The organism is Wolbachia endosymbiont of Trichogramma pretiosum, from assembly GCF_001439985.1.
Lineage (GTDB): Bacteria > Pseudomonadota > Alphaproteobacteria > Rickettsiales > Anaplasmataceae > Wolbachia.
In genome coordinates this window covers 314,598-429,940 of record NZ_CM003641.1, presented here as the reverse complement: position 1 = coordinate 429,940, position 115,343 = coordinate 314,598, and the positions used below count along the sequence as shown (strand labels likewise).

Here is a 115,343-nt window from a genome sequence, read left to right as displayed (position 1 = left end):
ATACTTTAAATTAAAGTCGCTGCTAAGGTTTGATATGATTAGAACAATTGCTGTCAAGATTAAAAGCCATTCTTCTTATTGGGATCGCAGCTTAATTAATGATTTATTAGATGATTTAAGCAATTATCATCATAAGCTAGCTGTTAAAGTTATAAAAGCTACTGATAATCATGTAGATAAGGTTCAAACTTGGGCTCTTAGTGATAAGGACTATATAGAGAGTTACAATAGATTTTTAGATGAGATGGTTGCTTCTAAACTTGATTTAAGTAAATTAATACTCATAATCAGGAGAGTTAAAGTACTTGCTTCATAGGAAAAATGTTTAATATAGGTCTTTCAGAAATTTTAGTTGTAGCTTTAGTGAGTATAATTGTTTTTGATAAAAGTAAAGTACCTGTATTTCTTAGTCTTATTAAAGATATATATCGGTATTTCTGGGTTGTAAAATCAAGAGTTAGGAAATTGTTGAAGGATACTGGAATTAAAGAATTATATGAAGGGCATAACGTTGAAAAAGTCAATTACATAATTGGTGAAGATGGTAAGCTTCATCCTACTTACAATGTAGATAGTACAAAAAATGACAGCAAAAATTCTAGTAGTAGATGATATACCATCTAATGTTAAGCTTTTGGAGGCTCAGCTAAAAGCAGAGTACTATACAGTTATTGTAGCTTATGATGGCGAGGAGGCGATAGATTTAGTAGCGGAACAGCAGCCAGATATTATCTTACTTGATGTAATGATGCCAAAAATGAGTGGTTTTGAGGTTTGTAAGAAGCTAAAGAATGATCCCTTAACGACTTATATTCCAATAATTATGGTAACTGCGCTGCATGACACTCATGATAGAGTGGAAGGAATTAATGCTGGTGCGGATGACTTTCTAACTAAGCCGATAGATGAAACTGCTTTATCTGCAAGAATTAAGTCTCTTGTGCGCTTAAAGATGATAATAGATGAGTTGTGCTTGAGAGGAGAAACTAATGCTGAGATTGGTGGAGTGGCAGAAAGCAGTATTATGGATTATTCTAATCAGATTTTTGATGCTAACATACTTGTTGTAGATGAGGACACCTTTCAAGCAGAGCAGATACACAATGTTCTAAAGCAACGCTTCAGATCAATTAAAATACTGCACGATCCAAAAGAAGCATTAAAGGTTGGTATTAAGGATAATTACGACCTGATTATTTCTGACATGCAGTTTTCAAAAACTGACGGCCTACGGTTGTGTTCTAATTTTCGTAGTAAAGTAGAAACACGTTATATACCAATTCTGATCCTTTCTGAAGATTATGATAAAAGCAATTTGGTAAAGGCACTTGATGTAGGTGCTAATGATTATTTAACAGTACCTTTAGATGAGAGTGAATTAATAGCTAGGGTTAATTTGCAAGTGAAACGCAAAAGGTATCAAGATGCCCTGAGAATGAATTTATTTAATAATGTAGAAATGTCTATAAAGGATCCATTAACTAACTGTTATAATAGAAGATATTTTGATGCACACTTAAGAAATATTGTTAAGGATTCTGTGGAAAAAGATAGAAGTTTATCTCTTATGATACTTGATATAGATTATTTTAAGATGGTGAATGATAACTTTGGGCATAATGCTGGAGATGAACTTTTAAAGGAAATACAGAAAAGAATTTCTGAAAATATCAGAGTGACAGATTTATTAGCTAGGTTTGGTGGTGAGGAATTTGTTGTTGTAATGCCAGATACCAATGTATCAGATGCGTATACTATTGCAGAGAGAATAAGGAAAATTATTGCCAAAGAACCTTTTATACTTGTGGGTAAAAATACAACCCATAATGTAACTGTGAGCATTGGAGTTTCAGCAATGCAAAGATCTGACCTTGATGATATTAAAAAATTTATAGTACGTGCTGACAAATATTTATATAAAGCAAAAAACAGTGGTAGAAATAGAGTGGTTGATGGTTGAAGTTCTTTCAAAGAAGTAGTAACTAAGATTCAAATGATAGCATAAAATTTCTCAATTCCGGAAATTTCTCATTTAACTGCAGAAATAGATATTTATTTAAAAAGTACCCTGTAATTCTTAACCCTAGTCTGAATTCTTGATATGAGTAGCTATTTTGTAGGTTGTTATTGTATACATCATGCAACATCTGTGGAAAAGGTAGTAATTTATTTGCATAACAGTCACCTACTTTTTTTGACACTGCTCTACCAGTTTTTGGAGAAATAAATTGTAGATTTTCTTTCACACCTGTTACAGCACATTTTGATAGGTCTAACTTAAATCCAAGTTGCGTAAGAAGCAGAAGCTCTAAGTTAAGGTAATGACTTCGCCAAAACTGGCTATTATGTTTTATTACATTGATGAAGTGTATAAAATTATCATACAACTTTATGCAGGATTCACTTTCTGGAAGCACTTTCTCTAACATAGACGAGAAAGAAACAATAGCAATGCTTTTTAACCTATCTTGAAAGAAATGATGAAATGGAGATTCAATCAATTCGCACTTTAAAAAACCTAGATTTTCAGGTAGCTTAGCACTCCATTCTGTATGTAATAGATTACTTATTTGAAACTTATAATTGCTATTGTTTGTTAACCTAGTTAATCCTCTGCACTTTCCATGATTTTTTGTAAATAGAGAAAGAATTAAATTTTTATCACCGTATTTTTTAACAGCTATAATAACACCTTCATCTTTCCATCTCATTTAGAGTATATTAACCATATGATATTATAGAGATAGTAAAATTAGTGTAGCAAATTTGAGTTTAAGTCAACTAAAATATATTGACTTTATGTGCAATATTAGCTTTAAACCAGTAAGATAAGCTGCTTAACATATGCGCCCTCTCTATTTTAATTATATTCTTCTTTTGTTTCTATATTGTTTTTTGCTTTTTTCAATGAAAGCCCAAACGGATGATTCGTCAGTTATTCCTATACCACAAAGAAAAAAAGAATTAGTTGAGTTAGTACAACCGAGGCAAATTATTGAAATACAGGAAATTGATGAGGATATTCCAATTCCCAAAAGAAAAAAGGGTGTAGAAAGAAAACTAAGAGAAGACATTAAAGAGGTGAAAAATAAAATAAGAGATAAGAAAAATATTGAGAACAAAGATGATGAATTGGCTGTAACAGAAATTATTAATTCTATCAGGGATAAACTGACAGAGTGTTGGAGAATTCCTGAGGGCATAGTTTATAAAGAAAGTTTTAGTATAAAAATTAACTTATTATTATCTAGTAAAGGCGAGATCATTGTAGCCAACGTAGCAGATATTAGTTCTTATCAAAATGATCCTCTTTTTAGATCAGCAGCAGATAATGCAATGCGTGCAGTATATAAATGTAGCCCGTTAATTGGCTTACCTGCTGAGCAGCATCACATTTGGCGCGAAGTCACGTTAGATTTTATTGTCCAAAATTTAGGAGAAAAACCCTGGACTTAAAGTCCATCCTTTTAAGGATATAATTTTAAGGTGAAAAATCTCAAATAATGTGGAATGTTATAGAAAAAGAAGTCACTATGTATATGTATCACATAGTGTGGATAACAAATATATCGATATCCAATATTAGTTGGAGATATTGGATAGAAAGCTAAAGAAGTTGTACAAGAAGTATGTGCAAATAATCAAGTAGAGAGGTTGAATTGCGTCAACATGTATATGTTTCTGTACCCATACTTAAGTATTAGTAAGTTAGTGGGGTTAATATGTACTAGACAAAAATTAATCTGACAGGTGAGAATTAACTTACAGAAGAATTCAAAACTAATATCAGTCTCTTGTTTAATGTTACTAATATTTTTCTAAAAAGCAATTTGTTTACTATCAAGACAAGTTTGCATAGGCATAGCAATATTTGCCTAAATGAGGCCTTGTCTCATTGTAAGAACGCAGCCAATGATCAACATCAATCTGCAAATCTTTCAAAGAGCTGTAGATTTTCTTTCTAAAGATAATATTGTAACACTCATCTTGCGTAGTTTTATGAAACCTCTTGCATATTACATTAGTTTGTGGAGAATTGGCCTTAGTTCTTGAATGATCAATGTTTTCAATTCCCAAATAAAGCTGATAAGAATGATTCTCTGTTTTGCCACAGTCCCTATCAGTCAAAATGCGTGATAATGACACATTTTATCCATCAAAGAATGGTATATTAAGAGGATCTACAGCAGTGATTGCAGTTTTGTCTATTTGCCATAGCAACCCTTGAATAGGTATCAATGAAAGTTTGCTGGTAGATCCTTCCTATACCTTTGATATTGCCTACATAATAAGTGTCTTGAGAACCCAAATAACCAGTATTTCAATTTCACCATCTTTATTCTTTCACTTTCTCTAAAGCTGCAAGTTGCTCTTCAGTTAAAATTATTCCATTGATTTTGTCTTTCAGAGTGCTCGAGCAGGTCTTACTTCGGTTAGCTATAGCAGCTATAATGTGCTTGCAACAACTAACTCACTACGGCAACTGCACCGTGACAGTGTTTGTATTTTTTTCCAGAGTTACAAGGACACTTGTCATTTCTTGAAACTTTTGGAAGTCTGCTATTTTTAGTAGAGCGTGACCTATTGCCTATTTCTTGATTGTCTAGTAACTTAAAGTGCGCTAGGCGGTGAATGGTAATCTCCCTCCACTTTTCAAGCATCGACTCAAACATTAAGAAAGCTTCGCGTTTAAATTCATTCAGTGGATCTTTTTGCCCCATGGCACGCAAATTTATGCTTTGTCTTAGGCTCTCTAAGACCGAAAGGTGCTCCCTCCATAAATGATCAAGTGTCATGATCATCACTTGTTTCACTATCGTATTCCACAAACCTGTAGTTTGTTGACTATTGAAATATTTTTCTTTCTCAGTAAAAAATTCTTGTATCTTGTCGTTTATATAATCCAAGGCTTCTTGTTTATTCAAAAATTCTTTTAGATTAAGCGTTATCCCGTATCTTATGTGGAATTCTTTTGCAATATCTTGAACATAATCTTCGTAATAACCACTTTGTACTATACCTTCTATTATATCCTCATTTACTTCGCTATATACTTCAACTAAATCATTGATTTCATTGTTTAAAATATGATTTCTCTGCTTAAAAATAACTTTACGTTGATTGTTGATTACATCATCAAACTTTAGCAAAGACTTCCGCACATCATAATTTCTAACTTCAACTTTTTTCTGTGCTTTTTCAAGTGCTTTATTAATCCATGGATGATGAATAGCCTCGTTGTTCTTTAGTCCCACTCTTTGCAAAAAATTCCTCATTCTATCAGAACCAAATATCCTCATTAAATCATCTTCAAGTGATAGAAAGAACTTAGAAAGCCCGGGGTCACCTTGGCGGCCAGAACGTCCACGTAATTGATCATCTATTCTCCTACTTTCATGCCTTTCGGTTCCAATAACACATAAGCCACCAGCTTTTATAGCAATTTCCTTATCTTTTTTTACTCTTTCGACTATTTCTTGATATTTTTTTTCTCTTTCATTAGCATTTTTTATTTTCTCGAGCTCTATTTTTGCAATCATTTCAACATTTCCACCAAGCTGAATATCAGTTCCACGTCCTGCCATGTTTGTTGCTATAGTAATGCTGCCTGGTATTCCAGCTTGCGCTATTATATACGCTTCTTGTTCATGATAACGAGCATTCAATACTGAATGCTTAAGGGAATGACTGTTCAAAAGATCGGAAAGTTTTTCAGAATTTTCAATACTCACAGTGCCAACAAGCACTGGTTGAAGACGTTTGTGACATTCTGCTATAAACTTCAATACAGCACTAAATTTTTCTTTTTCTGTGCCATAAATTTCATCATCAACATCTATTCTTTTAACAGACACATTAGTTGGAATTTTTACTACATTTAATCTATATATATCACGAAATTCTTCTGCCTCTGTTGCTGCTGTTCCTGTCATACCAGAAAGTTTGTTGTACATACGAAAGTAGTTCTGAAATGTGACTGATGCTAAAGTTTGACTTTCATGCTGAATTTCAAGATTCTCCTTTGCCTCCAGTGCCTGGTGAAGACCATCAGAATATCTCCTACCTTCCATCATGCGCCCAGTAAACTCATCAATAATTACCACCTTACCGTTTTTCACTATATAATCTTTATCAGCAGTAAACAGCTTATGTGCACGAAGTGCTTGATCTATGTAATGAGTCAGTATAATGTTGCCAGTATCATAGAGCGAGGAATTTCCAGGAATGAGGTTATACGATTTTAGTAATTCCTCCACTCGTGAAATGCCATTTTCAGTGAGGAACACTGCTCTACTCTTTTCATCGACTTCATAGTCAGAATCAACTAATTTGATTACTATTTTATTGATATGCTTATATATCTGATCATTTTCCTCAAGTGGGCCAGAAATAATGAGCGGAGTACGCGCTTCATCAATCAGTATTGAGTCTACTTCGTCTACTATTGCATAATTGAAGCCTCTCTGAACCATATCTTCTTGAGAAAATTTCATATTATCTCGTAGATAATCAAAGGCAAGTTCATTATTTGTTGAGTATACTATATCTGCTCTATAAGCCTTTTTTCTCTCGTCATCTTTCAAATTATTTGTAATAAATGCAACAGAAACTCCAAGAGAATTATATAATTTACTCATCCACTCTGTATCTCGTTTTGCAAGATAATCGTTAACAGTTACGACGTGCACACCTTTTCCTTCTAAAGAATTAAGGTATGCAGCTAAAGTTGCGACTAGTGTTTTTCCTTCTCCTGTTTTCATTTCTGATATCATGCCATTATGGAGAACCATGCCACCAATCAGCTGAACGTCGAAATGCCTCATGTTAAGGAATCTTCGTGATGCTTCTCGTACAACCGCAAATGCAGGTACGAGAAGGTCATTTAGTGTTTTTCCATTTTTCAGTTCTTGTTTTAATTCCGCAGTTTTACCAGCAAGATCCTCATCAGATAAGCTCTGCATTTCTTGCTCTAGCGCATTAATCTGCTGAGCAATTTTTCTGAAGGATTTTATTATCTTCTTATTCGTTGATCCAAATATCCTTTTTATAAAAAAAAGTGACGACGCAAAGATGAGGAATATAAGAATAGTTGTTAAAACTAACGTAGAGTCTGGCATAAACTTAGGTAAAGTTTTATTTAATATGAGATTATATTACTAAACGTAACCTGCGGCAATTAGATTCAGTAAATCTTTATTTACAAACTAAGGAAAAGATTCTTGCAGATGAAATGTAAAAGAGTCTATTCATTTTATTAAATACTATAATTAATAGTTAAACTTTCTTAATAAATTATTAAAATAGTGTTAAGCTACATGTATAAAACGGTTAGTGGAGTTACAATGTTAAGCAATATTATAAAAGTAAAATTAGAGAAAAATAGTTGTCCTTTTGAAGAATTAGAAGAATTTTTTGCTTCATTAAAATTTGGTACAAAAGGGTTTAAAGATTCTTCAATAAAATTAGTTTGCCAAGGATGGGGTGTGTCGTAGAGACACAAAAAAAAGATCAGAAACGAGCAAACTAAGTGATTAAGCTGCACAATAATAGATGACTGAGGTCCCTCACAGTCGGCTTGCAAGAGCAGGCTTTAAACAACTATAAGCTGCTTTAATAAAGAGTCAAGGTAGTGAGAGTTATGGAAAATGCGCAAATACGTGTCATGTACGAAATAGAGAGGCGAATGAAAATGAACCACTGATGAAGTGTCGAAAGAGCTGAAACGACTTCAAAACCAGGAGCTCCCATCTCTCCTGGGATAGATCTACAAGGAACTTGCTTACTGTGTGGGTGGCGTCCGGCATAAAGGTGGCGTGAAACTATTATAGGCTATTGTGTAGAACTGCTGCAACCTGTCGTTTCGATGAAAAGGGAGAAATCCAAGAAGCTAAACTTAAGGGATGAGGGTACCGATGCGAAGAACAGGGGGAGGATCAGCTTGTAGTAGTGAAGAAGTTTATGTAATGGGAATGGAGCGAAGGAGCTGAGTTATTCAGTTTTAATTATGTATCAACCGAAAGGGAGTAGTTAATGAATAAAACAAAGTCTTTTAATATACCAAAGCAACTTATTTGGAGGGCTTATAAACAAGTATCGAAGAATAGAGGTGCTGCTAGTGTGGATGAGGTATCGATAATAAAGTTTGAAGAAAATCCAAAAGATAATCTATACAAATTATTGAATCTAATGTCATCCGGAAGTTATTTTCCAGGGCCGGTAAAAGCTGTTGCAATACCGAAAGATACGGGAGTGGGACAAAGAATTTTAGGTGTTCCTTCAGTATTCGACAGGATAGGGTAGACGGCTGCTTCTATGTATCTTGAGCCGCTAGTAGAACCAAAATTCCATGAAGATTCATATGGTTATAGACCAAATAAATCAGCACTGGATGAGGTAGATAAGGCAAGGAAAAGATGCTGGAGGTATGATTGGACGATAGATCGAGATATATCCGGGTTTTTCGACAATTTGGATCACGAGTTGGCATTGCAATCTATCAAGAAGTATACAAACTGCAAATGGATCATAATGTATGTTGAAAGGTGGATGAAAGCCGCTATTCAGCTAGAAGATGGCAGTGAGGAAGTTAGGGAAAAGGGAGTTACGCAAGGAGATTCAGTTAGCACAATCATTTCGAATATATTCATGCATCACGCATTGATATATGGATGAAACAGAACTACCCTACAGTACCATTTGAGAGATATGTAGATGATGCGATAGTGGAATGCAAGACGCAAAAACGGGAAGAATTTATGAGAGTAGTGATCGAAGAAAGATTAGCCAAATATAAGCTAAAGTTACATCCTGATAAAACACAAATTATGTATTGTAAGGATGAGAACAGGAAGAATATGTTTCCTATACAAAGCTTTGATTACCTAGGATATACTTTTAGACCTAGAAAAGCAAAGAGCAAGATAGGGAAATATTTCGTTGCATTTCTTCCAGCAATTAGCAATAAGCTATAACAGTTTAGACCTGATCTAACAGCTTAATGAAGCAAGATAAAAATATAAATAAATTATAAATGAGTGTCAGAAATGAGTACAACACAAGAAAAACACTAGAACCAAAGTTGGGGTTACTAGAACTTGCAAAGCAATTAGGAGATGTATCCCAAGCGTGTAAAGTAATGGGGTATGCAAGGGATACATTTTACCGCTTCAAAGAGCTATATGAAACAGGAGGGGAAAAGCATTATATGAGATAAACAAAAGCAAACCATTACTTACCAATAGAGTACCAAAGGATACAGAAGAAGCAGTAGTTAAAATAGCAGTAGAGTTTCCAGCATATGGACAAGAAAGAGCAGCTAATGAATTAAAGAAAAAAGGAATTCTAATATCTGCTAGTGGTATAAGGTCAATATGGCAAAGAAACGATCTCGAAAATTTTAAAAAGAGATTGAAAGCCCTGGAAGCAAAGGTGGTCCAAGACGGTATAATTTTAACAGAGGAGCAAGTTGCTGCTTTAGAAAAAAAACTAAGGAACAAAAAGAAGCCAATGTTAGAAACAACACCCTGGATACTTAGGTAATCAAGATGCCTATTATGTAGGCAATATCAAAGGTATTGGAAGAATTTATCAACAAACTTTTATTGACACCTACTCTATAGTGGCCTTCGCTAAGCTTTATACGGAGAAAACTGCTATCACAGCTGCAGATCTTCTCAATGATAGAGTTATACCATTTTTTGATAAACAGAAAGTTCCATTGCTACGCATTTTAACTGATCTTGGTACATAGTATTGTGGTAAACTAGGGAATCATGCGTACCTGTTATGTTTGAGAGTAGAAAATATTGATCATTCTAGAACCAAAGCTTATTCTCCACAGACTAATGGTATATGTGAAAGGTTTCATAGAACTATGCAAGATGAATGTTACAATATTATCTTTAGGAAAAAGATTTATAGTACTTTGGAGGAGCTTCAATTAGATGTCGATCATTGGTTGCATTCTTATAACAGAGATAGACCTCATTCCAGTAAGTATTGCTATTCCTATGCAGACCTTTTTTGATAGTATTCATATTGCTTACCAAAAAAAAATATTGATAACATTAAAATAGATTCTGATGTCGGTTTTGACTTCTTCGATTCTTCTGTCAGGTCAAGTCTAAACTATTACAGAAAAATTTATTCTACTTGATAATTCAATAATTTCTTTTGAAGTGCAAAAAGGGAGAAAGTTTTATCTTAAGGCAGTTACTTACGGTGATTCATTAGATAATACGGAAACAAAAATTGTAAACTGAGAGAGCGTAAGTGAAATCTTAATGTCCACTTGCATTTTATTAAAAAATCCACTATATTATAAAAATAGCAATATACTAAGGTAAAATAATGATCGGTAATGTAAAAAAAATTATCAAATGAAGCGCTAATAATACTAACTTGGGTGCCAAGAGTACACGGTGCATCTTTACCAGATGGTAAAAACAGTGACCTTAATTACTTAGATATAATAAAAAATCATAAATTAATAAATAAAGAAGAGAGGGATATATATTTGATTATCAACGGTCCTGGATTCAAAGAAAATCAAATAGATGATTTAAAATGTAAACTGAAAGAATTTGAAGGAGTACATGTTATAGACTTGCATCAGTATGGCTGGAGCGAAATAGATCAAGGATGGGAGATAGATGGTGAAGATACTAGTATCAAGGGTTTCTTTAGAGATATGTATAACATGACAGGTGAATAAAGAACATACTTTGCTGTTGAAATAGATACTTTTAGATTGATTGCTCTTGCTCTTTCAGAAAAAATGACAGGAGAGAAAGGTGCAATATATATACTTTAATTCTTTAAAAGCTATTGACTCTCATATAGGGAAGGATATAACAATCCCTGAAAAATATTGTTAGGGAAGTAGTGGTAATGTTTGACCCTAATGGTAGAATGATTGCTCACAAAAACTTAAATAATGATCTAATTGCAATAAATGATTCAAGCGTGGCAGTTGATATCTTATCTAAATATAAAAGTAAAATACTAAGTCAAAAAGAAATGTGCGGTGAATTATTAAAGTATTTAACTTTAATAATAAGTGAACTAGGTAATTGTATCCCTCATATGCTAAAAGAAAAGGAAGAGATGACAGAGAAACAAGAGAAAAATAAAATAGAAAAGATGATGAAAGAAATGATTAACAAGAAAGAGGATGCAGAAAGTTATGTAAAAGATTTAAGAGATTATAGAATAGCGGTGTTGTATGAACGAGATTTTCTCCCCTTCCTTATCACACTTGGATTAAATTTAGGTAAATTCAATATTGTAAGGGTAGTTGATTGTAAATTAGTTGGTTAAGAAGAAAGTAGACGTGAGTCATTTGATTTTAGAGAGAACAATGGTAATTATGTTTCTAAGCAAGAGCGACCTATCCTGGATGAAGGGAAAAGATCTATACCATGAACGAGTAGATAACAAGCTGGAAGGAGCAGAAGTAGACAGGGTAGCAATGAAAAAGCTATCGCTTACATAACAGTTATTAAAGGACTTATCTATATTAAAAATAGAAAGTCCTTTAAAGCAAAGGTTCTAAATAATTGACAGTCAATAAAATATACTACTAGTATTAGTATATGTGATAGAGGGAATAATATGTTAAAAAAATAGTTAATGCACTGAAAGGTAAGGAGAGGGAGAGGAGATATGCTGATTTGAAGTCTACAGAAAATTCTGATTATAGAAAATATAAGGATTTGGATATGGACTTCGATAGTGAACATGAATTTGTTTGTGACTTTGTTATTAATGGGAGGGCAGTAACTAATGATTTCATTAAAATTTATATTTAAAACATGTAAATCTCATTACAAAGGATAAAAATAAGGAGTTATCGTCTGTTTCTTAAGCAAATCTTCACGGAACACGCCGGTGCAGCAGTTCCAAATAGCTCTATTATGGAAGAATTGATAACTTATTATAACAGGTCTGGGTACAAGCAATTCTTTTCTTCTCAAGGTCAAGCACTTCATTCTTTTGGATTGTGCATGTATTCATTCCACTATTTAATTCCTTCTTACAGAGAAAGGGCCTATATAAGTTGTGAAGATCGAAATTGTCTGAAGTTCAGTTTTAGCGTAAATGATGGCGTATATAACGATACTAAATTTAGTATGTAATTTACAAAACTTAGTGGAGTTTAAACTAAAATGTGAAGTATGAAGAAGGTAAGGTGTCTCTTGCTATATTCCTAAGGAGCAGAAGAACTACAAAGCAAATGATAAGAATTTGTTTAATGTTATTATTGAGTATTTTTAGAAATTTTGCGAAAAATTTGGATTTCACTTTTTTGAGGGAAAATTTGAGCTTAATCTGGATAAGACACTTGGAGAATTAAGTGATATAAACACATTCCAAGATAAGAATCTAAACTTGAAGAATTTAAAATAAGATACTGAAATCTCCGCTTTTTTTTAATAAGGCGAGTATAATAAAAAGTAAATCAAGTTTTACAGAAAACCTTTACTTATGATGAAAAGCACGTAATACGTATATAATATAAGATTGTGATATGTCAAAAAAAAATAGTTAATGCATTAAAATCTGAAGTAAAAAAGCTCAAATATGCTGATTTAAAGTCTATATCAATAAAATCAGATAGTTGGAACTTTAGTTGCAAAACATATATTGACCTTGGTAGGTCACACAACCTTACTATAATGAGAAAGAAGTGTCTAATGAGCTTATCTAGGAGCTATATTCAAAACATAAAGATCTCATTTTAGGGAATGAAAAAGGAAAAAGAAACTATTGTTTGTTTCTTAAAGTAGTCTTTATGGAAATATTTATACGTGTTGGTGCAATAGTTCCAAATGACCTTGTTATAGAAGAATTGATAACTAGTTATCCTCAAAAGGATATAATCATTTTTTGTTTTTGCATTTATTAAAGGCTCTTTTTCCACTTGGCTTGCTTGTGTTAGATTCTGATATAATACTAACTTATAGTATGGATTGCCATAGTCACAATTGTCTAAAAATAAGTTTTAGCATGGAATGTATAAGGGTACTTAGCAGTGATCTTGCTAATGATAGCAAAACACCAGGTTTTTACAGTTCAGTAGAATTTAAACTGAACTGTAAGGGTAGAAATGGAATATATGAAGATGGTAAGGTGCTTGTTAATATTCCGAAAGAGCTGAAAAATCATAAAGCAAGTGGTAGAAGTTTGTGTGACATTACTATTTAGTATTTTCAAGAATTTTTTGGAAATTTGGGATTTAAATTTGAGACAAAAGTGGAACATAGTCTAGGGGAGCCACTGAAGGTATTAAATTATGTAAGTGTGCTTTGCTCTCAGTTAGAATGTATCTGTTCAGCAGAGTGGTAAAATAAATTAGACGAAACTAATAAGTGGTTATCATGAAAATAGCTATCATTAAGTCTTTTCATGTAAAAAACAATGATGTCATTCCAGCACGTGACCAGTTCTGATTGCCTGGTTAATCTTCTTGATTTCAGTGTTAGGCTACTCGATAACAGGTGTTACTGAAATAACGCTGATGGGCTACTGGAAGGATAAGAAGCTACTTGAATAAAAAGAAAGGGAGCAATGGCTTGCACGTTTCCTTGAACAGATAGGTTAAATTAGGTTGAAGTTTTAGCAGCAGCAAGTCTGTTAAAATCTTCTTCAGCGTGGTACGATGACCGCGTTAATGGGCTTGATGCAACTACCAAAAAGCCTTTGGAATAAGCAATATATTTATAATGCTCAAACTCTTCTGGGGTAACATATCTATCAACCTTTACATGCTTTGGAGTTGGTTGCAAATATTGACCAATTGTAATGAAGTCAACTTCGGCGCTACGTAAATCATCCATAACCTGAAAGATTTCTTCTTTTGTTTCTCCAAGACCAACCATAAGACCTGACTTCGTAAAAAGTTTAGGATTAATCTGTTTTACCATCTTTAGCAAATATAGTGAATGAAAATAACGAGCTCTTGGTCTTATTTTTGCATACAGCCTTGGTACTGTTTCGATGTTGTGGTTATAAACATCAGGTGATGCAATAGCTATTGCTTCAAACGCTCCTTTCTTATTTAAAAAATCAGGAGTGAGGATCTCTATTGTTGTTTCCGAAGTTATCTTTCTAATTTCTTCTATACACCCTATAAACTGATTTGCACCACCATCTGGTAAATCGTCACGATCAACAGAGGTGATGACAACGTGCTTTAAATTTAACTTTTTTATTGCTTTTGCTAAATTTTCTGGTTCATGAGGATCGAGCTTATCAGGGGTGCCAGTTGTAACGTTGCAAAACGCACAAGCACGAGTACAAACAGAACCGAGAATCATCACAGTAGCATGACGTTTATTCCAACATTCACCAATATTTGGACACGCAGCTTCTTCGCATACTGTATGCAAGTTATGTAGCTTAACAGTGTTTAGGGTTTCATTGAATATTTTGCCAGCTGGAGCTTTTGCTCTGAGCCATATAGGCTTACTATGCATCTGAAACAGCTAATTCTACCTCTTGTTTTGCTAAAGCTTTCTTTAATCTTCTTTTTATCTTTTGTGCTTCTTTACTTAGTTTGATTGTTTTTGTATTGAGCAAGAAAGCATCAAGATCACCTTTATAGTCTATAGTTCTTAAAGTTCTTGTTGCTATACGAAAGCTAAGCTTTCTGTCTAATATATTACTCATCAATGTAACCTTATGTAAATTTAAGAGAAAGGTACGCTTTGTTTTACGATTTGAATGTGATACCTTATTACCAAAAGACTTTTTTCTATTTGTCAACTCACAAATTCTACTCACTTCGATATACCAATTTATCCTATGCGACTAGGTTAACCTGATATAGTTAAATAGTCAACTCCCTTGCTTGATTTTTATACCGTATACTGCTTTATAGCCAAAAAACACTGTAATTTTTTCTATTACAAGAGAAACCATATGCTGCATTTCTAATGCTTTACTGCCATTTGTTACTAACAGATACAGCACACCAGAGTTTACGTTTTGTGCGTATGAGATCTTGTGTGGTTTTGTACATTCTGCTAATTCCTCTCCAACTATACTTTTCCAGTTTAAAATAAGACGTATTTCATTTTTGCTGATCTTATTTTTCACGCATTTTAATGCATAGTTTTCTATTATAGATTTTAATTTCTTTGGTCCGCTATGTTTAAACATCTTTCCAGCGCTTAAAATTAAATTATATTGCAACTCTCTTATACAAAAAACTAACTTATTTTTTTCATGACCCTCGTCCTCACACATAAAAAGCAGTGTTTGTATATCTAGCATTTGCCAGAATTTTGTGTTTCCTACCTTGTAATCATTTTTAATTTTAATTTGTTAAATTATTATGAAGCTAAGTAAAATTCGAGTAAAGTATAGTCTTTCCAAGAAGATTATCTTTTTACTGTATGCTGTAATTTTCTTATAGCTATTGTTTTTTAAGATCTTTCTACAATCCAAGCTGCTTGAATGGCCTCTAATGTTTTTTCATTACAATGCTTTTCATCATCAAACTCTTCTAAGTCCAAGACTTTTCTTTTAAGTTCAGTGAATCTAATAGTAATTATATCTTCATCTGGAAATTTCTCTTCTAGAGCTTCTGCAATATCTTCTATATCAAACCATTTCATACTTCTTTAGTAAATTAAACTGGTGCCCATGGGGAGACTTGAACTCCCAAGGTCGCAAAACCCACGGATTTTAAGTCCGCTGCGTCTACCGATTCCGCCACACGGGCTTTATTTATCTAGAGTAAAATTCTACTACTAAATTGACTTCCATGTCTGTTGAATATGGGACCTCGGAATATTGAGGGGCTCTCAAATACTTCACTGAAAGTGCTTTGCTATTTGCCTCTAAATAATCTGGAGCCTTACGTTCTTGTTTTTGTTCAGCCTCTATTAATATAGGAATTTTTGCTGCTCTTTCCCTTATTTTTACTATATCACCAGGCTTCACTCTATAACTTGATACGTTAACTACCTTATCATTAACTGTAACATGTTTATGAGATATAAGCTGTTTTGCCGAGTAAATTGTTGGCACAAAACCAGAGTGATATAAAACAGAACTTAACCTCGATTCTAAGGCACCAATAAAATTATCAGCCGTATAACCTTTTCTTTTGTAAGCATCTAAAAATGTACGCCTAAGCTGTTTACTTGAAATTGCATAGTAGAACTTAAATTTTTTATGTGCAGCAAACTGCTTACCAAAGTCAGATAACTTCTTAAATCCAAGAATACCATGCTGACCTGGAGGGTATTTTCTTTTATTTACCGAATCTTTTGCTCTACCCCATAAGTTTACACCAAGCCTGCGACTGATTCTATACTTTCTATTGATAACAGTTGTCATATAAAAATTCTCACAATATAACTATAAATTGTTAATGATTTTAACATTAAGTGTCAACTTGTTTTTGCCACTATGATATAGTATACTTTACTTTTAAGTTTTCCTATTAACACATGAATCATCTACTGCTAAAATCCATGGCAAATGCTGTCCGCTTTTTATCAATTGATGCGGTACAAAAAGCAAATTCTGGACATCCAGGTATGCCACTTGGCATGGCAGATATTGCCACTGTATTATTTGCTAAATATCTAAACCATAACCCTGATGATTCTCAATGGATCAGTAGAGATCGTTTCGTCCTATCAAATGGTCATGGTTCGATGCTGCAATACTCCATATTATATCTGACAGGCTATATTAGTATAGATGAACTAAAAAACTTTAGGCAACTTACGTCAAAAACTCCAGGTCACCCAGAATTTGGCTTAACTTCCGGTATAGAAGCAACAACAGGCCCGCTTGGTCAGGGATTTGCCACTGCTGTTGGCATGGCACTTGCTGAATCGATTCTTGCAAAGCAGTTTGAAATCAGTCACTACACTTACGTAATGCTAGGAGATGGTTGTCTTATGGAAGGTATAAGCCATGAGGCAGCGTCCCTTGCTGGGCATCTTAAATTAAATAAGCTGATAGCACTTTTTGACGACAATGACATCTCTATAGACGGCTCTACTAGCCTCTCTTGCTCTGATGATGTAGAAAAGCGTTTTTCAGCGTATGGATGGAATGTTGACAAAATCGATGAGCATGACTTTGATGCTATATCCCTTTCAATAGAGCAGGCGCAAGAGTCTGATAAACCTACACTAATCTGTTGCAAAACTATTATCGGAAAATTTTCGAGCCGTGCTGGCACATCTTCTGCTCATAGTGGTGCTTTTACAGAGGAAGATGTAAAACAGATGAGAGAAAAATTGAATTGGAACTATGAACCATTTTATGTACCAGAAGATGTGAAAAACGCTTGGATGGAAACAGTTAAGAGGGCAAAACAAAACTATACATCCTTGATCAATGAAGAACTACAAAGAAGACTTGAGAAACGTTTGCAGAATAACATCGAGAGTGATTTGGCTAACCTGAAGAAAGAAATATGTGAGCTCATGCCAAACGAAGCTACTCGATCTTCTTTCGGCAGAGTAATGGAACTATTAACTAAGTCTATGCCAGAACTAATTGGTGGCTCTGCTGATCTTACCGGTTCAAATTGTACTAAATATAAGCACATGCAGGCAATAGATAGTGATAATTATGGTGGCTCTTATGTACACTATGGAGTGAGAGAGCACGCTATGGCAGCTTGTATGAATGGTATGGCTCTTCATGGTGGAATTATTCCTTATGGTGGAACTTTTTTAGTATTTTCCGATTACTGCCGACCTGCTATACGTCTTTCAGCTTTGATGAAACAGCAGGTTATATATGTAATGACTCATGACTCAATTGGAGTAGGGGAGGATGGTCCAACGCACCAGCCAATAGAGCATTTAGCTTCTCTGAGAGCTATACCAAATCTGTATGTTTTTAGGCCAGCAGATGCAATTGAAACTTTGGAGTGCATTAGCATTGCACTTAAGAAAAAAGAGTCACCTGCACTATTTGCGCTTTCAAGGCAAAATATTAATTACATGCACTCTTATACTGACCAATTGGCCAACCTATCAAGATTTGGTGCATATATACTATGCGAATATTCAGGGAAGCTAGAAGTGACGATATTTGCTACCGGGTCTGAAGTTGAAATTGCAGTTGAGGCAAGAGAAAAATTACAGGAAAAAGGTGTAGGTACAAGGGTCATTTCTATGCCGTGTTGGAGGCTTTTTGACGAGCAAAGTGATGAATATAAAGGGGTGGTATTAAATAATGACAGCATCAAAGTTGCAATTGAAGCTGGAAGTGAAGTGGGTTGGCATAAATATGTAGGCTCAAACGGTATATTTATTGGCATGAAAAATTTCGGAGAATCAGCACCTTATGAAGCTCTTTATAAGCATTTTAATATTAGCGCTGATTATGTAGTAAAATGTGTTTGTGAAAACGCTTTTTATCATTCCACTGCCCATAAAATTACTTAATGAACTCAGCCAGTACCGTTCTTATGCTAAGAAAGCTAGTGAAATGTTTCGAGTAACTTTTTTTCTGTGAGCTACTTGACGGCAAAAATAAAGTTTTAATCATTCCATGGTTTCTGTATAATTTCCGAAACTTAATTGATATATATGAAGATAATAATAGGTAGCGCTGGTAAACAATTAGGAGATTTAATAGCAATTGGGCTAAATGCTCAGCTATTTCCTACTCAGGTGTCAAGATTTGCTAATGGTGAGGTAAATGTAGAAGTAGCAAGTGATCTACGTGATCAAGAGGTATACGTAGTACAATCTATTTCTTCCCCTGTAAATGATAACCTTATGGAGCTTTTTCTTACAATTGATGCAGCGAAGAGATCAGGAGCCAAGAGAATAACAGCTATTATTCCTTATTACGCATACAGTAGGCAGGATAGGGTTATTAAAAATAATAATATGCGATCTGCTTTAAGTGCTAAATTAGTTGCAAATCTTATTCAAACTGCAGGTGCAAATAGCGTTGCTGCTATTGATTTGCATTCAAGTCAAATTGAAGGTTTTTTTGATATACCAGTTACTAATTTAAGCTGTTTTGAAGTATTTGTTAACTCTATATACAAGGAGAATTTGGCAGTAGTTGCGCCTGATGTTGGAGCAATTGGAAGGGCTCGTACTTTTGTAAAGATTTTAGAGGAAAAATACAAGTTAGATAATGATGTTGTTGTAGTAGATAAATATAGAGAAAAAGCAGGTGCGTCTGAGGTAATGAATGTAATCGGAGAAGTTGCAAACAAAAATTGCGTCATTGTTGATGATATAGTTGACTCTGGCGGAACATTATTTAATGCAGCTCTTGCTTTAAAAAACCGAGGAGCAAAGTCTGTAGTTTCGTGCATTACACATGGAATCCTTTCAGGAAATGCAGTTGAGAAAATCTCTTCCTCTTCTCTGGATAAATTAGTAATTACGGACACCGTATTTCACAAATTTGAAAAAAATGATAAGATAGAGGTTGTTTCAATTGCAAATATTTTAATTTCCTTTATGCAAGGAGGTAAAAGTGCCAGCTAGATCAACAGAAGATGTTATCACTTTGTTAAAAGAATTTGCAAATAAGAGAAAAATAACAATTACTAAAGAAGAAATTCTTAAAACTTCACAACTTGTGAGGATTAAGTTATCCGATGGTGAGATTAAATACTACTCAAAAGAACTGACAATGCTGGATTGGATACATGATACTTTGTCGAAAGTTAATACTGAAGGTATTTCTCCTATGCGTTATGGAACTATAGATAAGGATATCCATGTACGTGATGATATTATAAATTCTCAAAACATTAAAGAAGAAATATTATCCAATACAAAATCGGAGCATGGGTATTTCGTAGTACCGAAGGTTATAAACGATTAAGATAAAGCAATATTTATACCGATTTTATAGATCTACTTTCAAAAATAAGACCAATCTGGTAAAGAAGCATTCGTTGGAGTAAAAACCATTTTTTGATTTTTCTTTACTAAATCTACTAAATATAATTTAGAGTTGCTTGGTGATTCTGCATTAGTAAAGATAATTTTTCTGCCATTTGGTAGCCATGCCGGAGATTCAATTTTATGTCCCTCTGAAAGCAAGCGCTCTTCTTTGCCATCTGGCTTCATAACTCCTATGTAAAATTTTCCTGACTGAATTTTTGTAAAAGCTATCAGATCTCCTTTTGGCGACCAAACAGGTGTAGCATATCTCCCATTTCCAAAACTAATTCTCTTGGGTTTTTTGCTTTTTTTAGTGAAATCTATGATATATAGTTGCTGACTTCCACTTATATCAGAACTAAAAACCATGTACTTTTGATCTGGAGACAAAGAGGGAGAAGTACTTATAGCTGAACCTTTAGTAATTTTTTTTGTTCGTTTACTGCTTAAGTCTAGAGATAATATATTTGTTTCACCACTCAATGAGTGGGAAATAAAAAGAGATTTACCATCAGGAGAAAATCTTGGTGCAGAAATAACTCCTTCAAATGCGCTGATTATTGATTCAGTGTTATCTTTTAAATTTTTTAATATTATATAACTTTTACCATTTGTGTATGAGATATAAACAATACCCTTTCCATTTGGTGAAAATCTTGGTGTTGACACAAATTCCTCACCATTTGTTAAGTACTTTATATTACTTCCATCTTGATTCATCACAGCAATTTTACGGACGGATTTGTGATTGCTATCTTTTTCTTCAGCGATATATGTAATTTTTGTATTGAAATGTCCTTTCTCACCAATTAACCTGTCATATATCATATCTGAAACAAGATGACTAGTTTTCCTCCAGTCTTTTACTAGAAAAACAACCGACTGAGCAAGTAATTCTCTGTTTGTAAAGCTTTCAGATAAACGAAAAGATAGCTCTAAATTTCTGTTTGATACTTCACTTAAACTTACTGTGACTACAGTATCGCTTTTCCAGGACTCAACTTTCGTGTTACGTTTCACATTAAATAAGCCACTATTAGATAGATTTGTTTCAATTACTTTTGTGATTCTTTCACTTAGCTCACTTTCCACTTCTGTCTTGCATGCGCATTTAGATACAACAAGATCAATATTACCAATATTGCTTTTTCTTATTCTTATATCAACATATAAAACAGCTTTTGTGGAGTAAGGAATAAATAACGAAATAAATAACACCAGCTGAACGAATAGCTTCATTAGATTTCTCGCATTAACTCCTGTCATCTCAGCAAATAGCTTACTTTTGAAGTTAAACTGCATTACAGTAGAGTAAAGCAATTTCTGCAGTACTTGACACTGGAATCCAGAAATTTGACTGCAAGTAAGTGCACTGAGGTGGCAAGCATAAAAGTAGCTGTTTTATTCTAAAATAAACGTCTTTGACAAGGTTGCATAAAAAACTGGATTCCAGTGTCAGAGCATTGGGATGATACTCTACTGGTGGAGATTGCTCTAAAACTACAATGTTTGCCTGGGCGTTGAGATGGCACCCTTCTGGTAGATTCAAATCACAATGTTTGTATATTTGTGTGATCTGACACTGATTTTTTTTCACGGATTCCAGTATTGCATGCTGAAATAACATCAAAGAATACATTGTTAACTTCTTACTCAAATAATGGTTAATAAAAAGAGGTATATTTCTATACCCGTTCTATTTGGACTTCAATTATAGGTCTTTTTAGTAAATATTCCTTTAAGATACTAAATATTGAACTTTCAATCTTATTTCTTATTTTTTTTATCGGTTGTGGACTAAATGCTGACTCAACCTTCTCTGTGATCTTTTGCATAATGGCTGCATCTTCTTGCGCTTCGAAAACACCAGGTGCAAATACTTTTGGTTTAGCAAGCAATTTATTTTTCTTATTCACAATTGCTGTTACTACAATAACTCCAGTATCTCTCATTCTCTCACGCATCTTTATAACGCTGCATTCTGGATGGCGCAGCAACGTACCATTAATACCAAAGTAGTCAACATCAATTGAACTAACTTTTTCTCCATTCTCCAAATTAACAATATCACCTGGTGCAATCATTATTGCTTTTTTCACACCACACTCTTTAGCGAACTTTACATGTGCATCCGTATGAATATACTCACCATGAACTGGAATAGCTATCCTAGGTTTTATCAAAGAATACATTTCCCTTAGCTCTGCTTTTACTGGATGTCCGGAAGCATGAACATTCTCTGTTTTTTCAGTAATAACTTCCACTCCCATATCAATAAAGGCATTGAGCATGTTATGTGTACGAGTTTCATTGCCAGGAATGATTTTTGATGAAAAGATTATGGTATCACCTTGCTGCATTTTAAATGCTTGATGACTCTTATTAGCAAGCCTTGAGGTTGCTGCCAGTGGCTCACCTTGACAACCTGTGCAAAGTAGCACCAGCTTTTCCCTTGGAAAATTTACTGCCTCCTTTTCTTCTAGAAACTTAGGAGAATCAGTTAAATAACCACTATCCTGAGCAACTTTCACTATTCTCCATAAAGATCTGCCAAGTAAGGCTACTTTTCTATTTAGTGCTTGTGCAGCTTTAGCGATAGTCTCAATCCGCGCCACATTTGAGGCGAATAGCGATACAGCAATCAATTTTTTAGACCGCTTTATTATATTGTAAATATTATCATAAATTTCACTTTCTGATTCAGGGGCGTGCTTGCCCAGTATGTTTGTTGAATCACAAATTGCTGCAAGTAGATCACCTTTATCGCCAATTTCTTTTAAACGCTCTATATTAGAAATTAATCCAACAACAGGTTTTGGATCAAATTTCCAGTCCCCAGTATGAAGTGCACTACCTGCTTCAGTGCTAATTAATATTGAATTTGCCTCAGGAATTGAGTGAGTTACATTTATAAACTCAACGGTAAAAGGACCCAAATTTATGCTGCCATTTATGTCTACCTCTTTCACAGGTACCACACCTTCCAATCGAAACTCCTTTAATTTCTCCTTGAGAAAATTAACTGTAAACTTTGTTGTATATATGGGACATTGTAAATCTTCCCACAGATGAGGCACTGCACCACAGTGATCCTCATGTGCATGTGTAATTATTATTCCAAGCAAATCTTTTTTTCTTTGAGCAATAAAATCTACATTAGCAATGAGTAGCTCAACACCTGGCATAGTTTCATCTGCAAAACCGATACCAAGGTCGATCATAATCCACTTACCTTGATAATGATATAGGCTAACGTTCATTCCAATCCTTCCTACTCCTCCAAGAGGAAGAAATAAAAACTCATTTTTGTTTATGTTCATTAATTTTAAATTATTAAAATGCGAGGATAGCAAAGCTTCGACTTTAAATAAAGGAATTTATCACTTTTGCATAACTTAAAAAAATCTTTTCACTAAAAGAGAAGGATTTCAAGTTGGTAAAAAGAATTAAGTGTAGACAGCTACCTCTTTATATCATTTAGCAAATTTCTCATTTTTTTTTTACTTTTCCAAAGAATCCTTCATATTTCTGCTCTACACTTTCATGTTTCTCTTCCTCAAGCGCTTTCAATAGCTCAATCTGCTTTTGGGTTAAATTCTTTGGATTTAAAGTCTCAACTATTACCTGTACGTATAAATCACCACGAGCATGTGAGTTCATATATGGCATACCCTTTTCCCTACAACGTAGTTTGGTACCAGTTTGAGTACCTTCAGGGACTTTTACTTTTATTTTAGCTCCATCAATTGACTGAATATCTATTTCACCACCAAGTACTGCTAGTGTCATTCTTATAGGCACTTTACAGTGTAAATCCGCTCTATTGCGAGTGAAGATCTGATGAGTAGCTATTTTTACACATACGTATAAATCTCCGCTTTTTCCGTTTCTTGCTCCAGCTTCTCCTTTACCAATGACCCTTACCTTAGCTCCTTCTTCTATGCCTTTTGGAATTGAAACGGAGATATTTACTTCATCTCTTTTACGCCCACTTCCACCGCATTTCTTACATTTATTTTGTATTATTTCTCCTTCCCCATAGCATGTAGTACACGTTCTTTCAATGGTAAAAAAGCCCTGTTGAGTTCTAACTCTACCGCTTCCCTGGCATGTGTTGCACTGAACCGGTTTGATTGAACCTTCGCTACCTGTGCCTTGGCATGTATTACATTTTATATTTGTCACATAATGTATAGGTGCTTGTATTCCTTTAAATGCATCTTCTAAGGTAATTGTAAGATCGTAGCGCAGATCTGATCCAGATACTCCTGTTGTACTTCTTTTTGTCCTTGACCTACTTGTACTGCCGCCGAATCCTCCACTAAAAAAATCGTTAAATATATCGCTAAAATCCCCTCCAGCTTGGCTGAAATCAAATCCAACGGAAGCACCATCGTGACCATAACGATCATAACCCGCTCTTTTTTCAGAGTCAGATAGAACTTCATATGCAGCTGTTACTTCTTTAAATTTTTCCTCTGCTTCCTTATTACCAGGGTTTCTGTCAGGATGATATTTTAATGCTAGTTTTTTATATGCTTTTTTTATCTCATCAGCACTAGCATTTCTACTCACTCCTAGCAGATCATAATAGTCTTTTTTATTCATACATAATAGCTCAGTATTTCACCTTTAAAGATAGGTATTACACATATGAATTTCAAGCATGACCTCTATTTTCTACAAAACATGGTGCACCCTGAGCGACTTGAACGCCCGACCTTTTGATCCGTAGTCAAATGCTCTAATCCAACTGAGCTAAGGGTGCTTGCACAAAGTTGACTTTAACAGATTTTATAGTTTATTTCAATTGGTTTAGCTAAAAATAAAACTCTTATCATGTATAAAACCTGTAAGAAATTGTACTAGCTCTCTTAAAGGATAACTTAAGTTAACAGTTTCCAATTACTTTGATTTTAGAAGCGCTATCCGAATAAGAGCTTTTTACATTATACTGCCAAGCTGCTAACAAATAGCGGAATGACGGTTATAGTTAAATCTAAGCTATTTTGGCTATATCAGAAGACGGGTTATGCAGAAACCTTAAAATACTTCTTGCTTGCCAAGGAGAATAAATACATTCCTATAAACAAGCAGATACTCAATATCGATGCACAGGAAAACTTGAAAATTAAATCTTTAATATATATTGATAAGCATTTACCTGCAGAAATTTTGTATAGTAATCCAACACAAATAATCATATTATCAATGACCGATACTGTAATTAAAGTGATAAATTTGCCATATGAAAATTCAATTTCGATTTTGATTCTTCAAAAACAACTATGCTTGAGAGAAGAGAGATTAAAATTGAAGTATATAGAGCCGGTATCATAAAACTAAAATTTTGCAATTTAAAAAGACAGCACATCACTGTACACACTATTAAACTGTAAGTAGCTTTGCTTCTACCATGAAACTCAACCATTGAGTTTAAACTAAAGTAGCTTCCACAAATAAGGTAGCGCATATCATTAATCTGTTTGAAGTGCTAACTAAAGAAAGACTGATAAGCAAGAGCATTGATAAAATGCACATAATCACCTACCCATGTTTTATAACATGCATTCGCTTTAATCAAATATTACACATAATGAAAAATTTGTCTAGCGTAATCAAAAGTTATTTAAACTAGTACCTAAGTCTTTCAAATCTATTCTTATAATATCCTTTATATTGAGAGCTTTCTCCTTTGTCACTTTTCCAATACATGAAAAAACTATACCTTTAAATAATTCTTCAAACTTACGCTGATTTTGTGGGGCAATGGTTACTAATATTCTACTTTGCGATTCAGAAAACATTATTATCTTGTTTATTATGTCTGTATTTTGTGTTTTTCCTATTGGTACTAGTGAAAGATCAATTTCAGCACCAAGTTCTCCTGCAATTAGCGATTTTGCCAGAGCAATAATTAAGCCGCCTAAGTTTGGTGCAATTGCAGAGACAATTATGCCATCTTTTATTGCCTGGTTGTAACGTTCATACAACTTCCTAGCGCTCTTTGCATTAACTTTTGGCACGTTGTTATTATCTATTCCACTATATAACTGATATTCAGATTTACCAAGTTCATCGTGGGTTGTACCAAGCACATATATCAAGTCCCCTGGAATTTTCACATCAAGCGATACCGCATTTTCAATATTGTCTATAACTCCAATTGCTGAAATGAGTAGTGAAGGTGGTGCAGATATCATCACTTTCTCGCCATTTTCATCATATCCCTTAAAGTCGTTAAACATACTATCTTTTCCGGATATAAATGGCGTTTTAAATGCAGTTGCAAAGTCGTAACAAGCCTCTGCAGCTCTCTTTAGTTGCCACAGCCTTTCTGGATTATAAGCATCACACCAGCAAAAATTGTCGAGCAACGCTAGATGATTTATATTTCCTCCTGCAGCTACGTAGTTGCGTATTGCAGTGTCAATTGCACATGCTGCCATGTGATAAGTGTCAATTTCTCCATAACTTGAGCCAAATCCCTGCGATTTTACAACACCTTTGTTTGAAGAAAGGACTGGCCTCGAGACAACAGCTTCACTGCACACTCTTCCCTTGCCTTGCAGTGGTTTCAATATTGAAGTTCCTTGAACCTCATGGTCATATTGCACCACTATAAACTCTTTGCTGCGTATGTTTGGTCTGCTTAGCATTTCTTCTAGTGCAAAGGTGTCATTCCAGTGCTTGACACTGGAATCTATCTCAAGCTCAACTCTGCCATCGCACGTATTTTTACATAAAGTTTTAGATTTATTTGCAGACAAAGCCTGCTGGATTCCAGTGTCAAGCGCTGGAATGACAGGAGAGAATTCTGGAATGACAGCGTATGGGTTAGATTTTCCAGACCATGGCTTTGTCTGTAAATGCATTTTAGGATTACCATCATGCAGAAATTCAGTTTCGATGTCCATTATTACTGTCCCTGGGGGACATTTAACAACGGCTTTGCCACTTTTGTTGAATTCTCCAATTACACAGACCTCCACATCATGTGTTTTCATGATTTGCTTAAACTCAGGAAGATTTTCTTCTGGCACTGCTAAGGTCATTCTCTCTTGTGATTCTGATATCCATATTTCCCACGGAGCCATACCATCGTTTTTAAGGAGAACCTTGCTCAAATCAACTTCAAATCCGTCTTTTCCCATTTCACCAATGGACGATGATAGACCGCCTGCTCCATTATCCGTTATTGCATTATAAAGACCAAGATCTCTTGCTTTTACGACGGCGTTGGATAATTTTTTTTGTGTTACAGGATCACCAATTTGCACAATTGTTGAAGGGCTATTTCCCGACAATGCCTCTGAAGAAAAAGTTGCACCGTGAATTCCGTCCCTTCCAACTCTTCCACCAATAATTACGATTTTATCACCGTTTTTGGGTTCTTTTATGTGTGAAGGTGCATTATTTATATTACGTGGAATAATTCCGATGCTTCCAACAAAAACTAATGGCTTTCCACAGAATCTATCGTCAAAGTATACCGATCCAAGTTGCGTTGGAATACCGGAGCAATTACCAGCAACATTAACACCGTGAATCACTTCTTTCATTATATATTTTGGTGGTAAGATTTTATCAGTACGCTCTTTATCTCTATAAAGTTTGCCTTTAGATTCTTTGGCAAAGCAAAAGTAATAAGTATTCATGATAGGTTCTGCACCTTTGCCAAAACCGACTATATCTCGATTAACTCCAAGCACTCCAGTCATTGCTCCACCGAACGGATCGAGAGCTGAAGGACTATTGTGAGTTTCAACTTTATCTACAATCAAGTAATCGTCATCAAAAATTATTCCTCCTGCGTTGTCGGAGAAAACTGACACGCATATCTTGGAATTTATCTCACGCGTTGCACGCTTAATATAATGAGCATATAGACCATCTTTTATTTCATCAATAGGGGAGCAAAAAATATTGTGTTTACAATGTTCAGACCAAGTCTGTGCCAGAGACTCAAGTTCAATATCATATGGATTTCTACCGAGTTTTTCAAAGTAATCCTTTATAGCTTTCATTGCTGTCAGCGAGAGCCCTAACGTACCATTGCCATCGATTCCATCTCTGCTGATTTTTTCAAGCTCTTGGTCACTTACATTGAGTTTGACAGATTTTGCTCCATTATTACCTGTTGTCATCCCAGTGCTTGACACTGGAATCCATTCTTTTTTTTCCTTGTCACGCGCTGTAATGACACCAGGTGGGGTATTTGGTTTACTGTAATACTTCCAATGGCAATTGCCGTTTTCTTTATAGACAAGTGTGCAATATTCAGTAACAGAATTGAATTCCTGTTTTATGTCATCTTCGGTTGGAAAACCTCCTTGACTTAGAATCAATTTTGAACTTCTTGCCTTGATAGAGACACTTTCATCAATGTGGCCTTTGCTCATTAGATATTCTCTAACAATTTGTTTTGCCGTGTTTCCTACGTTATCGGTCATGCCAGGTAAAAAGCTTATCTCCAAGCCCCATTTTGCTTGTGATTCTATGAAGTTATATTGAACTTTTTCAAGGTTTTCATTGTAGGAATAATAACGGCAGTCTTGTATGACTTTATTATAAAATAGCCCACAAATTTCTTCATGTAATTTTGATGGTAATTCTTTGCTTATGTAAATCAAGTAAACATTAATCACCCTTCTGCGGCCAACTTGTTCACATTTATTAAAAACTTCTATTCTGATGTTTGCCATGTAATTTTGTAAAAGAATTTAATGTATCATAGCATGAGAAACTGCGAGCACATTTATATTTTAAATAATTTCTATACAATAAAAGTGTTGTATTAATTGTTACTGTTAGTGGGAAGAGTTTTTACTGTTAATGTGAATGAGTCCCTTTTTGATGTTCTTGTTCAGCACATATTTTCTGAATATGAAAGAGAAAAAATTCCCGAGATAAAGATCATACTGCCCTGCAAGAGGGATGTGATAGCATTGCTGAGTGCATTTAAGAATTACAGAACTATAATTTTGCCAGAGATAGTTTCACTAGAAAACATTGATGAAGAAGATTTGATATTAAATCTTGATAGAGTTAAAGTTATTAACCCGACAAAGAGAACGATGCTACTCATTCAATTTATATTGGAGTGGAATAAAAAACACAATGATAGTTTTCCAATCGATCTAGTTTACAGTTTGCCGTCATTACTTCAATATACCCAAATAGCGGATTGTTATCAGCTTGATGAGCATTCGAAGAAAATGGAGAATTTCATAAACTTACTTATCAAAAGTTGGAGTAACACTTTAAAAAATTTAGGAGTAGTAGATATACTAAAGCATAAGAGTGACTACATAAACAATATGATAGCCTCCCTGAAGAAAGATCAGCATATAATCTTTATTGGAATTGGAAAGGGGGAGATTTATAAGTTGTTGATTAAAGCTGTATACGACCTGCCATTTGGAAAGATAATTTTACCTAATCTGAATTTGAAAATTAAAGAGAAAGATTGGCAATCACTTGATAAAAAACATTATCAATATTGCCTGAAAGATCTGCTTGATTATTTAAGTATAGGCAGAGAGGATGTGAGTTTTCTGCTAGAAGCGTGTTCTGATGTCATTCCAGTTCCCAGACACTCGGATCAAGAAAACTTAACTTTAAATGAGTGCACCAGGTGGCTGTACAATAGAAACTGGATTCCAGTGTCAAGCACTGGAATGACTTCATCTACTACTCAAATTACCTGCAAATTACAATGTTCGTACACTAAAAATCAGAGGGCTGGGATGACAGGCAGTCCTGAACTAGATTATGTCTTTGATACGACTGCCGATCTAAGCAAAGTTAGTAATGGATATATTGGCAATATTGAAGTCATCACTTGTGATTCCAGAGAGGAAGAAGCACAGGTGACGTCACTAATTATGGAGAATGAAGGTTATGAAAACGTTTCTTTGTTTGTTTTTGATAAATTACTTGCAGTTCGTATGGTGTGCCCCATATCGAAAAACTATTATTATGTGACGCTTCTGCTTTATAGTATTGAGATTTTGAACTCGAAATGGAACTCTGTGGCATTGCTTTCTCTTCTTAAACATAGGCTAGTGACTTTTGGTTACGCTCAAGAAGAGTACACTCGTATTTTATCTGAGTTTGAGATAGAAGTATTGCGCAGCTTTGATATAAATGGTCTTAAGGATATTATCAACGCTATTAGTACTTGTAAAAAGCTAAGATATAAAGAAGATATATTAATTATTATCAGTAGATTAGAAACTATATTTAATCTTTTACTTAATCTTATAAATCATACTATTTCCAATATAGCAGCAGCTCATTTACAGTGTGTTAATTTGCTTTCTAATGTGAATTTTCTAGAGCTAAATGGTGAAATAGGTAATTTTACTCGTGATTTCTTAAATGCATGTGACGGTATAGCAATTGAGTGTTCCTTAGAGTTATATAGTCAAATCCTGATATTATTTTTAAAAAGGAAGTTTTTTTCTCCAGAAAATAACTTTGATAAATTTAGCTTATATCAAAATAAAGTTGTAATACTTGCTGGATTTAATGATATACCAAATTTTCAGAATCCGTTTTTGAGTGCGCTGAATAGAGAAAAATTTAACCTTCCTTCTGTGCAAGAAGAGCAAGGGTACTTTTTGTATACTTTGCGCAATTTATTTGGTGCCGGTAAGGTTTATATTACGAGGCTAGTGAGTGATAGAAAATCAATTCTATTGCGTCGTTTGGAGGTTCTGTTACAAGAACAAAAATATCCTTATCGCAATTGGCTAAGAATATTAAATACACCTGAGTGCATTGTTCCATGTACTCAGCCTATGCCAAAACCTCAAGCCAAAGTCAGAGAAGAAAAAATGCAAGTGATGTCTTGTAGTGCGGTAGAAAAACTGATTCGTAACCCTTATTCATTTTATGTTGAATACATACTGAACCTTAGTCAGTTAAAAGACTTAAATTTTAAGCCATCGATATTGGAGTTTGGCACTATGGTACACAATATTTTTGCAAGATATTTACGTAACGAAAAGTCGCTGATGAGTACTGCACGAGAAATATTCTCGTCTAATCGATTCCACTTTTCAAATATGTGGTGGGTAAGGTTGCAGAGGATAATTCAATCTTTTGTTGAGTTTGATAGGACTAGAAACAATCAAGTTGAGTTGGAGAAGAGCTTTTCCTATCCGATATTTTATATTCCAGCGCGTGACACACAACTGTGCGGATGCTGTACAACTTCCACTAAGAAGAAGGGTGTTATCCCAGTGCTTGACTACTTGGATCCAGAAAATTTGATTGCAAATGAACACACCAGACAATTGTGTAATAAGAGCTGGTCAGATACTCGAATGACAGAAGAAATTTCACTGACAGCAAGATGTGATAGAGTTGAGTATCTACAAGGTGGGCAAGTAGCAATTATAGACTATAAACTTGGTTCACCACCTTCCAATGAGGAAGTTATGTCAGGATTTTTCCCGCAATTAATTTTACAAGCTTTAGCAGTGGAATACACAACAAAAAAAGAAGTCTCGGAGCTTGCTTATTGGAAACTTGATTATGATAAAATAAAGGTTATTGCTTTGAAAGATTATAGACAAAAAATGCATGAATTTCAGAATATTCTACCATATTTCTTATCTAATTATTTAAGAGATACTACTCCCTTCATTGCCTCTCCTTATTTTGATAAATTCCTGAGATTTAACAGCTACAAACAACTAGAAAGGATAGGGGAGTGGTTATAAATTACATCTCCTCTCATCCAGATCAAAATAGCTGGTTGTACAGCTGGTTTACTAAGTGCAGTAGGAGAATTACTAGATTGTGATATGGACTCATTTTTGCTAGATTCAAACAACCATAAAAAAACACTAAAAAGTGATTCAATCAATCTTGATCGTTTAACAAGAGAATATGTAGAGCTTGAAGTAGAAATTGTTCCAGCACAATTAAACTTTAATACTAAAGAGTTACAACCCCCTAAACTAAAAACATTATCATTTGCACAAATGATTAACAATCATGCAGGATTATTTTCAGCTACCAAAAATGGTCAATGAGAAACAGTAAGATACCTGATAGAAAAACAGAAAGAAGATATTAATTCAACAGACACTATGGAAGAACTGCTCTAATGTAGGATGCTGGAAGTGGATATCTAGAGGTAGTAAAGTATCTGATAGAAACAGCAAAAGCAAATGTTAATGTGAAAGATGGCTATGAAAACACTGCTCTGAATTATGCTACTAGAAACGGGCATTTAGATGTAAAAGAATATCTGAAAGGTTACATACAAAAAGAACTGCGGAAGAAATACGTCTGCATTGGTGTGAGTGGTGCAATAGGTTATGTTGCCGGTATGATAATATCATGTTTCGCGGGAGCAATGATTACAGTTTGTGCAGCATCAGCGACCGTTAGTCTAGCGTTAGGTGCAATGTTGGATTGTATGATTGTAGAAGTAAAAAAAGAGAAAGTAAACAAAGGTATAGCTTCTGCGCTTAAAGATGTTTTTACCATTCAAGCTCTAAGTGGAATAGACTTATAGAGTGTGAAAGTAGGTTTATTGATTAAGGTTGCATGATTTCCTTAATAACAATAAAAAATAATAGAAGCAAAAGATATGGCTTGAAAGTTTTCTAAGGTCTTCACTAAAAATGTCTCAACTTGACACTGAAATACAATTTGATTTAACTAATCATATATGTAGGTAATATCAAGCTCTAGAATGAGGAATATGGATAAAAAAACTAGAATAGAATCAGATAGCTTAGGAGAAGTAAAAGTACTAAGTGAACATTACTGGGGAGCTCAGACTCAGCGTTCTTTGGAAAATTTCAAAATTGGTACAGAGAAAATGCCAGAGTTTCTGATTAAAGCGCTAGCAATAGTAAAACTTGCAGCAGCGCGTGTTAACATGAAGCAGGGTAGTATAGATAATAGAGTAGGGGATGCAATCTGCTCAGCTGCAAAGGAAATAATAGACGGTAAATTTGATAATCAATTTCCACTTGTTGTTTGGCAAACCGGTTCTGGAACTCAGACTAACATGAATATGAATGAGGTGATCAGCAATCGTGCAATAGAAATTTTGGGTGGTGATTTAGGTGGTAAGTCTCCAGTGCATCCAAATGATCATGTAAACTGTGGTCAGTCATCAAATGACACTTTTCCAACAGCAATGCATATAGCAGTAGCAGAGCAAATAAACCGCTCACTTATTCCCAATCTTGAAGAATTATATAAAGCGCTAAATAATAAGGTTCATGAATTTAAAGATATACTAAAAGTAGGGCGTACTCATCTGCAAGATGCAACTCCTCTAACACTTGGGCAGGAATTTTCTGGCTATGCAGTTCAGATTAAAAAGGGAATAGAGAGAGTAAAGTCAACTCTGATCAATGTATATGAACTTGCACAAGGTGGCACCGCGGTTGGCACGGGAATCAATACTAAAAAGGGTTTTGCTGAGGATTTTGCTAAAGAAGTGGCAAAAATCACTAATTTTCCATTTATTTCAGCAAAAAATAAGTTTGAAGCACTAGCAGCAAATGATGCTCTAGTTGAGCTCAGTGGAGTACTCAATACAGTAGCAGTAAGCTTGATGAAAATTGCAAATGATATAAGGCTACTTGGTTCTGGTCCAAGATGCGGAATTGGAGAAATAATGTTACCAGAAAATGAGCCTGGCTCTTCAATCATGCCGGGTAAGGTGAATCCAACTCAATGCGAAGCGGTGACTATGGTATGTGCTCAAGTTATGGGAAATCATGTTGCCGTGACAATTGGTGGCTCAAATGGTCACTTTGAATTGAATGTGTTTAAGCCGGTGATAATTTACAATGTTTTGCAATCTATAAGACTTTTAGCTGATGCAAGTTTAAATTTTGCAGAGAAATGCGTAGTTGATATTAAAGCAAACGAAGAAAGAATAAAGGATTTACTAAATCAGTCGTTAATGCTAGTTACTATATTAAATACGCATATAGGATATGACAATGCAGCAAAAATAGCGAAACTTGCTTATAAAGGAAATATCACTCTAAAAGAAGCAGCAGCAAAACTTCAACTGCTCACTGAGGAGGAGTTTGAAAGGATAGTGAAACCGGAGGAGATGGTAGGTTAAACTACCACCTTTTTTGTCCCTAGTTATTGTGGTAATATGTATGGAACTTTGCTGGTTGCTCTACATATACCTCTTCTAAATCACTTAGAGCGTGGTCATTGTGATTAAAGCCATATCTCTTAACCATTTCATCTAGTGTAACAGAGCTTAGAGAGAAAATGAACTCTGGCAATGGATTAACATTTGAGGATTGCAGACTAGTTGATGGTTCTCCGCCGTTTATTTGAGAGTCTAGGAAAGTTAGCTTGCCTTCCAAGCTAGTATGTTCTTCTGGCAATGCACTATCATTAACTATTGAATCTTTTGGTACTATATTGCAGAATTGATTATGGAATTTAGCAAAACCTTCAAATGAAGGCACTGATATGCATTGGCGCTTTGCTAGTGGATCCACTGTGCACATTTCTTCTAATTCACATTCTGTAAGAATATTATACGCTGTAAAACACAAGTCTTGTAATCTATGTTTTCCAGTTATTGAACGAATTATTTGGCTATATATAGGTTTATCCTTTATAGGATCTTTTCTTACTGAAGGTTGTAACTTAGTTACTGTATCTGTTTGAAAAGAAATCTTTTTTTGTTCAAAGTTTTTATTTTCTAAAACAGCTTTTTCAGAAGTATCTGCCTCACTAACTGAGTCACGAATTTTGTCTTTTTGTACAGAGGTCTTTTCTTGTTTATTTTGATCAGAAATTTTGCCTTCTAATGTGGTTTGAGATTTTTTATTACTTTCAAACTCTGCAACTTTTTTACTTGTAAAAACGTCTTTTCCTTCGAATTTCTGTTTAAATCCAGCAATCTTTTTAAAATCTTCAGCTATTTTTTGCTGCACGATCCATTCTACCTTCAAGATTATGAATCAATTTTTTAATAATCTTCACTTCATCTTTACGCCCTTTTTGAGCTTTGAGCTCTCGGTCAATTCAAAAATAATTTTTACTTTATCTTCCAATGAAGAATTTTCTGGAAAAACATCTTTAAGTTCCCGATTCAATTCGATGATCTTTTCAAAATCTTTAGCTACTTTTTTAGCTGCACGGTTCATTCGAACTCTAAGAATACGATTTAATTTTGCAATAGTCTTGATTTTATCTTCTAGTGAAAAATTATCTGCTGCAGAAATATCTTTTAACCTTTTCTCGAGATTTTCTTTGGTTACTTGCCTTTTGTGAGCTTTAAGTTCCTGGCGGAACTCATTGATAATCTTCACTTTATCTTCCAACTACGTACCTTCTGCAAAAGCACCAGCAAAGACATCCTTGAATTTCTTCTCAGTATCTGGTGTATCTTTAAGCTGTGTCATGCCTACTAAATAAAAGCTGATACTAAAATCAATATATTAGTTAATTATGTAAAATAGTTAAGACACAAGGAGCACCTCATTTATGCTTTTTTCATCAAAATATCATTTACTTATTAGCTTAAAATACGTAACAATATAAAAATGAAAAACAGCCCATTAGCGGTAGTATTCGATTGGGATAATACCTTAGTTGATACTCAAGATAATATTTCTAATGCCATTAAGCATACTTTAGATTTGATGGGATCTGGCAGTAAAGTTGTTGATAGAAATTCTCATGAATCAAGAAAGAGCTACATGGTTAATTTGTTTGGTGATCAATGGAAAAAAGCGAACCAGATATATCAAAAATATCTAGATAATGCATTGTTACAAAATATTACTCTGAATGAAGGAGTAGAGAAAATGCTGCAGACACTGAAAAGCCACAATATTTACCTAGCGATAGTTAGCAATAAGAAAAATACTAATTTACGTCAAGAAGTTGCCTATTTTAAACTAGATTCTTACTTTGAAAGAGTAGTTGGCTCATGTGATGCTGCAGAAGATAAACCATCTGCAATTCCACTGCTGTTTGCACTGGAGGAGAATACGCTACCTGTAAATAGAGAAAATGTGTTTTTTGTTGGTGACAGCATCACAGACATTCTATGTGCACAAAATGCAAATTGCTTACCTATTGTATACGGACAATCAATAAGAGGTTATGAGGATTTGTTATATTTTCAATATTTTAATAAACTTACAGAATTCATAGTAAAGTATTTGAAAGATAGGTGGTAATGACAGAGATCGCTAGTGTACACAGGCGCTTTTGCGCATATTTAATAGATGTAGGAATTTTATTAATTCCAACCTTACTAATTGTGTTGTCATTAGGGGATTTTCCATTAATTTTGCACCTGTTGTACATGTGTATAAATTGTGGCTACTTTACATATTTTATATCTTCAACAGCTCAGGCAACTCCTGGTCAACAGTTAATGAATGTATATACTATCACTTTAGATAGTTCTAAAATAGGTTTGAGCTTAGCATTTGATCGCACTATCTCTCAGTTTTTCCTTCCTGTGCTAAACAATTCAATTATCACCTTTATCAAACTTTTTCAAACATCAGTAAATACTTTAAGTACACTAGAAGTGATTATAGTGATGCTTACCTTCAGTTGGTATTTAGTTGCTTGCTTCTCTCAGAGGAAACAGGCATTTCATGATGTGCTATTTGATACGATTGTTGTGAGAAAAATGAATTGATGTTGCCTTGATTGTTATGTAGATTACATTGGTATATTAGCTAAAGAAAGGTTATGAATAAAGAAATAGTAGAACATTTAAATAAATCACTTACAAATGAGATGACTTCTGTACGCCAGTATCTTTTGCATTCTGCGATTCTTAAAAATAGCGGGATCAATAAACTTGCAGAAAAGATGAGAAAGGAGCTTAATGAAGAACTTGAGCATGCAAATAGGCTTGCAGAAAGAATTTTACTACTTAAGGGCATGCCAAATTTTCAAGATACAAATAAAATCTCAAAGTATGAAGGAAAGTTCACAAAAGATACAATGCAGAAAATCTTAGAAGATAGTTCTAAGTTAGAAGAGGAAGGTATCAAGGGAATCAAAGAGGCAATTTCCGTTGCTGAAAAAGAAAAGGATTTCGTGAGTGTAATGTTATTAGAAGGACTACTGAAAAATGAGGAAGAGCACTTACATTGGATCAAAGGACAGATTGACCTTATTGAGCTTATGGGTATTGAAAATTACTTGAGAACACAAATATAGAGTGTTAAGAAAAACAGTATTTATTTTTATTATACCTTTTTTACTTCTTTTTTCATTAGGGTTATGGCAGTTGTTTAGGTTGAGCTGGAAGAATAATATTATCAAAAATATGGATCTTCCAGTTATTCATCTACTGTCTAGTGATAATCTTTCAAAGTTTAACTACAGAAACGTTAAAATCGATGGAATTTTAAGTGATATAGAACTATATGTTTTCGCAGGTCAACGTGGCTATCATGTGCTGTCTCCTATATTGCTTACCACTGGACATTACATGTTAGTGAATAAAGGAATAGTTAGAGAAAAAAAAGAAGAAAAAGCAAAAATTGAAAAAGTAGCTTTGAGTGGAGTTTTATATTGTGATGGTAGCAAAAATTGGTTTATCAAAAATGATATTGCTTCAAATACGTGGTTTACCTTAAGTACAGAAGAAATCTCCAATGATCTAGGTGTTAAGCTAGAAAAATGTATATTGTGGCAAGACAATTTTGGTGGAAAATTGACTATACAGCCAATTAAGCATTTAGAGTATGCGATTACTTGGTTTGCACTTTCCTTTGTTTGTCCAATTATGTGTGTATTTTACTGTAGGCAAAATAGATATAAGTTGTAGGGAGGAGCATGGAAAAAGAAGAGCTACAAATAGAAAAAATGCAACAAAGAGGAAGTAAATACTTATTACAAGAATTAATTGTATGTCAGTATTGTAAATCCATTTATTATGGAATGAGTAATGCTAAGGGAGGAAGAAGTTACTATCGTTGTCCTGGAAAACGTTTTGGTGAATGTAACAGCAAATCAATACGCGTAGATATACTAGAAGGGGTAATATGGGAAGAAGTTAAGATGGTCAGAGAGCATATAACGAAGGAAAAGTTTGATTTATCAGAGGTAGATTGGGAGACTAAATTTAATATAATTAGAAAGTTAGTTCAGCGTATTGAAATTGATGATAATGTACATATGGTGTTTCGATTAAAAGAACTCGCTCTCGAAAGACAAAAAGAAAATATTCAACCTTGTACCAGAATTATAAAGAATGTAGTGCTGTCAAATGCAATAGGAATGCATAAAGTTAGCAACGCCCTCGCTGCAATATCAGTTGCAGTAAAACTTGGAATTAGTGATGAAGAGATTAAAAAAGGTCTTTTGGAATTTACAGGAGTAGCAAGGAGATTTTCTTTAGTTGCCGATATTAAAGGTGTTAAGTTAATTGAGGATTATGCTCACCACCCAAATGAAATACAGGCAACCCTAGCAGCAGCACGTTTGACCACTAAAGGAAAGGTAACAGGAATTATCGAGCCGCTTCGTTTTACTCGTATTCGTAATTTTTTTGATGAGTTCGTACGAATTTTCATGATGTTTGATTATGTAATTCTCACTCCTGTCTATCCCCCAGAAGATAAGCCTATTCCTGGCTGTGGAATTGATGATATAAAAAAAGCCTTGATCAGTAATGGGTTTAATGATGTGAAGATTATGAATGATGCTTTACTCATTTCACATTTTATTGGTAGTTCGACAAGTTCAGGAGATGTAGTATTATTTATTGGTGCTGGTAGTAATATAGCTAAACTAGCAAGAGAAGCTGCAAAGCTGCTGCTAGTAAAATGAACTTAAGCATTGGTGATTTATATGATAAAATTATGTAGTAAAACTGGATCCCAGTGTCTAGGTAAACAACTGTACAGACATTGCGATATGGGGATAGCTTCCATTAAGAATGGTGTCATCCCAGTGCAAAGAAACTGGGATCCAGAAGACTTAACTTTAAATAAGTGGTTGTGTTATAAAAACTGGATTCCAGTGTCGAGCACTGGAATAACACCATCTGCTACTCAAATTATCTGTTTATCTGTAGGTTGCAATGTTCGTACACTGGAATGTTACAGCGCTGGGTTGACATTTCCCGAACGTGCACACAATTGTGAATCTAGTAGAGGTTTAGCATGATGAGAAAGACAATTAGCAGTGTATTTGCAAGAGAAATTTTAGATAGCAGGGGTTACCCAACAATTGAGGTAGAGATAGAACTATGTGATGGAGCAACAGGTAGAGCCGCTGTCCCTTCTGGGGCTTCGACCGGTAAACTAGAAGCATTGGAGCTGAGAGATCAAGATAAAAAAAGGTATTGTGGTAAGGGAGTGCTGAAAGCTGTTCAGTCTGTGAGTGAAGTGATAGCAAATAAAATCATTGGCATGGATGTAGCAAACCAGAGTGCAATTGATAAAGTTTTAATTGAACTAGATGGAACAAAAAATAAATCTAAACTTGGAGCAAATGCAACTTTGGGTGTGTCTCTTGCTGTTGCAAAAGCAGCAGCAAACAGCTTTAAAATGCCGTTATATAAGTATTTGGGAGTAGGGGAAGAGCAGATGCCAGTTCCACTCATTAACGTAATGAATGGTGGAGTACATGCGGATAATAAACTAGATTTTCAAGAATTTATGATTCTTCCGGTTGGTGCTGAAACTTTCAGTGAAGCAATCAGAATATCTGCAGAGGTATTTCATAACTTGCACAGCATTCTTAAGAAAAAAGGTTATAGCACAAACGTAGGAGATGAAGGTGGTTTTGCACCAAACATTGGAAGCACTGAAGAAGCTCTTAATTTGATAATTCAGGCTGTTGAATCTGCCGGTTATTCGATGAGAAATCACTTTGCACTGGGTCTTGATGTTGCTGCATCTACTTTTTATGAAGATGGAGTTTATAAATTTGAAAACAGAGAACTCACTTCAGAAGAATTGGTTCAGTATTATTTCGACCTTGTAGGCAAATATCCTCTAATTTCTATAGAAGATGCAATGAATGAAGACGACTATGAAGGTTGGAAATTACTTACTATAAAACTTGGGAATAAAGTTCAATTGGTTGGAGATGATTTATTTGTTACAAATTGTGAACTAATAAGTAAAGGAATAGAGGAGAAAATGGCAAATGCTGTACTAATCAAGCCAAACCAGATAGGAACACTTACGGAAACTTTTGCTGCTATTGAAATGGCAAAATTAAATGGCTACAGGGCCATTATTTCTCACCGCTCAGGTGAAACAGAAGATACAACGATATCCCACATATCAGTTGCGTCGAATTGTGGGCAAATAAAGACTGGCTCGCTGTCGCGTTCTGATAGGCTTGCAAAGTATAATGAATTGATGAGAATAGAAAGTTCATTAGGAGAAAATGCTAAATATTATCGCGGGTTAGCATGGATTTCATAGACGAAGTTAAGTTATATTTAAAAGCAGGTGATGGTGGCGATGGTTGCGCGAGTTTTCGTCGAGAAAAATTCGTTGAATTTGGTGGTCCAAACGGTGGTAATGGGGGCAGGGGAGGAGACATAATTTTCATCAGTGATGCAAATCTCAACACTTTGCTTAATTTTCGTTGTCGAAGACACATTAAAGCGAGTAATGGAAAAAGTGGTACGAGTAGAGATAGATCTGGCACAGCTGGAAAAGATATTATACTTAAAGTTCCAGTTGGTACACAAATAATCGATGAAGAAAGTGAGGAAATGATAGTAGATCTTGATAAACCCGACACGGAATTTCAAGTAGTGAAAGGTGGAAAAGGTGGGCTTGGAAATACTAACTTTAAATCTGCTACTAATAGGGCACCAAGGCATTTTACCCATGGTCAGCCTGGAGAAGAAAGAAATATAATATTGAAGCTAAAAGTTTTATCTGATGTTGGCATTATTGGTATGCCAAATGCTGGTAAATCGAAATTTTTAACTCGCTGCTCAAATTCTGATACGAAAGTAGACGATTATGCATTTACTACTATAAGACCACATTTAGGTGTAGCAAAAGTGGATTATAGCGAAATTGTGATAGCGGATATTCCTGGAATAATCGCTGATGCTCATCTTGGAGTTGGTCTCGGACACAAGTTTTTAAAGCACATAGAAAGATGTAGAATTTTACTGCATTTAATTGATGTAACTCAGGATGACATTATTTCAGCTTATAATTGTACACATAATGAACTGAAGCTTTACAATAGCAATCTTATTGAAAAAGAGGAAATTGTGGTGTTAAATAAATGTGACTTATTGGAAGAAACAGAAATCCTTGAGAAAAGGAATCACCTAGCCGGTTTTCTTGATAGAGAAGTACTGTGCTTATCAATAGACGATGATTTACAGCCCATCTTGAGATCATTAAACGAGAAAGTGAAAACTAAGGAAATTGATGTATATGATCCTTTTAAGATGTGAATTTTTTATTTGACAATCAAAGTCTGGATTCCAGTGGGTAATTTTCCACGGTTATCTGCATTTTTTGTTCCACAACTTATCTTTTTTTTCGGCTTGTGCCATTTCTCACACTGTCTCTCGCTTTCTTGAACTCAGAAATTCAATAGCTACAAAAGCACTTGAGTAGTTTTTTGTTAATAATTAGGCATAGAATCACCCATATTTATTAATAAAGAACAGAAAAAATGTAACGCACATACGACAGAGATTAAGCATATTTGTGCACCCATTTGCGCTGAAGAAGATACGCTACATTCTTTACTGAGTTTGATTATTTGATAAAAAAGCTTGCAGACGAAGACAGATTTTGAGTTCTAAAAACACCTCTAGTTTGATTATACTAAGATTAGATAAATAGGCGAAGTAATTTTTATATTAATTTTTTAGCTTACAACCGATTTTACGTTCAACAACTTGACGTTTATTCAATACTACTGTATAACAAAGAGGTACATTTTTGTACTATGGCAATAAAATTACCTTGTAATAGGTGTATTGGACCCGAGGGCAGTACTCGGCGCCTCCACCATATTTTTTGATTGATATGGGGGCGAGTAAGGATCGACATGCATAGTAAAGATGGTAGCTTTGCTCGGTTGGACGCCACCGCTAAGAGTTCACAATTTAGATGCAAACGATAACTTTGCTGCTGAAGACAATGTTGCATTAGCTGCTTAATTTAGGCACTATAACTTCATTGCTATAAGCACGGTTTAGGGAACGCCGGGTAACAGAAGTTCCCCCAAATATGTAAGGGCTATATGGACAAAACAGATTATCAGAAGTCGCTTAGTCGTGCTAAATTTCAAGTTGTCAAAAAGGCTCTGGATACTATATTAGATAATGTTTTTACTCCTCACTTAGAGATACTGTTTTTTACGCGATTTAATGGTGTTGTCATACCAGACTACTTGAAAGAATCATATCCTACTCAAATGCTTATTATATTACAGCACCAATTTTATAGTCTAAAAGTTTGTGAGGATAAGTTTAGCGTCAGTTTGAGCTTTCGTGGAAAACAAGAACAAGTCACTGTACCGTTTTTTGCCATCAGTGAGTTTCATGATAAAATTTCAGGGGATACTTTAGTATTTAGCGTTGATTCTGATAAAGAACATGAAAGCGAGAAATGTGCTAAAAAGTCATCAAATGGTAGTATTATATCTATAGATCAACTTTACGATAAGTAGTTTTATAATATCAATTAAAAGAAGTAATCTCATCAAGTAATGGGTAATTAAAATAAGGAAAATGGTTCTGAACACTTATCTTTTCATATAGATGTCCATTCAGGTGTATGGCTAATGTGCAAATGTTTAAACTGGTGCTTTCTTTCTTGTTATGAAAGTAGCCGATGCTGTTTCCTTTGTAATGGTGTCATCTCAGTTCTCAGACACAGAATTGTATGAGTATTCGTTTGTGAAAGCAGTGTGTTAAATATTATAGCAGATTTTGCCTCAAACATAAAGGTGTCAAGCACTGGCATGATAACGTCTGTTTCTGCGATTGTCTTATCTATCTTATTTTGCTACTCTGCTGAACAGATACTTGTATTGTATACATCTCTCCGTTAACTTATCAATAAGTTTTCTATCTGCGTGGAATCAAAGATTACAATATCTTATTAAATTTTAATAAAAATATTTAAAATTTTATATTATACCTAATATTTTATTAAAATATTAGGTAGCAGTAATGTCAACATATATAAAAGATTAAGTCAACGATATTTGTGGATCGCAAATATCAAAAATTCCTTTTCTTAAGGAAGACAAGGTCAGAGTCTTTTTCAAAAATGATAATGGAAAAACTTTTGATCGAACTTTCTCAAAAAGAGATATTGCAGAATTTTTAAACCAAACTATTGAAACTCAAGACTTTGTTATCACGAAAGATATAGAGAATAGCATCGCTTGTAATATAAAAGGAATTTATAAAGACAGCAAAGGGAAATGTCACTACACAGAAATAATATCATATACTCAGGTAAAGTTGGCTTATGAATAGTATACACAAAAATTTAAGAGAGAAGATGGTGTTAAATTAGGATTAAATCTAAATATTTCCACAGCTATAGGGAATATGCCCACATTGAGTGGATGGTATAAAAAAATTCTAGGCTTTAATCCTAGAAACGGATCATGTAACTTAATTGTTTCTATGAAGCTAGAAAGTAGAGAAGACTTTTTAAGCTTTTTTAATAGACTAAATAACAAAATAACTGAGCAAGACATTATAGATTACCTTAATGGCAAGGAAGAAAAAGAATGGCAGTTACATTTGATACTAGTTCTATCGGAGTGCTTACCTATTTTAGGTTTTTATGATTCTAAAAAGAGTAAAAATTTTGTTTTCTCTGACAACATCTTGCTCAATAAACAAAAATTTTTCTTTGATCCTAAAACAAAAAAAAATAAGCTTCCATTTCTCAAGAGCAACTTGAGCATGCATTAGATAACATAAAATCAGAGTATTATTATAATGTTTAGCTGCTGCCGCAGTTATTATTATAAGGATAAAAATCTCAGTAAAGATGGTTATGCTACGCTAATATATAAGGGAGAAAATAGTAGGTACATATTTTTTAACGCTAATATTGGAGTGGTTGGTTTTTGTTCTAAAATAGGCATTGCGCAATTAGAACTAAATGATGTGCTTGATTTGATAAACCTTGCCATCTAGTATTATTCAACCAGTGGATATTTTAGAGAGCAAGTTCCACATAGCTGTGACACATTAACTTTGCTTCGAGATGTAACATTGGCGCTGCAGGAAGTTAAGAATTTTACAGTAGAGGGAATACAAGGCAGCAAACAGTGGACATCTCTGTTGATAAACAGACTAATCATTTATTGTTTGCACCTATTTATTATTGTGGGGCTTGATTTTATATCTATCACTACACATAATAGGTTTTAGTATAAATTAGTAATATGCATCCAATCATATACTTACTTAACCTACTACTAGATCTTTACAGCTTCATTCTAATATGCTCGGTTGTTCTCGATTTGTTGATTAAATTGAATGTGGTTAACATGTATAATGAGATTGTAAGCAGCATAATGCAAACTTTCAACAGACTCACTTATCCTCCACTAAAGGTTATCAGAAGGTATATACAACCATTCAATGGATTAGATTTATCCGTGATGATATTGATAATAGCAATTCACTTTGTAAAATATACAATTACTTATTACTTTAAGTAGATGTTAAAAAAACAGCTAAAATCAGTGATATACCTATTACTCTTAATGTATATATATATATCGGTTTTTAGCTATAATTATAAAGATCCATCCTTAAACACATCTACAAATGAGGAAGTAACAAATTTAGGTGGAATAGTAGGTTCATATTTAGCTGATATATTAGTTCAATTTTTTGGACTCGCTAGTATTACAATAGCTACAACCATAGTTTACTTTTTGATATCAAAAAGGCTGCTGAAAATTCTCTATTTAATGTTAATCAATTTAGGAATATGTGCTACATTAGCGCAACTTTTGCTCGGTATCACTACTAGGTACATGCACGGTGGAATAGTCGGCAATACTCTAATTGGCCACTGTCCGTTTTACATATTCACAGTAGTAGCATCAATAGGTATCGTAGGATTAATTGGTTGGAAGAGAACGGTTTATTCTTTGCTTTTCCTATGTAAAAAAATATTTCCCCTTTTTACAAAGGTTCTGTTTTTCAGGTTACGTAAAACTACTGATTATTCAATAGTACCATTAGTAATAGAGGGAAAATATAGAACCACTAGACAACAACCAAAAGAAAGACAGAAAAAAGCTACCGAAGAGATTTTTAAACCACCTTCTAGCGAGTTTGAGTTTCCAAGCATTCACTTACTTTCTAAAGTAGAAGAATCTATGCAGAGAAAACAGTTGAATGCATTAGAGAGCAATAAGAATTTATCTCTGCTCGAACAGGTGCTGAGTGATTTTGGCGTGCAAGGAAAAATTATAAGTGTATGTTATGGACCGGTTGTGACTTTATACAAACTTGAACCACAAGCAGGTACAAAATCTGCAAGAGTGATTGGTCTTGCAGATGATATTGCACGTTCAATGAGTGCACTTTCTGCACGTATTTCAATAATTCGTGGACAAAATGCCATGGGAATAGAATTGCCAAACAAAGAGCGAGAGATTGTAATGCTGCGTGATTTACTTGAATCGCCAGAATACCAAAATGCAAACTTAAATCTTCCAATTGCGCTTGGTAAGGAAATAAGCGGAAAACCAGTTATTGCAGATCTGACTAAAATGCCCCACTTGCTTGTTGCCGGAACTACAGGGTCAGGTAAGTCGGTTGCAATTAACACGATGATTGTTTCGCTTGTTTATCGACTAAGTCCTGATGAATGTAAGATGATAATGATCGATCCAAAAATGCTTGAGCTTTCAATATATGATGCTATACCGCATCTAATAACACCAGTGGTAACAGAGCCAAAAAAAGCTGTCATTGCTCTTAAGTGGATCGTGAAAGAGATGGAAAATCGCTATCGTATGATGTCATATTTAAATGTGCGGAATGTAATAAACTATAATCAAAAAATTACAGAAGCGATGAATAGCGGAATAGAATTGGAACGTGTTGTACAGATTGGCTTTAACTCAACAACTGGTAAGCCTTTGTTTGAAAAAATACCGATTAAAATGGAGACATTTTCGTATATTGTGGTGATTGTAGATGAAATGGCAGATTTAATGCTTGTTGCTGGCAAAGATATAGAATGCTCTATTCAACGTTTAGCTCAGATGGCTCGTGCTGCAGGAATACACATCATAATGGCAACGCAACGTCCGTCTGTAGATGTGATAACAGGTGTGATAAAAGCAAACTTTCCAACGAGAATTAGTTTTGCTGTTACTTCTAAGATAGATAGCCGTACAATACTTGGTGAACAAGGGGCTGAACAATTGCTCGGTATGGGCGATATGCTTTATATGGCTTCTGGTGGTAAGATTATTCGAGTTCACGGTCCATTTGTAAGTGATGATGAGGTGCAAAATATAGTTGATCATCTAAAAAAGCAAGGTGAGCCAAACTACATGGAGGAAATCACGCAAGAAGATGAAAATTCTTTCGCGGAATCAGAGGTTGAAACAGAAGATGAAGAGAACGATCTATACAAGCAAGCAGTGGCCATCATTCAGAGAGATCAAAAGGTTTCAACTAGTTACATTCAAAGGCAACTTAGAATAGGCTATAACAGAGCTGCAAATATTGTTGAAAGAATGGAGAAAGAAGGTATTGTCAGTGCTCCTAGTTGCTCAGGAAAGAGAGAGATATTAGTAGAATAATCGCTAACTTAAACCAAGGAAAGTTATTTCTAAGATCAACAGATCTCTTGCATAATGGGAATTCAAAAGTTCCAGGTCATGACGCTGTAATCCATATATTTCTTATTGGATCCAAGTTGTATAGTGTTTAATACTAAATTAACCACTAAAAACGTACAATAGTAATATATTAATTAGCTAGGGGGTTAAAATGGCTATAACCAAACTTTTATTCGGTTTTGATAAATTGGATATAACTGCATTGCAGGAAAGTCAAAATATTGATGCTAAAAAGTTTCAAGAAGTATTTAGTGCATTAAAAGAATGGCAAGAAGCTCAAAAGATAGATGCTAAACAGTTTGAAGGGGTATTTAGTGCATTAAAAGAGTGGCAAGAAGCTCAAAAGATAGATGTTGAGCAGTTTGAAAAAGTTTTTGGTGCATTAGAAGACAAGATTGGTACTGAGCGGTTTCAAGCTCTGCAAGAGCACTTAAGCGGCTTACAAGAAAAATTTACAGGCTTAGAAGAAAAAGTAGAAACATTTGCAGACATGGTAGGGGGACAAGAACAAGCAATACTAGCTTGTGCCATAGTCGGTGCTATTGCTGTAATAGCTGTAACTAGTTTTGTTTCATTCTGTATCTATCAGGGAGTTAAGCTTGATAAAGAGGAGAAAGACGACTTGCTTCAAGATATGCCAAGCGGAAAGTTTAATAATATGAGTGATACTAAAAAACTGAAGAATAACTTACAGCAAGGAAGAGTGTAATGCTCTTCTTAAAGCTATAACAGTTTAGACCTGATCTAACAGCTTAATGAAGCAAGATAAAAATATAAATAAATTATAAATGAGTGTCAGAAATGAGTACAACACAAGAAAAACACTAGAACCAAAGTTGGGGTTACTAGAACTTGCAAAGCAATTAGGAGATGTATCCCAAGCGTGTAAAGTAATGGGGTATGCAAGGGATACATTTTACCGCTTCAAAGAGCTATATGAAACAGGAGGGGAAAAGCATTATATGAGATAAACAAAAGCAAACCATTACTTACCAATAGAGTACCAAAGGATACAGAAGAAGCAGTAGTTAAAATAGCAGTAGAGTTTCCAGCATATGGACAAGAAAGAGCAGCTAATGAATTAAAGAAAAAAGGAATTCTAATATCTGCTAGTGGTATAAGGTCAATATGGCAAAGAAACGATCTCGAAAATTTTAAAAAGAGATTGAAAGCCCTGGAAGCAAAGGTGGTCCAAGACGGTATAATTTTAACAGAGGAGCAAGTTGCTGCTTTAGAAAAAAAACTAAGGAACAAAAAGAAGCCAATGTTAGAAACAACACCCTGGATACTTAGGTAATCAAGATGCCTATTATGTAGGCAATATCAAAGGTATTGGAAGAATTTATCAACAAACTTTTATTGACACCTACTCTATAGTGGCCTTCGCTAAGCTTTATACGGAGAAAACTGCTATCACAGCTGCAGATCTTCTCAATGATAGAGTTATACCATTTTTTGATAAACAGAAAGTTCCATTGCTACGCATTTTAACTGATCTTGGTACATAGTATTGTGGTAAACTAGGGAATCATGCGTACCTGTTATGTTTGAGAGTAGAAAATATTGATCATTCTAGAACCAAAGCTTATTCTCCACAGACTAATGGTATATGTGAAAGGTTTCATAGAACTATGCAAGATGAATGTTACAATATTATCTTTAGGAAAAAGATTTATAGTACTTTGGAGGAGCTTCAATTAGATGTCGATCATTGGTTGCATTCTTATAACAGAGATAGACCTCATTCCAGTAAGTATTGCTATTCCTATGCAGACCTTTTTTGATAGTATTCATATTGCTTACCAAAAAAAAAATATTGATAACATTAAAATAGATTCTGATGTCGGTTTTGACTTCTTCGATTCTTCTGTCAGGTCAAGTCTAAACTATTACAGGTATGCAAGAAGTCTACTTTTTATTCTTAATTAACTTTAAAGCCTTCTTCAGATCTATACTTTCAATATCTGCATTCTTGCCCAAAGCAACGTTTGTTTTACCGCATTTTATATAGAATCCGTACCTACCGTTGCAGATAAAAACTTCTTTTCCCTTTTCATTAAAACCAAGAGATTTTAGCTCTTTGCATGGGCTGCTCTCTATAATTTGTATAGCTTCGTTTAATTGTGTGTCTAATACCTCCTTAGAGATTTTCTTAAGAGAAAAGTATCGACCATCATAGAGAATATAGTACCCAAATCGTCCAAGACCTATTTTTACTTCCTTTCCAGTTTTTGGGTGTTCTCCGATTACTTTCGGCAAGGAAAGTAATCGAGTGGCGGTATTTAGATCAATATCATTAACATTTATATCTTTTGGTACAGAAATCTTTTTTTTCTTTTCTGACTCACTATTAAACTCCAGATAAAGTCCAAAAGGACCTTTTTTGATCATTACCTCTTGTCCTGTCACATCATCTATACCTAAACTTTTTGGATATTCTGAATTGTCATTACTGCCCGTAATTTCTTTTGTATGATTGCATTCAGGATAGTTAGAACATCCAAGAAACACACCGGCTTTTCCAAAATTTAATTTCAATATACCACCAGAGCAATTAGGACATTTTTTACCTATTTCTTCCTTTCTTTCCTCTGAGCAAAACCAATTGACTACCAAATCATGAATACCACTAAAAATCTCATCATGTGTCATTTGCTTAACAGAATTTACATGATTAAAAAATGGAACCCAAAAATAGCCTAGTTCTTTTTTCCAATCTGCATGTCCATTTGAGATTGAATCAAGCCTTTCTTCCATTTGTGCTGTAAAGTCATACTCTACACAACGCTGAAAAAAAGTTTTCAAAAATATAGTCACGATCTTACCGCGGCTGCTTGGAATAAATCTTTTGTTATCCAATGAAACATATTCACGATCTTGTAATACCGAAATAATTGTTGCATAAGTTGATGGGCGACCTATACCGACTTCTTCCATTTTTTTTACTATACTCGCTTCACTATAACGAGGTGGAGGTTGAGTAAAATGCTGTTTCGGATCAACAGAAATCAACTTGCACGCTTCCTCTTCCTTAATGGCAGGTAGCAGGCCTTCATTTTCGTCTTCTATGTTATCTTGATAGACTTTATAAAAACCATCAAAGAATATACTTGATCCACTTGCTTGCAGAATCACTTTCTGGTCGATAGAACTAATTCCAACTACCACTTGATCAAGAATCGCCGATTCCATTTGACTTGCGATGGTTCTTTTCCAGATTAAATCGTATAATTTAAATTGCTCTGGTGTTAAGTAGTCCTTAATACTACCAGGTGTTCTATTAATATCAGTTGGCCGGATTGCTTCATGTGCTTCTTGAGCATTTTTGACCTTTTTTGCATATTGACGAGGAGAATGCGGTAAATATTTATCACTATATAATGACTTAATTGATCCCCTGATTGAGTTTATAGCCTCATCTGCAATATGAAACCCATCTGTACGCATGTAAGTTATCAACCCTACCGTTTCACCACCAATATTGATACCTTCATATAAATTTTGTGCTACTCGCATAACATTTTTCACATTAAAATACAGTTTATTCACTGCATCTTGCTGAAGACTTGAGGTGATAAATGGAGGAAGAGGGTTTCTCTTAACTTGCTTGCGTTCTACTGTGCTCACAGCATACTGCCTTGACTCGATCTCCCTGACTAAGTTCTTTGCCTCTTCTTCATTCTTAATATCAAATTTTTCTAGCTTTTTATTGTCATAGTGGCTTAGCATAGCAAAAAAAGCCTCATCTTTACTATTTTGTATTTCTGCCTTTATGCTCCAATACTCCTGTGTTATAAACTTACTGATTTCATCCTCTCGTTCGCATATAAGCTTTAATGCAACAGACTGCACTCGCCCTGCAGATTTGCTTCCCGACAATTTTGTCCACAGCAGCGGTGATAAGCTAAATCCAACTAGATAATCTAAAGCTCTGCGTGCTTGCTGTGCACGCACTAAGTCCATATTAATTTCACGTGGATTTTTTATAGCTTCTTGCACTGCTCTTTTTGTTATTTCGTTAAAGACTACTCTATGAATGTTGCTTTCATCACTGATTGCTTTTCTTTCCTTTAGTGCCTCTATCACATTCCAAGCGATTGCTTCTCCTTCTCTGTCTGGATCTGTTGCAAGGTATATATCTGATGTTTTACTAGCTTCCTTAACTAACTCTTTTACATACTTTTCTGCTTTTTCAATAATCTCATACTTCATGGCAAAGTCATTATCAGGATCAACAGAACCATTCTTCGCTGGCAAATCTCTGACGTGGCCAAAAGATGCAGCCACTTTGAATTCTTTACTCAAATATTTACCTATCGTCTTTGCCTTTGCTGGCGACTCAACTATTAATAATGCCATAGTTATTAGTACTTAAAGGTAACATGTTGAAATATATAGAATAAAAAGTAAAAAAATATTTTAATGGTCTTCTACTTTTTCTAAGTAATTGTTTTATGTTCGCAAAAAAAAACTAATGAAAGAACCTGCTTTATAAATTTTTTTCAACTCCCTTACCATAAGGATAACGCTATACTATTTATTTTCATCTGTGCAGATTAAACGACAAAAGCATAACGCAGTTGTCGTATTATTTTTAATTTTTTGTACTATGTGTATCTTATTTCTTTACAAAACTTCCATTTTTTTAACCATATAAGCTGAAACGGTCTGTTTAAGACAGGCCAACTTTCAGGATTAGAGCTAGCTAATAGGGGGGATTCTTTTGTCTTTTTTCTATTTGGTAAATTTCTTGATATTTGTAGCTAAAGTAATTTAATAGAGGTGTGATTCCACCATTTCATTCCAGCGGGTGACCAGATTTTTTTATTTGATCCCAGAATGGCTGGTTATGCAAGTTCCAATTTTAATAATATTTACACATAAGCCATACGCTTGAGTTGCAAAGTTCTAAAAAGCAGCCAAAATAAAAACAAGTAGACATTTACAAATTAAACTAAGTGTACAATCAGCAAACAAGAGTATTGATTGCAACAATACTCTGTAGAATCGCAATATGGTATGACCATATGCTCTTTATTGATATGGTTAATATAATTAGTAGAGAATTTTGTTATGCAAAAGATATCTACTACAGCATATTGCAATTGTTTGGAATTGCAGGAATGGGTGCAATGGTAAGACCACTTGGTGCATCTGTATTTGGTCACGTTGGTGATAGGTATGGAAGGAGAATGGCGTTAACGATTGCTATCTTGCTAATATCGATTCCTTCTAGTCTTGTTGCGTTTATTCCAAGTTATAGTAAAATAGGAATAACCTCTACTATGTTGCTTCTTACAATCCATCTGATACAAGGGGTTGCACTTGGCGCTGAGCAAGGAGGTAGCTCTGTTTATCTCATAGAGCATTTACCTAATAAGAAAAAACTAGGAATGTTTTTTGGAATAATAAGTTTTGGTCGCTCCATTGGCATATTGCTCTCTGTGGTTGCAGTGATCATCTGTAAAAAAACCACTGATTTTAACGCTTGGGGTTGGAGGCTGCCGTTTATTTTTTCAGCCATTTTAGGATTAATAAGTGCATATAGTATATATACTCTAGGAGAAACTCCAGCGTATGAAAAAAATCGAGAACAAAGAAATTTACCTAATTTACCAATAATAGAGCTTACAAAACGCTATAAGAGAGCTCTGATACTTGCCATTTTAATATCTGTACCTGTTAATGTTGCTGTTGGATTTACCATATTTCTTAGAACAATTGCAAAAGAAATAGTGTCTGTTGAAACTTATGTAACAACGTATGTCAACGAAGTTGTACTCATTATAACCAGTATATTAATGCCGATATCTTCAATAGTGCTTGGAATTTTAGCTGATAAAACAGGAAGAGAACGCACTGCAATCTTGTTTATAGTGATAACAATAGTATTATGTTGTCCTATGTTATCTATTGCATATTACTATAAAAGCTATCTTATAGTCATGTTGAGTGTGATGGTTCTTTCTATAATCGAGAGGGGTATTAATCCTATAGGGATAGTTACTGCTGAGCTTTTTCCTACTAATGTTAGATTTAGTGGTGTTAGCTTGTCACGCAACATCTCTTTTGCCTTGCATGGAGGATTTACTCCTATGATATGCACTTGGTTTACTATAATGTTTCCTAAAATAGACTTTGCTGCTGGGATTTATATAATTTTTTGCTTATTAGTCAGCTTGGTAGCAATATTGCAAATAAAACCACAAGATAAAAAGTGTGATTGGTAATTTTCTCTATTTAAATTTATTTCACTTATTTAGCTAATTTTTATTACAATTACAGTTTTGGCTTTTATGAAAACTGCATACGTATGTCAATTCTGCGGTTATAGCACTGGAAGGTGGGTAGGAAGGTGTATTGCATGTGACAGTTGGGATACGGTTGTCGAAGAAATAGTACTAAAAACAGAAAAGAGAAGTACATCTGCACCAATTTCAATAAAAGCGTTATCAGATAGTGAAATTATTACCCCCGATCGTTTTTTAACAGGAATAGAAGAGTTAGATAGAGTTTTTGGTGGAGGTATCGTTCAAGGTGCTAGCATTTTAATTGGTGGTGAACCTGGAATTGGAAAATCTACTCTTTTGCTTGGGATTGCAGCTAATGTTGTACAACTTTCCTCTTTTGAATGTCTTTATGTATCTGGTGAGGAATCTTTAGAGCAAGTGAGCCTCAGAGCAAAGCGTCTTAAGATAAATGAACCTAAAATTAAGCTTTTATCTACAGTATCTTTAACTGATGTAGTAGCAACAATAAGGAAAAATAAAAGTATTAAGTTCTTGATAATTGATTCTATACAAACTATGTATGATAGCAAAGTCACATCAGCACCAGGAACTGTAACTCAAGTCCGTATCTGCTCTCATGAATTGACTGTTCTTGCAAAGCAATATGGTGTTTCTCTCTTAATAGTTGGCCATATAACGAAAGATGGACAAATAGCGGGACCTAAAACCCTGGAGCATATGGTAGATACAGTGCTATATTTTGAGGGTGAAAATAGTAATCAATATCGCATTTTACGTACTATTAAAAATAGATTTGGCCCTGCAAATGAAATTGGTGTGTTTGAGATGTCTAAAGCAGGACTCATGCCTGTTGATAATCCATCATCATTATTCTTGACCGTACATGATAGAGAAGTAGTTGGCAGCGCCGTATTTGCAGGAGTTGAAGGCTCAAGACCAATCTTAATGGAAGTGCAAGCATTAATAGCAAGGACTAATATGGCAACTCCAAGAAGAGCAGTAGTTGGTTGGGATATTAATAGATTAGCTATGATAATCGCGGTTATAAGTGCTCGTTGTAAAATGTTTTTGCATGATAAAGAAGTATACCTAAACATTGCGGGAGGACTCAAAATACAGGAACCATCAGCTGATCTTGCTGTTGCTGCCTCCCTTGTTTCAAGTTTAGTAAATTTACCGCTACCAACTTCTTCAATAATCTGCGGTGAAGTTGCACTTTCAGGAGAAATTAGAAACGTTTCGCATGCTGATCTCAGACTAAAAGAAGCACAGAAATTAGGATTCAAAAAAGCGATTATGCCTAAAAATGGCAATTATTCTTCTCATGATATTGAGATAATTAAGCTTGGTCATATAAAAGAGTTAAAAGAGGTCTTCAATCGCAGTTAAATACTATCTGCATGAACATTTTGCTTGTGGGAAGGATGTTATCCCAGATTCCATAATGTCATCTGAGTAGGTGACATAGTCTTCTTTTTTCTGGATTCCAGTTTCACACACTGACCATTTGCTGTTTTTACTCATAACTACCTTTTCTGGAAGAATACGAAAACAAGTAGCTAATTATCGCATAAAAAAAAGAAGATGTAGAATATCTTCTTTTTTTGTGATTAAAGATACATCAAATCTTGATTGTGTATTTCCTCTCCTATAAGCAATAATTTTTTGCTCTCATCAAAGAGACTTTGTGCGCTAGCTGCTAATTTCTCACTAATTTGTGGTAGACATTGTCATAACATAATCATTAAATTTTTAAAATATATTTATGTTGGTATACAAGTATCAATATTACATTAATATAGTTACTTTTTAGTGATGAGCGATAAGCTAAAGTGGTTTTTGGTTGCCCACAAAACATACTAGATCCTTATTTCATATTCTTTAAAATATTTTTTCTTATACTTTCTTTATAAAAACCATGGGCAACTATTGATTTTTGTTGGCTAAAGTAAAGATCAAGTATCTGGAATTATGGACATAAAATCCTCCTGTATAAAAAAGAGTTAGGAAAAAATGCAGTGCACATACGACAGACATACACTGAAGAACACATTTTTTAATAAGTTTGATGAAAAAGTCTGCAGACTAAACATAGATTTTGAGCTCTTAAAATATCTCTATTTGTAATTATAATGAGATTGAAAATATGCGGAAGTAATTTTTATACGTTAGCTATCTATAACGGCTCACCCAACTCACTTGCAATCTGGATCCCAGACTGGGATGATAAGAAAAGGCTACTCAAATAGGAAGTAACTGTAATGATACCATCTAAAAAAGGCTTCTCATGATAATTAAGCTTGGTCATATGAGAAAATTAAAGAGACCTTCAATTACATTTAAACAGCGCTTCAGCAAACTCTTTGCCAGTAAACTCCCTAAGGTCTTCTATACTTTCACCAATTCCTATAGCGTGTAATTTTACCTTATAAGCTTCTGCAAGCCCAATCACTACTCCACCTTTGGCAGTACCATCTAGCTTTGTTACAATTAACCCGGTAACACCAACCATTTTACTAAAGGCCTCTAATTGGCTATAAGCATTTTGGCCAGTAGTTGCATCAAGAACTAAAATAACATCATGAGGAGCAGTGTCATCCAATTTCTTTATCGTTCTATGTATTTTTGACAGCTCTTGCATGAGATTTACATTGTTTTGTAGCCTTCCTGCTGTATCAATTAAAACAACATCAACGCTATCTTTTATCGCTTGATTTACAGCTCTGTATGCTACACTCGCAGAATCGCTACCGTGCTCTCCAGTAACAATAGAGCAATCAGAACGTTCTGCCCAAATATTTAATTGCTCACTTGCAGCAGCTCTGAATGTGTCGCACGCAACAAGCATGACGGATTTTCCTTTTTCCTTATATTTATAGGCAAGTTTACCTATAGTTGTAGTTTTTCCATTACCATTCACCCCGCATACCATTACTATGTGTGGTTCTTTATTCAGAATGAGCGGCTGCACAACAGGGTTTAATATTGTTTCTATTTCGCTCATTAACTGCTGTGTGATAATGTTATGTTCAACTTCTGATTCAAATTTGATACTTGCGAGCTTATCAATAAGCAATCTAGAAGTTTTATGACCTATATCCATGCTAATCAGCAGCTCTTCCAGATCATCTAAAAGTGACTGATCTAATTTTTTTTTCCCAGAAAAAATATTTTTTACTCCATCACTAAAACGGGAAGAGGTTTTTAATAGTCCTTGATAAAGATTACTGAATAAACTCAAGAAATACTCCTTCTTAAAATTACCATATAAAGAATGACATGCACTATATGTATTTGTAAAGTAAATACATTCGTAACCTATATATTTTGTGAGTAAAATATACCGCTTGCTAGTGTATTTTACTTTAGTTTTTAACCTAAATATGTTATAATGCAAGTAATGGTTTACGGGTAATATATGAGTTATAATGAGAAAATTTTAGATCATTATGAAAATCCAAGGAATGTTGGTTCTCTGGATAAAAATGATCCAAATGTTGGTACTGGTTTAGTTGGTGCACCATCATGCGGAGATGTAATGAAACTGCAAATAAAGGTTAACGATAAAGGTGTTATTGAAGACGCAAAATTTAAAACTTTTGGTTGTGGTTCTGCTATAGCTTCAAGTTCTTTGCTTACAGAAATGGTCAAAGGAAAAACTATTGAGAATGTAACAAAGATAAAGAATACTCAGATAGTGGAAGAATTGTCTTTGCCGCCAGTAAAGATACACTGTTCAGTACTTGCTGAGGATGCTATAAAAGCTGCTATTCATGATTATCAAAATAAACAAAAAAATTGAGGAATATGAGTGAATTTCAAGGAGTAAATTCTGTTAAAAAACCTATCACTCTAACTGCAAATGCAATAGAGAGGGTAAGGTTTTTATTGGACAAAAAGAAGCATGCTAACCTTGAAGAAGCAATAGGAATAAGAGTTCTAATTAAGCAAAAAGGATGCTCTGGTTTAAAATATGATATTGAATATGCATATGATGTTCGTCCTTTGGAGTCGGTAATTGAAGAAAGCTGCAGTGATGATCAAAAAGTCAAGGTGCTGATCGATCCGAAATCTATCATGTTTATCCTTGGCTCTGAAATGGATTATGTAGAGGAAAAATTCTCATCAGGTTTTATTTTCAAAAATCCTAATGAGAAAGGAAAATGTGGTTGTGGAGAGAGTTTTCATGTCTAGCAACCATTTCACATTATTTGGAATTGAACCGGCTTTTAACATCAGCTTTGATGAGCTGGAGAAAAAATATATTGAGCTAAGCAAAACTGATACAAATGAAAGAGAGTCCAAAAATATGGAAAACATCAACAAAGCTTATCAGGTGCTGAAGTCACCGCTAAAGCGTGCCGAACATTTGTTGGATCTTTTTGACGTACAAAGCAAAAAAGAGCATCTTGATCCTAAAATGTTAAATGAATCAATGGAAATAAGAGAACACTTTCTAGACTGCGATGATTTGCAATTTGCAAGTAGGATGATTGATGAAAAGGTAAAAGATTGTACTAAAAACCTAACTAATGCTTTTGCTACAAAAAATTTTGATGAAGCTGCTACGCAAGTTTTTAGATTGAGATATTTATATAAGTCATTTGAGGAGATAAAGGAAAATGCTGCCAGTTCAAATTTATGAACCAAGTTCAAATGAGGTAGTTTTTGGTATAGATCTTGGAACTACTAACTCTTTAATTGCCATGGTAAATAAAGCTGGCAATGTAGAAATATTTAAAGATGAGCAAGGTCGTGAACTATTACCTTCCGTCATTTCATATGAAAAGGATGTACTGAAAGTAGGCTACGATGTTGGCGAAAACGCTATCTGCTCTATAAAACGCTTAATGGGTAAAAGTGTTAAAGACTTGCATAAAGAAGGTATCAATTGTGAAATGGATAACGAAAGTGAAAAAGTTATTAGGTTAAAATGCTCAGAAGAAAAGTATCTCACTCCTATTGAGATCTCTGCTGAGATACTAAAAACTCTATGCAAGAGGGTAAAAAAATTCACAGGGATGACAGTTAACAAAGCAGTGATTACTGTACCAGCTTATTTTGATGATTCAGCACGTAACGCAACAAAATATGCAGCAAAATTAGCTGGCATAGATGTTCTTCGCCTCATTAATGAACCAACCGCTGCAGCACTTTCTTACTCAATTGAAAAGAACAATAACAGTGGCATATATGCAGTTTATGACCTCGGTGGTGGAACATTTGACATTTCAATATTAAAGTTACATCAAGGAGTGTTTCAAGTTCTTGCAGTTTGTGGTGATACTAAACTTGGTGGTGATGATTTTGATCATCTACTTAGTTTAATCGTGCTTGAAAAGTATAGAGAACAGGTGGGTTTAAATAAAAAATGCTCTAGTGTCATTCCAGTGCTCCGACACTGGGATCCAGAAAGTTTGACTGCAAGTGAACAAACCAGAAAGTTATATAATAAGAACCGGATTCAAGTGTCAAGCACTGGAATGACACCATCTGATACAACTACCTACAAATTACAACATTCATACACTAAAACTGGTATTTGTAATATACGTGCTATAAAAGAGTACCTAAGTGAAGATACCTCTGGCACTTTTGAATTCAGCATCAATGGTGAATTATTTAAGTGCAAAATTACCAGAGAAGAATTCGAGCACGCAATCAGTCCTTTGGTTAATAAGACTATAAATATAGTTACTCGTACTATAAGCGACATAGATCTTAAAATCGATGATATAAAAGGGGTAATTTTAGTTGGTGGTGCAACTAGAGTGCCATTAGTGCAAAATTCACTAATCAAACTCTTTGGCAATAAAGTGCTGAATGATATGGATCCGGACAAAGCAGTTGCCAATGGGGCAGCTTTGCAGGCTCATTATTTAACTTCAAACTCAAAAGATAGGAATATTCTCCTTGATGTGCTGCCTTTATCACTTGGCATAGAAACTATGGGGGGAATAGTTGAAAAAATTATACCAAGAAATACACCACTACCAGTTTCAGAAATAAAAGAGTTTACAACTTACGCTAACGGGCAAACAGCAATGAAAATTCACGTTTGTCAAGGAGAACGTGAAATGATAAAAGATAATAAATCTCTAGCACGATTTGAACTCAAAGGTATACCACAATTGCCTGCAGGTTATGCAAAAGTTGAAATAGGGTTTACAGTTAGCATTGATGGAATATTGACTGTCACTGCAAGAGAAAAAACTACTGGAGTCGAACAGACAGTTGAAATAAATTCAAGCTCTGGCTTAAGTGAAGAAGATATTCAAGATATGGTCAATCAGTCAGTAAGTAACTTTGATGAAGACATGAAGGCTCGTTCCCTTGCAGAGGCTAAAATTAACGGTAACAAGCTCATACATCTAATTGAAAACGTTTCCATTGAACGAAAGTTAAAAATTTTACTACAGAACGCAAAAGACGCTTTACAGGAAAATGACTTAGACAACATTAATAATGCTATCTCTGAGTTAGAAAACTCTGCTTTAGAGTTATGCGAATCAGCAGACAGATAGAGTTCATAAAACTTTGTGAAGTACCCTGTTAAGTCTCAGAGCAGTAGGTAACCTAAAATCAAACGGTAACCAATTAACTTTGCCTAATTTAAACGATAAACCAACCATGCTTACGCGCCCAACTATATTTTCAGTTGGTACTAACCCAATTTCAGAAAACCTGCTATCAAAAGAATTATTTCTATTGTCTCCCATAACAAAAAATTGATTATCAGGCACATAATAAACTGGAGTATTGTATGATAACTTATTAGAAAGATTATCTATTAGAATTTCATGCTCCTTGCCGCTAGGGAGTGTTTCGATGTATCTTGCTATATTACGCTTTGACTCATAATCAAAAAAAAAATCAATTTGTCTTCGCTTTACTTTCTGATCATTTAAATATAACTCCCCCTCTATCATTTGCACTTTATCGCCCGGTATTCCTATTACCCGCTTAACAAATCTAATGCTGTCATTTCTTGTAGGCTTGAAAACTATTATATCACCACGCTCCGGAGGGGTATAAAAGATTCTACCGCTAAAGATGTTTGGAGAAAATGGAAAAGAGTGTTTGCTATAACCATATGAATATTTACTAGTAAAAATATAATCTCCCTCAAGTAGAGTGCTTTTCATCGAACCAGAAGGAATATGAAATGGCTCAAATAAAAAACTACGTATTGATAGCGCAATTAGTAGCAAAAAAAACAGTGAAGATAAAAACTTTCTCGCTCTTACTATCCGGTTCTCTCTCAATTCTTTCAATTTTATTTTCTTTATAAATCTAAGCTTATCATAACACATAAAAGTGGTAATGTGAAATTTTACTCATGGGTGTTATTGCTCTTTTTTGAAAGTCGAAATAAGCTCTCAAATAATTGACAGTGATTGATAACCAATAGACATCATTTGCTATGCAATATTGTATAAATCACAATGCTAGTTTTACTGAAAATTATACTTTTTTAGATATATATGTAATATTTAAACTTAAGGTATAGGGATGAACCCTACAATTAGAAAGGTTTTTTTTGTATTCTACTTATAATATTATTTATTTCTTTTTCTCATGTTGGAAGTGCTACTAACTCTAATGATGATACAACTGCTCAAGTAATATGTAATATTATTGGCTACGTGTGGGGAATAGGTGGACCGCTTATGACCGTAGTGATAATAGGAGCAGCTTTACTTGCAATATTTGGTAGAATGCCGTGGCCTGTTTTTCGCCCTTAGTGTATTTTGCGCTGTGTTTTTTGGTGCTAAAACTATATGACTATTTCTTTCTAAAGCAGACTTGGTGCACAGCTTCAACTATATCTTCCACTTGTGGTAATGCTTTCTTTTCTAGGCTTGCAGCATAAGGTAAGGGGACATCCTTGCCGGTTACCCTTACAACCGGAGCGTCAAGGTAGTCAAATCCTTGTTCCATAACCATGGCTGAGAGTTCTGCTCCTATTCCTGCAAATGGCCAACCCTCTTCTATGCTTACTAATCTATTGGTCTTCTTAATAGAGTTAATAACTGTTTCAGTGTCAAGTGGTCTTAAGGTTCTGAGGTCGATAACTTCAGCTTCTATTCCTTCACTAGAGAGTAAATCTGCTGCATTTAACGCATCCATTAGTTTCAATGAAAAAGCAGTGATAGTTACATCCTTTCCTTCCCGTATAACAGCAGCTTTGCCTATCCCAAGTAGATAATCTTTATTTGATAGCTCAGAATCAGGAATCTCATGTTTATGCCCATAAGCGATCTCGTTTTCTAGAAATATTACTGGATTAGGATCACGAATTGCAGCTTTAAGCAGACCTCTGCAATCAGATGCAAAGTAAGGTGTTATTACTTTCAAACCTGGAACATGCGAATACCAAGATGCAAAGCACTGAGAATGTTGTGCGGCAACTCTTGCTGCAGCTCCATTTGGTCCACGAAACACTATAGGGCATCCAAGTTGTCCACCTGACATATAATTTGTTTTTGTTGCGGAATTCACAATTTGGTCAATAGCTTGCATAGAAAAATTAAAAGTCATAAACTCAACAATAGGTTTGAGCCCAGCAAACGCTGCTCCAACAGCAAGACCAGCAAATCCATGTTCGGTAATAGGTGTATCAACTACCCTATTTTCTCCGAACTCTTTCAGTAATCCTTTTGTTACTTTATAAGCACCATCATACTCTGCAACTTCTTCACCCATGATAAATACATCAGGGTCATTTTGCATTTCTTCTCTGATTGCTGTGCACAACGCTTCTCTTACACTTAAGCTTGCCATTTGTAAATCTGTAAATTTCAACTAAAATAACTATATCAAAATTACCAGGAAGCGCACAAGTTAAGTTTTACAAGAATCATGTTGCATTGAGCATTGAATACTTACTTCTTTTAATTCAGTAGGTTGCGGTGATAGTGCGTATGTAACTCCACCGACTATCAATGAAGACATCACAGAAGTTGCAATCATTAGTAGAATTGGTAGTTGGCAGGCTACACTAAAGGCAACACCTACTGTCAACATGATTGCAAAGTTTACAGAAGCAATTTTTAAGAAAGACAGTTGTGCTTTTTCTGTTTTTTCTAGTAAGACTTTATTTACTTTGGTTTTGCTTAATTCACTATTAAGTGTTGCATTTTTACTTTTTGGATCTTGTGTTTGTTGCTTTAGTGATTGATTCTCTTCACTGAGTTTATCAAGTACTTCTAACCTATTCTCATGTCCAGCTAAGTCACTCTTTAATTTTTCTAGTTCTTTCTCAACATGTTTTAATTCTTTACCTGGCTTTTCTAACTTCCGAATTTGCCTATCTTGCAACTGAATTTGAGGTTGCAGACTTTCTAAAATTTGGTCATTAAATTCATTAGCTGCTCCGTTGCTATTTATTTCAGAGTAGAAAGAAGTATCAAATGTAGACTCAGACTCTAGACCGCTGTCGTCAACACTAAAACTTTCACTAGTAATAGAATGAGAAGCGATTTGCTCACTCTGAATATTATCATTATTCTCTTGCCTTCTTTCATTCCAAATTTGTATTTCCGCTGCTATTGATTTTTCTCTATCATTTCCTAATTTAGTAATTCCATTCACAAATGAACTGACTCGAGTTATATTATCATTCTGAGATGAGTGGTCACAACTTCCTTCTCCTACTTGGATGTGAAAGCCTCTTATCTTCTTTCGCGAATAATTTTCTTCTGCCTCCTCTAACATTTGTACTATCGCTTCCTTATTTTCTGTATTACCTACCATCTCCCTTGGAGTCTTATTTTTACTTTTCAATGAAGGATTCACTCGATCATCACTTAGTAGTTGTTTTACCATGCTTTCATGTCCACAAGAAGCAGCAATATGCAAAGCAGTTATTCCATCATTTCTGGATCCATCTTTTACTCGAGCGCTAACACTTGCTTTCTTTTTCATTAGAAGTTCCGCTATCAAAAGATTGTTACATGCTGTAGCAAGATGTAACAACGTCCAATCTTCTGAAGCTTCTTCTGAAATTTTTATACTAAATCGATGTTCTTTACTAAAATTTTTACTAAACTTGTTATACTCTCCTGCATCTTTTCCTTTTAGTTCATTCTTTATTTTTTTAAGTAAATTATCTTCATCCAAATCGCTACTTTCACTTACCTCATTTATTATTTCAAAAAACTTCTCCTTCTCTATTGCCATAGACTTTCCCTCTAAATTTATTTTTATCGCCGCATAATCTCACAAAAAAGTTAAATTTATCAAAATTCTATATTTTATATAAAATAAAACTTCCTGTTTCCAAAAATTGGTAAGCATGTTTTTGATGAGATTGTAGAAAATATACTTTTATGACACCATTTGTTGTACGAACTAACTTGGCGAAAACAGATATTTATATAGTTGTGTGGCAAAATGTTTTGCACTAGTTGTGCTATCTCGTTTTCCGTAATAGTTGAAAAAATTAGTAGAAAGTTGTTGTGAGTTTATGTATTTTGAGGCTGTAATGGTCAAAGGTACATGAAGTATGATCAGAGTTAAAGGTGCAAGAGAGCATAATTTGCAGGGTATTGATGTCAATATACCAAAAAATAAGTTAGTTGTTATAACCGGACTAAGTGGTTCTGGTAAGTCTAGCCTCGCATTCGATACGATTTATGCAGAAGGCCAACGCCGATACGTCGAAAGTCTATCGGCTTATGCACGTCAATTTCTTAATATTCAAGATAAACCAGATGTTGAGTCAATCACAGGCCTCTCTCCTGCAATATCAATTAATCAAAAGTCAATCTCAAAAAATCCAAGATCAACCGTTGGAACCGTTACTGAAATTTACTATTATGTACGTTTGATATATGCACGAGTAGGAATACCTTATTCACCTGTAACCGGGTTGCCAATAATGAAACAGGCTGTATCTCAAATTGTAGATACTATTATAGCATTACCTTTAGAAACTAAAATATACATACTTGCTCCTATTGTGCGTGGGAGAAAAGGAGAGCACTTCAAAGAGATATTGGAAATTAAAAAGCAGGGTTACGTGAGACTAAAAATAGATGGTGAAACATACAATATAGATGACTTTCCTAAACTCGATAAAAACAAGAAACATGATATTTTTGCTATTGCAGATAGAATATCCATATCAGATGATATAGGAAATCGACTACCAAGCAGTGTAGAATCAGCATTGAGTCTGGGCCATGGCTTAATGTATGCAGAAATAGTGAACTTACCTGATAACCACAATTCCGAGTATAAAAATGGTCAAACTTTAACTTTCTCAGAGAATTTTGCATGTTCTGAATCTGGCTTTACTCTTGCAGAAATAGAGCCAAGATTGTTTTCTTTTAACAGCCCCTACGGTGCATGCAGTTCATGCAATGGGCTAGGTAAAAAACTAAGTGTTGATGCAAAGCTAATAGTGCCAGATGAAACGCTCTCGATATCTGAAGGTGCTTTAAAGCCAATTGGATCAATATTCCGTCAAGTGCATACAAACTATGGATTGCTAAAAAATGCAATTCTATCACTGGCTGAAAATTGCAAATTTAGCCTTGATGTTCCGTGGAAGAATATAGACCAAAAAGTGAAGGATTTAATACTTTTTGGCTCCAGAGAAATGAAATTTCAAGGTTTGATCAGCATCCTAGAACGCCAGATGGATTACGATGCATCACTTATTGATAGGTATTGTTCTGTTACTGACTGCAAAGAATGTGCTGGCTATAGATTAAGAAAAGAAGCACTTACAGTAAAAATTGACGAAAAACATATAGGTGAAATATCAAGGCTCAGCATCGATGAATCCCTTAAGTGGTTTGGAGATTTATCAGATAAACTTACAGAACAACAAAGGCAAATTTCAAATAAAATATTAAATGAAATAATCAAAAGGCTGACATTTTTAAAGAATGTAGGGCTAAATTACCTTACACTTGACCGTGAATCTAGCACTCTCTCTGGTGGTGAAAGCCAGAGGATCAGGCTTGCTTCGCAAATTGGTTCTGGTTTAACAGGAGTGCTATACGTGCTTGACGAACCCTCAATTGGCCTTCATCAATGTGATAATGATCGATTAATTGCCACACTTAGAAATCTGAGAGACATGGGTAATACTGTGATTGTTGTTGAACATGATGAAGACACAATAATGGCTGCTGATTATGTGATTGATATTGGTCCTGGAGCTGGCTTGAATGGAGGAAAAATCGTTGCAGAAGGAACACCACATCAGGTACAAAAAAATTCAGAGAGCATAACAGGACAGTATTTAAGTGGAAAGAAGGAAATTTCAATTTCAAAAAGAAGAAAGCAAACAACTCAGTTCATAAAGGTAGTTAACGCATGTGAGAATAACTTAAAAAATATAAATGTTGAATTTCCTATAGGTAATCTTATTTGTGTTACTGGAATATCAGGAGGAGGAAAATCAAGTTTAGTAATAGAAACACTATATAAATACTCAGCACAGAAGATAAATCATTCATCTGCAAAGCATGGTAAATGCGATAAAATAGAAGGCCTTGAGTATATAGATAAAATTATAGAAGTGGATCAGTCACCAATTGGTAGGACCCCAGCATCAAATCCAGCAACATATGTTGGTGTGTTTACTCACATCAGAAATTGGTTTGCAGGTCTCCCAGAGTCGAAGGCACGAGGTTACAATATAGGCCGATTTTCATTTAATACCAAGGGAGGAAGATGTGAAGCTTGTAAAGGTGATGGGCATTTAAAGATCGAGATGCATTTCCTGCCGGACGTTTATGTGAAATGTGAGCAATGTAGAGGACAGAGGTATAACCGAGAAACATTGGAAGTTACTTACAAGGGAAAATCAATTTCTGATGTGCTTGATATGACAATAGATCAAGCATGTGACTTTTTTGAAAATCTTCCAATTATAAAGGAAAAGTTGACTTCTTTACAGGAAGTAGGGCTTGGTTATATAACGCTTGGACAGTCGTCAACAACGTTGTCCGGAGGTGAAGCACAACGAATAAAGCTTTCTAAGGAACTATCAAAGAGATTTACCGGTAAAACATTGTATATTCTCGATGAGCCAACAACTGGGTTACATTTTGAAGATGTAAATAATTTACTGAAAATACTCCATAGGCTAGTTGATTTAGGAAATACTGTTATAGTTATTGAGCACAATTTACATGTTATAAAAACTGCTGATTACATAATAGATATTGGTCCAGAGGGTGGAGTAAAAGGTGGCGAAGTGGTTGCTGTAGGAACTCCAGAAAAAGTTGCACAGACTCCAAAAAGCGTTACAGGCAAGTATCTTAAAACATATTTATTGGATCAAGTGTCGACTATTTCTTAATAATTAGGTTATGAGGAGCATTTTGAAAGGTATACCTAACATATTTAATTCATGAATCTTTTCTTATTAAAAAAAAAGCTACAGATCCCATATTTCCAAACTTATGCGTAAGTTGTGAACGTATAATTGATAAAAGTTATGATTTATGTAGTGAATGCAATAAAAAATCAATTTTAACTAAGCATTACTGTAATATTTGTGGTGTAGTAATTCCAGATAACATTGATACATGTGGTGGACGCATCAGTAACCCTTCACCATTTAAAGTATTGAGACCAGTTTTTGCCTACGATGAACATACCAAAAATATGATTATAAATTTAAATTTTTTGATAACTTAAACTACATGAAAGTCTACGCAAAGTAGATGTACAAAGCTAACAAAGACATGTTTCAAAATGCAGAGGTCACAATTCCCATACCGCTACATAAAATACGCTTATTTAAGCGTAAATATAATCAAGCAGCATTGCTCGCGAAGGAATTAAGTAAGTTATCTTACTTATCTTATACACCATTTGCAATAAAACGTATTCGTCACACTGTACCTCAAGCTGGTCTTTCACGTATTTGCTTTCCCATGTTTATAATTATGCTCATAATAAATATGATAAGATAGATATAAATTTTTACTTCCGTGTTTTTTCTATTGTTGTTTATAATGACTATAGTTACATCACATATTTCTTTCAATTAAAAGGATCAGTTATTTATTGCAAATCACTGACTTTTTTAATGGATTCTTTTTCTAAATGATTTCCAAAGATGTGTTTACTTTTGTTTGTAATTGTGTAGTAACTGCAACGTAAAGTTATAGGAGGTAAAGATGGATTGTGAAAATCTGAAAAAGATATTAAGTGCAATTGATAAAGATGCAAGTGTAAATAAAGATAACGTAATTAATAAAATAAAAAGAGTATTGCGAAGGGAAGATACAATAGCGTATCGAGAGTGGGAAAATAAAAATCTTAGTATAAATCATAGATTCATCCAAAGTGATCCTGATGCAGAATTTACATTATTAATTGCAGCTGCAGCAGCTGGCTGTAAGGATTTAGTGAATGTTTTATTAGAGAGGCATGAGGATATTCATGTAGAAGGTGAAAATAGAGAGACTGCTTTGCATCATGACGTTTATAGTCGATGTGTAGGTGTAGTAAATGCTCTACTAAAAAAAGGTGCTGATGTTAATGTAAAAGACAGAGGTGGTAGTACTCCTTTGCATTATGCCGCTAAAATGGCTATTTAGAGATAGTAGATGCTCTACTAGACAGAGGTGAAGATGTTTATGAAAAAGATAGTTTGCAGGAAAATCCTTTATATTATGCCATTATAAATCACCAAGAAGATACGGTAGAGAGTATAAAAGGGTTTTTAAAAAATAAAGTAGTTCAAGGTAGTGTAGTTGTTGGTGGCTTAGTTGCCATGTTAGGAAATTTTGTAACATCGACGCTTTTTATAACCGAGACAATGGAAATTACGTTAACATCTGTTACGGAAGCAATAGCTTTATCTGTATCAACAGCATTAACATCTGGTTATGCTAAATAACTAATGTCAAAATTCGATAACGAAATAAAAGAAATAAAAGAGCGACAAAATGTAATGGAAGGGAGGCAAAGCTTAACAGAAGGATGGCAAAGTGTAGATCTATAAAGCATACGTATACATCATGCTCTTTCGTAACTTTTTACTTCCACACTTCTTTAGTGTTGCTTATAATAACTATAGATTTAGATCTTAATTAGAGGCTTTAATTACCTACTCTAAGTTGCTGAATTTCTTATCATAGCACCTATCATTCCAGCACCCTAAAATGAAAGAAAAAGAACGCTTAATTAAAAATACAACATACCATCTTATATCTTAATACTGAATAATACCTCGATTATAGATCGATGAAGGACACCTTGAGTTATATTTTTAGTTATTCTTGCTTTACTATGAAAAGCTTGTACTCTTTAAATGTATTATTTATAAATTCACCTTTTATAAGCTAAAATATGTCTATTAGAGCTAATATACCTTTTTTATAGCTGGTGCTATTGCTTCTCTTACATTAATTATATCTGGAGTTTTTGCTGTAGTTCCAGCTTTAAATATAGCTCTCCCTGTTATTTTTATTTTATTTGCGCTTTCTGCAGTAGTAATTGTGTTTTCATATAAAATGATCAAACAAAGTAAAAAATCTCAAGAAAACTCGAAAGCTGAAGTGAAAGAGCTAAATAAAGAGTCAGGTAAAGAAGAATTAGAGAATGAAGAGGCTAAAGAAAATAAAAAGAGGCTTATAGATCTAGAAAAAAAGTCGAGAGAATTTTAGATAGTTTTGTAATGCAAGATAAAGTGTAGAGGTTAGAAAAAGTGGTTGTTGACCTTTCTGCACAGTTAATTAATAGTAATGCAATAGATGAAGTAGAAGAAAAGTTGAGTATCGAATTTTATGCAAAAGGTGAAGAAAGAGGGTGTAATACAACACTTGATGATATTATATTACAAAATGGCATAAAAGAAAAATTGAAAGAGATTTATAAGTTACAAGGCAGAGGATATCTCTTGTACGTTCCACCAGGAACTAGTAAGCCTAGTATTAGTAGGGCAATTGCAAATCAAACTAAATCTCTCTTTGCGTTTATGTATGTTTTTGTATCTTGCTTGTTTAATCAATCAAATATAGATAGGCTTTTTAAGAAAGCAGAGGCAAACAGTCCGTGTATAATTTTTATGGATGAGATTGACGTCATTGGCAAAAAGCGCACTTTCAGTGAAAATTCAGGACCTTTAACTCATTTACTCACTAAATTGGATGGAGAGTTTTTATCCTCAAAAAATATAACGGTAGTTGCTGCAACTAGTCATAAGGATCATTTAGATCCTGCGCTTATTAGGGGTGGTCGTTTGGAGTGTATTGAGTTTCCTGGGCTGGATAAAGACGATACACGTCAAAAAATATTAAAAGAACGGTTAGAAAAATTGAAAGATAGCGATATGAAAATTATTGTACAGGCTAGTAAGGGATTAGCAATGGCAAATCTGATTTGCTTAATCAATAAAATAAACGAAACTATAAAAAAGGAAGGCAAAATAAAATATTTTCGCGTTTTCTGTAAAGAATTCAAAAAGGAGCATAACATAGAAGATGAGCAAGATAAGAAACATAGTAACGGAAAAACTAAAAACGAGGATATAGAGCTATCATCTGGAAGATTATCTAGACGTTCATCAGTAAGCTCTTCATTTAGTGATGTATCTTCTCGAGGAAGTAAGCGGTAAATCGAGGAATAAAGAGAATTACTACACAGTATGAGATGACGCCGTGCAAGTTGACACAATTCGAATCATGTTATTCCAGTTGGTGAAACTGTAATGGATTTGTTGCATAGGTCAAATAAAAAGAACTTGCAGTTACTGACAAAATTCAATAGTTGGATTATATGGATGAGAGAAATTCTACAATCAAGCTCATAAAGTCATATGATTAAGATGGTATAAAGAGGTGGACAAAAGAGATAAATTGTGGGAAGAGATCTTATATAGAAAGTTTTTTTTCTCTCGACTGAAGCAAACATTTGGGTTTAGTTTTAGAAATAAATCTGAGGTTAATCGTGAGAGAGAACTGCTGCTCAAGTGTTATTTGCTTAACAAATTTACTGATATAGGCATGGCTAAACTTGAGATAGCTTCATGAATTTATTCCACCTTACCTATTATCTGAAGAGTGATGCAACAAAGCCTGCTGGAATCCAGTTTTTCATTTCATCAAATTTAGCATAAGCTTAAGTTTGCTTATAAAATTTTCTGGATGCCAGTGTATGGGAACTGGCATGACATTATGGAATTTGGGCTCCAGTGTCAACTACTCTAATGACACCTGATTATGATGAAAGAAATCTAATGATTTATATAAACCCCATAGCGTGGCGAATGAAGCGTTTTTTAAGAAAATTTGAATTTTCAACTATCATTAAACCAAATGCTCTAGCGCAAAATATTCTGTTGGAAAATATCCTATTTAGTCCATCAGTTGCAAGTGCCATAGTAAAATTATCAAAGTATCTGTCACGTGAAATTTTCTTCAATAGATAATTACTGCCAACATCAATGCCAGACGCTTTTGCAGTAGTTATTTGTCTAATAACACTCTCTACATCTCTCATTCCAAGATTAAGTCCTTGACCTGCAACTGGATGGATTGAATGTGCTGCATCGCCAATAAGCAAAATTCTGCTTTTACGCAGCTTTCTCGCAAAAGTAAAACTCAAAGGATAAAGTCTTCTTTCACCCTCTAATTCAATTTCTCCCAAATAAGAACCAAATCTTTTTTTGAGTTCTGTGACAAATTCCTCCTCGGATAAGCTCATCAGCATTTTTGAAATTTCGTATTTTTCTGTCCAAACTATTGAAGAAGTATAGCCACCTTTCATTGGCAAAATTGCAAATGGACCACCAGGAAAAAACCTCTCTACAGCTAAGTTTTGGTGATGTAGTTCATGTTTTACATTAAATACCATGCTATTTTGTTTGTAACCAAATTTTATCATTGGTATAGAAAACATCTCTGGCAGCTTAGAGTTTTTACCTTCAGCGCAGATAAATAGCGATGATATCAATTTTTGATCATTATCAAGATTAACTTCCACGTATCCTTCGTCACAAGAAATTGTTTTATAGGAACGTGGAGAATATATATTGAGTTTATGCAAAAAATTATTATTGATTGCATTCCATATAATAGCGCTCTTGATTACATAGCCCATTGGCTCTTCGCCGACCATTTTATGGTCATAATGTACAGTAAATGGACTATCTCCATCTAATATACATATATCAAGTATTGGTTCAGCTTCGCTTTCTAAGAGGCGCCAAATCCCTAATTTTTCTAGTATTTTTTTTGATCCTTGAGAAATAGCAAATGCTCGATTATCATCAATTGCACGTGGTAAACTGTTTTTCTCAATTATGGCTACAGATACAGAGTCATTACTCATGCCAATAGCAGTAATAAGACCAATTATCCCACTACCTGAAATGATTACATCGTAATTCATTTTTTAACCTAAAATTGCATTCTACCCACTTTTAAAATAGTTTAAACGAACTTTGTAGATACTGAACTTCTCATTACTATCTTAGTTATAACCAAAATAGCAATAAATATTAATTGTTCTACACTAAATTAGGTTTAATTTTATTAAAGGAGCTAGATTATGACTACAGATTGCAAAAAAGAATTACTAAATTGCATTAACAAGTACAGAGAAGAACTTGCGGAAAATAAAGCAGCAATTAGACAAACTTTAACTAGCGATAAAATTAATATAAGCGATTACTTTTATCAGGGTGATAAAATCTGTAACAAAGAGCTGTTTAACATAGGAAGTGAGTGTCAAGATACAAAATATGGTAGTCGATAAGAATATACGTATGATGAGTGGAAGGAAAAATTGAAAAACCTCATGCTAAAGATGTTAAAAAATGAAGTAAAAGGTAAAATATTAAAAAAGTTTTGAAGATTATGAAAAATATCATAAAAATGCTACTGAAGCTATAAAAAGAGAATTAGACATAGATTCAAAATTAAAGGCAATTCTCAAAGAAAAGCAACAACCAGAAACTGATGTAACTCGAGCATATTATGAAGTTATACGAGATTTATATAAAAATGGAGACATGCGCTCTCAACTAAAGTGCAATGATCTTGATTGTTTTAATAGAAAAACAGAAGATAATCTATCTCAAAAACAATCCGAGCTAGCTGCTATGAAGGATAACTTTTTAGATAATACGCAAAATATTTTTCAACATATTCAAGTTGAAGATAGTATTTTTTAGAGAAATAAGATTGTGCTATTTTTTTTAATGAAATTTCTTAAGTGGTAGATTATTTTTTACAGCTATAGCTGAGGTAGCTGTCACTATCTAAAATGTAACAAATAAAATACCAATCTTAAATATTGCTATATTTTACGATAGTTTCTCAACTTGATGCACATACTTTTGGAATATTCTCATTTGTCAAATAGTTTCTGGCATGCTACACAATCTGTAATGCAGGTTTTAACTTACTTTTACGCAATATTGATCATTCTTGAAGAGCAATCTAACATTTTCTATTCCTTGATTACGAAGCTTTGATGCAGCTGATTTAGCTACCTGAGCGTTTACAAAAAATGCTACATATCCCTTACTTTCTGCATTGTTTTGTTTTGGGTGAAGTTTCTGCATTTCTTTTTCATATTGCCTTTTGTAATGAGGAGTATTTTGTATCAATTGTTCTGACCTCTTTCTTAAGTACTCAACTTTTACCTTAGCAAGCCCAGACTTATGAAATCCTAAAACTTGTGCTGCTTTTTCTGACAAGTCTATTATTCTACCATCAACAAATGGCCCTCTATCATTAACTCTTATAACAAGCTTCCTTCCATTTTCTAAATTAGTAACAAGAACAAAACAGGGTAGGGGCAAGGTCTTATGTGCTGCAGAAATCAAGTGACGATTAAACACTTCACCGTTAGCTGTAATTGTGCCGTGATCTTCTATTCCATACCACGATGCTATTCCTACTTCTTCATAACAGCTACAGTATTTTGGGTGGTGGGTGATACCATTTATTGTATAGCTACTGCCAATTTTATAATGGCCTGTGGTGTGATTACACCTATTGCTAAAACTACAACTACTCATCAAAAAGAATATTAGACATAGAAAGGCTAATTTTTTTATCATTGTACTTAGTGAAATGGTTCGATACCATGAGGATTTTAGATTATAATATAATAAATTTAGTAATAAGTAAACGTCTACTGCCAAATATGCACAGCACTAAAAAAGAAGTAATACATATAATCGGTGTAGGTGGAATTGGAATGAGCGCAATTGCTGAAATTCTTCATAATTCCAGTTATAAAGTTCAAGGCAGTGATACGCGATCAAACGACAATATAGATAGGTTACAAAAATTAGGTATAAAGGTCTATATTGGTCACAATGTAAGTGGTATTAGACAAGCTCAAATAGTTGTACATTCTTCCGCAATAAAACCTGATAATGTGGAGCTAGTTGCAGCAAGAAATAACAATAAAACCGTTTTGCATAGGTCAGACATACTGGTTAAAATTATGAAAGGTAAATATGTGATAGCAGTTTCAGGTTCAAGTGGCAAGACAACGACGACAGCTATGATTGCTTCCATTTTTGATCATTCTGGTACTGACGCCACTGTAATTGTCGGAGGAATATTAAATTCCTATCATAGTAATGCAAAACTTGGCAAAAGTGACATTTTCTTAATTGAGGCTGATGAGTCTGATGGAACTATGTTAAAAATTCCTGCAGATATTGCTGTTGTAACAAGTATTAATGACGACCATATAGACCATTACGGTACATTTAACGACATCAAAAATGCGTTTTCTAGATTTGCAAACAACGCGAATTTTGCTATTTTTCCTGATTCTACAGACATCAATCATGGTGCAAGTAATTCTATAAAGTTTTGGTTTGGAAATGGTAAAATTAGAGCTAGCAACATAAAACAACACAATAATAGCATAGAATTTGACGTACTGATTAGTATAAACGAAAGTAATCGTATTCCATTGTCCACTACTCGAGTAGTTGAGAGGGGTGGAATAAAAGCAGCCCTTTCTTCATCACCTCAATGCTTGAAACTGGATTCTCGTTTCAATGTTAAACAAGAGACTATAGAATTTAAGAGGACAATCCCTAGAAAATCTCTACATTCAAAAAAAGTAAATCGTACTAATGCTATTTGAACAAGCTAGCGTAAAAGTAAGCTAAATTTTTTAAGGTACAAAAATAGCAGGAAACAATTGTTTAAAAAATTGGAATTTGATTGGATTGCTGAAATTTGTCTCTCAAACTTTAGATGCATGGGCAAGATAATACTCTTTAACTAATATAGATTAGGTGATTTGGAAGAGATACATCTAGAGCAGCTGGCAAAGTTACAATACATGTTACCGCAATAAAATGAGAAGGATCTATATGGTGATTATAGATTTTTCCAGATCTTAAAAACAATAAATAGACAGTAAATTAGAACTACTGCAAAAAAAAAACAAGAATAGCTACACTGGTTGCTTGACCATCGTAAACGTAGCTTGTTAAGCAGATAAAAATAGCCATGATAGAAGCTCTAATAAATGAAATTGCAGAAGAAGTTGTGCCTTTCATTTCAGGGGAAATATTTAATGATGCATTGAAAGTGACTGCTTGACAAATTCCATAGCCAATACAAAATAGCCGTAGGCAGCTTTGCTAAGTAATAAGCACTGGGCATGATTATGCTGAATATTAAAAGTGATAGGGATCCAATAGCAATTACGCCTTTACCGGAATTACACAACAAATTGCTCCAAGTTTCTTTAAGATCTTACCGGAAAATAGGCTAATTAGTGAGAAAGACCAAACCATTGCACCTTGATGTAGCGCATAAATAGTTCTGGATAAACCAAAAGTTTCCATATACAAAAAAGGGACACGAGTAATGAATAACATATAAGCTGCAGAAAAAAGGCTCTGTGTCAAAGACAACACCATAAATTTTGAACTTGATAATAATTTTTTATAGTCTTTCATCATTTTTTAGACTAAAAATATCACGGTCCTTTTTTGTTTCTGGTAACAGAAGAAGCAGCAAAACCCAAGAGATGAAACAAAGTATTGCAACACTTGCATAGTTGTCACGCAACACAACAATTTTGCTGATGAAACTGCCTAATACTGGTGCAATTACTATGAGAACTGTGAGAATAGAATTCATGATTCCAATGAATTTTACTGCTTCGTTGCCTTTATAGCTGTCTGCAATAATTGCAAACACAACTACAGATGTGCTAATACCAATGCCTTGAATAAAGCGAGAGATTAAAAGCTCAAAAACTGACAGAGCAAAAATACAGCCAACAGCACCGATGAGTAGCAAAGTATTGCCTATGATCATCATCCTTCTTCTGCCATAGCATTCAGACAATGGACAAAAAATAACCCTCCTATGCAAATGCCTAAAAAATTATAAGCAATAGTTAATTGAATTATGCCTTCCGGTACGTTAAAATAGCGTACTATATTAGGAAAACTAGGTACAGAAATATCAATTTCAATGAACCTAGCAAGTAGAGATAGAATTAATAAAAACGGTAGTAACACCTAAAATCTTTAATTAATAAATAAAAATATCACATTTAAAGCGTTGAAAGAAGAACATTTTTCACTATTATCAAAATGGGTAAAGACACACCATATAAAGAAGTGGTGGAATGAGGATATAAATTGGACACCAGAGTTAATTGAGAAAAAATATAGCAACTACGTTAAAGGATTCAAACATTTGAAATCTAAGATACGAACTATTGAAAAACCAATGCACGCATTCATTATTAATTTTGATGGAGTTGATACTGGTTATATTCAATATTACAACAAACATGATTTCCCACCTGAACAGGTCTATAACACTTTAGAACTTCCAGAAAGTTGTGCTGCCATAGACTGGTATATAGGAGAGCTGAATTATATAGGTAAAGGAGTTGGTTCACAAGCTTTGAATATATTTTTAAACAAATTTGTCTTTAAAGTTTATGAGAATGCCTTTGTCGACCCAGGTATAGTAAATATTTGTGCAATCCGTGTTTACGAAAAAGTTGGCTTTAAAAAGTTATGGAAAATAATAGTGCAATTTTAATGATTAAGGCAAGAATTCCTGAGAACCATTCAAGATGAGTATTTTTTCAACAATCTACCTAAATTACTACAAGTGGTTTATAACAATATACAAGGAGCTTTATACAAACTTAACATCATTTAATCATAAAAATATCATTATTAAGTCCTATATAAGAACAAATTTTGGCACTCAGTGAATCTTTTTTAACTAATTATGAACTTGATTAAGTGGAAAATAAATTTTACTTACTTTTACAATACCTTAAAATCTAATATCACTTTATCAGCAAAGATATCACAATAGGCTAGTATGTTCTTTACTCTTTTCCTCAAAATATTACCTATTTACATTACAATACTTATTGGTTACTTAGCAGGAAGATATCTTAAAATTGATAGAAATACTATATCTCAAATACTCTTTTATATAGCTAATCCAATAGTGATTTTATACGGAGTATCTCATACAGCAGTTAATTTAAAAGTAATTTCTCTGCCGATTTTGATATGGTTTATAGGTAGTACTATGTCTTTATCAGTGTATTATCTTTCTTCTTTTTTATTTAAGGACAACACGAGAAACATATTAGCGTTTAGCTCGGGCAGCACAAGTATGGGTTATTTTGGTCTACCGATTGCCATTGCTTTATTTGATGAAGATTCAGTGTCTGTGTATGTTGTCTGTTACATAGGAATGGCACTATTTGAAAATAGCTTGGGATTTTATATAGCTGCAAATGGTATCTATACTGCAAAGGAATGCGTATTAAAGTTACTCAAACTTCCCTCATTATATGCAATGATTTTAGGTTTCTTTTTAAGTATATATGATATACAAATACCCACTTTTTTGACAGATGTTATGATAAATATCAGAAGTACATTTATCACATTAGGAATGGTGCTGCTTGGAGTAAGTATTGCACAAATTACAAATTTTAAAGTAGATTGGAAGCTTGCCTTGACCACTATTGTAGCAAAGTACATATTCTGGCCGTTATTTGTTTTGGGAATTGTCTTGCTAGACAAGCATATTACAGGTATATACGATGAAAGCATCTATAAAGCACTGATGTTACTGGCTATTATTCCGATTTCTGGATCCAGTATAATACTTGCTAATATTTTAAATTACCAACCAGATAAAGCTACTTTATTGCTCCTAATTAGTACTGCAGTGGGACTATTTTATGTTCCACTTATAATATCATTATTTTTTACTAAACTTGTCCCTTTTTGATCGAAAATTTAAGCGCTAGGCCTATTCACAAAACTTGAATTTAGACTAGACTTTTTGGATAATCATAAGAGAAACTAATCCTTTTTTCCTCTCCTTTCTTATTTTTCACACATAATAGGAAATTATCAATTGATGGAATTTTCGCAATAATGTCAATAGCAGTAAGATTTCCTACACCTTTTAGCAGGTCTATAGTTGAATTTGGATGCTCTATGAGCAGCAACAAATAAATGTGACTTACCTTTTTTATATGATGCTATTAACCGAATAGGTATTCGCTTGACACTTCCGTATCTTTGTTATCATTAGTAGCACTAAAGGAAAAACTAAACTTAATAAGATTTGAAGCATATTGTTGTTCCATGATTCACGTAATGCTGCTATGCCTTCGTTGCAAACGTTATCATAAAGTAAATTAACTTCTTTAATATTTGAAAAATCACCACCCCTTAGCGCACTCATTAATATTATTCTACTTTCAACATCAATATCATTAGAAATTAAATCAAGTTTAACAAGATTTGGAAAGTTACCCATTCTTTAACAATTTAGTGGTTGCTATTGAGCCTTCTGCGACAATAATGCTAGAAGCTAATTCACACTCAGTGATATTTGGAAGATTAATATTCTCTAATGCTTCATTTAAAACTTCTCTACACTGAGCATAAATATAACAATTAGATAAAGTGAAGATTGTAATATTTTGCTTTTTCTGTAAAAAGTTCACTAGCTTTTCCATATATACGTATAGATTATGTAACTCTCAGGTGTTACTATCAATACATCGATTAAAGTCAGCCTCCATGGTTTCTGTAACTTATATAGCTGCTAATTACAGCATAAATTTAAATAATTGTCAACCTTATGAACAACTAACTTTACTTCTTTTTAACCTGATACCTATGCTTTGTTTAAAATTTCCATCAAAAAGCAATATCACCCCCTCCAGTCAACCTTTCTGCTTCATTTCGTGAAATCAATGCCTCAATAAATTCATCTAGTTCACCTTCTTTTATAATCTGTTCTAGTCGATGTGAAGTGAGATTAATTCTATGATCTGTTATTCTTGATTGTGGAAAGTTATAAGTTCTTATACGCTCAGAGCGATCTCCAGAACCAATTTGGCTTTTCCTCATTGTTGACCTTTCCATTTCTTTTTTTTGTCTTTCAATTTCGTATAGCCTTGCTCTCAACACTTTGAGCGCTTTAGCCTTATTTTTGTGCTGCGATTTTTCATCTTGCTGTATTACAACTATCCCTGTTGGCAAGTGGGTGACCCTTACTGCGCTGTCAGTCGTATTAACTGATTGCCCTCCAGGACCACTGGATCTATAAACATCTATGCGTAAATCCTTTTCTTCTATTTTAAAGTCAACCTCTTCTACTTCAGGTAATATTGCGACAGTAGCTGCGGAAGTGTGTAACCTTCCTGAGGATTCAGTTTCTGGCACTCTTTGTACTCTGTGCACTCCTGACTCAAATTTCAGTCTTGCAAAAACTTCTGTTCCATTAATGACCGCAGAAGCTTCCTTATAGCCACCTATACCTGTATTAGAAATACTTATTGGCTCAAACTTCCAATTTCTTCTTTCTGCATATTTTTGATACATACGAAATAACATCGCTGCAAATAATGCTGCTTCTTCTCCTCCTGTGCCTGCTCTAATTTCTAATATTGCATTTCTTGAGTCATCTTCATCTTTGGGTAATAATGCCAACTTTAGTTTTGCTTTTACTTTCGGTAATAGTATCTTTTGCTTCTCAAGAAGTTCTCCTTTTGCTAACTCTTTTATATCACCATCGCTGTTCTCATCTTTCATGATTTCTTCTAAATCTAAAATTTCCTCTTTTAATATGTTATATTCATCGATTATCTCGATAATTGGTCTGAGTTCAGAGTATTCCTTTGAAAAACTAACGAATTCTTTTTGACTCAAATTTGTAGGGTTTTCCAGATTTCTCTCTACATCAGAAAACTTTTTTTTTAAGTCTTGTAAATTATTCTCTATATCCATATAGTACAGGTCTAGTTTTTAGCTGTTTAAGTAAGTAATATATACTGAAATAAAAAATTTCTTATATCAAGTAATAACACTATAATTGTCTCGAATATTTCTACCTAAGTATAATGGCAAAACAGATAACATCAATCTGCAGCTTCATTTTTGGAGCTTCAGACAAAAAATCATTACCAGATGGGTCGGCTCCAGAGATTGCATTTTCTGGTAGATCAAACGTAGGAAAATCAAGTTTAATCAACTTGCTGATAAACAGCAAAAAAGCTGCAAGAGTTTCTTCTAAACCTGGATGCACTAGACAAATAAATTTTTACTCTATGTACAATGATAAGTTTAGGATTGTCGACCTACCGGGTTATGGCTATTCTTGTGCAAGCAAGGAAGAAGCAGTACAATACTTAAACCTAATTGAGTACTATCTAATTCACAGGAGAAATCTAAAAAGAGTGTTTGTGCTTGTAGATAGCAAGGTAGGATTAAAAGAAATAGACAAAGACTTTGTTTATTGGTTAATATATAATAATATTAACTTTAGTATTGTGCTAACAAAAATAGATAAAGTGAATCAGGAAAGTCTAGATACTATTCTAGAGGATACTCAAAAGTGGGTTAATAATCAACATGTATCAATTCATCAAATAAGCATTCGTGTTAAGCATAAAATCACCAAGGTAAGAGATGAGTTTTTCAAATTTACAAGATAAAAAAATGAGAAGTGATGAATCTTTAAATGTTAAGATGCCATTGAAGGAAAAAACAGAAATATTATTTGAAGTTCTGTCTAACATACCTAAATTTGTAGGCGAAACTTTTATCATCAAATGCAGCGGTGTAATAATCTCAGATGAAACGCTGCTTAGTGCTTTTGCACATAATGTTGTTCTGTTGAAACAGCTTGGTATAAATCCGGTGGTAGTTCATGACGGAGAATATGAGATTAACTTAGTGTTAAAAATGCTAGGTATGAATGATAAGTTTATAAATGGTGTCAGACTTACAGATAAAAGCACTATGAAAATCATTGAAATGGCACTGTGTGGTTCAATTAATAAAAAGATTGTTCAGCATATAAATGCTGCTGGTGGTTCGGCTATTGGACTATGTGGAAAAGATGGCAACCTCATAAAAGCTGAAAAGATAAGCACTACGCTTAGGGAAAATAGATTAAATAATATTGAAAAAATACTAGACATGGGGTTTATCGGTAGACCAACTGAAATCAATCCTGATATATTATTCTTTATTGAAGAATCAGATTCTATACCAGTTATTGCACCTATCGGTTATGGAAAAAATGGAGAAACATATCATATTGATACTGATAGCATTGCAAGTGCAATTGCACTTGCAGTTTACGCGTCTAAAATGATAATTTTGAGTGATACAGATGAAGAAATAAACAAGGTTGGCAACAGAAGAGTCTTGATTAAGAATTTAAAAGAATCGATTGATTGTGGAAAAATTAAAGGGGAAAAATTTGTTGAAAGGCTTATGTCATATACTAAAATGGTAGAAGAATGTGCAGGGGTTGTTCACATAGTTGATGGTAGAGTACCTAATATTATACTTGATTTATTTACTGAGAATAATTCAGGTATATCAATAATGGATGACTAATAGCTGTGCTGCTTATAACCATATGAACATTGAAATTTGGGAATGTCTTGTGTCAAATTCCTATTCTCTTTTCCAGTCTTTTAGGTTTTTTCTCGCAAGCATAATAGTTTCGTATACATAATGAAACCGAATGGTGCTTTTAGCTTGATAACAGAGGAAAATAAAGAGTGCTTGGGTGTACACTCAGATAATGGTTTACCTTATAGATACCGATAGAAAAGTTGACTAAGATATACAATTCTCTCTGCTTCAAGTTACTCAAGATATCGGATCTACAAACTCTTTGTATTGAGTGTGTTTGGTCAATTTGAGTCCTTTAAATGAAAGGCGAAAATTGAGCATACTACCCCTCTTTACACAGTATCTTTAATGCAAATGCCCATGTGATTCCATAGATAATCTCTGTTTTTTTATTTTTTCTGTCCATTTATCATTTTCTATATCTTGTTTGTTGGTTGCTCTTTTTTCTTGCTCAACAATTGCCTTATCTATCTTCTGATGAATTGCATCAATTGCATTTTTTTCTTTGTATACTTCGCCTTTTCCTTCAACAATTAAATTGGTAAAAATATTTACAACAAACTGCACTTGATTATGATTAACCTGACCTTTTATCGAAGAAGGTAAAGAGTTTAATTCCATCAATACTTCTGATGCTGTTTTATCTTGAGTGAAAAGCCCTAAATTATCTGCTACTTCACTTATTAATAAATCTCTGTTTTCTTTATTATCTTCCAATTTATTATAATCACGCAGTAGATCTATAACTGAAGATACTCTGACTTTAATAATATCATCAACACCTTCACCTCCTAGAGCAACTCCTAATCCCAATAACCTCTCTCTGAGATTTTTCTTTAAAAGATTGGTAAATTTTTCATTTGCATCCGATCCTGTAGTAGATATTGTACCATCTAAATGGTTGTTTACTTTGATTTTGGTACCTAAGTTATGCTCTATTTGTATTTTTGCCTCAGGTTTAAATCCTAATTTTGCACAGAATTTCTGAAAATATTCTTTAATAATGTCAAACAAGGTCTTGCCATTGTCTTTATAGTTTTTCAACTCTTCAGGAAGAGTAAGTGATAATTTACCATCTCCGTATTTTACAAAGTCTTCACCATATTGAGACTCAAGTGTAAATTCTAATGAGCTGGATAGGTCACATATTTTTTCTTCCGGATTGTCAATCGTGGTTATAGGCATTGCCATATCAGACGTCACTTTTATGAGGTTGTGGTCAGTACAGTAAATGTTCAGAACTTTTTTAGGACTGTGTGGAGTTAAATTACAACTACTGAGTGCGGCATGAGATTCATTAAATATACCAGCCCCATACCCTGCTTGATTACAATTGGTGACTAACTCTTCTAAAAGAGCATCACTTGGAACACTTGCTCCAGCGTATCTAAACATTTCCTTAAAAATTTCCTTTGCTAATGCACGATAATCTTTTTTGGAGAATAGATGATAGGAGCTTCTCCCTGCGTTATAAAATCTCTCAAATTCCTTTCTATATTCATCAATTTTTTTTTCATCAGCAACTGTAGGGATATTACAATGATTTTCCCAAACTTCAGATAGTCTATCTTGATCAAGCTCCTTAAGTACTGGTTCCATAAAAGCTTTACCTTCTTCAGAGAGGTTATCAAAATTATCACGGTTAAAAATCTCATTTTTATAATCTTTAGCTCCTTCCTTAAATGCAATAATAAAATTTTTATCTATCTCTTTTTCATTAATAATAAAATTCATTCTTTGAAAATCTAAGAACATTGTTTCACCGGAATTTGCTAATTTATTATCTTGATCTGCTCTTAATTTACTAAAATTAAATTCTTTAGCTGTGGCCTTTAATCTAACTACCGGACTCTTCTTTGCCTCTTTCATAATTAGCACCTTACTATAAATATGATATAAGTTGTACCATATAATGATGAATAAATTTTTAATATATAAAAAAGTCGATAGTCTATCTCTTTATTTTAAGGATATAGGAAAGGCGTAGATTTCTCTTTTCATTTGTAGCATGCTGCATTAATATTTACGTATTAATCTAGAAATAGTGATGGATAATACTGTAGTTGTTGGTCTTCAATGGGGTGACGAAGGAAAGGGTAAAATAGTAGATTCTCTTTCTGAGAACGCAGATGTAGTTGTGAGATTTCAGGGGGGAAATAATGCAGGGCACACTATAGTAATAGATGATAAGGTTTATAAATTAAATTTACTGCCCTCTGCTGTTTTGAGAGCTGACAAAATATCTATTATAGGAAACGGTGTTGCTCTTGATTCACATGCTCTAGTCTCAGAAATAGAGTCATTGAAAGTTAAAGGAGTGGAAGTAAACTATAACAACTTGATGGTATCCGAGAGCTGTCCATTAATACTTAGCGTACATAAGGACAAGGAGAAGCTATTTGAAGATTTAAACGGAAATCACAAAATTGGTACAACAAACAAAGGGATAGGGCCATGTTATGAAGATAAAGTTGGCAGGAGAGCTATACGCCTTTGTGACTTGGAAAACGCAGATGAGCTCAATCAAAGAGTGGATGCTCTCCTGAGTTACCATAATGCTATCAGAAAAGGACTTAACTACCAGGTAGTTAAAAAAGAAGAAATATTAAAGGAAATTGAAGAGATTTCAGAAAAAATTCTTTTATATAAAAGACCTGTGTGGAAGGTACTAAATGATTTTATGAAAGAAGGTAAGAAAATAATATTTGAAGGTGCTCAAGGCGCATTTTTAGACATCGACCACGGAACTTACCCTTTTGTTACTTCAAGTAATACCGTAGCATCGCAAGCGATAACAGGCTCAGGATTATCCTACAATGCTCACATTATTGGTGTAGCAAAAGCGTATACAACAAGAGTGGGTAATGGCCCATTTCCTACTGAACAAAATAACGAGATTGGAGACAGCTTATTTTCTATAGGTAAGGAAGTTGGAACAGTAAGCAATAGAAGAAGGCGCTGCGGATGGTTTGACGCAGTTTTAGTGCGCCAGGCCGTACAACTCTCTGGAGTTTCAAGCATTGTATTAACCAAATTAGATATTCTTGATTCTTTTGATACTATTAAAATAGGCACTGGTTATAAGTATGGCGGAAAAATGTATGATTATTTACCCGCATCACATTCAATACAAAAAGAGTTAGAGCCAATATATGAAAAATTTCCTGGTTGGAAAGAGAAAACTCAAGGCAAAAGGTCAGTTGAGGAATTACCTGCAAATTTGATGAAATATGTGAGAAAAATAGAAGAATTAATAGGTGTACCAATTCATCTAATTTCAACTAGTCCCAATAGGGAGGATGTTATTAAGCTTAAAAATCTATGAAGACGTCTTGTTAGCTTTTATCTAATAAAAAACGTCACTTGTATGACTTCAATCAGGTAATCTATTATGCAAAGTAACAGTGTAAACGTACAGTGAGCAGTGTGATTTTTCTTGAATACATGTTGATTGTTATAGTATAAACACAGTTAAAGGAGTAGTATTATGATTGCAGGTTTGACTAAGGGAGACAAAGCAATGAAAGCGGAAAAAACAAGTGATCAGCTGAGAGAATTGTCAGTTGCGGAATATGTAGTTAAGTCAATACATGACTTGCAAAAATTGCATAATAGATTATGTTCATCACAGGGCAACAATTGTGTTAATGATAGAGAGAAGTTTGTCCAAGATAGTGATGGGCTTGGTATATTTCAATTTCTCAAAAGCTATATTAATGATGTAGAAAAAAATGAGCCTTCCATTAAGAACCTTACTATAATGAAATTTCTTCGCTCAATTATAGAAGATAGAGAACTGTATAAAAAGTTATACAGTTTTGATGATTTTCTCGATTATGAATTAGAAAATTTGAAAGATAAGATAAGCTTATTAGCGCTTTTGAGAGAAAAGATGGACTTTGCTGATATACAAAAAGCTTATGGTAATTGGCGTTTTAGTAATCTGATAGGTGATAATGATTTTAAGCGAATGTATGTGGATGAAGCAGTAAAAGAAAGAGAAAAGCCTGTTAATGAGGGATTTGAGAAAAATATAGGTAAATACATAGAGTTAGTAAAGGAAGGAAAAGGAGTTGCAAGTAGGTATTTTGGAAAATGGAAAGAGTACTTTCAAGTTTATTGTGAAGAAATTGACAATAATAACAAAGTTTTGAATATTAACTTTACTCATTACGACAATAGTGAGCCAACAAAGATTAGTAACGTTTTACAGCAAGAGAAAGATATTAAAGAACTGAATATATATTACAATAAAAAACATGAAATACACGCTCATAAAAAAGATAAGAAAAGATATTATGAATTTAAAGAAGGTGCATATTATGAAATGACAAGCACTTGGGCTGCAAAAGATGGATCAAGAATGTGTACCATGATTATGAATGTGAGTAGCGATGGAATAACTGAAATACTAAAATTTAATGATGAAGATTTTGTTTCATCGAAGGAGGTTCTAGAATTAATAAAGCAAAACGATGAATTATATATTCAAGGTCTCTCCTTATATGATGCTGTAATGGAATCACTAGAAGAGAATAGGGCTACTCCTATTAATCTTTACAATGAATCTATGGTGGCTTATCAAGGTAAGGAACCAGAGGAAAAGTTAGATAATAAAGTTGATGCTGATAATAGCCTTCCTTCTTCTCTTTCTATTAATAGCAATGCATTGGAAGACAATTTACAGCACACTGAAACTCAACCAGAAATTGCTTCACAACAAATAACTGATTTACAAAACAGTTTTGGAAAAGAAGGGCAAAAAAATACGGAATTGCAAACTGAACTGGCACAAAAAGATGAAAAGTTAGCAAGCGTGTTAGCAGAGTTACAAGAGAAAAAACAAGAACTTAAGAATGTATGTGAAGCAAAAGGAAAGCTAGAGGGCAAGCTAAAACGTGTTGATGCAGAAAAGAAGGAGTTAGAAGAAAAATTAAAAGAAGCAGCAAGCCTAATGAAGGAAAAGGAGCAGTATATAAGCAATTTAAAACTTCAAGTGCAAGAGTTGAAAGATGAACATAAAGCACAACTAGAATCTTATGAACAAGAGATATGCAAACTAGCATGGGAAGTTGAAGAGTTAAGAAGCAAACTAGTGTATAATAATGAATGTGATGATAAAGTTGTAGAAATAGCCGATGAACTGGGAAAAAAAATTCATGCTGATGAACAAAGGATTCTTAATAATCAATTTTATACTCCAACAACAAATATTTTTAATGAGACTAATAATGAGTCTTGTGTTCCACTGGAAGAAAAGATGAAGTTACTCATATCTTCAAGCTCTGATGGCGGATATAATAGTGATGATTGTTTATCTCCTAGTATGATTTCTGTTGAACAAAGAAGCTTCAATCATCAATTTTATACTCTAGCAGGAAACGTTTTTAGTGAACCTGATAGTGCCTCACAAAAGAAGACAGAGTTATCCAGATCTTCAAGTTTTGATAGTCGACTTGATAGCGATGAGGAAAATTGTGATAATGATTTATCTTCTAATATCAGTTCTATTGAGAAGTTAGTAGAGAGTAGAAGTGTAGGTAGCTCGCTTTCCTCTTGCCTTGTTAAGGAGGTGATTGAAGTTAAGTTGCAAGAGCAATACTCACTTAGAGTATAAAATCTCCTGTATTGATAGTAATTTAAAATCTATAGTAGACTGAAAAAGATTATTAAATTATAATGCGAAAATGACAAAAGAAGACAAATCAAAAACAATTTTTGAAGTGGAAGGGGCAGTAACTGCCTTACTACCTGCAGCAGAATTTAGAGTGAAGCTGGACAATGAGCATGAGATTATCTGTCATGTATCAGGAAGAGTGAGAAGAAGCAAAATACGTATCATTATAGGCGATAGAGTGTTAGTTGAGATGAGTATTTACGATAGGAATGCAAGAAAGGGTAGGATAATAAAAAGGCTCAAGTGATAAAACAACCTCTAGATAATCTTATTCTTGCTTCATCATCAGAAAGGCGAGTAGCCTTACTAAAGCAAATAAATATTAAGCCAGGTTTAGTTTTGCCAGCAGATACAGATGAATCTCCTATGAAGAAAGAGCTGCCAAAAGATTACTCAATCCGTATGGCAAAAAGTAAAGCCGAGAAAATACAAAGTGCAAATCCAAATTACTTTGTGCTTGGTGTTGATACAGTTGTTGCTTGTGGTAGAAGGATACTGCTCAAAGCTGAAAACGTTGAGCAAGCAGAAAAATGCGTTCGCTTGCTATCAGGAAGAAGGCATAGAGTATACACCAGTGTGTGTTTATTAACCCCTGATCAATCTAAACAGCATATTAGGACTGTAGTTACAATAGTGAAATTTAAGCGTCTCAGCGAACAAGAAATTAAATATTATTTAGCATCAGAAGAGTGGAAAAACAGGGCAGGGGCATGCAACATACAAGGTCTTGCAGAAATGTTTGTATTATTTTTACGTGGCTCATACTCTTCTGTAATAGGGTTACCATTACATGAAACCCATTGCTTGCTAAGTAATTACTTTAACCTATACTAATACCACTGTCCTTTTTTTGTTTTTCTTCAGCAATAAGTTTAGCCCATATTCTATTTCTATTTGCTAATGCAATTCTATTGCGATCAGTACTATCATTGCTTTCTGTTAAAGTAACTTTTCTTTCCTCTTCTACTATTCCAGCTTTCAGTTGTGCTGCATCTTTTTCTATCAATTTATATAGTTCGCTATTTTTATCTATAGTCAGATTAGTATTATCATTTTCTTGTTCTGCTTCTTGTTCTGCAGCTTTTCTTTCTAAGAACTTACGTACAAGGTTATATTCTTTACCTTCTTTTATTTCTTTCAACATACTTTCTGAGAATAAATCTTTAGTAGCCTGGTGTGAAGGCTCTCTCAATCCTTTATTCAATTTTTCCAATGTATCTTTTGGTTCAATGGTTTCTAATCTCTTCTCTAATTGTTCAGAATTGAGCTGAAAATTATAGTGGCTAGTGTAAGTTGGAGATGAGTAACCTGAGTCGTTTATTTCTTTCTCAGCTGCATTGTCTTTTAGCAATCCAGCTGCTAATAAATGTTCTTTTGTTTGCCCACTCATTTTCTTTTGATTTACTGGTTTTAGCAGGAATTTCTGAGTTTCTTTATCCAACTTACTGGTAAATTCCGTAAGTAGGGTATCATCTCTTTGTTCAACATTCATTAGGTTCTCTTTTAATTTTCCAGAATTTACTTGAGATTTTTCATGATTAGAGTGAGTTGGAGATGAATAGCCCGAATCGTTTGTTTTTATGTCTGTTGAGCTATATTCTGGAGATTCATTTTCTTGTAACTTATCTTCGGTTTCTTTTTGTTTATCGTTTCCTCTTTCTTCGTTTTCCTTAATACTAAGATAATCTTTTTCTTGTTTATAATCTGATTGAGGCTTTGAAAGCGTTATATACTCATCTTCGTTTAGTGGTTGCTTATTTCCAGTATTGCCGACGTCTTGTATTGTTGCAGCGCTTTCAGTAGCTGTAGGATCAAAAATTTCACCTTTTTGCCAATTATTAGATATTTGCTCACTTTCATCTGATTTTCGGCTTCCAGGTACATCATTTCCAAATGTAGCAAATGTAGGATTGTCATACCGTTTATCTTCTTGTGTATTATCTTGATTGTAGATTACAGACTTGGTGAAAATAGTACTGCTTGAAGAAGCATCAGAATATGGAGAATTGTCGTTATTTCTACTATTAATCCGTATTGGCTGATACTCATCTTTTCTCTGATTATTAGGTAATGAACTAGCTCTAGGTGGCAGTGACGGTGGAATCTTTTTAGCAGATACGTTGTTATAATTTGTAGTGCTAGTCGTTGCATGCTTAAACTCAACTTCTTGATCTTGAGTAGCTTGAACGCCAACACCTTTACTAATATCACTTTCTATGAAAGTTTCAGATGATTGTTGATTCTCTTGTTCTTGTCCTTTTTCCTTGAATTGTATTTGATATAGGAATAAGCCACCTATTTTTATATCTGTGTTTGCTTTTAATTGTTCCTCAGTAACACCATTACTTTCAGTGAGATCTACACCATCTTTATCAATATTGATTTTGATAGTACATTTTTTTCCATTTTTGTCATACCAATTTAAAGTCATTTCATATGAACCATCGGTTACAATATAATGCCTTATTCTTTTCTCTCCTTCTTCGTCAACAAAACCGTGCATTCCGCTCTTTCCATCACTATGCAGCGTTGAAAATCCCGAAATTCCTTTCTTACGACAAAAGTCACTATTTAAAAACTCGCTGATTTTAAACTCTTTTTTGTTATCTCCCAGTGTAATACTTGTGTGATCACCATATATTGAAACTCCTGCGATATCATCAACATACTCTTTTAACCTTGCTTTAACTTCACTTTCAAGCTTTTGTTCGGCTTTCTTTATCTTGTTCTGCTCTGGAAGAATAACTTTATAAGCTTTATTTTTGTCTTCATCTGTCTCTAAATTCCAGATGGAGTGGTTTATTAGAAACTTTACTGCATTAAAACCAACTCTGGAATTATAAATTGGGTCGTCTTCCTTTTTTATTTCATCGAATAAAGTAAAAAATCCTCGAATGAATTCATTATATTGTTGTGTGCTTTGAGTATTCATATTTTCCCTCAGTAATAACCCTCTGCCTTTTAGGCTTAGCTAGTACAATTAGTACGGGAATTGATTTAATTTTTATTAAAGATGTTGTATTACTAACGTGATGACATGAGCTATTTTATGTTCACATCAAGCAATTTAAGTTGTCATTCCAGTCTGGAATCTAGATTTTTCTAGACTTGATCCTATAATCAAATTCATAACTACAAACGTTGTAATATAAGAGTAATTTTCACCAAAATATGTCATTTTAATAGCTGACACTGGGATCCAGTGGCACTCAGTTAGTGAGCATAAAAATGTTATTTTAAAACACAACATTTTTGATAAAGTTCATGAAAGACTGTATTCCAGATTGGGATGATAACTTAAAATATTGCTTAAGCTCTGTTTTTACAACTTCAAGTATTTGCTACTCATAGTAAATACTTCTGGATCTTGAGAAGTGAGCTTGAGTATAGCAAGTATGTTTATGAGCAGTAAAGCAGCAATTGAAATATCAGCGATATCCCAGAGTAACTTAACTCCACCGATTGCACCAAATGGAATGATTAAGGTAAAAACTACAGTCCAGATTTTAGTGTATTTGTCATCCATAGATACATAGCGTATTGTTTGTTTTGAACAAAAAAACCAAGTAAAGATAGTAGTAAAGGCAAAACAAAACATTATAGCCATAATTAAATAGTCAGTATAGGGCCAATTAATAGCTTTTCTAAAAGCAAAAATGCACATGTTAGTGCTCTCTAAATCAGTAATCCAAGAATCTGTGACAAGCAGTACCATTGCTGTAATGAACACTATGAGTGCAACTATAAGAGGAGATATTATTGTGATTAGACTCTGTTCAATGATAAATTTATTGTTATTTTTTTTAGGAGTAATCGAGGAGTGTACAATTCCTTCGAGGCCAAGTCCTATATCTGTTGCAAAAATACCTCGAAGAGTTCCTACTTGAATAATAGTCAACATTTCTAAAATTAAACCTAAAGATAAGCCATAGTTAAAGCTACTAGTTGTAAAAAAATTGCTTGTTATTAGTTTTAGAGAAGGAAGAATATTTTCACTAAACTTAAATAATATGATACCGCAAAGTGTGAGGTAACTTACCGTCATTATCGGTATAATAGCCGATATAAAAATTTTAATTTTTTTTAAGCTGAGAGCTGCAACAACAAAAAATATTATGGCCATTACAATGCCGCCAATGACTACAGGTATATCTACCATGCTGAGTGGTATTGATAGAGAATTTACCTGAACAAGGTTACCAACTGTTATTGAAACCATCATCATAATAACTAGAAACACAACTGTAGCTTTTCTAGAATTAAATGCATCAGTCATGTAGGCTATAGGTCCACCTATAAACCGTCCATTTTTTTCTTTTCTAGTTTTTATACTTAGGTAACAAGTAACATATTTTATCACAGAAGTAACAACAACAATTATTGCCATCCATAAAATGGATCCTGGTCCTCCGGTTTTTAGAGCAACAGCAGTGCCTGAAACGTTTCCTACTCCTAAATTTCCTCCTAAGATTGTAAAGAGGGCAGCTATAGAAGAAAATTTATTTTCTCCTCTTTTAGCTCCAATAAGTGAAACGGCATACGGTAGTCTAAACACCTGTAACCATTTTAGTTTAACCGATAGGTAAACACCAGCAACTAGTATGAGTAGTATTGTTGGAAGTAATAAAATAAACTTTACTGTATCCATCTGTAAAAGAGAGATTTTCATTCGAGTATATAGCAAAAATTAAAAATACCTAACTTATTGTTTATGAGAAGTAATACTATAAAAGCTATAGTAAGCCTGCTAAAATCCTATTTTTCATACCACTCATTTATGAGTTTATTGATATCGGAATCCATAAAATCCTTTAGTGGTTGAGTGGTTTTTATCTCGGCATTTTTAGGGATACACCTATCTTTACATATTGCGTACTTTACATGAAAGTTAATATCAGCGTGTTCCTGATTTGGAATAATATTAGTTTTAAAGGGAAATAACACCATATCTTCATATATGTTACTCACAAATGTAACTTCCCCAACTTTATCTTCATGTTCCTTGAGAGTAGGCCAATGAATATCTATATTTGATATGTTACCTTGACAGTCAAAAGAAGTAGGAAGGCCGAAATCTCCAGGGTCTTTGTAATATATATGCCAACCTAATTTTATTGTAACCTTTATTGCACCTTCAATGGTGAGGTTTGCTTTATTTACCTCACCAATGAGCAGATCAAATTTTGCAACTTCTTCTTCAGCGCACAATTGAGTGCAAGAAAAAAGTAAAAGTAGGATTGAGTATATACGCATTTTCATAAATACTCTATTTATGAAGAAAATAATTTAAGTTCTATCTATTATTAATATAATATAATTACAATAGAAATGTACTAGCAATTATAACTTATATAAATAGCAGTGGCTTTGCATAGAAAATCGAAAACTTATTCCTTTATAAATGTAAGACTTTTTAGAACTAGAAAGATACCTTGGAGCAACTACTCCAAGGCTCTTGTTTACTTAGAATCCACCCATTCCGCCCATTGCTCCTGCTCCCATAGGTGATGAAGCATTTTCTTCTTTGTTTGGTAGATCAACTATCATAGATTCAGTAGTAATAAGTGCGCTTGCTACAGACACTGCCGTTTCGAAAGCAATACGAACTACTTTTGCCGGATCAATTACACCAGCCGTTGATGCATTAGCGTAGTTCATAGCCTCAACGTTGTATATAAGCTCTTTATCATTCTGCTTAATCAAATAGTCAATTATAACAGCAGATTCAAGACCAGCATTTTTAACCAATCTTTTGATTGGAGCACTGAGAACTTTTTTGACAATGTTGATACCTATTTGCTCTTCATCGCTTGAAGCTTTTAGCTTGTCAAGAGCAGATGCAGCGTAAAGAAGTGCAACTCCCCCACCTGGAACTATCCCTTCTTCAATTGCTGCTCTTGTTGCATGAAGTGCATCTTCAACTCTATCTCTTCGTTCTTTTACTTCTACTTCGGTTGCTCCACCAACTTTGAGCACAGCAACACCGCCTGATAATTTCGCTAAACGCTCTCTCAGCTTTTCTTTATCATAATCAGAGGTTGAAGTTTCAATCTGAGATTTAATCTGGTTAATTCTAGCACTTACTCTGTTTTGTTTATCACAGTCGCTGTCTTCACTAACAATTGTGGTATTGTCTTTAGTGATTTTAACATTTTTAGCAGTACCAAGATCTTCAAGAGTCAAATCTTCCATCTTGATTCCAAGCTCATCTTTTATGACATACTTAGCACCTGTTAAAGCTGCTATGTCTTCGAGCATCTCCTTTCTCCTATCACCAAAACCTGGAGCTTTTACTGCAGCAACTTTCAGACCACGTAATTTGTTGATCACTAAAGTGCTTAATGCTTCACCTTCAACATCTTCTGCAATGATAAACAAAGGTTTACCAGACTTAAAAATAGCCTCAAGAATAGGAAGTAAAGGTTGAATAATATTAAGTTTTTTTTCTGTAATCAGCAAATATGGATCATCAAGTTCCACGCTCATCTTTTCATTATTTGTAACAAAGTATGGAGAGAGGTAACCACGATCAAACTGCATACCAGTTGTAAGTTCAACTTCTAATTCTTTTGAACCCTTACTCTCTTCAACAGTGATGACGCCTTCTTTTCCAACCTTTTTAACAGCATCAGCAATGCTATTACCAATATCTTTATCGCCATTTGCAGAAATTATTGCAACTTGTGCGACTTCATCCATTTTCTCTAAAGAAATTGTACGAGACATTGATGTAATTTCCTTTAGTATCACATCTTTTGCCTTCTGTATTCCATTTTTGATACAAATACGATCATTTCCAGCTGCAATTGACTTTGAAGCTTCCATTATCATATTGCTAGTCAGTATTGAACATGTTGTTGTACCATCACCGACTTTGTCATTACACTGAGAAGCACTTTGAGCAATGGTGCTTACTATCGCAGAGTGTAATGGTTTTTCAGGTTTGATACCTTTCATTACCTTATAGCCATCCTTTGTAACCTCTGGTCCACCATACGGCTTGCTAATTCCTACTGTATTTCCCCTAGGCCCTGCAGTTGCTCCCACCGTTGAGTCAACCATTGTTGCAACTTCACGAAAGGCTTCCTGCAACTGTTCGCCTGATACTACTATGTTAGCCATTTTTATCACTCCTCAAATTAATAAAATTTAGAATATTAAAATACATAATGCACCATATAGCGCATTAGTTTAGTAAAATAGGGATACCTACTTGATAACAGCAAGTAGGTCTGACTCCTTCATCACGACATACTTTTCATTATCATGCTCTACTTCTGTCCCAGCCCACTGCCTGTAGAAAACCTTATCACCAGTTTTTACAGTTAAAGCCATACGCTCTCCGCTTGAGTTGCGTGAACCACTACCAACTGCTATAACCTCACCTTTAGTAGGCTTCTTTTCAGCACTTGATGGCAATACAATTCCACCTTGTTTTTCTTCAGTAATGGGCTTTATTAGCACGTTATCGTCTAATACATTCAAATTTACACTTGACATTTATGTTTCCTCATTAATAGATTAAACTACAGTTATATGTAGTCATCTAAAGGTTACATTTCAAGGGTTGGAGTTAGTAAAAGTGTATAATTAAGGTTTGAACAGAAGTTTTATGGGTTACATACCGCTAGTAAACCGTAGTCTAATATCTTTATACGGACCAGATACGAGAGATTTTCTTCAGGGTGTTATAACAAATGATATTAATAAACTAAGTAGTCAGCAGGCAATTTACTCTTTATTACTTAATCCTCAGGGAAAATATCTGTACGATTTTTTCCTCATTGAGCATGATAAATATATTTATTTGGAGTGTGAAAATGCCCATCTAAAGCAAATAATTGAAAAATTAGACTTGCTCAAAACTTACCTTAGAGTGAGGATTAAAGACATTAGTTCACTATATAAGGTTGGAGTTTTGTTTGATGCTCAGTTGACGGAGTGTAGTGGTAAGTCACAAGTTATTTTTCAAGATCCAAGGCACAAGCTGCTAGGAATGAGGATCATACATGAAGATGAAATAAAAGAACCGGTTGGAGATTTTATTCAGTATGAAAAAGTTAGAATTAAAAACCTTGTCCCAGATGGGGCAAAAGATATGGTGCAAAATTCATCATTTCCGCTGCAATATTTAATCGATAAGATAAATGGTATAAGCTTTAATAAAGGGTGCTATATAGGTCAGGAAGTTGTAAATCGAATGAGCAGACAAGAAAAGTTCAGAAGGAAACTTTACTTTGTTGAGGGAAAAAATGCACTTCCAAATATTGGCACTAAAGTAATCAGCGAATATAATGAAGAAGTAGGAGAACTACGCTCTAGTGTTGACAATATTGGACTTGCATTGCTTAATACTGGAAAAAGCCACACAAATTTATATGTTGGTGGAGTTAGTATTAAGACGTTATAAAATATCTACTCGAGTAAAAGACCCTTTTTCTTGCTTAAGTGTTTGTGATAGTTATCCAATTCAATCTTTTTTATTTGTGATTTTGATATTCCTCTAAAAGGAATGGTCTTTAAGTGAAGATTTTAAACACTCTTAAATAATACTTGAGTGTTTTTGGATGCTAATATGGGAGTTCAACAGGCACTTTTTATGATGTTTGAGAAGAGCAAAAATTTCATTTTCTCCTGCTAAAATCTTGTGTTTCTTGTATTTTCCATAATACACATTATGTAATTTTCAATACTAACAAAACCACCTCCCAATCTTGTAAACAACAACCTAAAGAACCTCGTGCACCAACATTAGCACCTTTGCTAATTAACTTCTTCTTCTCCTCCTCTAAGCAATCAAAATCTCCAACTATTACATGCAATAATGTAACCTTATATCTATACTCTCTTTTCTCTAGACTAAATAGATGATTTATATCAAATTCTTCCTCCTTCCACCTGTGATATGTATCGCAAGCTTCCGTTAAAACGATAAAAAAGGGTGAAGTTACTGCTATTCACTTTTTGTATCGTTTTTAGCAAAAGCTTCCTCCCAAGTGCCTTGAGTTGCTGCACGGCTATACTCTGTTACTCTATTTTCAAAGAAATTTGTATGTTCCACGCCATTTAGTATTTCATCAAGCCACGGAATGGGGTTGTCTTTAACATTGTATATAGATTTAAGACCTAATTGCGTTAACCTTCTGTTTGCTATGTAACGTATATAATTGCGCACTTCCCCTGCAGATAGCCCTTCAATATCTCCTAAATCAAAAGCAAGACTTATAAATTCATCTTCAAGTTCAACAATAGTGCGACATGCGGAATATAATTCTTCTTTGAACTCGTCATTCCAAATTTCATTATTCTCTTTAATAAACGTATTGAACAAATTGATAATTGAATTGGTGTGCAAGGTTTCGTCACGTACTGACCAAGCAATGATTTGCCCCATACCTTTCATTTTTCCAAACCGTTGAAAATTGAGCAAAATTGCAAATGATGCAAATAACTGCAATCCTTCAGTGAAGGCACCAAATACTGCTAAAGTTTTAGCAACATGTTTTTCATCGTGCTTTTTACTTTCCTCAAATTCTAACATGTATTCATACTTCTTTCTCATAGCATCATATTTCAAGAATGCTTGATATTCACTTTCTGGCATGCCAATCGTATCTAGAAGGTATGAATAGGCTGCAATGTGTATAGTCTCCATATTGGAAAAGCTTGCAAGCATCATACATATTTCTGTTGGCTTAAATATATTTGAATAATGCCTCATATAGCAGTTATTTACTTCAATATCTGCTTGAGTAAAAAACCTAAAAATCTGGGTCAATAAATTTTTCTCTACATTCGAAAGTTTCGTTTTCCAATCTTTCACATCATCAGCAAGCGGAACTTCTTCAGGTATCCAGTGTATCCTTTGTTGCTGCAACCATGCATCATATGCCCAAGGATAATTAAAAGGCTTGTATATTGGATCTGCTTCTAGCAATGACATAAGGTACCTAATTATTTTGAAGTAAATACTATACTAAATGATGTTGAGAATCAGTCAATATTTGATATACTCTCGATTATTTTGGAGAGCAAATGTAAGGAAAATAACATATCAAGAAAGTTAATTTCATCAAAAGCTGAGTTAGCTGGCTCAATATCTGGGCAGATAGATAAACTGTTCAAGGGATGGAGATATGATTTTCAGCAGATTAACTTTTTTGAAATTTGACAACAGATAGTTTATCAGTGTATTGTGATTTCGAATAATTAATTGACGAAATGCGAGTATTAATATCTTCTATTTTATTATTTACAGTGAGCTGCACTCACACTATTCATAATCACGGAGTTACTGGCGTTAATGTTGAACTGTGGAGCAAAATAAAAGTAGGTGATGATAGAGAAAAAGTGGTTCATACTTTAGGATCACCAACATTATTATCAAAGTTCGACGAAAATGTTTGGTACTATGTCTCATATAAAATTAAACAAGCTAACTTCTTGGGAAAGAGGAAGTACAGTAGTAGGTCTCTGCAAATTTCGTTTAATCAGAATGACGAAGTTACAGATATAAGAGAAATCAACGTTGCAGAAAGTTCTTTAGCTGTTGTTGATTGAAAATTTGCTGATCTATTTTTCATAACAAGTAACTAATTTAGGTAACGTAAATTTACCTATTTAGATTCAACCACTATGGATTGAAATCCAAAGATTGAGAGAGCATGTCTTCTTTTAAGAGTGCTAAAAATAATTTCGGTGCATCTCAATCATTTCTTCCAAAGTAGATAACAGTATAGATACATCAAAACACCAAGGCACTTTTTTTTGACTCTGTTAAATTAAAAAGGCTAACTACAGAACAGCCAACTCAGTCTGGTCTTGTAACGGCTTACTAAGGATTTTTTAAATATCGATCCTCAAAAAAATCGGCGTAGGTTTAGGCAGTGTAATGTCTAAACCTACGTATGCGTTGCACAGAGATTTTAAATCACGTTGTTCTTTTGGAATTTGCAACTGACCGAGTATCATTTTTGCTGACTTTGGAGCAATCGGCTGCAGCAAAATGCCAATTATCCTTATATATTCCAGTAATTTGTAGATTACTAAATCCATGAGCTTTCTATCGGTTTTTCTTAATGTCCAGGGTGCACTTTTATCTATATAAGCATTGGCCTTGGAAGAGATATTGATAATCAGGAGTATAATCTGGTTAAATTCATACTTTGATAAATGATCCATTACTTGATCAAGTATGGCTTTGCAATTTGGTAAACTCTCATCATCTTTAAGCAAATTGCGATCAACCACTGGTACAACTCCAAAGCATTGCTTGTGCAGAAATGAAATTGTTCTTTGCACTAAATTACCTATATTGTTTACCAGCTCTGAGTTTATACGGCTGATCATGTTCTTCTTACTGAAATTACCATCTTGACCGAAACTTACTTCCCGAAGGAGAAAATAGCGTAGTTGATCAACACCAAACTCTTCTGCCAGACCAATTGGATCTATAACGTTACCAAGGGATTTGGATATTTTTTCCCCCTCGTTCAGCCACCAACCATGAACTACAATTTGCTTTGGCAGTGATAAATCTGCTGCAAGAAGAATAGCTGGCCAGTATATAGCATGAAAACGCAATATGTCTTTACCGATCACATGAACGTTGAAGGAGTTCGTCCAAAACTTCTTATGTTCCTCATCTTCTATATTAGGAAAGCCTATTGATGTGAGATAGTTCGTGAGGGCATCTATCCAAACATAAATTACGTGCTTGTCATTCCCCGGTACTTTTATCCCCCAATTAAAACTAGTACGAGAAATCGAAAGGTCAGTAAGTCCTGATTTTACAAACGATACCACCTCGTTTTTTCTGCTCTCAGGAAAGATGAAATTTGGCTGATTTTCGTATAACTCTAGTAATTTATTTTGCCAACTTGACAAACGAAAAAAGTAGCTCTCTTCTTTTATCCACTGAACTTCAGCACCCGTTGGTGCTCTGCCATCTATCAACTCCGATTCTTGGTAAAACGCTTCATCACGAACTGAATACCAGCCTGAGTAAGAATCCAGATATATTTGCCCTCTCTCTTCAAGCCTATTCCATAGAGCTATAACTGCTTTTTCATGACGTTCTTCTGTGGTACGAATAAAATCATCATAATCAAAGTTCATTAGCTCAGCCAATTTTCTGAACGTAACACTTATTTCATCTGTAAATTCTTTTGGCTCTATTCCCTTTACCTTAGCCGCTTTTTCAATTTTCTGTCCATGTTCATCTGTACCAGTAGTAAATTTGACGCTCTTTCCAGCTAATTTCATAAATCTAGCTGTAACATCACAAATAAGGGAAGTATATGCGTGGCCGATATGTGGCTTGTCGTTTACGTAATATATTGGCGTAGTGACGTAAAAGCTCTCAGATTGCTCCATTTTATACTGTTTAAAGCTTTATCGTATCTGCACTAGTAATAAAAATCAACATATATCCTATTGTACAAGCAATCTGAGAAGCCATTATACCGCTGCGTGTTGCAACAGTATTCTCTATTAGCAATATAGGATTGGCTACTATACTTGTAATCCACAATCTTGAAAAGACTGCTTCGGGTCAAGATAGCTAAATGCACTTGAAGGCGGAGCAGTTGGAGAATAACCTCCATGACCATCCCCTTTTCTATGATATCTATCTACCTCTTCTTCAGCCTTCTTAATGTTTTCTGACTCTTTCTTATGTTTCATATCAAAATCCAAACCACTAGCAAGACACACAAGAGAATTAATGCCAAGAACGAATAAACTAATAACTGGTAAGACTGGGTTAATAGCGCAACCTATCAAAGCTGCTAAAGAAGTTGCACTAACTGCAAGTTCTATATTTCTGAACATTTTAAGTTTATTATCCAGGTAATCTACCTCTTCTGATTGTCTAGCCGTTTCTTCGCTTATGTTGTACCACACAGACACTAAAGCATGTAAAGCAATACACGTAAGTACAGATACCATCCCTAAAGCTAATGATTTGCTGTTGTATTCTGCGTATTTTTTCTTATCTTTACTAAGTACGCTACGCATTAGGAGATAATCCCAAAAAAAACCTACATCATTGTGTACATGTACGTGTGTAGCCTGAGGGTCTCTAGGTTGTTGTCTACTATCATATCGATCACTTCCATTAGTTGGGTTATGTTGCCTAAATTCCTTATACACATCTTTAAAAATTTCATAACTCCAGTTCTCAATATTTTTCATACCAGGAGAAAGTAAAAATTCTTGAATACCATTTTCACTGCCATTTTCTTTTATATAGGCAAGCAAATACCTTTTTAAAACACTATCACGCATAAAAGCTACTCCTAAATTAAGATTAAATTGATAAATATTTATTATCTCAGAGTAAAGTTTACTTGTCAATTCAAACATAACCTAATACCCAGTTAATATCCTTTCCACCAGTTCTTTTACTGTCGGTATGTAGCCATTCTCATAAAATGGGTCTTGCTTAAATCTGTAAACATTGTGTCCAGAAAACATGAGTTCATTTTCAACATTGCCATCATGTGCAATGTTTTGTAGTGTCTTTTGTATACAGAAACTCCGTGGATCTGGCTTTCGCCCTGTTGAATGGTCACCATGATCTTTCCAATTGCTAAACAGACAATGGCTCAAACATCCCATGCAATTAATTTGATCTTGTCTTATCTCCGCAAATTTGCCTGGTGTCACAAAAATAACAGTTGCATCTGGAGTTTTCATTACCTCTATATACCCTGCTTTAATCCATGTATTTGCTAGCTCTTTGTCTTTTGCAGTGAGGTAAATCTTTCTACCTCTGCTACCTATTGCAAATTCATTATTAAACTCTCCACTAGCACTTTCTGAAAATTTTATTTGACGTAAATTTCGTTCCTGTAGCTCACGTATGAAGCTATTTCTTACTGCAGATGAGTAAAATCCTGTCGGACTAAATTTGTTTAAAAATACGTCACCTTCTTCTAAAGTGAGTAATTTCTTTTTCCACTCCGTAGAAATCGGACTTTCTTTTGTTAAAAGTGGACGAGTCCCAAACTGAAAAGCTATTGGTCCAATTTGTAAATTGTCAAACCAATGTTCCCAATCCTTCAAATTCCACACTCCCCCCGCCATAACAATTGGCGTTTCAGAAAGACCGACTTCATTCATGAAAGATCTAAGCTCTGCAACTCTTTCAAATGGAGGCTGTGATAATTCTGGATCTTCACTATTACTGAGTCCATTGTGACCACCAGCAAGCCATGGATCCTCATATACTACTCCACCAAGTAAAAAAGAAGATATTTTTTGGTAAGCACGTTTCCACAACACTTTAAAAGCGCGCGCCGATGAGATAATAGGGTAGTAATAAACTTGATATTTAGCTGTAATTTCTCCAAGCCTGTAAGGCATGCCAGCACCGCAAGTGATGCCATGAACCAAGCCTTTTGCTTTTTCTAATATGCCATGAAGGACTTGCTCTGCTGCTCCCATTTCCCAAAGCACATTCATATGTATTCTTCCACGGCCTTTTGATATTTCATTCGCTACTTTTGCTTGACTAACTCCAGCCTCGATACTATACTCAATCAACTCCTTGTGTTTTTCATTTCTTGTCTTACCTTTATAAATTAGTGGCACTAACTTACCGTTATTATCGATAAGTTTAGCATTTGCACCAGAAAATGTACCAACAGCATCTGCTGCAGCAAATGCTCCACTTGATCTTCCGTCACTGATTGCGATGCCTTTGCCACCTTCGATAATCGGCCACACTTCTTTTCCTGAAATCACTATCTTTTTTATCTTATTCTTCAAAATTTCCTCTTAATCTTTCATTCTATTTTACTTAATTACTAAAAAAAATAATAGCTTTTCTTTTTTATACCTATGCATTTAGTTTTAAATAAGCATAGGAGATGCTATAAATATAGTTTTATAAGAAATGCTATATGATCATAGGTTTAACAGGTGGGATTGCAGTTGGAAAGAGCTTTATAGCCAATTGCTTTAAAGAATTTGGTGCCGCTTTGTTTAATGCCGACTCTGTCGTGCACCAGCTTTATAAAGCAAACAAAAACATAATAAGTTACGCAGAAGAAAAACTTCCTGGGGTGATAGTAAATGGAAAAATAGATAGAACAGTATTATCTAAATATTTTTTAGCTTATGATGAAAATTGGAAGCGATTTCAGTCTTTAGTGCATTCCGCTGTGCGAAATGAATTAGAAATTTTTATTGATCAGGAGAAAGAAAACGACGGAAAGTTTCTAGTTCTAGACATTCCACTCCTGCTAGAAACTAGATTCCGTTTATATTGCAATTTTATTGTCTTTATCCATGCAGATAGAGCTGTACAAGCTCAAAGGATCAGTGAGCGTAATATGGATAAAAAAAAGCTGGATCTAATGTCTAGTATTCAGCTACCTATTGAAGAAAAAAAGCAAATGAGTGACTTTATCATCGATACCAGTGCAAATGTTCTTTCTCAAGTGAAAGATATAATAAACTCGTTAGACCTCAAGACGTGATACGGTTATTCTCCACAAGATTACTCCGAATTTTAGCTATACTATCAGCAGATTTTACCATTAAAATTTCAAACCTTGAGCCTACATTCAAAAACGATTCTACTGATCTGCCGAAAAAATCATATCTCCATCCCTTGAATAGTTTATCTATCTGCCCAGATATTGAGCCAGCTAACTCAGCTTTTGATAAAACCAACTTTCTTGATATGTTATTTTCCTTACATTTGCTCTCCAAAATAATCGAGAGTATATCAAACACAGATTTATCATAATTATCTGACAGAGTATAATTTTGCTGCACAAATTCCTTCTCATTCTCATTGAAAATATCTATAAATTCTAATAAGTCTTCCTCTTTTATATTTTTTGTATTTCTCTTAAGATCATCTAAAATGTCATCAATATGTTCCACACTTTTTTCAATTAAACCATTTATTACAGCATTATTTACTACCTTATTACGATTTATATTGTAACGCTGTGCTAAGGTCTCTTGCCACTCACTAACTGCTTTAACAGTTAACATCAACCTTGGATTTGCTTCATAATTAAATTTAATCCTCTTCCATGTATCCTTTGGATTATGCAAATACTTATTGACATCAACTATTGATTCCATCTCTTCTTGAAACCAGCCCATCCTATTATTTTCTTCAAGTTTATTGCACAATATTTGGTATAGGTCATATAGGTGTATCACGTCATTTACTGCATAATCTAATTGATCCTCAGATAATGGCCGTTTTAACCAGTCTGAATTTTTAGCTTTAATTTTATCCAGCGCTACCCCCTGATATTGCTCTACTACTTTTGAATAACCAATAAAGTCATGGTAATAATGACAAAACATAGCAGCAACTTGGGTATCAAAAATGGGAGTAGGAACACATTTAAGCATGGTAAGTAAGGATTCTATGTCTTGCCGACAACTATGAAAAACTTTGGTTATTTCTCGATTCAGCATTATTTTCTTAATAAGCGATAAGTCAATTCCCGGTACTAAAACATCTACAATAAAACTCTTCTCTCCGTAAGAAATTTGAATTAGTGATAATCTAGGATAGTAGGTTAAATTATTTCTAATGAACTCTGTGTCCACTGCTATAAATTTTGGATCTTTTGCCATCAATTCTTCACATGCATTCTCCAGATCCGATATCGTACTAATTAGCATATATTTTTTATTCAGTGGCTATATTTTACCACTTATATTCAATCTCTACAATTGGTTGAAATTCAAAGCACAACTATATGATCACTAACTCTTCCGTAAGTATACAGTTTTGCCAGACACAACAGTACGTATTACTTGTCCTCTGACTTCTCGTCCATCAAAAGGGGAATTCTTTGATTTACTAGCAAAGTTGTCAACTTTAATTTTCCATTCATGATCCAAATCAACTAAAATTAAGTCTGCTGCAAGGTTTTTCTGTATGCGGCCACGTGGCACATGTATGATATCTGCAGGCTTATATGTCAATTTTGCAAGCACATCAAGTAGCCCCATTTGTCCACTATGATATAGTTCAAGTGAAATGGGCAGCATTGTTTCAAGGCCAACAATACCAAATGCAGCATTTTCAAGTGGCAAATCTTTAGAACTAAGATCATGCGGAGCATGATCGGTTGCAATACAATCAATCACACCTGTCTTTAAACCTTCAATCATAGCTAAACGATCTTCCCCTGTACGCAGTGGCGGATTCATTTTTGCGATTGCTCCATGTTGCTTTACTATATCTTCAGTTAAAGTAAAGTGATGAGGAGTTACTTCACATGTAACATTTAACCCCAAATCTTTCGCTCGTTTAATAGCATCAAGTGAATCTTTTGAAGAGACATGTAAAATATGATAGTGTACATTTTCTATGTCCTTCATTAGTAGTATATCACGACTTACCATAACCGATTCTGATGCACTCAAGATTCCCTTTACTCCCAATTCTTCAGAAATCTTACCCTCATTAATTGCGCCATCAGCAGATAGATTTAAATCCTCTGCATGTTGAGCAATAGGAACACCAAGCATACTTGAATAAAGCAGTGCCTGTCTCATAATCATTGGATTCATAACTGGCATACCATCATCGGTGAACCCAACCGCACCTGCTTCCTTTAAAAGCGCCATTTCAGTTAATTTTTCTTCCGAAGTGGTAGTTTTGGCGTAAAATTCAACATTCACATGTGAAGTTTCAAGTGCTCTATATTTCAAATATTTAGCCAAGACAACACTATCAATTGCTGGAACAGTGTTTGGCTGACAAACTACAGTTGTAACGCCTCCTGTAGCTGCAGATTTGCTACCCGTATATATAGTTTCTTTATGCTCTTGACCTGGTTCACGAAAATGCACGTGAATGTCAATCAGGCCTGGCATTAGAGCAAGCCCTTTACAGTCTATTGTTTCATCAACTCCACTTGTTGAAAGTAATGATTCGCTAAAATCAACAATTTTATCCCCTTCAGTCAATAATGAACCTTTTATATCAAGTTTAGTTTCCGGGTCAATAATACGAGCATTGATATATGCTATTTTATAGCCTTCCCTTTGGCCTTTCTGCAACAAATTCCAAATCATATTTGAGTATCAATTATAAAATAAATCTAAAGTTTTTTTAGTAAAATACAACCAAATTAAAGTGATGGTATCATCACTAGCAATAAAACTAGCAATAAAGAATATTTAAATTACTAATTTAATACTCAAGTAGCTACTCTACAATTAAACTACAGAATGACTAGCATCATTCCCGATTTGACCAACTTTAACATCACTAAGTGCAGTATTTGTCTTATAAGAACAGTAACATCCTACTACTGCAAGAAAAGTTGATGCAGCTATAATAAGTGAAACACATTTTGCTAAATGAAGCATTATTAGACTTGCACCAACAGCAAATGCTCCAGACAGTACAAAAGAAACAGAGTCGTAATTACCTTGCTTTTTACTATAAATTCTTGCTTTTAAGAATTTTTCATTTAGCTCTTCATCTTTGCTTTCAGATTGTTTCTTTAGATTTTTCTCTAGTACTTTACTTTTATTTTCGGATTCCTGTAGTCTTGTCTTCAGGTCGTTATTTTCATTTTTAAGTTGAGTTCCTATAACAGTTTAGACCTGATCTAACAGCTTAATGAAGCAAGATAAAAATATAAATAAATTATAAATGAGTGTCAGAAATGAGTACAACACAAGAAAAACACTAGAACCAAAGTTGGGGTTACTAGAACTTGCAAAGCAATTAGGAGATGTATCCCAAGCGTGTAAAGTAATGGGGTATGCAAGGGATACATTTTACCGCTTCAAAGAGCTATATGAAACAGGAGGGGAAAAGCATTATATGAGATAAACAAAAGCAAACCATTACTTACCAATAGAGTACCAAAGGATACAGAAGAAGCAGTAGTTAAAATAGCAGTAGAGTTTCCAGCATATGGACAAGAAAGAGCAGCTAATGAATTAAAGAAAAAAGGAATTCTAATATCTGCTAGTGGTATAAGGTCAATATGGCAAAGAAACGATCTCGAAAATTTTAAAAAGAGATTGAAAGCCCTGGAAGCAAAGGTGGTCCAAGACGGTATAATTTTAACAGAGGAGCAAGTTGCTGCTTTAGAAAAAAAACTAAGGAACAAAAAGAAGCCAATGTTAGAAACAACACCCTGGATACTTAGGTAATCAAGATGCCTATTATGTAGGCAATATCAAAGGTATTGGAAGAATTTATCAACAAACTTTTATTGACACCTACTCTATAGTGGCCTTCGCTAAGCTTTATACGGAGAAAACTGCTATCACAGCTGCAGATCTTCTCAATGATAGAGTTATACCATTTTTTGATAAACAGAAAGTTCCATTGCTACGCATTTTAACTGATCTTGGTACATAGTATTGTGGTAAACTAGGGAATCATGCGTACCTGTTATGTTTGAGAGTAGAAAATATTGATCATTCTAGAACCAAAGCTTATTCTCCACAGACTAATGGTATATGTGAAAGGTTTCATAGAACTATGCAAGATGAATGTTACAATATTATCTTTAGGAAAAAGATTTATAGTACTTTGGAGGAGCTTCAATTAGATGTCGATCATTGGTTGCATTCTTATAACAGAGATAGACCTCATTCCAGTAAGTATTGCTATTCCTATGCAGACCTTTTTTGATAGTATTCATATTGCTTACCAAAAAAAAATATTGATAACATTAAAATAGATTCTGATGTCGGTTTTGACTTCTTCGATTCTTCTGTCAGATAATTCATGCCTGAAAGCTTCCTTTCTACTTACAATAAATTCCCCACTGAAATATGTTAAATTAAACATAACCCAAAACTTCAAAAAGTAAAGCTTTTATGTTAAATTATATCCATTTCATAACTGTACAAATATTGTAGATCAGGAAACTTTAGTACTTGATAATGGAATAACATCTCTATACTACTCCTGGCCAATCTAAATATTAAGAAATTTACCATATAAAAAAAGGCATAAAAACCCCTATTATCTATTTTTAAATTTACGTTCTTTATTGTCTCATTTGATGTTCACTAAACAGAATGTAGTCTAAGTACAAACTTGTGAAAGGCTTATGTGTAATGCTTCTCCACATAATCACTAATAATTTCCTTAAATTCTTCAAAAAGATTATCACCTTGTAAAGTTTTGAAATATTTGCCGTCTTTGTAGACTGCTGAAACAGGTTTTTCTCCATAACCAGGCAGGCTGATCCCCAGATTTGCATGTTTGCTCTCTCCAGGACCATTTACTATGCATCCCATAACAGCAACTTTCATATACTCTACACCAGGATTATTTTTCTTCCATACCGGCATATGAGTTTTTATGTAGCCATTTACTTCCTTAGTTAATATACGAAAACGATCGCTACTTGTGCGTCCACAACCAGGACATGAACTCACCTGAGGGTTAAAGTAGCGCAAACCTATAGACTGCAATATTTCCTGACATACTACCACCTCATTAGTGCGTGATTCACCAGGGCGCTGAGTTAAAGAAGCCCGGATAGTGTCTCCAATACCACTTTGTAATAAATAAGTAAGCCCTGCTGTGGTATTTACTACGCCTTTGTTACCCATACCAGCTTCAGTTAAACCCAAATGCAGCGCATAATTGGAAGATTTTGCAAGTGCCTTATAAACTAAAATTAAATCCTGTACTCTACTGACTTTACAAGAAATGATTATTTTCTCTGCACTAAGGCCAATCTTTTCAGCTTTTTTTGCACTACCAAGAGCAGACATTACAAGCGTCTTACGTAATATAACATCAGAAGTTTTGGGATTATTAGACAAGGAGTTTTCATCCATTAATTTTTGTGAAAGGTACTTATCAAGACTACCCCAATTTACTCCAATCCTTACAGGAAGACCATGCGTTATTGCATATTCTATAATTTTTTCAAATTTTTCATCACGTTTATCACCAAAGCCTATATTACCTGGATTTATCCTAATTTTACCCAGAATTTTAATGTTGTCTGGATAATCCTGAACCAGCCTGTAGAGCTCATATTGTCCACAGCCTACTAATATCTTACCATCAAAGCCTTCTTTATTTATTTCCTCTACTATATAAGGTATTGCTTTTGCTACTTCCTCTGAGTTTAAAGCAATTCGCACCAACTCTGATCCTGCATGCGCTAGTTCTATTACTTCTTTTGCATATTTCTGAACACTGCTTTTTATGTTGTCAGAATCTATATGTGCACCAAGTACCATGGATTGAACAACTATAGGATTATTTCCACCTATCTTCACTTGTCCAACTTTTACAGTATGAGTTTTATGCCTGGAAACCGGAAACGACTCATATGCATCATCACTCAATTTCAGGTCTCTATCTAGCATATTATTAATCGTAACACTATTTTACTGTGTCAACTACACTGCTAAATGAACTTGAACCATTTAAACTATGCTGTGGTGTTCTATTTAGATCAGTAATAGAATCATGAGAGCACGTTCTTCTTGATAGACTTTCTTTTATAGTAACATTTATAGGGGAAACTTTTTTTTCTCGTGTTGAAGTAACTTTTTTCCCTTTTTGTTGTTCACTTTTATGCTGATTACTTTCATACTGAGAAAATGGCTCTTGATCTATAAATACAGCACCCTTTAAACGTGCAAGATTAATACCATGCTGATTGATCATAGCATCCTCCCCATCTTCAACTATGCAAGTTCCCAAGTTGTTTGGCTCGTTATCAAGGCTAGCAATTTTTTTTTCTTTTAATTTTTTGATTAGATCTTCTTTGTTTATAGCTAGATCTTGTAACTTTTTTTTCTTGAGGAGCTCCCTACGCTTCTCATACAGTTTATATGATTCAGCAAAATCCTCATCTGCATGAAAGTTTGCACCACCAGGATTACCAGGAGGTATGTACCTCTTACTGAACTTTACCTTAGAATTCGCTTCAACATTATGTACAGTAAAGAAACTAGAAATCAAAATTATTAATACAAATAAAACTTTAGAAAAGATCTTAAGCATACTATAGTGAATATTGTGCTTTAAAAGATACCAATTAACAAACTTCAAGTAAATCAGAATCTCTACCAATTTTGTAATAAAAACATCTTTCTAAAAAATTTACTACCAAAACCTACATAATCTAAAGGAAATTTAAGGTGTTACAAATTTTACCTATAATAGTTTAGACTTGATCTGACAGAAGAATCGAAAAAGTCAAAACCGACATCAGAATCTGTTTTAATGTTATCAATATTTTTTTTGGTAAGCAATATGCATACTATCAAAAAAGGTCTGGTCTAGATAAAACTTTTAGCGTAAAGTATCAGCTCCTCCTTTGTTAAAGTGTAGGAGCTGTCTTCCCAGTGTTGTCGTAGCAATTCCAAGTTTCTACCTAAATTTCTTCCTGGATGGTGACCTATAATTATTAGATCATCCCCAGATAAGGGAAATTTTGGAATATTGAATATATGAGCAAATGAAATATACTCATCAACATTAGTTCCAGACTCAATACCACAAATCTTCATTAAGTCACAATATAATTCCTTACCAAATAAAGATATGTATTTCTTTTGCTCTTTTTCTGAAAGCTCTGTTTTGATATTATTTGATAATAAAAATAATATTTTTTTCTTTTGCCTATTTGAAAGACGTAGAAGTTTGCTTACATCTTCTCCAAGATTAAGCCTATCTTTGGTGGTTCTAAGAAGCAAAGCTAATTTTGTTAGTGCATCGATTGGATTCAAGATGGGATCTAGGAAAGGCGTATGGACATAACCTGAAGGTTTTGCAGGAGGTTTAGTGTTGATAAGAAGTGGTGAAGATAAAATTTCGCATTTTACTTCTTTTGGAATAATTTTTTGTAAAACATCAGATTTTTGCATGCTCTTAAGTGTTGGAGCAGGATCATTGCATTCCAACAACTTAAATATTTCTTCTCTTATTCTCTCTCCAGAGAGGTTTTGAATCATATGCGAATGCTTTTTGCACACATCCAATATTCCATCACTTAAATCTTCTATGCATATTTTGGCATGAAAACGAAACGCTCTTAAAATACGTAGATAGTCTTCCTTAATCCTATCTTCAGCGTTACCTATAAAGTTTAACTTTCGTGCTTTTAAGTCCTGAATGCCACCAAAGTAGTCGTATATATGGCCATGCTTGTCTGCATAAAGAGCATTAAATGTAAAATCGCGCCTTGAAGCATCAGCTTGCCAATCATTAGTAAATTCTACCTTCGCATGTCTACCGTCACACTTTACATCATGCCTTAGCGTTGTAATCTCAAAGGACCTCTTGTGTAAAATTGCAGTGATAGTTCCATGTTTTAGACCAGTTGGAATACTCTTTATATTGCAAAGCTTGAGCGCTTTAATAATTTGATTAGGCAGTAGATTAGTAGCAAGATCAATGTCGTGAATTTCACGCTGCAAAATTGAATCTCTAACACAGCCACCAACAAGCCTTGCCTCACCACCAAATTTCTCTATTGTCTCAATAATTACACTAGTTTCGTGATCAATTTGCATTTAAGTTACACATACTGAAAATAATGTTACAAAAAATGCGAAACTTTTGCAAAAAGCCTCATATAAAAATATATAGGCAAGAGAGTGGTAAAATAAGAGGGTAAAGTGATAGAGTAAATAGTAAGTCTACAACAAATACAGTGCCTAGAAACTTACAAGTATAAAAGTAATGTTAAAATGCAATGTTTTCGATGATTAAAAAATCTGGATGAGCTACTTGCATGACACCTTTGTAGCCTTCTCTTGTCATCCCATTACCTACTCAAGTAACCGACACTGATTCCCTTTATGATGGTGTTATCCGAGTAGCACATCCAGATTTTTATCAGGAACGTTGATTACTCTTTATTCTTCGCCCTTCCTGCACGTTTACGTTCATTTGGGTCTAGGAACTTCTTACGCAAACGTATAGATTTTGGAGTGACTTCTACCAGTTCATCATCGTCTATATACGCTATCATATCCTCCAGTGTCATTATTTTTGGTGGAGTAAGCTTTATGGCTTCATCGCTACCTGAAGCTCTTACGTTTGTTAATTGCTTACCTTTAAGTACATTTATTTCTAAATCATTGTCACGACTATGCTGACCGACGATCATGCCACAATATACTTTATCCTGTGGCTTAATAAACATAATTCCCCTATCTTGCAGATTGAAAATTGCATATGCTACTGCTTCGCCTTTGTCTGTTGAAATTAAAACCCCATTACGCCTTCCGGAGATTGAACCTTTATGTGAAGCATAACTGTGAAATAAACGGTTGATTATACCAGTGCCGCGAGAATCAGTTAAAAATTCTCCTTGATAGCCAATCAATCCCCTTGATGGCACTAAAAATGTCAACCTAGTTCTGCCACTACCAGAAGGTCTCATGTCAGTTACTTCACCTTTCCGAAAGCTAAGTTTTTCCATGATGATTCCGCTATACTCATCATCTACATCAATTACTACTTCCTCTATAGGTTCAAGTTTTTTACCACCTTCTTCTTTAAACAGCACTCGAGGCCGTGAAACTGAAAGCTCAAAACCTTCCCTTCTCATATTTTCAATCAGCACCCCAAGCTGCAACTCACCACGTCCACCTACTTCAAATGCTTCACCACTTGGAGCCAAAGTTACAGTAATTGCAACGTTTGTTTCTACTTCTGCATATAAACGATCTTTTATAACAGTTGAGGTAAGTTTCGTTCCCTCTTGACCAGCAAAAGGTGAGTCATTAACGCTTATAGTAATCGCCATTGTTGGCGGGTCAACTGGAGTTGAGCTGATCGCAGTTGTAACTTCTGGTGCTGCTATAGTGTCTGAAACTGAAGCTTTCTCAAGTCCTGCAATGGCAATGATATCACCAGCTACAGCTTGCTCTACTGGAACGCGTTTTAAGCCAGAAAATGAGAGTAACTTAGTTAATCTCCCTCGCTCAACCACTTGACCATCAAGATCAATTACCTTAAGATCTGAGTTGACTTGCGCAATTCCTTGGTAGATCTTTCCTGTCAATATTCTGACAAGAAATTTATCAGATTCAAGTAAAGTAACTAGCATAGCAAAAGGTGCATTTTGATCATAAACGGAAGGTTTTATGTAATCTATCACCGTTGAAAATAATGGGCTTAAATCTTTTCTCTCATCAGATAGCTCCTTAGCACACCAACCATTTCTACCTGAAGCATAGAGCACTGGAAAATCTAGTTGCTCGTTGGTTGCATCAAGGTTAAAGAATAACTCATATATTTCATTTAGTACTTCATCAATTCTGCTGTCTGGTCGATCAACCTTATTGATTATCACAATCGATTTTAAATTTGCCTTTAGTGCTTTTGACAACACAAACTTAGTCTGTGGCATTGGACCTTCTGCAGCATCAACCAGTAGTAATACACCATCTGCCATGCAGAGCACCCTTTCCACTTCTCCACCAAAATCCGCATGTCCTGGTGTATCAATGATATTGATTTTCTCATCACCCCACATTATTGACGTACATTTTGCAAGTATTGTAATCCCACGTTCACGTTCTTGATCACCACTATCCATCACTCGTTCTTGAACTTCTTGATTTTCACGAAACGTGCCACTTTGTTTTAACATGTTATCAAGTAAAGTAGTCTTTCCGTGGTCAACGTGTGCAATTATTGCAATATTGCGGATTGATTTAAATTCACTCATTTCTTATCATTTTAAATTTAGTTTAATAACAAGTATACGTATAATATATTTAGAGTAAATAACTAAAGCCGTACTTTCAGAGTATTTCAGGCAGATTATGGAACTCTAACAAAAAGGTTCATGTTCGCTGTACTTTGTAGCAACTAACACTAAGACAAAGAAGAATCTTGCTTTAGCAGTACATTTATATAAAATTAAATAAACTAAAGTAATCATTTAAATGCTAACAAGATTCGCTCCAAGCCCAACTGGCTACCTGCATGTAGGAAACATACGCACTGCACTCATTTGTTGGATGTACACACGTAATCAGAATGGAAAATTTTTACTACGTTTTGATGATACTGATCTTGAGCGTTCAGATGTCAAATATGTAGATAATATCATAGAAGACCTAAAATGGATTGGCATAAATTGGAATTCAAGTTTTAAGCAATCAGAGCGTTTTGAGCGCTATAACGAGGTGTTTTTACAATTAATGAAAGAAGGTCATATTTATGCATGTTATGAAACAAGAGAAGAATTAGACACTAAACGAAAATTGCAATTAAAACAAGGTCTTCCCCCTGTTTACGATAGAAGTGCGTTGCTTCTAACTGAGCAAGAGAAAATTCGTTATGAGCAAGAAGGACAAAAACCATATTTCAGATTTAAATTGAATAGAAACGAAATTGTAAAATGGAATGATGAAGTTAAAGGTGAAATAAATATTGCAACAATTCACATTAGCGATCCTGTGGTAAAAAGAGAAGATGGAATTTATACATATATGTTACCTTCTGTTGTTGATGATGTTGACTTTAATGTAACCCATGTTGTACGCGGGGAAGATCATGTAACTAATACCGCAGTTCAGATCCAAATTATTAAAGCATTAAAAGCGAAAATTCCTATATTTGCTCACCTTCCCCTACTACATTTTGATGATAGCAAGATATCGAAACGGAAAGGTGGGTTGGATATTAATTCTATAAGAGAAGATGAGATTGAGCCAATGGCGCTAACTAGCTATTTAGCAAAACTTGGTACATCTGATCCGATAGAAGCTCATGTTGATATGCAGTCTTTAATTAACTCATTTAATATTAAAAAATTTAGCTCAGCATCTGCACAATTCAGCTTGAGTGAAATGTATAAGTTAAATAGCAAAGTGCTGCAACAAATGCCATTTGAAATGGTGCAAGATCGTTTAAGTCAAATTGGCTCAGAGTTTTGGTATTTTATAAGAAATAACATAAACAGGTTTTCTGAGGTGGCCAAATGTTGGCAAGTATGTAAATACAATATAGAGCCTGTGGTTATTAATAAAGAATTTATAAAAATAGCGCTAAGCACATTACCTCAAGGTGAGTGTAATAAAAATACGTTATCAGAATGGGTTAAAAATATTCGACAGACGGTTGATATAAAGGCAAAAGATCTATTTATGCAGTTGCGCCTCGCTTTAACAGGAACAGAAACAGGTCCAGAACTCGCTAAATTATTAATTTTTATCGGTAGAGAGAGCATTGTTGCAAGGTTAGAAGAAAATCATATAAAAGGTTTAAATGCACCGAATGCATTTGAATGACACCAATAAGCATTATTCAGGAAATGTGAAAATATTATATTTCTTGTTATTCCAGTGGGTGAAACTGGAATGGCTTTATTGCATAGGTCAAATAAAAAGAACTTGCAGTTACTGACAAAATTCAATACAAGACAAGGATTTAACCTACTAAAGAAAAATATCCCACAAAAAATGAGAGTCAGTAACTGACATGAATATAACAAGTTTCTCCAAGAGAGGGGAATATTTTTTTATTACGTCAATGATGCCATAGAAAATTGGTACGAAAAAGGTTCAAAAATTGCTGGTGGCAACTATATTTATAGCGATAAGGTCGTGGTTCTGGTTCACATAATAACTTATTTATTTAGAATGGGTCTGAGACAAACAGCGGGATTTATAGCAGGGTACCTTGAATAAGTAAGGAAAAACTTGCAAGTTATTAGCTATTCCCAGGCCTCAAGAAGGCTTGAAAAACTTAACATCAAAATTAATGATCAAAGATATGATAAAAATAATACAGAAGATATTGAGATTGCCATAGATAGTACTGATCTACAATAATATTCTTGGTCATAGCAAGGCAAATGGTACAGATAGAAAGTATCGCCGCTATGAGCAAACAAGAAAACTGCATGTAATGCTAGAGATAGGTAGCAAAAAAGTTATAGCAGCAAAATACAGTAGCGGAGTTTATTTTGACCACCATGGAGCATGTGATCTTATTGCAAGGATTAATGTTAAATATAATATACCTATAACAGTTTAGACCTGATCTAACAGCTTAATGAAGCAAGATAAAAATATAAATAAATTATAAATGAGTGTCAGAAATGAGTACAACACAAGAAAAACACTAGAACCAAAGTTGGGGTTACTAGAACTTGCAAAGCAATTAGGAGATGTATCCCAAGCGTGTAAAGTAATGGGGTATGCAAGGGATACATTTTACCGCTTCAAAGAGCTATATGAAACAGGAGGGGAAAAGCATTATATGAGATAAACAAAAGCAAACCATTACTTACCAATAGAGTACCAAAGGATACAGAAGAAGCAGTAGTTAAAATAGCAGTAGAGTTTCCAGCATATGGACAAGAAAGAGCAGCTAATGAATTAAAGAAAAAAGGAATTCTAATATCTGCTAGTGGTATAAGGTCAATATGGCAAAGAAACGATCTCGAAAATTTTAAAAAGAGATTGAAAGCCCTGGAAGCAAAGGTGGTCCAAGACGGTATAATTTTAACAGAGGAGCAAGTTGCTGCTTTAGAAAAAAAACTAAGGAACAAAAAGAAGCCAATGTTAGAAACAACACCCTGGATACTTAGGTAATCAAGATGCCTATTATGTAGGCAATATCAAAGGTATTGGAAGAATTTATCAACAAACTTTTATTGACACCTACTCTATAGTGGCCTTCGCTAAGCTTTATACGGAGAAAACTGCTATCACAGCTGCAGATCTTCTCAATGATAGAGTTATACCATTTTTTGATAAACAGAAAGTTCCATTGCTACGCATTTTAACTGATCTTGGTACATAGTATTGTGGTAAACTAGGGAATCATG

At 34.2% G+C, this 115,343-nt stretch carries 100 protein-coding genes, 2 tRNA genes, 1 other RNA gene and 16 pseudogenes (1 of these 119 only partly in view); 72 read left to right on the top strand and 47 right to left on the bottom strand.

From position 1 onward, the window contains the following. The 3 genes in view from wTpre_RS02025 to wTpre_RS02015 are tightly spaced (at most 5 nt apart) and all read left to right on the top strand, a layout consistent with a single transcriptional unit that may run on beyond the window. On the top strand, window positions 1–316 hold the 3' portion of the coding sequence (locus wTpre_RS02025) for an NAD-glutamate dehydrogenase (protein WP_068651588.1). It extends 4,355 nt beyond the left edge of the window; 316 of the gene's 4,671 nt are visible here — the last part of the coding sequence; its start codon lies off the left edge, out of view; its stop codon occupies window positions 314–316. Window positions 317–321: 5 nt separating this feature from the next. Continuing rightward, window positions 322–612, top strand: coding sequence for a Sec-independent protein translocase subunit TatB (gene tatB, locus wTpre_RS02020; RefSeq protein WP_068651586.1), 291 nt, complete (start codon window positions 322–324; stop codon window positions 610–612). Beyond that, complete coding sequence (locus tag wTpre_RS02015; RefSeq protein WP_068651584.1) at window positions 584–1,960, top strand: PleD family two-component system response regulator; 1,377 nt, start codon at window positions 584–586, stop codon at window positions 1,958–1,960. The genes tatB and wTpre_RS02015 overlap by 29 nt, the downstream gene beginning before the upstream one ends. Window positions 1,961–1,982: 22 nt before the next feature. Here wTpre_RS02015 and recO read toward each other — a convergent pair whose 3' ends face one another. Next, window positions 1,983–2,711: a DNA repair protein RecO gene (gene recO / locus wTpre_RS02010; RefSeq protein WP_068651582.1), complete on the bottom strand. Its 729-nt coding sequence runs from the start codon at window positions 2,709–2,711 to the stop codon at window positions 1,983–1,985. 196 nt (window positions 2,712–2,907) lie between these two features. On the opposite strand from recO, the gene wTpre_RS02005 reads away from it, so the two are divergent. Both wTpre_RS02005 and wTpre_RS02000 read left to right on the top strand, forming a co-directional pair. Next, a complete protein-coding gene (locus tag wTpre_RS02005) occupies window positions 2,908–3,456 on the top strand; it encodes a hypothetical protein (protein ID WP_068651580.1) in 549 nt (182 codons plus the stop codon). Window positions 3,457–3,505: 49 nt separating this feature from the next. Then, window positions 3,506–3,723, top strand: a pseudogene (locus tag wTpre_RS02000) (transposase); the annotation flags it as partial. Between the two features lie 95 nt (window positions 3,724–3,818). Here wTpre_RS02000 and wTpre_RS01995 read toward each other — a convergent pair. Both wTpre_RS01995 and secA read right to left on the bottom strand, forming a co-directional pair. Beyond that, window positions 3,819–4,393, bottom strand: a pseudogene (locus wTpre_RS01995) (integrase core domain-containing protein); the annotation flags it as partial. A gap of 73 nt (window positions 4,394–4,466) precedes the next feature. After that, a complete protein-coding gene (gene secA, locus wTpre_RS01990; RefSeq protein ID WP_068651578.1) occupies window positions 4,467–7,118 on the bottom strand; it encodes a preprotein translocase subunit SecA in 2,652 nt (883 codons plus the stop codon). Between the two features lie 225 nt (window positions 7,119–7,343). Here secA and wTpre_RS05825 point away from each other — a divergent pair, with 225 nt between their 5' ends. From wTpre_RS05825 to wTpre_RS06430, 9 genes and pseudogenes are all read left to right on the top strand, one after another. Continuing rightward, window positions 7,344–7,493: a hypothetical protein gene (locus tag wTpre_RS05825; RefSeq protein WP_179945525.1), complete on the top strand. Its 150-nt coding sequence runs from the start codon at window positions 7,344–7,346 to the stop codon at window positions 7,491–7,493. A 538-nt stretch (window positions 7,494–8,031) separates the two neighbouring features. Next, window positions 8,032–8,301 carry a hypothetical protein gene (locus wTpre_RS06455; protein ID WP_245609532.1) on the top strand — a complete coding sequence of 90 codons (270 nt, stop codon included), beginning with the start codon at window positions 8,032–8,034 and terminating at the stop codon, window positions 8,299–8,301. A 12-nt stretch (window positions 8,302–8,313) separates the two neighbouring features. Beyond that, window positions 8,314–8,673 carry a reverse transcriptase domain-containing protein gene (locus wTpre_RS07175; RefSeq protein ID WP_256359295.1) on the top strand — a complete coding sequence of 120 codons (360 nt, stop codon included), beginning with the start codon at window positions 8,314–8,316 and terminating at the stop codon, window positions 8,671–8,673. Then, window positions 8,670–8,972 (top strand): reverse transcriptase domain-containing protein, encoded by a 303-nt coding sequence (locus wTpre_RS07170; RefSeq protein ID WP_083495756.1) that lies wholly within the window; start codon window positions 8,670–8,672, stop codon window positions 8,970–8,972. Before wTpre_RS07175 ends, wTpre_RS07170 begins: the two co-directional genes overlap by 4 nt. 59 nt (window positions 8,973–9,031) lie before the next feature. Continuing rightward, a pseudogene (locus tag wTpre_RS01975) lies at window positions 9,032–10,076 on the top strand (IS481 family transposase). A 314-nt stretch (window positions 10,077–10,390) separates the two neighbouring features. Continuing rightward, window positions 10,391–11,494: pseudogene (locus tag wTpre_RS07370) on the top strand (hypothetical protein). Window positions 11,495–11,672: 178 nt separating this feature from the next. Continuing rightward, window positions 11,673–11,810, top strand: a complete 138-nt coding sequence (locus wTpre_RS06440; RefSeq protein ID WP_245609529.1) for a hypothetical protein — start codon at window positions 11,673–11,675, stop codon at window positions 11,808–11,810. A gap of 105 nt (window positions 11,811–11,915) precedes the next feature. Further along, the gene (locus wTpre_RS06435) at window positions 11,916–12,137 is read left to right on the top strand and encodes a hypothetical protein (protein WP_245609528.1); all 222 of its coding nucleotides are present in this window, start codon (window positions 11,916–11,918) and stop codon (window positions 12,135–12,137) included. An 871-nt stretch (window positions 12,138–13,008) separates the two neighbouring features. Then, window positions 13,009–13,206, top strand: coding sequence for a hypothetical protein (locus tag wTpre_RS06430; RefSeq protein WP_245609527.1), 198 nt, complete (start codon window positions 13,009–13,011; stop codon window positions 13,204–13,206). Between the two features lie 398 nt (window positions 13,207–13,604). On the opposite strand, the gene lipA is transcribed toward wTpre_RS06430, so the two are convergent. The 6 genes from lipA to rpsD form a co-directional block, all read right to left on the bottom strand. Beyond that, window positions 13,605–14,477: a lipoyl synthase gene (gene lipA / locus wTpre_RS01955; protein WP_068651576.1), complete on the bottom strand. Its 873-nt coding sequence runs from the start codon at window positions 14,475–14,477 to the stop codon at window positions 13,605–13,607. After that, window positions 14,470–14,784: a 50S ribosomal protein L28 gene (gene rpmB / locus wTpre_RS01950; RefSeq protein WP_068651574.1), complete on the bottom strand. Its 315-nt coding sequence runs from the start codon at window positions 14,782–14,784 to the stop codon at window positions 14,470–14,472. Before rpmB ends, lipA begins: the two co-directional genes overlap by 8 nt. Before the next feature lie 54 nt (window positions 14,785–14,838). Then, a complete protein-coding gene (locus wTpre_RS01945; protein WP_410543217.1) occupies window positions 14,839–15,276 on the bottom strand; it encodes a DciA family protein in 438 nt (145 codons plus the stop codon). Window positions 15,277–15,428: 152 nt separating this feature from the next. After that, window positions 15,429–15,620 carry a Fe-S cluster assembly protein IscX gene (gene iscX / locus wTpre_RS01940; protein WP_068651572.1) on the bottom strand — a complete coding sequence of 64 codons (192 nt, stop codon included), beginning with the start codon at window positions 15,618–15,620 and terminating at the stop codon, window positions 15,429–15,431. Window positions 15,621–15,640: 20 nt separating this feature from the next. Beyond that, window positions 15,641–15,727, bottom strand: a tRNA-Leu gene (locus wTpre_RS01935). A 5-nt stretch (window positions 15,728–15,732) separates the two neighbouring features. After that, window positions 15,733–16,347, bottom strand: coding sequence for a 30S ribosomal protein S4 (gene rpsD, locus wTpre_RS01930; RefSeq protein WP_068651570.1), 615 nt, complete (start codon window positions 16,345–16,347; stop codon window positions 15,733–15,735). A gap of 113 nt (window positions 16,348–16,460) precedes the next feature. Here rpsD and tkt point away from each other — a divergent pair, with 113 nt between their 5' ends. From tkt to gatC, 3 genes are all read left to right on the top strand, one after another. Beyond that, the gene (gene tkt / locus wTpre_RS01925) at window positions 16,461–18,425 is read left to right on the top strand and encodes a transketolase (protein ID WP_068651568.1); all 1,965 of its coding nucleotides are present in this window, start codon (window positions 16,461–16,463) and stop codon (window positions 18,423–18,425) included. Window positions 18,426–18,569: 144 nt separating this feature from the next. Next, window positions 18,570–19,490 carry a ribose-phosphate diphosphokinase gene (locus tag wTpre_RS01920; RefSeq protein WP_068651566.1) on the top strand — a complete coding sequence of 307 codons (921 nt, stop codon included), beginning with the start codon at window positions 18,570–18,572 and terminating at the stop codon, window positions 19,488–19,490. Further along, window positions 19,480–19,833, top strand: coding sequence for an Asp-tRNA(Asn)/Glu-tRNA(Gln) amidotransferase subunit GatC (gatC, locus tag wTpre_RS01915; RefSeq protein WP_068651565.1), 354 nt, complete (start codon window positions 19,480–19,482; stop codon window positions 19,831–19,833). Before wTpre_RS01920 ends, gatC begins: the two co-directional genes overlap by 11 nt. Before the next feature lie 38 nt (window positions 19,834–19,871). Here gatC and wTpre_RS01910 read toward each other — a convergent pair whose 3' ends face one another. The 4 genes from wTpre_RS01910 to wTpre_RS01890 form a co-directional block, all read right to left on the bottom strand. Next, on the bottom strand, window positions 19,872–21,134 hold the full coding sequence (locus wTpre_RS01910; RefSeq protein WP_068652597.1) for a Tol-Pal system protein TolB: 1,263 nt from the start codon (window positions 21,132–21,134) through the stop codon (window positions 19,872–19,874). Between the two features lie 446 nt (window positions 21,135–21,580). Beyond that, window positions 21,581–23,215, bottom strand: a complete 1,635-nt coding sequence (locus wTpre_RS01900; protein WP_068651561.1) for a ribonuclease J — start codon at window positions 23,213–23,215, stop codon at window positions 21,581–21,583. Between the two features lie 169 nt (window positions 23,216–23,384). Further along, window positions 23,385–24,503, bottom strand: a complete 1,119-nt coding sequence (dnaJ, locus tag wTpre_RS01895) for a molecular chaperone DnaJ (protein ID WP_068651559.1) — start codon at window positions 24,501–24,503, stop codon at window positions 23,385–23,387. Window positions 24,504–24,585: 82 nt separating this feature from the next. Further along, window positions 24,586–24,663 (bottom strand) — tRNA-Arg (locus wTpre_RS01890). 212 nt (window positions 24,664–24,875) lie between these two features. Here wTpre_RS01890 and wTpre_RS05820 point away from each other — a divergent pair. Beyond that, entirely contained in the window at window positions 24,876–25,235 is a 360-nt protein-coding gene (locus wTpre_RS05820) for a hypothetical protein (protein ID WP_068651557.1), read from the top strand. A 278-nt stretch (window positions 25,236–25,513) separates the two neighbouring features. On the opposite strand, the gene wTpre_RS01880 is transcribed toward wTpre_RS05820, so the two are convergent. Continuing rightward, a complete protein-coding gene (locus wTpre_RS01880) occupies window positions 25,514–28,600 on the bottom strand; it encodes a phosphoribosylformylglycinamidine synthase subunit PurL (RefSeq protein ID WP_068651555.1) in 3,087 nt (1,028 codons plus the stop codon). Window positions 28,601–28,708: 108 nt separating this feature from the next. Here wTpre_RS01880 and wTpre_RS01875 point away from each other — a divergent pair, with 108 nt between their 5' ends. From wTpre_RS01875 to fumC, 4 genes are all read left to right on the top strand, one after another. After that, on the top strand, window positions 28,709–31,627 hold the full coding sequence (locus wTpre_RS01875; protein WP_179945524.1) for a PD-(D/E)XK nuclease family protein: 2,919 nt from the start codon (window positions 28,709–28,711) through the stop codon (window positions 31,625–31,627). A gap of 84 nt (window positions 31,628–31,711) precedes the next feature. Continuing rightward, window positions 31,712–31,942: a hypothetical protein gene (locus wTpre_RS06425; protein ID WP_245609526.1), complete on the top strand. Its 231-nt coding sequence runs from the start codon at window positions 31,712–31,714 to the stop codon at window positions 31,940–31,942. Between the two features lie 146 nt (window positions 31,943–32,088). After that, a complete protein-coding gene (locus wTpre_RS06420) occupies window positions 32,089–32,430 on the top strand; it encodes a hypothetical protein (protein ID WP_245609525.1) in 342 nt (113 codons plus the stop codon). 189 nt (window positions 32,431–32,619) lie between these two features. After that, window positions 32,620–34,008 carry a class II fumarate hydratase gene (fumC, locus tag wTpre_RS01865; RefSeq protein ID WP_068651551.1) on the top strand — a complete coding sequence of 463 codons (1,389 nt, stop codon included), beginning with the start codon at window positions 32,620–32,622 and terminating at the stop codon, window positions 34,006–34,008. A 19-nt stretch (window positions 34,009–34,027) separates the two neighbouring features. Here the strand turns inward: fumC and wTpre_RS06415 are convergent, their stop codons facing one another. Both wTpre_RS06415 and wTpre_RS06410 read right to left on the bottom strand, forming a co-directional pair. After that, the gene (locus wTpre_RS06415; RefSeq protein WP_245609524.1) at window positions 34,028–34,861 is read right to left on the bottom strand and encodes a hypothetical protein; all 834 of its coding nucleotides are present in this window, start codon (window positions 34,859–34,861) and stop codon (window positions 34,028–34,030) included. Between the two features lie 27 nt (window positions 34,862–34,888). Further along, entirely contained in the window at window positions 34,889–35,233 is a 345-nt protein-coding gene (locus tag wTpre_RS06410; protein ID WP_245609523.1) for a hypothetical protein, read from the bottom strand. Window positions 35,234–35,455: 222 nt separating this feature from the next. Between wTpre_RS06410 and wTpre_RS01850 the strand changes: the two genes are divergently transcribed. The 16 genes and pseudogenes from wTpre_RS01850 (at window position 35,456) to wTpre_RS01775 (ending at window position 48,656) form a co-directional block, all read left to right on the top strand. Continuing rightward, window positions 35,456–36,097 carry an HAD family hydrolase gene (locus wTpre_RS01850; RefSeq protein ID WP_068651549.1) on the top strand — a complete coding sequence of 214 codons (642 nt, stop codon included), beginning with the start codon at window positions 35,456–35,458 and terminating at the stop codon, window positions 36,095–36,097. After that, window positions 36,097–36,570 carry an RDD family protein gene (locus wTpre_RS01845; RefSeq protein WP_068651547.1) on the top strand — a complete coding sequence of 158 codons (474 nt, stop codon included), beginning with the start codon at window positions 36,097–36,099 and terminating at the stop codon, window positions 36,568–36,570. Before wTpre_RS01850 ends, wTpre_RS01845 begins: the two co-directional genes overlap by 1 nt. Before the next feature lie 53 nt (window positions 36,571–36,623). After that, on the top strand, window positions 36,624–37,100 hold the full coding sequence (gene bfr, locus wTpre_RS01840; RefSeq protein ID WP_068651546.1) for a bacterioferritin: 477 nt from the start codon (window positions 36,624–36,626) through the stop codon (window positions 37,098–37,100). A 1-nt stretch (window position 37,101) separates the two neighbouring features. After that, complete coding sequence (locus wTpre_RS01835; protein WP_068651544.1) at window positions 37,102–37,713, top strand: SURF1 family protein; 612 nt, start codon at window positions 37,102–37,104, stop codon at window positions 37,711–37,713. Between the two features lie 8 nt (window positions 37,714–37,721). After that, window positions 37,722–38,717, top strand: coding sequence for a glutamate ligase domain-containing protein (locus tag wTpre_RS01830; RefSeq protein WP_068651541.1), 996 nt, complete (start codon window positions 37,722–37,724; stop codon window positions 38,715–38,717). Between the two features lie 120 nt (window positions 38,718–38,837). Then, window positions 38,838–38,954 (top strand): annotated as a pseudogene (locus wTpre_RS07475) (WPE palindromic element domain-containing protein); the annotation flags it as partial. 98 nt (window positions 38,955–39,052) lie between these two features. Beyond that, a complete protein-coding gene (eno, locus tag wTpre_RS01820) occupies window positions 39,053–40,327 on the top strand; it encodes a phosphopyruvate hydratase (protein ID WP_068651537.1) in 1,275 nt (424 codons plus the stop codon). Next, the gene (cgtA, locus tag wTpre_RS01815; protein WP_068651535.1) at window positions 40,315–41,328 is read left to right on the top strand and encodes an Obg family GTPase CgtA; all 1,014 of its coding nucleotides are present in this window, start codon (window positions 40,315–40,317) and stop codon (window positions 41,326–41,328) included. Before eno ends, cgtA begins: the two co-directional genes overlap by 13 nt. 449 nt (window positions 41,329–41,777) lie before the next feature. After that, window positions 41,778–42,112, top strand: a transfer-messenger RNA (tmRNA) gene (gene ssrA / locus wTpre_RS01810). Window positions 42,113–42,128: 16 nt separating this feature from the next. Continuing rightward, window positions 42,129–42,557: a ClpXP protease specificity-enhancing factor SspB gene (locus wTpre_RS01805; RefSeq protein WP_068652595.1), complete on the top strand. Its 429-nt coding sequence runs from the start codon at window positions 42,129–42,131 to the stop codon at window positions 42,555–42,557. A 901-nt stretch (window positions 42,558–43,458) separates the two neighbouring features. Next, window positions 43,459–43,821 carry a hypothetical protein gene (locus wTpre_RS01800; RefSeq protein WP_157055007.1) on the top strand — a complete coding sequence of 121 codons (363 nt, stop codon included), beginning with the start codon at window positions 43,459–43,461 and terminating at the stop codon, window positions 43,819–43,821. Between the two features lie 27 nt (window positions 43,822–43,848). Continuing rightward, window positions 43,849–44,049 carry a hypothetical protein gene (locus wTpre_RS01795; protein WP_068651531.1) on the top strand — a complete coding sequence of 67 codons (201 nt, stop codon included), beginning with the start codon at window positions 43,849–43,851 and terminating at the stop codon, window positions 44,047–44,049. A gap of 251 nt (window positions 44,050–44,300) precedes the next feature. Then, window positions 44,301–44,579 (top strand): YggT family protein, encoded by a 279-nt coding sequence (locus wTpre_RS01790; RefSeq protein WP_083495755.1) that lies wholly within the window; start codon window positions 44,301–44,303, stop codon window positions 44,577–44,579. After that, window positions 44,580–46,688, top strand: a complete 2,109-nt coding sequence (locus wTpre_RS01785; RefSeq protein WP_068651529.1) for a DNA translocase FtsK — start codon at window positions 44,580–44,582, stop codon at window positions 46,686–46,688. 190 nt (window positions 46,689–46,878) lie between these two features. After that, a complete protein-coding gene (locus wTpre_RS01780) occupies window positions 46,879–47,436 on the top strand; it encodes a hypothetical protein (protein ID WP_068651527.1) in 558 nt (185 codons plus the stop codon). A 79-nt stretch (window positions 47,437–47,515) separates the two neighbouring features. Continuing rightward, a pseudogene (locus tag wTpre_RS01775) lies at window positions 47,516–48,656 on the top strand (IS481 family transposase). Here wTpre_RS01775 and topA read toward each other — a convergent pair. Beyond that, on the bottom strand, window positions 48,636–51,086 hold the full coding sequence (gene topA / locus wTpre_RS01770; protein WP_068651523.1) for a type I DNA topoisomerase: 2,451 nt from the start codon (window positions 51,084–51,086) through the stop codon (window positions 48,636–48,638). The pseudogene wTpre_RS01775 and the gene topA overlap by 21 nt on opposite strands. Before the next feature lie 599 nt (window positions 51,087–51,685). On the opposite strand from topA, the gene wTpre_RS01765 reads away from it, so the two are divergent. Both wTpre_RS01765 and radA read left to right on the top strand, forming a co-directional pair. Then, complete coding sequence (locus tag wTpre_RS01765; RefSeq protein WP_068651521.1) at window positions 51,686–52,957, top strand: MFS transporter; 1,272 nt, start codon at window positions 51,686–51,688, stop codon at window positions 52,955–52,957. A 66-nt stretch (window positions 52,958–53,023) separates the two neighbouring features. Then, window positions 53,024–54,367, top strand: coding sequence for a DNA repair protein RadA (gene radA, locus wTpre_RS01760; RefSeq protein WP_068651519.1), 1,344 nt, complete (start codon window positions 53,024–53,026; stop codon window positions 54,365–54,367). 940 nt (window positions 54,368–55,307) lie between these two features. Here the strand turns inward: radA and ftsY are convergent. Next, window positions 55,308–56,219: a signal recognition particle-docking protein FtsY gene (gene ftsY, locus wTpre_RS01755; RefSeq protein ID WP_068651517.1), complete on the bottom strand. Its 912-nt coding sequence runs from the start codon at window positions 56,217–56,219 to the stop codon at window positions 55,308–55,310. A gap of 177 nt (window positions 56,220–56,396) precedes the next feature. Here ftsY and iscU point away from each other — a divergent pair, with 177 nt between their 5' ends. From iscU to wTpre_RS01735, 4 genes are read left to right on the top strand one after another with little or no spacing between them, the layout of a single operon-like run. Continuing rightward, entirely contained in the window at window positions 56,397–56,780 is a 384-nt protein-coding gene (gene iscU / locus wTpre_RS01750) for a Fe-S cluster assembly scaffold IscU (RefSeq protein ID WP_068651515.1), read from the top strand. 5 nt (window positions 56,781–56,785) lie between these two features. Beyond that, entirely contained in the window at window positions 56,786–57,172 is a 387-nt protein-coding gene (locus wTpre_RS01745; RefSeq protein WP_068651513.1) for a HesB/IscA family protein, read from the top strand. After that, on the top strand, window positions 57,165–57,623 hold the full coding sequence (hscB, locus tag wTpre_RS01740; RefSeq protein WP_068651511.1) for a Fe-S protein assembly co-chaperone HscB: 459 nt from the start codon (window positions 57,165–57,167) through the stop codon (window positions 57,621–57,623). Before wTpre_RS01745 ends, hscB begins: the two co-directional genes overlap by 8 nt. Continuing rightward, entirely contained in the window at window positions 57,601–59,502 is a 1,902-nt protein-coding gene (locus tag wTpre_RS01735; RefSeq protein ID WP_068651509.1) for an Hsp70 family protein, read from the top strand. The genes hscB and wTpre_RS01735 overlap by 23 nt, the downstream gene beginning before the upstream one ends. A gap of 3 nt (window positions 59,503–59,505) precedes the next feature. Here the strand turns inward: wTpre_RS01735 and lepB are convergent, their stop codons facing one another. Continuing rightward, window positions 59,506–60,291: a signal peptidase I gene (gene lepB, locus wTpre_RS01730; protein ID WP_068651507.1), complete on the bottom strand. Its 786-nt coding sequence runs from the start codon at window positions 60,289–60,291 to the stop codon at window positions 59,506–59,508. 199 nt (window positions 60,292–60,490) lie between these two features. Between lepB and wTpre_RS01725 the strand changes: the two are divergent. Beyond that, window positions 60,491–60,760: pseudogene (locus wTpre_RS01725) on the top strand (TrbC/VirB2 family protein); the annotation flags it as partial. Between the two features lie 3 nt (window positions 60,761–60,763). Here the strand turns inward: wTpre_RS01725 and wTpre_RS01720 are convergent. Further along, window positions 60,764–61,762, bottom strand: a complete 999-nt coding sequence (locus wTpre_RS01720) for a pyruvate dehydrogenase complex E1 component subunit beta (protein ID WP_068651505.1) — start codon at window positions 61,760–61,762, stop codon at window positions 60,764–60,766. A 60-nt stretch (window positions 61,763–61,822) separates the two neighbouring features. Further along, the gene (locus wTpre_RS01715) at window positions 61,823–63,160 is read right to left on the bottom strand and encodes an ankyrin repeat domain-containing protein (RefSeq protein WP_068651503.1); all 1,338 of its coding nucleotides are present in this window, start codon (window positions 63,158–63,160) and stop codon (window positions 61,823–61,825) included. A 325-nt stretch (window positions 63,161–63,485) separates the two neighbouring features. Here wTpre_RS01715 and uvrA point away from each other — a divergent pair, with 325 nt between their 5' ends. From uvrA to wTpre_RS06390, 5 genes and pseudogenes are all read left to right on the top strand, one after another. After that, complete coding sequence (uvrA, locus tag wTpre_RS01710; protein WP_068651501.1) at window positions 63,486–66,299, top strand: excinuclease ABC subunit UvrA; 2,814 nt, start codon at window positions 63,486–63,488, stop codon at window positions 66,297–66,299. A gap of 47 nt (window positions 66,300–66,346) precedes the next feature. After that, window positions 66,347–66,864 (top strand): annotated as a pseudogene (locus tag wTpre_RS07275) (ComF family protein); the annotation flags it as partial. A gap of 261 nt (window positions 66,865–67,125) precedes the next feature. Next, complete coding sequence (locus tag wTpre_RS06395) at window positions 67,126–67,548, top strand: ankyrin repeat domain-containing protein (protein WP_245609521.1); 423 nt, start codon at window positions 67,126–67,128, stop codon at window positions 67,546–67,548. 2 nt (window positions 67,549–67,550) lie between these two features. Further along, window positions 67,551–67,601: pseudogene (locus wTpre_RS07270) on the top strand (hypothetical protein); the annotation flags it as partial. Beyond that, window positions 67,602–67,850 (top strand): hypothetical protein, encoded by a 249-nt coding sequence (locus wTpre_RS06390; RefSeq protein ID WP_245609520.1) that lies wholly within the window; start codon window positions 67,602–67,604, stop codon window positions 67,848–67,850. Window positions 67,851–68,315: 465 nt separating this feature from the next. Here wTpre_RS06390 and wTpre_RS06385 read toward each other — a convergent pair whose 3' ends face one another. Continuing rightward, window positions 68,316–68,474, bottom strand: coding sequence for a hypothetical protein (locus wTpre_RS06385; RefSeq protein WP_245609519.1), 159 nt, complete (start codon window positions 68,472–68,474; stop codon window positions 68,316–68,318). On the opposite strand from wTpre_RS06385, the gene wTpre_RS06380 reads away from it, so the two are divergent. The 3 genes and pseudogenes from wTpre_RS06380 to wTpre_RS07470 all read left to right on the top strand — a co-directional run. Then, the gene (locus wTpre_RS06380; protein WP_245609518.1) at window positions 68,467–68,619 is read left to right on the top strand and encodes a hypothetical protein; all 153 of its coding nucleotides are present in this window, start codon (window positions 68,467–68,469) and stop codon (window positions 68,617–68,619) included. The two genes, wTpre_RS06385 and wTpre_RS06380, sit on opposite strands and share 8 nt — an antisense overlap. Before the next feature lie 41 nt (window positions 68,620–68,660). Continuing rightward, window positions 68,661–69,569: an AAA family ATPase gene (locus wTpre_RS01695; protein WP_245609517.1), complete on the top strand. Its 909-nt coding sequence runs from the start codon at window positions 68,661–68,663 to the stop codon at window positions 69,567–69,569. Between the two features lie 152 nt (window positions 69,570–69,721). Further along, a pseudogene (locus wTpre_RS07470) lies at window positions 69,722–69,984 on the top strand (IS5 family transposase); the annotation flags it as partial. Window positions 69,985–70,195: 211 nt separating this feature from the next. Here wTpre_RS07470 and ubiH read toward each other — a convergent pair. Next, window positions 70,196–71,344 carry a 2-octaprenyl-6-methoxyphenyl hydroxylase gene (ubiH, locus tag wTpre_RS01685; RefSeq protein ID WP_068651499.1) on the bottom strand — a complete coding sequence of 383 codons (1,149 nt, stop codon included), beginning with the start codon at window positions 71,342–71,344 and terminating at the stop codon, window positions 70,196–70,198. 159 nt (window positions 71,345–71,503) lie between these two features. Here ubiH and wTpre_RS06375 point away from each other — a divergent pair, with 159 nt between their 5' ends. Beyond that, a complete protein-coding gene (locus wTpre_RS06375; RefSeq protein ID WP_245609516.1) occupies window positions 71,504–71,710 on the top strand; it encodes a hypothetical protein in 207 nt (68 codons plus the stop codon). Between the two features lie 256 nt (window positions 71,711–71,966). After that, entirely contained in the window at window positions 71,967–72,128 is a 162-nt protein-coding gene (locus tag wTpre_RS06370) for a hypothetical protein (RefSeq protein ID WP_245609515.1), read from the top strand. A 225-nt stretch (window positions 72,129–72,353) separates the two neighbouring features. Here the strand turns inward: wTpre_RS06370 and wTpre_RS01675 are convergent, their stop codons facing one another. Then, a complete protein-coding gene (locus wTpre_RS01675; protein ID WP_068651496.1) occupies window positions 72,354–73,022 on the bottom strand; it encodes a septal ring lytic transglycosylase RlpA family protein in 669 nt (222 codons plus the stop codon). 26 nt (window positions 73,023–73,048) lie between these two features. Between wTpre_RS01675 and wTpre_RS01670 the strand changes: the two are divergent. Next, a pseudogene (locus tag wTpre_RS01670) lies at window positions 73,049–73,877 on the top strand (Mur ligase domain-containing protein); the annotation flags it as partial. Window positions 73,878–74,883: 1,006 nt separating this feature from the next. Here the strand turns inward: wTpre_RS01670 and wTpre_RS06365 are convergent. Beyond that, window positions 74,884–75,291: an MFS transporter gene (locus wTpre_RS06365; RefSeq protein WP_245609512.1), complete on the bottom strand. Its 408-nt coding sequence runs from the start codon at window positions 75,289–75,291 to the stop codon at window positions 74,884–74,886. A 192-nt stretch (window positions 75,292–75,483) separates the two neighbouring features. Here wTpre_RS06365 and wTpre_RS01660 point away from each other — a divergent pair. Together wTpre_RS01660 and wTpre_RS01655 are read left to right on the top strand one after the other, a co-directional pair. Then, window positions 75,484–76,040 (top strand): annotated as a pseudogene (locus wTpre_RS01660) (GNAT family N-acetyltransferase). A gap of 253 nt (window positions 76,041–76,293) precedes the next feature. Continuing rightward, on the top strand, window positions 76,294–77,223 hold the full coding sequence (locus wTpre_RS01655; protein ID WP_068651490.1) for an AEC family transporter: 930 nt from the start codon (window positions 76,294–76,296) through the stop codon (window positions 77,221–77,223). A 40-nt stretch (window positions 77,224–77,263) separates the two neighbouring features. Here the strand turns inward: wTpre_RS01655 and wTpre_RS01650 are convergent, their stop codons facing one another. From wTpre_RS01650 to prfA, 4 genes are all read right to left on the bottom strand, one after another. Further along, complete coding sequence (locus tag wTpre_RS01650; RefSeq protein WP_179945523.1) at window positions 77,264–77,446, bottom strand: hypothetical protein; 183 nt, start codon at window positions 77,444–77,446, stop codon at window positions 77,264–77,266. Between the two features lie 23 nt (window positions 77,447–77,469). Beyond that, window positions 77,470–77,760, bottom strand: a complete 291-nt coding sequence (locus wTpre_RS06360; protein ID WP_245609510.1) for a hypothetical protein — start codon at window positions 77,758–77,760, stop codon at window positions 77,470–77,472. Continuing rightward, a complete protein-coding gene (locus wTpre_RS06355; protein WP_245609509.1) occupies window positions 77,753–77,950 on the bottom strand; it encodes a hypothetical protein in 198 nt (65 codons plus the stop codon). Before wTpre_RS06355 ends, wTpre_RS06360 begins: the two co-directional genes overlap by 8 nt. Window positions 77,951–78,146: 196 nt before the next feature. Continuing rightward, window positions 78,147–79,238 (bottom strand): peptide chain release factor 1, encoded by a 1,092-nt coding sequence (gene prfA / locus wTpre_RS01640; protein WP_068651486.1) that lies wholly within the window; start codon window positions 79,236–79,238, stop codon window positions 78,147–78,149. A 113-nt stretch (window positions 79,239–79,351) separates the two neighbouring features. Between prfA and yihA the strand changes: the two genes are divergently transcribed. Both yihA and argB read left to right on the top strand, forming a co-directional pair. Beyond that, window positions 79,352–79,945 carry a ribosome biogenesis GTP-binding protein YihA/YsxC gene (gene yihA, locus wTpre_RS01635; protein WP_068651484.1) on the top strand — a complete coding sequence of 198 codons (594 nt, stop codon included), beginning with the start codon at window positions 79,352–79,354 and terminating at the stop codon, window positions 79,943–79,945. Further along, the gene (gene argB, locus wTpre_RS01630; RefSeq protein ID WP_245609508.1) at window positions 79,920–80,858 is read left to right on the top strand and encodes an acetylglutamate kinase; all 939 of its coding nucleotides are present in this window, start codon (window positions 79,920–79,922) and stop codon (window positions 80,856–80,858) included. The genes yihA and argB overlap by 26 nt, the downstream gene beginning before the upstream one ends. A 366-nt stretch (window positions 80,859–81,224) precedes the next feature. Here the strand turns inward: argB and wTpre_RS01625 are convergent, their stop codons facing one another. Further along, window positions 81,225–82,748, bottom strand: coding sequence for a hypothetical protein (locus wTpre_RS01625; RefSeq protein WP_068651482.1), 1,524 nt, complete (start codon window positions 82,746–82,748; stop codon window positions 81,225–81,227). A 178-nt stretch (window positions 82,749–82,926) separates the two neighbouring features. Between wTpre_RS01625 and wTpre_RS01620 the strand changes: the two genes are divergently transcribed. The 4 genes from wTpre_RS01620 (at window position 82,927) to wTpre_RS01605 (ending at window position 87,390) form a co-directional block, all read left to right on the top strand. Then, entirely contained in the window at window positions 82,927–84,204 is a 1,278-nt protein-coding gene (locus wTpre_RS01620; RefSeq protein WP_068651480.1) for an adenylosuccinate synthase, read from the top strand. 162 nt (window positions 84,205–84,366) lie between these two features. Next, a complete protein-coding gene (locus wTpre_RS01615; protein WP_068651478.1) occupies window positions 84,367–86,496 on the top strand; it encodes a hypothetical protein in 2,130 nt (709 codons plus the stop codon). 70 nt (window positions 86,497–86,566) lie between these two features. After that, window positions 86,567–86,803 (top strand): translation initiation factor IF-1, encoded by a 237-nt coding sequence (infA, locus tag wTpre_RS01610; RefSeq protein WP_068651476.1) that lies wholly within the window; start codon window positions 86,567–86,569, stop codon window positions 86,801–86,803. Continuing rightward, window positions 86,800–87,390: a Maf family nucleotide pyrophosphatase gene (locus wTpre_RS01605; RefSeq protein WP_068651474.1), complete on the top strand. Its 591-nt coding sequence runs from the start codon at window positions 86,800–86,802 to the stop codon at window positions 87,388–87,390. The genes infA and wTpre_RS01605 overlap by 4 nt, the downstream gene beginning before the upstream one ends. Here the strand turns inward: wTpre_RS01605 and wTpre_RS01600 are convergent. From wTpre_RS01600 to wTpre_RS01580, 5 genes are all read right to left on the bottom strand, one after another. After that, complete coding sequence (locus tag wTpre_RS01600; RefSeq protein WP_068651472.1) at window positions 87,377–89,488, bottom strand: hypothetical protein; 2,112 nt, start codon at window positions 89,486–89,488, stop codon at window positions 87,377–87,379. The genes wTpre_RS01605 and wTpre_RS01600 overlap by 14 nt on opposite strands. Window positions 89,489–89,878: 390 nt before the next feature. After that, the gene (locus wTpre_RS01595) at window positions 89,879–91,204 is read right to left on the bottom strand and encodes an alanine:cation symporter family protein (RefSeq protein WP_068652591.1); all 1,326 of its coding nucleotides are present in this window, start codon (window positions 91,202–91,204) and stop codon (window positions 89,879–89,881) included. Between the two features lie 107 nt (window positions 91,205–91,311). Then, a complete protein-coding gene (locus wTpre_RS01590) occupies window positions 91,312–91,815 on the bottom strand; it encodes a protein-disulfide reductase DsbD domain-containing protein (protein WP_068651470.1) in 504 nt (167 codons plus the stop codon). A 204-nt stretch (window positions 91,816–92,019) separates the two neighbouring features. After that, a complete protein-coding gene (gene groL, locus wTpre_RS01585) occupies window positions 92,020–93,678 on the bottom strand; it encodes a chaperonin GroEL (RefSeq protein ID WP_068651468.1) in 1,659 nt (552 codons plus the stop codon). A gap of 87 nt (window positions 93,679–93,765) precedes the next feature. Beyond that, entirely contained in the window at window positions 93,766–94,056 is a 291-nt protein-coding gene (locus wTpre_RS01580) for a co-chaperone GroES (RefSeq protein WP_068651466.1), read from the bottom strand. 112 nt (window positions 94,057–94,168) lie between these two features. Between wTpre_RS01580 and ygfZ the strand changes: the two genes are divergently transcribed. Next, window positions 94,169–94,966 carry a CAF17-like 4Fe-4S cluster assembly/insertion protein YgfZ gene (gene ygfZ / locus wTpre_RS01575; RefSeq protein ID WP_068651464.1) on the top strand — a complete coding sequence of 266 codons (798 nt, stop codon included), beginning with the start codon at window positions 94,169–94,171 and terminating at the stop codon, window positions 94,964–94,966. 265 nt (window positions 94,967–95,231) lie between these two features. Here the strand turns inward: ygfZ and wTpre_RS05650 are convergent, their stop codons facing one another. Both wTpre_RS05650 and wTpre_RS01570 read right to left on the bottom strand, forming a co-directional pair. Continuing rightward, window positions 95,232–95,378, bottom strand: coding sequence for a hypothetical protein (locus wTpre_RS05650; protein ID WP_157055006.1), 147 nt, complete (start codon window positions 95,376–95,378; stop codon window positions 95,232–95,234). Window positions 95,379–95,509: 131 nt separating this feature from the next. Next, window positions 95,510–96,499: a ribonucleotide-diphosphate reductase subunit beta gene (locus tag wTpre_RS01570; RefSeq protein WP_068651462.1), complete on the bottom strand. Its 990-nt coding sequence runs from the start codon at window positions 96,497–96,499 to the stop codon at window positions 95,510–95,512. Between the two features lie 54 nt (window positions 96,500–96,553). On the opposite strand from wTpre_RS01570, the pseudogene wTpre_RS05645 reads away from it, so the two are divergent. Beyond that, window positions 96,554–96,700 (top strand): annotated as a pseudogene (locus tag wTpre_RS05645) (ribonuclease D); the annotation flags it as partial. 77 nt (window positions 96,701–96,777) lie between these two features. Then, the gene (locus tag wTpre_RS01565) at window positions 96,778–97,116 is read left to right on the top strand and encodes an outer membrane protein assembly factor BamE (RefSeq protein ID WP_068651459.1); all 339 of its coding nucleotides are present in this window, start codon (window positions 96,778–96,780) and stop codon (window positions 97,114–97,116) included. 285 nt (window positions 97,117–97,401) lie between these two features. Here the strand turns inward: wTpre_RS01565 and metG are convergent, their stop codons facing one another. The 3 genes from metG to wTpre_RS01550 all read right to left on the bottom strand — a co-directional run bounded on the left by metG (window position 97,402) and on the right by wTpre_RS01550 (window position 101,328). Next, window positions 97,402–98,931, bottom strand: a complete 1,530-nt coding sequence (gene metG / locus wTpre_RS01560) for a methionine--tRNA ligase (RefSeq protein ID WP_068651457.1) — start codon at window positions 98,929–98,931, stop codon at window positions 97,402–97,404. A gap of 138 nt (window positions 98,932–99,069) precedes the next feature. Next, window positions 99,070–99,921 (bottom strand): hypothetical protein, encoded by an 852-nt coding sequence (locus tag wTpre_RS01555; protein ID WP_068651455.1) that lies wholly within the window; start codon window positions 99,919–99,921, stop codon window positions 99,070–99,072. A 3-nt stretch (window positions 99,922–99,924) separates the two neighbouring features. Further along, entirely contained in the window at window positions 99,925–101,328 is a 1,404-nt protein-coding gene (locus wTpre_RS01550; protein ID WP_068651453.1) for an NAD(P)H-dependent flavin oxidoreductase, read from the bottom strand. 134 nt (window positions 101,329–101,462) lie between these two features. Here wTpre_RS01550 and coaE point away from each other — a divergent pair, with 134 nt between their 5' ends. Next, a complete protein-coding gene (gene coaE / locus wTpre_RS01545) occupies window positions 101,463–102,041 on the top strand; it encodes a dephospho-CoA kinase (protein ID WP_068651451.1) in 579 nt (192 codons plus the stop codon). Here the strand turns inward: coaE and wTpre_RS01540 are convergent. The 3 genes from wTpre_RS01540 to wTpre_RS06350 form a co-directional block, all read right to left on the bottom strand. Then, window positions 102,031–103,215 carry a ribonuclease D gene (locus wTpre_RS01540; RefSeq protein ID WP_068651449.1) on the bottom strand — a complete coding sequence of 395 codons (1,185 nt, stop codon included), beginning with the start codon at window positions 103,213–103,215 and terminating at the stop codon, window positions 102,031–102,033. The genes coaE and wTpre_RS01540 overlap by 11 nt on opposite strands. An 84-nt stretch (window positions 103,216–103,299) precedes the next feature. Beyond that, window positions 103,300–104,619, bottom strand: coding sequence for a dihydroorotase (locus wTpre_RS01535; protein ID WP_068651447.1), 1,320 nt, complete (start codon window positions 104,617–104,619; stop codon window positions 103,300–103,302). Between the two features lie 144 nt (window positions 104,620–104,763). Beyond that, a complete protein-coding gene (locus wTpre_RS06350; RefSeq protein ID WP_458695166.1) occupies window positions 104,764–104,997 on the bottom strand; it encodes a TomO hydrophobic C-terminal domain-containing protein in 234 nt (77 codons plus the stop codon). A gap of 208 nt (window positions 104,998–105,205) precedes the next feature. Between wTpre_RS06350 and wTpre_RS01530 the strand changes: the two are divergent. Beyond that, window positions 105,206–106,250: pseudogene (locus wTpre_RS01530) on the top strand (IS481 family transposase). 373 nt (window positions 106,251–106,623) lie between these two features. Here wTpre_RS01530 and ispG read toward each other — a convergent pair. From ispG to typA, 4 genes are all read right to left on the bottom strand, one after another. Beyond that, the gene (gene ispG, locus wTpre_RS01525) at window positions 106,624–107,904 is read right to left on the bottom strand and encodes a flavodoxin-dependent (E)-4-hydroxy-3-methylbut-2-enyl-diphosphate synthase (protein WP_068651445.1); all 1,281 of its coding nucleotides are present in this window, start codon (window positions 107,902–107,904) and stop codon (window positions 106,624–106,626) included. A 16-nt stretch (window positions 107,905–107,920) separates the two neighbouring features. Beyond that, a complete protein-coding gene (locus wTpre_RS01520; protein ID WP_068651443.1) occupies window positions 107,921–108,547 on the bottom strand; it encodes a TRP75-related protein in 627 nt (208 codons plus the stop codon). Window positions 108,548–108,825: 278 nt separating this feature from the next. Beyond that, window positions 108,826–110,061 (bottom strand): CCA tRNA nucleotidyltransferase, encoded by a 1,236-nt coding sequence (locus tag wTpre_RS01515; RefSeq protein WP_068651441.1) that lies wholly within the window; start codon window positions 110,059–110,061, stop codon window positions 108,826–108,828. A gap of 338 nt (window positions 110,062–110,399) precedes the next feature. Beyond that, complete coding sequence (typA, locus tag wTpre_RS01510) at window positions 110,400–112,229, bottom strand: translational GTPase TypA (RefSeq protein WP_068651439.1); 1,830 nt, start codon at window positions 112,227–112,229, stop codon at window positions 110,400–110,402. A 220-nt stretch (window positions 112,230–112,449) separates the two neighbouring features. Here typA and gltX point away from each other — a divergent pair, with 220 nt between their 5' ends. The 3 genes and pseudogenes from gltX to wTpre_RS01495 form a co-directional block, all read left to right on the top strand. Continuing rightward, the gene (gene gltX, locus wTpre_RS01505) at window positions 112,450–113,799 is read left to right on the top strand and encodes a glutamate--tRNA ligase (protein WP_068651437.1); all 1,350 of its coding nucleotides are present in this window, start codon (window positions 112,450–112,452) and stop codon (window positions 113,797–113,799) included. A 222-nt stretch (window positions 113,800–114,021) separates the two neighbouring features. Next, window positions 114,022–114,532, top strand: a pseudogene (locus tag wTpre_RS07465) (transposase); the annotation flags it as partial. 66 nt (window positions 114,533–114,598) lie between these two features. After that, window positions 114,599–115,315 (top strand): annotated as a pseudogene (locus tag wTpre_RS01495) (helix-turn-helix domain-containing protein); the annotation flags it as partial. Window positions 115,316–115,343 lie beyond the last annotated feature (28 nt).

Coding starts and splice junctions, on each gene's coding strand:
- wTpre_RS01535 (WP_068651447.1), bottom strand. CDS start 104,619: ATGATTTGGAATTTGTTGCAGAAAGGCCAAAGGGAAGGCTATAAAATA.
- eno (WP_068651537.1), top strand. CDS start 39,053: ATGATGAGAAAGACAATTAGCAGTGTATTTGCAAGAGAAATTTTAGAT.
- fumC (WP_068651551.1), top strand. CDS start 32,620: ATGGATAAAAAAACTAGAATAGAATCAGATAGCTTAGGAGAAGTAAAA.
- prfA (WP_068651486.1), bottom strand. CDS start 79,238: ATGGATATAGAGAATAATTTACAAGACTTAAAAAAAAAGTTTTCTGAT.
- wTpre_RS06375 (WP_245609516.1), top strand. CDS start 71,504: ATGACTACAGATTGCAAAAAAGAATTACTAAATTGCATTAACAAGTAC.
- wTpre_RS01945 (WP_410543217.1), bottom strand. CDS start 15,276: ATGCTAGATATACAAACACTGCTTTTTATGTGTGAGGACGAGGGTCAT.
- wTpre_RS01900 (WP_068651561.1), bottom strand. CDS start 23,215: ATGAACATAAACAAAAATGAGTTTTTATTTCTTCCTCTTGGAGGAGTA.
- wTpre_RS01715 (WP_068651503.1), bottom strand. CDS start 63,160: ATGGCAATAGAGAAGGAGAAGTTTTTTGAAATAATAAATGAGGTAAGT.
- wTpre_RS01570 (WP_068651462.1), bottom strand. CDS start 96,499: ATGTCATTGCTAGAAGCAGATCCAATATACAAGCCTTTTAATTATCCT.
- yihA (WP_068651484.1), top strand. CDS start 79,352: ATGGCAAAACAGATAACATCAATCTGCAGCTTCATTTTTGGAGCTTCA.
- ygfZ (WP_068651464.1), top strand. CDS start 94,169: ATGGGTTACATACCGCTAGTAAACCGTAGTCTAATATCTTTATACGGA.
- tatB (WP_068651586.1), top strand. CDS start 322: ATGTTTAATATAGGTCTTTCAGAAATTTTAGTTGTAGCTTTAGTGAGT.
- wTpre_RS01830 (WP_068651541.1), top strand. CDS start 37,722: ATGGAAAAAGAAGAGCTACAAATAGAAAAAATGCAACAAAGAGGAAGT.
- wTpre_RS06360 (WP_245609510.1), bottom strand. CDS start 77,760: ATGGGTAACTTTCCAAATCTTGTTAAACTTGATTTAATTTCTAATGAT.
- lipA (WP_068651576.1), bottom strand. CDS start 14,477: ATGCATAGTAAGCCTATATGGCTCAGAGCAAAAGCTCCAGCTGGCAAA.
- wTpre_RS01655 (WP_068651490.1), top strand. CDS start 76,294: ATGTTCTTTACTCTTTTCCTCAAAATATTACCTATTTACATTACAATA.
- wTpre_RS01845 (WP_068651547.1), top strand. CDS start 36,097: ATGACAGAGATCGCTAGTGTACACAGGCGCTTTTGCGCATATTTAATA.
- wTpre_RS07175 (WP_256359295.1), top strand. CDS start 8,314: ATGTATCTTGAGCCGCTAGTAGAACCAAAATTCCATGAAGATTCATAT.
- wTpre_RS01590 (WP_068651470.1), bottom strand. CDS start 91,815: ATGAAAATGCGTATATACTCAATCCTACTTTTACTTTTTTCTTGCACT.
- wTpre_RS06395 (WP_245609521.1), top strand. CDS start 67,126: ATGGATTGTGAAAATCTGAAAAAGATATTAAGTGCAATTGATAAAGAT.
- wTpre_RS06425 (WP_245609526.1), top strand. CDS start 31,712: ATGGACTCATTTTTGCTAGATTCAAACAACCATAAAAAAACACTAAAA.
- wTpre_RS01600 (WP_068651472.1), bottom strand. CDS start 89,488: ATGAATACTCAAAGCACACAACAATATAATGAATTCATTCGAGGATTT.
- wTpre_RS01595 (WP_068652591.1), bottom strand. CDS start 91,204: ATGGATACAGTAAAGTTTATTTTATTACTTCCAACAATACTACTCATA.
- iscU (WP_068651515.1), top strand. CDS start 56,397: ATGAGTTATAATGAGAAAATTTTAGATCATTATGAAAATCCAAGGAAT.
- wTpre_RS01880 (WP_068651555.1), bottom strand. CDS start 28,600: ATGGCAAACATCAGAATAGAAGTTTTTAATAAATGTGAACAAGTTGGC.
- wTpre_RS01555 (WP_068651455.1), bottom strand. CDS start 99,921: ATGTTTGAATTGACAAGTAAACTTTACTCTGAGATAATAAATATTTAT.
- wTpre_RS01735 (WP_068651509.1), top strand. CDS start 57,601: ATGCTGCCAGTTCAAATTTATGAACCAAGTTCAAATGAGGTAGTTTTT.
- wTpre_RS06430 (WP_245609527.1), top strand. CDS start 13,009: ATGGAATGTATAAGGGTACTTAGCAGTGATCTTGCTAATGATAGCAAA.
- wTpre_RS01620 (WP_068651480.1), top strand. CDS start 82,927: ATGGATAATACTGTAGTTGTTGGTCTTCAATGGGGTGACGAAGGAAAG.
- wTpre_RS01675 (WP_068651496.1), bottom strand. CDS start 73,022: ATGATAAAAAAATTAGCCTTTCTATGTCTAATATTCTTTTTGATGAGT.
- bfr (WP_068651546.1), top strand. CDS start 36,624: ATGAATAAAGAAATAGTAGAACATTTAAATAAATCACTTACAAATGAG.
- wTpre_RS01520 (WP_068651443.1), bottom strand. CDS start 108,547: ATGCTTAAGATCTTTTCTAAAGTTTTATTTGTATTAATAATTTTGATT.
- wTpre_RS01580 (WP_068651466.1), bottom strand. CDS start 94,056: ATGTCAAGTGTAAATTTGAATGTATTAGACGATAACGTGCTAATAAAG.
- wTpre_RS01720 (WP_068651505.1), bottom strand. CDS start 61,762: ATGGCAAGCTTAAGTGTAAGAGAAGCGTTGTGCACAGCAATCAGAGAA.
- wTpre_RS01920 (WP_068651566.1), top strand. CDS start 18,570: ATGAAGATAATAATAGGTAGCGCTGGTAAACAATTAGGAGATTTAATA.
- gltX (WP_068651437.1), top strand. CDS start 112,450: ATGCTAACAAGATTCGCTCCAAGCCCAACTGGCTACCTGCATGTAGGA.
- argB (WP_245609508.1), top strand. CDS start 79,920: ATGAGTTTTTCAAATTTACAAGATAAAAAAATGAGAAGTGATGAATCT.
- uvrA (WP_068651501.1), top strand. CDS start 63,486: ATGATCAGAGTTAAAGGTGCAAGAGAGCATAATTTGCAGGGTATTGAT.
- wTpre_RS06370 (WP_245609515.1), top strand. CDS start 71,967: ATGCGCTCTCAACTAAAGTGCAATGATCTTGATTGTTTTAATAGAAAA.
- wTpre_RS01805 (WP_068652595.1), top strand. CDS start 42,129: ATGGACAAAACAGATTATCAGAAGTCGCTTAGTCGTGCTAAATTTCAA.
- wTpre_RS02015 (WP_068651584.1), top strand. CDS start 584: ATGACAGCAAAAATTCTAGTAGTAGATGATATACCATCTAATGTTAAG.
- radA (WP_068651519.1), top strand. CDS start 53,024: ATGAAAACTGCATACGTATGTCAATTCTGCGGTTATAGCACTGGAAGG.
- wTpre_RS01615 (WP_068651478.1), top strand. CDS start 84,367: ATGATTGCAGGTTTGACTAAGGGAGACAAAGCAATGAAAGCGGAAAAA.
- topA (WP_068651523.1), bottom strand. CDS start 51,086: ATGGCATTATTAATAGTTGAGTCGCCAGCAAAGGCAAAGACGATAGGT.
- wTpre_RS01565 (WP_068651459.1), top strand. CDS start 96,778: ATGCGAGTATTAATATCTTCTATTTTATTATTTACAGTGAGCTGCACT.
- wTpre_RS01540 (WP_068651449.1), bottom strand. CDS start 103,215: ATGCTAATTAGTACGATATCGGATCTGGAGAATGCATGTGAAGAATTG.
- wTpre_RS06380 (WP_245609518.1), top strand. CDS start 68,467: ATGATCAAACAAAGTAAAAAATCTCAAGAAAACTCGAAAGCTGAAGTG.
- wTpre_RS01625 (WP_068651482.1), bottom strand. CDS start 82,748: ATGAAAGAGGCAAAGAAGAGTCCGGTAGTTAGATTAAAGGCCACAGCT.
- wTpre_RS07170 (WP_083495756.1), top strand. CDS start 8,670: ATGAAACAGAACTACCCTACAGTACCATTTGAGAGATATGTAGATGAT.
- ubiH (WP_068651499.1), bottom strand. CDS start 71,344: ATGAATTACGATGTAATCATTTCAGGTAGTGGGATAATTGGTCTTATT.
- ispG (WP_068651445.1), bottom strand. CDS start 107,904: ATGCTAGATAGAGACCTGAAATTGAGTGATGATGCATATGAGTCGTTT.
- iscX (WP_068651572.1), bottom strand. CDS start 15,620: ATGAAATGGTTTGATATAGAAGATATTGCAGAAGCTCTAGAAGAGAAA.
- cgtA (WP_068651535.1), top strand. CDS start 40,315: ATGGATTTCATAGACGAAGTTAAGTTATATTTAAAAGCAGGTGATGGT.
- typA (WP_068651439.1), bottom strand. CDS start 112,229: ATGAGTGAATTTAAATCAATCCGCAATATTGCAATAATTGCACACGTT.
- secA (WP_068651578.1), bottom strand. CDS start 7,118: ATGCCAGACTCTACGTTAGTTTTAACAACTATTCTTATATTCCTCATC.
- tkt (WP_068651568.1), top strand. CDS start 16,461: ATGAATCATCTACTGCTAAAATCCATGGCAAATGCTGTCCGCTTTTTA.
- wTpre_RS01795 (WP_068651531.1), top strand. CDS start 43,849: ATGTTTAGCTGCTGCCGCAGTTATTATTATAAGGATAAAAATCTCAGT.
- wTpre_RS01850 (WP_068651549.1), top strand. CDS start 35,456: ATGAAAAACAGCCCATTAGCGGTAGTATTCGATTGGGATAATACCTTA.
- infA (WP_068651476.1), top strand. CDS start 86,567: ATGACAAAAGAAGACAAATCAAAAACAATTTTTGAAGTGGAAGGGGCA.
- recO (WP_068651582.1), bottom strand. CDS start 2,711: ATGAGATGGAAAGATGAAGGTGTTATTATAGCTGTTAAAAAATACGGT.
- wTpre_RS01745 (WP_068651513.1), top strand. CDS start 56,786: ATGAGTGAATTTCAAGGAGTAAATTCTGTTAAAAAACCTATCACTCTA.
- wTpre_RS01785 (WP_068651529.1), top strand. CDS start 44,580: ATGTTAAAAAAACAGCTAAAATCAGTGATATACCTATTACTCTTAATG.
- dnaJ (WP_068651559.1), bottom strand. CDS start 24,503: ATGAATAAAAAAGACTATTATGATCTGCTAGGAGTGAGTAGAAATGCT.
- wTpre_RS01780 (WP_068651527.1), top strand. CDS start 46,879: ATGGCTATAACCAAACTTTTATTCGGTTTTGATAAATTGGATATAACT.
- rpsD (WP_068651570.1), bottom strand. CDS start 16,347: ATGACAACTGTTATCAATAGAAAGTATAGAATCAGTCGCAGGCTTGGT.
- lepB (WP_068651507.1), bottom strand. CDS start 60,291: ATGTGTTATGATAAGCTTAGATTTATAAAGAAAATAAAATTGAAAGAA.
- wTpre_RS01515 (WP_068651441.1), bottom strand. CDS start 110,061: ATGCAAATTGATCACGAAACTAGTGTAATTATTGAGACAATAGAGAAA.
- metG (WP_068651457.1), bottom strand. CDS start 98,931: ATGGAGCAATCTGAGAGCTTTTACGTCACTACGCCAATATATTACGTA.
- wTpre_RS05820 (WP_068651557.1), top strand. CDS start 24,876: ATGACGGTTATAGTTAAATCTAAGCTATTTTGGCTATATCAGAAGACG.
- wTpre_RS06455 (WP_245609532.1), top strand. CDS start 8,032: ATGAATAAAACAAAGTCTTTTAATATACCAAAGCAACTTATTTGGAGG.
- groL (WP_068651468.1), bottom strand. CDS start 93,678: ATGGCTAACATAGTAGTATCAGGCGAACAGTTGCAGGAAGCCTTTCGT.
- coaE (WP_068651451.1), top strand. CDS start 101,463: ATGATCATAGGTTTAACAGGTGGGATTGCAGTTGGAAAGAGCTTTATA.
- wTpre_RS01790 (WP_083495755.1), top strand. CDS start 44,301: ATGCATCCAATCATATACTTACTTAACCTACTACTAGATCTTTACAGC.
- hscB (WP_068651511.1), top strand. CDS start 57,165: ATGTCTAGCAACCATTTCACATTATTTGGAATTGAACCGGCTTTTAAC.
- wTpre_RS02005 (WP_068651580.1), top strand. CDS start 2,908: ATGAAAGCCCAAACGGATGATTCGTCAGTTATTCCTATACCACAAAGA.
- wTpre_RS06435 (WP_245609528.1), top strand. CDS start 11,916: ATGGAAGAATTGATAACTTATTATAACAGGTCTGGGTACAAGCAATTC.
- wTpre_RS01910 (WP_068652597.1), bottom strand. CDS start 21,134: ATGAAGCTATTCGTTCAGCTGGTGTTATTTATTTCGTTATTTATTCCT.
- wTpre_RS05825 (WP_179945525.1), top strand. CDS start 7,344: ATGTTAAGCAATATTATAAAAGTAAAATTAGAGAAAAATAGTTGTCCT.